Raw genomic sequence first — 113,992 nt, 5'->3', positions numbered from 1 at the left:
TTCTGGAGCGTGCCTGTCAGGCTCAGATTCAGGCGTTGTCCGGCAACCGACCATTGAGAATTCCATCGGAGGCCGTCTGCAATTTGACCGCACAGCAGTCTGACGACGAGATTGACCAACAATTCCATCAGTTGGCCTGGACTTCCGCATTGCGGTTGATTGCCGGTGATCCACTGGACTACCGGAGCTGAAGGACAACTGCCGTTCAGGCCGTTGCCAATAACAAGTGTCAATGACCCAGGTTTCTCCCGTGTGAGGCTTGGGTCTGCAGTCAGTGATCGTCCCGAACACTGATTGGCGTGTATTTCAAATCTGCCAAAACCAATAATCCCAGAGGTAGACATGAAAATTAAAGCAATTGCGGTCTCGTTGCTCAGCGCTCTTGCATCGAGTGCGATGGCGGGCGAAATGACCGTTATATCCTTTGGTGGCGTGAGTAAGGACGTACAGTCGGAGGCCTTCTACAAGCCCTTCGTAAAGGCCACTGGCAGCAAGGTGGTGGCAGGTGAGTACAATGGTGAAATGGGCCGTATCAAAGTCATGGTCGACACCAACAGTGTCAATTGGGATGCCGTGCAAGTTGAAGGGCCGGAGCTGATTCGTGGCTGTGACGAGGGATTGTTTGAACATCTAGACGCCTCCCGGTTTGGCAGTCCTTCAGACTTCGTGCCGGGAACCTTCTCGGAATGCGGTGCCGGTCTGTTGGTGTGGTCGATGGCTCTGGCTTACAACACCGACAAATTCAAGGTCGCCCCCACCGGTTGGAACGATTTCTGGGATGTGCAGAAATTTCCTGGCAAGCGCAGCCTGAGGAAAGGGGCCAAATACACGCTGGAAGCGGCATTGATGGCCGATGGAGTGTCCTATGAGGACATCTATAAAGTGTTGGCTACTAAAGAGGGGGTTGAGCGAGCGTTCCATAAGCTGGACCAGATTAAACCAGACATTCAATGGTGGGAGGCCGGTGCGCAGCCAATGCAGTTCCTTGCCAGTGGCGATGTGGTCATGAGCACCGCGTTCAATGGCAGGGTATTCGCGGCACAGGAATCGGGCGCCCATGTTCAGGTCGTGTGGAAGGGGAGCATCTATGCCATCGACTCATGGGCGATTCCGAAGGGAAGTAAAAATAAAAGTCTGGCCGAGCAGTTCATCGCGTTTTCCCTGCGCCCGGAAAACCAGAAGATTCACACTGAAAAGCTCGGTTACGGTTCAACCAACGAGCGAACAGCAGCCTTGCTTGACCCTGCCTTGGCCGCTCGGCTTAACACTGCCCCGGACAACCTAGCGCAGGCGATGCCGATCGACAGTGAATTCTGGGTTAACCACGGTGAAGAGCTTGAGCAGCGCTTCAACGCCTGGGTGGCTAAAGCGAACTGACACGATGAGTTGTTTGGTGGTGCATCAAGCTATCTGTCACTTGTCGCTCACCCCGTATGCCTAAAAGCCGCAACGTGACGTAGGCAGCCTTTCTGTCTGATGGAGGCTTCAGGCCCGTGCCAATAGGGTCCTCGACGTTGAATAATGAGCCCACTTGCTGCTCACTCTCATCCGTCTTAGAGAAGAAAGCCTACGCCAATGCTTACTTCGATATGGAGTGGCTAGAGTCAGCTGACGGATCTTAGGTGAGTATCAGGTTGAGCGCAGGATGGACTTTATTACCAAGTGTTTTATCGCGGCCTTTCCAGTAGGTATAGGCCGCATCATAATCATAATTCACGTGGACGATTTCTGTTCCACAGAAGCATTTCCATGTCTGTCCAGCTAGGCACGGATGCACATGCCCTCGCCGCGAAGGAAATCAATAACTCCTGTAGTTCTAGCGACATTGGCAACCTTAGCGTTTGATGTGGCTATATTTGAGGACAGGATGGACTGAGAAAGAACAGGCCTTAGTGAAGCTATTGATAAATGGAAAAGCCTTAAAATCTGTCAGTCAAGTCAGTAGTTGCAAGCATTTGTTGGAAACTCTCCAGGAAGATCGCTTCCGCTTGGGTTTGTTTCTGTTCTCGGTTCCATAACAGATAGACATTTACGTCAATTACACCGTCCCACGGTGGTAGACGCCAGAATTTTCCTGCTTGCACGTCAGTAGCGAGAATATGTTCTGGAAGACAGCCAATGCCGTAACCAGAGTCAACTAGGCGGAGGATTTCGTCCAGGCTTGTGGAGGAGGCGACGATGCGTCCGGTGAAGTCCTGCTGATCACGGAACACGGTGAGAGGGGACAGGTTCCCACCTAACTGGTCACTGGTGAAACTGACGAAGTTCTCGCTCCGCAAGTCTGCTAGAGCGAGGTTGTCTCGACCGAACAATCGGTGTCGCCTGCCACAGAAAAAGGCGTATCGCTGCTGTAGGATAACTCGTTGCTCAAGCCGGGGTTGTGGGGTGCGACATAGGCTCAAGCCGAACGATGCGGTTTTTTGCAACAGTGCGCTGATTACGTCGGAACTTCGCAAAACATCAACTTCGAGCTCCACCTGCGGGTACTCATCGTGAAATCGTGCCAGAAATTCGTCGTAGCAACGCGATTGTATTCGGCTGATGGTCAGAATGCGTACTTTGCCTATTATCGTTTCGACGGGCGTATCGAGGGCTGGTCCCAAACGTGACACGGTTCCGTAAAGCTCGGCAGCGATATGCATGACTTCTTCACCTGTTTTGGACAGGCTGATGCGTGGTCCCTTGCGTACCACCAATGAAACCTCCAACTGTTCCTCAAGCCTTCTCAAGGCTTGACTGATGGCCGGCTGACTCAAATGAAGGCGTGCGGCTGCCCGGCTGATACTGCCTTCCTGGCCGATTACCAAGAATGTGCGCAGCAGATTCCAGTCCAGGCGGTCGTTGAGAAAACGCTTGGCTTCAGGGTTTCTAACTGGTGTGACCACTCGAGTTGTCATTATTTCCTGTGCTTATACTGGAGTATTTAGATTAGAAGCTTTTTGTAACATAGGTGTTGACGCATGATCTAGCCACGCACCGCTAGAGTGCGATCGGTTTCAGTGCAGAACACTACCTTACTCCTGCCAAAAATTTCACAATCTCCCAGGAGCCCCCGATGACGAGCAATACTTCAACGCCACGACGTGCGGCGGCGGCGGCCTTTATCGGCACCACCATTGAATTCTATGACTTCTATATCTACGCCTTCGCAGCGGCTCTAGTGCTGGGGCAGTTGTTCTTCCCCAGTGATAATCCAACACTGAGCACGATGGCCGCCTTCGGTAGCTTTGCGGTCGGTTTCATAGCGCGTCCTTTCGCAGGTATGGTTTTCGGGCATCTTGGTGATCGGCTCGGGCGCAAGAAGATGCTCCTTGTCACCATGGCTCTGATGGGGATCGCGACTAGTTGTATAGGTCTACTACCCACCTACGCTCAAGCGGGCATTTGGGGACCTGCTGGGCTGATCTTTTTGCGTTTATTGCAGGGTATTTCAGTCGGTGGTGAGTGGGGCGGTGCTGTACTCATGGCCAGTGAACACGCACCCAAGGGACGGAAGGTGTTCTTCGCTTCATTCGCACAGTGGGGTAGTCCTGCTGGGTTACTGCTGGCATTGATTGCGTTCCGCTGTATCAGTGAGATGGAGCACGATGTTTTGATGAGCTGGGGGTGGCGCATTCCATTCCTGATGAGCGGCGTGCTGATGATTGTCGGGCTGGCCATTCGTTTTGGTGTGCCGGAGTCACCGGAGTTCGCCGAGGTCAAGGAAAGCGATCAAACCTCAAAACGCCCAGTGTCGGAGGTCATTCGCAATAGTTGGAGAAACATTCTTTTCGCTGCGTTGGCGGTAACGATTGGTTCGGCCGGTTTCTTTTTCACCAACACTTTCATGATTACGTATGTCACACAGTATCTGAGCATTTCCAAGACTACGATCTTGGACTGCTTGTTCGTAGTCACTGTTTTGCAATTCCTCTCCCAACCCTGTTCTGCCCTTCTAGCTGAGCGCGTAGGTGAGGGGCGTTTTCTGAAGTGGGTGGCTTCGCTTTGTATTTTGGTGCCGTACCCTATGTTTATGCTGGTGCAGACAGGCAATCTTTTCTACATGACTGCCGGTATTGCCTTGGCCGTAGTGCTGCTAGCAGCCTTGTATGCAGTTATTGCTGGTTATATGGCTGAAGCATTCCCCGCTCGTGTGCGTTACTCCGGCATCTCGATTTCTTATCAATTGGGTAGTGCTGTGACCGGTGGCACCACGCCTATGTTGGGTACTTTCCTAGCGGGCCACTTTGCAGGTCAGTGGTGGCCGTTAGCGATGTTCTTCAGCTTCCTCGCCTTGATGTCGTTGATCGGTGTCACGGGGCTTGCTCATCTACGTGAGACAGCTTCAAAGACTGTCGCACTATCTTCTTCAGACGGAGTCGCTTAATGACTAACTCAGTAGCTATGTCGGATAGCGAATGGCAATCGCGTTGTGACCTTGCAGCGTTGTATCGATTGGTAGCCTATTACCGTATGACTGACCTGATTGACACGCACATTACCTTACGCGTACCAGGGCCGGACCGTCATTTTTTGATCAATCGTTATGGTGTGGCCTTTGAAAAGATGCGTGCCAGTGATCTGGTGCTGATCGATCTGGACGGCAAGGTGGTCGACAGCAGTTACAACGGCGGGGATGTGAACGTTGCCGGGTTCGTTATTCATTCGGCGATTCACAAAGCACGCCCGGACCTGCATTGCATTATTCACACCCATACTGCAGCAGGTATGGCGGTGGCGGCTCAACGCGATGGTTTACTGCCGCTGACCCAGCATGCGCTGAAGTTCTATGGGAACTTGGCTTATCACGCCTACGAAGGTATTGCGCTGTCGTTGCAAGAGCGCGAGCGCCTGGTCGCTGACCTAGGTTCGCACAAGGCGATGATCTTGCGTAACCATGGTTTGCTAGCGGCCGGTGGTAGCGTGGCGGCGGCGTTCCACGAAATTTACTTTCTGGAGCGTGCCTGCCAAGCGCAGATTCAGGCGATGTCGGCGGGTGTGGCTTTGAATATTCCCAGTGAAGAGGTATGCCGACATACCGCCGCGCAATTTGGCCGCGACGGTATCGACGGCATCATTGGCATGGCCTGGAAGGCGGCGCTCAGTCTGATTGACGAGCAACGCGCTGACTGGTGCCGTTGACCATGACCAGTCTCGTATTGCTGTGTCAGGATCCTGCGCTGACCGATTGGCTAGCTGCGCTGTTTACCCAGCATGCGCCACATTTGCGAGTGCTACGCCCGGATGATGAAGGTGCGCAGCAGGCGCAGGTGGCGGTGTGTTGGTTCCCTCCGGCGGGTAGCCTTGGCGCTTTGCCGCAGTTACGTCTGGTGCATTCAATTGGTTCGGGCGTCGATCATCTGGCCCAGGACACGTCGCGTGATGCGTTGGTGCCGGTGTGTCGGGTGGTCGATCCCGATCACATCCAAGGCATGAGTGAGTACGTGCACTGGGGCGTGCTGCACTTTCACCGTGGTTTCGATCAGGTCATCACCGGCAACATCACACAACGCTGGAGGCGGCCGGAACAGCGGCGGGCGCAGGACTTCAAAGTTGGCGTGATGGGCTTGGGGGCAATTGGTGCTCCCGTGGCTGTGCGTCTGGCCGAGGCAGGTTATGACGTGCGCGGTTGGGCGCGTACACCACGGGGAATCAATGGCGTGACGACGTTCGGGGGGCAGACTTCGCTGCACGTATTTCTGGAAGACCTAGACGTGTTGGTCAACCTGCTACCGCTGACCGCCGCCACCCAGGGTTTGCTGGGACATGAAGTGTTCCAACGTATGGCCAAAGGCGCTGCGCTGATCAATTGCGGCCGTGGCCAGCACGTCAACCAGCAGGATCTACGAGAGGCGCTAGCGGGTGGACACCTGCGGGGCGCGTTGCTGGATGTATTCGAGCAGGAGCCTCTGCCCGCTGATTCGCCATTGTGGGAAACGCTTGGTGTCTGGGTAACACCGCACATGGCATCTGTTGCGTCAGACGCCTGCATCGCCCAACAGGTCGCCGACAACGTCGCACGTCTGGAAACGGGGTTGGCATTGAACAACCCGATCGATCCCACCCTGGGTTATTGACGGGGCAGATTATTAATCGCTGTGAGCACATGACATCGCCAACTGGCGAGACACGCTCCGTATGAGTTGCCTTTGCAAGAGGTCATCAATGAAAACGTTTTTCCATCCAGCTCAACGCCTACACCATCCACGTTCGTACCTGTCACGCGGGCAAATGCGCGAGCCGCAGGAACTGCCGGCCCGCGTAGATCCGTTGCTTGCGGTTGTCCAGCAGTTGGGCTACCCGCTGATTGAACCAGACGATTACGGCCAGAAACCGCTGGCGGCAGTGCACAGCCTTGCTTACCTGGACTATCTGAGCACTGCTTACCAGCAATGGCATGAAGTGCCGGACGATTGGGGCGATGAAGTGATGTCCAATATCTACATTCGCGAAGGCAACCCGTTGCGCGGCATCCTCGGTAAGACCGCCCGCTATCTGGCTGATGGCAGTTGCCCGATTGGCGCACACACTTGGCAGGCGGCCTACTGGTCGGCGCAAAGTGCGGTTGCCGCCGCCCGGGCGGTGATTGATGGCGAGCCTGCTGCCTATGCTTTGTGTCGCCCGCCTGGGCACCACGCTCGTGAAGAAGGCGCGGGTGGTTTCTGCTTCCTGAATAACGCCGCTATTGCAGCTCAGGAGTTGAGAAGCAGGTTCGGCAAGGTCGCGATCTTGGACACCGACATGCATCACGGTCAGGGCATCCAGGAGATTTTCTACGAGCGCGACGACGTACTGTATGTCTCGATTCATGGCGACCCCACCAACTTCTACCCGGTGGTGGCCGGATTCGACGACGAGACCGGTACGGGGCGCGGTGAAGGTTTCAACCTGAATCTGCCGATGGCGCATGGTTCCAGTGAGGCGGATTTCTTCGCCTGTATGGACCAGGCCGAAGTCGCACTGCGTGCGTTCGCCCCGGACGTATTGGTGCTTTCGTTGGGCTTCGATATCTATGAAAACGACCCGCAATCCAAGGTTTCGGTGACCCACGAAGGCTTTAGGTTGCTGGGGCAACGTATCAAGGATTTGGGGCTGCCGTGCGTGGTAGTGCAGGAGGGTGGCTACGACATTGCGACTCTCGATGAAAACGCTTCAAGGTTCTTCAATGGCATAAGCGGTTCTCGCTAAACGTAATTTGTTCAGGCAGTGACCCGCTGTCATTGCCTGGGCGTGCTGCTAAGTAAATAAACATGAAAAGGGTGCGACTTGTGCTGTGGCATAAGTTAGCGACCAGGTAGAACTATGCCTGATCCACAAGATACCCGGTTAATAACAATAAATCTTCATTCTGCCGCTCTAATCATAGGCAATAAGGGAGTGCGTCATGTTATTCAGAACTTTTACATTGGGCGTCGCGAGTGTCGGTGTCTACTTGGGAAGTGCAATGGTTCATGCGGCAGAGCCGAGTAACGGTTTTATTGATGGCAGCACCACGTCGGTAAATTTTAGAAATTTTTACTGGAATGCAGATAACCGCAGCGGCAGTTACAGTAACCCTGCGGGTGAGCGGCAAAGTTATCGCCAGGAATGGGCGCAAGGGGTGCTGGCCAAGTTCAATTCTGGGTTTACTCAAGGTCTGGTTGGTTTCGGGCTGGACCTGCATTACATGGGCGCGCTCAAACTCGACGGTGGCAAGGGGCGGGTGGGTGATGGTATCGGCAATGGCGGCATCGTCTCGCGCGACAATCAGGGCGACCCGAAAAGCGAATACTCCAAGGCCGGAGGTGCCTTGAAAATGCGTATCGCCAACACTGAGTTGGCTTACGGCGACCTATTCCCGGATTCGCCGGTGCTCAAGTACGGCGACATTCGTCTGTTGCCTCAAACCCTCAGGGGCTGGAACGTAACGGACCGCTCGTTCGCAGGTCTGACCCTCAATGCCGGGCGTTTTGTTTCCAGCAGCGATCGTGCAGCGACCAATCATGGCGGACAACTGGGTACGGCTTATGGCGGTCGGCAAGGCGGGAGTGACTTTGTCAGCTATTACGGTGGTATTTACACCGGAATCAAGGATGTAAAGATTAAGCTGTTTGGTTCTGAACTGGACAATATCTGGAATCAACAGTTTGCATCGATTGAATATCGTGTGCCGTTAAAAATGGGCGGCATATTCAATACCGGCATCAACTATTACCGTACGCGTGAAACCGGTGCTGCATTGCTGGGTAATATTCGTAATGATTCATGGAGTACGCGAGCGGGTTATTCGGCGGGAGGTCAAAAATTTGAACTGGCGTATACGCAGATCGATGGCGATCAACCTTTCGATTATGTCTGGAACAGTTTTGATATTGAACTGGACGCCGCTTCTCAAGGCAGTGACTTCAACAGCCCCAACGAAAAAGCCTGGAGCGCTCGCTACGATCTGGACGCCGCCGTGTTCGGTGTGTCGGGCCTGACGTTCACGGCTCGCTACATTAAGGGGACCGATATCGACGGTCGTAACGCTGGCGGCGCTTACTCGCGGTTCCAAGCAGTACGCGATGGTTCGCAGTGGGAGCGCGATCTATGGGTCAAGTATGTGGTGCAGTCCGGGCCAGCGAAGAATCTATCGTTGCGCTTGATGTATGCAACGATGCGCACCAGTGGAGATTATGGCGCTGTTGCCAACGACCTTGATCAAACTCGGATTATCCTGGACTACCCGCTGGATCTGAGCTTCCTGAAGTAGCTTCAGCCTGGTTAGGCCTGGCAAATCTCTACCGAGCGCTCTTGCCGTCCCTACGTTCATGACTGACCCACAGACTATCGCGTATCTAATGGCCATAGCGCGATGGTCAAAAAGTTGGGCTACAGAACAGACCCTAGTTCAGATTGCATCTGAGCTAAGGCCTGTTCCCATTTCAACACAACTCGAAGGGGGGGCGTTTGCTGGGATGCTGCGTTTCTCTCCGGTCCATCTGGCCAGTCAAACATCACGGCTTTTGCCTTACGGAAAAACTGGCCTCAGCGTGGTGGTGCTGAAACGGGAACAGGCCCTAGTGGACTGAGCGGTTATCTGGTCGAAAACTTTTTTTATATATCAAACAATGGCGCGGCATTGCCACGCGCTATGCCGGGAACCTGTCTTCATTCCTCGCTGCCGCACAGATACGCTGCCTAGCACTTTGGCTATGCCTCTCGTGACGACACGCTCTAGGGTTTGCCGAAAGAAAAACGATTGCGTGTTGCCGCTGACCGAAAACTGGCCCCTTTGACCTTTGGCTGCGCTTAGCTGTGCGCTCCTGACCATCGCTGGTCATGGCTGTGTGTAATGGGATGCCCTGAGCCTCAGCCAAGTACTACTGAGATCGAGAGGTCTTGCACCCAGGACATTGCGGCCGATACTGCCGGACCTTAACTGACACTTGGACAACCATCGTAAAGCTCAGATCGTAACTGGTCTCAAAGCAGAATTTTGGAAGTCTGCTTCACCTTCTGCATTGGTATCTCGGTCTTGAAACTTTGCACTTCTTTGAGCTTTCCCAACTGCGAGATTTGGAACAGGCGGTAGGCGTCAAGGTTCGCGACAGCCACTCGCAGAAGGAAATCACAGTCCCCGGCCATCAGATGGCATTCGGTCACCTGCGGCATACCGATAATTGCCTCAATGAAGCTGTTGACAGTTTTCTCGTCCTGCCCTTTGAGCCATACGCGGGTGAAGATCGTCAATCCCGCGCCGACCTTGGTGGCATTGAGGATTGCGACATATCGTTCGATGATGCCCGCTTCTTCCAGCAGGCGCACTCTGCGTAGGCAAGGTGAAGCCGAGAGGCCGACCTTTTTCGCCAATTCCACGTTCTGAAGGCGGCCATCTTCCTGAAGGGCATTCAGGATGCGGCGGTCGATTTTGTCCAACTGAACTGTCATGAATAACTCCTTTATTTGGGGCGTGGCGGCTCGCAGTCACCGAAAAGGCATGTGGTTCTACAAAAATAAGGAAATGTGGCTTTAGATGCCAATTATCCAGTTTTTATGAGCCAATACGCAACAAAATTTCTCGGAAGTTGGCTCAAAATGTCTCTATCGATATAGCAGGTTTTCACCATCACACAGCACCTTTTGGATCTCTGACATGAGCCACACCAGACAAGACGGCCTGACCTTTCTGCTTGAGCGAAATCCTCATCCAGTCCCGGCGAGCGAACGCACGCGGCTGGTGCAAAATCCCGGATGCGGACGCCTATTCACCGACCACATGGTCACGATTCAATATTCCAAGGAGCGTGGCTGGTACGACGGAAAAATCGAGCCGCACAAGGTGTTGGGTCCGACCCCGCCGCGATGGTCTTGCACTACGGGTTGGAAATTTTCGAGGGCATGAAGGCGTATCGCCTACCCGACGGCGGAGCCGCGCTGTTCCGACCCGACGCCAATGCTCATCGCTTCCACAACTCTGCCGCACGGTTGGCTATGGCAACGTTGCCGCAGGATGTGTTCGTCGAGTCAGTAAGGGAGTTGGTTCGCATCGAGCGGGATTGGATTCCGTCCTCATCAGACGGCGCTTCGCTTTACTTGCGGCCTTTCACGATTGGAACGGAAATCGCGCTCAGCACCAAACCCTCCATTGAATACACCTACTGCGTAATCGCCTCTCCGGTAGCGTCCTACTTCAAGGGCGGTGCTGCAGCCGTGACGCTGTGGGTATCGGAGGACTTCACGCGAGCTGCCCCTGGTGGCACGGGCGCAGTGAAATGCGGCGGCAACTATGCGGCCTCGCTGGCTGCACAGGCAGAAGGGATTCAAGAAGGTTGCGATCAGGTGGTGTTCCTGGATGCGGTCGAGCGCCGTTGGATCGAGGAGTTGGGCGGCATGAACATCTTCTTCGTGTTCGATGACGGCTCTTTCCAAACGCCGCCGCTGTCGGGCATCATCCTGCCGGGCATTACCCGCGATTCCCTCATCACGCTGGCCCGCGACCTTGGGTATACCGTGCGCGAGGAACCCTATTCCATCGGTCAATGGCAAAGTGATGCGCAAAGCGCGCGTCTGCGTGAAACCTTCGCTTGCGGAACCGCCGCAGTTGTCACGCCAATCGGAAAGGTCAAGGGGCGGCGTCACAGTTTCACCGTCGGCAACGGCAGCGCCGGCCCAGTGACTGAACGCTTGAAAGTGGCGCTGACAGATATTCAATTCGGCTGTGCACCTGACCCGCATGGCTGGCTTGATCGTCTGTTTTAAGGGGAAGCAAAACGATGATTGATAGTGTCAAATGCTCTGAATCCCCTTCGAGTAATCCCATCGGTTTCATCGGGCTGGGTGTCATGGGGCAACCTATGGCGCTCAACTTGGCTCGCGCAGGCACGCAGCTCATTGTCTGGAACCGATCGCTAGCTGCGACCGAATCACTGCGCGTTGCGGGCGCAAGCGTGGCCGCCAGTGTCAAAGATGTTTTTGAGCATGCGCGCATCGTGATCCTCATGCTGGTCAACGAGGCTGCGCTTGATGCTGTGTTGCGGCGTGGTACGCCCGAGTTTGCGGCGTTGGTCACTGGGCGCACCGTCGTTTCGATGGGATCGAATTCGCCGGAATATTCGCGCGAACTAGCGGCAGCCATCAACGAGGCGGGCGGGCGGTATGTTGAAGCGCCAGTGTCGGGTTCGCGCAAACCGGCCGAAGCGGGTCAACTGGTTTCAATGCTCGGTGGCGAGCCGGACACCATCATGGAAGTCCGGCCGCTGCTCGCGCCAATGTGCTGCGAAACCGTACTTTGCGGCCCCGTGGGTAGCGCGCTGCTGATGAAGCTGACCGTAAATCTGTTCTTGAACACGATGCTGGCCGGCTTGGCCGAGGCCGTGCATTTCGCTGATCAGCATGGGTTGGATCTTTCCAAGCTGAAGCAGACAATTGATGCTGGTCCGATGGACTGTGATTTCACTCGGGTCAAACTCCCGAAGTTCATTACCCGCGACTTCGCTGTTCAAGCAGCAACATCCGACGCCTACAATAGTACCAGCTTGATCGCTGCCGCGGCCCGAGAGGCAGGTATTGCCTCGCCTTTGCTTGATCTCAGTCGTGCTCTGTACGGCGAAAGTGTCGCGCAGGGACATGGACGCTTGGATATGGTGTCAGTGATTACAGCTATTGAAGCCCGCACCCTGGCCCTGGGCGCAAAAGCGCCAAGACCATAGCGGGAGGGCAAAACATTGGTCGATACACTGCTACCTAGTGGGACAGCTTCGTTCATGCAGGCCAATTACTACAGGCGAGAGGCAAGGATTTCATCGGAAGTTATCCTTGTTTCAACGCTTTTGTCGGTTGTCAGCATCTCACCGGTGCTTGGCATATCAAGGTATTCACTGGTTTAGCCGGCCATGATCTACTGGAAAAAATTGGAAGTAAGAGACTCATGGGAGACTAAATCATGACAAAAAAAACTAACCAATCTTGCATGGAAGTGTGGGTAAAGACAAATCGTGGAAATCTCTATGCTAAGTCTTGGCCTGGCCCACAGATAACGCAAAATCAGCCACCAATCGTGTTGCTACACGACTCGCTGGGAAGCACCCAGCAATGGCGGGATTTCCCCATGAGGTTGGCTGATGCCACAGGGCATCCGGTTATTGCCTATGATCGCCTGGGTTTTGGAAAGTCCGACCCGCACCCTGGGTTATTAGGTGCCAGCTTCATATCAGATGAAGCCAAAGAGAGCTTTTCTGCGGTTATTGAGCAGCTCTCCATAGGTCGATTCATCGTATTTGGACATAGTGTTGGTGGTGGCATGGCCGTGTCAATAGCACGAGCATACCCTGACCAATGCCAGGCCATAATAACCGAATCCGCACAGTCGTTTGTTGAAGACCGAACGCTGGATGGAATCCTTGTTGCTAGGGATTCGTTTTCAGATCCCAGTCAAATGAAGCGTCTTGAGAAGCACCACGGCAGCAAGGCGAAATGGGTTCTAGATGCCTGGGTTAATACATGGCATTTGCCCGAATTTTCTCAATGGTGTCTTGATGAAGATTTGCCGCTAGTTCGCTGCCCAATTCTCGCTATCCACGGGGAAAATGACGAATACGGAAGTAGTAGGCATCCAAAAAGAATTGTTGCGTTAGCCGAAGTTCCGGTGCGTTTCGAGTGCCTGTCTAAATGCGGGCATGTCCCTCATCGAGAACAGGAAAAAGAAGTGTTGGATGCCATTCGATCATTTATCGAAGATATGCATTAAAAGCCGACAGCCTAAATAGTCCGGCCTGAAGAACTCCCAAGTCCTTGATGCACCTTTAGGGATTCTCCGATCAAGTCAGCACAGGCCATCTGAGCTGTGCTGAAATAGCCCTCCGTCCAACTGCCCTCTACAAGCCCACCATCCCATGAGTCAGATGAGCTTTTCCGATTTCGAGTACGCCGGTAAGCGCAAGCAAACCCGTCGCGAGCGTTTCCTGGCCGAGATGGAACAGGTGGTGCCATGGAGCGGTTTGGTGGCATTGATCGAGCCGCATTACCCAAAGGCCGGCGGTGGTCGCAAGCCGTACCCACTGGACACCATGCGCGTATTCACCTGCTGCAGAACTGGTTCTCGTTGAGCGATCCAGCCATGGAAGAGGCGCTGTACGAGATCACTTCGATACGCCAGTTTGCTCGTCTGACGCTCAGCGCTCCGATCCCCGAAGACACGACAATCATGAATTTCCGGCACCTGCTGGAGAAGCATCAGTTGGCGGCGGGTATTCTGGAAACCATCAACAATTACCTGCGAGACAAGGGCCTGTCGTTGCGCCAGGGCACCATTGTCGACGCCACCATCATCCACGCACCCAGTTCGACCAAGAACAAGGAAGGCAAACGCGATCCCGAGATGCATCAGACGAAGAAAGGTAACCAATATTTCTTTGGCATGAAGGCGCATATCGGTGCAGATGCCGAGTCGGGTCTGGTGCACCACGTCCACGGCACAGCGGCGAATGTGGCCGATGTAACGGAGGTCGCTCAGCTGTTGCATGGCGATGAAAATGTTATCTGTGCCGACGCGGGTTATACCGGCGTGGAGAAGCGGCCGGAGCATGAAGGAAGGCCGGTGATCTGGCAGATTGCGGCTCGTCGTAGCACCTACAAGCACTTGAGCAAACGCAGCGTGCTCTACAAAGCCAGACGCAAGATCGAGAAGGTCAAAGCGCAGGCACGAGCGAAGGTCGAACATCCATTCCGTGTGATCAAGCGCCAATTCGGCTATGTGAAAACCCGCTTCCGTGGCTTGGCCAAAAACACGGCGCAACTGACCACGCTGTTTGCCCTGTCGAATCTGTGGATGGTGCGCCGGCAATTATTGCCTGCTGCGGGAGAGGTGCGTCCGTGAAGGCAAAAACCAAGGCTGTGCCTTGGTTATCCAATAATCAGCGGCTGAAAATCGGGCTTTTCGGCATCCCCAAGCCGTCCATTTCCGGCTGATGGGCAACTTGTTCGGAGTTTCCTTAGATTTCTCGATTTCGCTGGTGCGCAATTTGCAGGGCAATACGGCGTAGAACGCCGTTTCCCTGCAATTTCTGACGAGGTTTGTCCATGAGACCCAAGCCAGTTGTGCCCGAGAGCGAGGATCTGTTCCGCTCGCGCCTGGATCAGCAGATCAACATGCGTCACGCGTTGGTACGTTTGGCGGGCCTGATCGACTGGTTAGAGATCGAGCGCACCTTCACTGAACCCTTCACTTCCCGCCGTGGGCGTCCGGCCCTGGCGTCTCGACTGGTTGCCGGCTAGCTCTACCTGCAGCACACCTTCAACGCCTCCGACGAAGCCGTCGTCAACACCTGGGTCGAGAACCCGTATTGGCAGTACTTCTGCGGCGAGGTGTGCCTTCTTTTGCAAGGCTCTTATTTGGCTCCTGGCCCAAAATGCTGCGCTCCCGCAAAGCCGTCCTAAATGCAGCTAAACCAGCGTCTCATATAGACTTCCGGTTATCGGGTCGGTTGTGTCAGGGCTTGACATGGGCCATTTTTTGGGTTTCATTTCTGTCGAATGTTATCGGCGGTATTGGCCGATAGCTGTCGGTCGCGACAGGCTTCTTCAAGGCGTTTTTTTCACCCTAGTCAAAACGAGTAGGAAGGATAAGTTTTCGAAAATGTCGGAAATATCCGGGCCAAATGGTCGAAGTTTGTTGCGGGGAATATGGCGGTTCAAACAGACTTGAAAAAAAATTGACGTCTCTTGAACATCTTCAATAGCAGCGGTCAGTCGGGTAAGGAGCTCCGACAGACTGCTGCTGAACTGTTGAGTTACCGGTTCTATTGCTTTTGTGGATCGAATTGCTTGTCGCGGATAAACAGCGCCGGAATCACGCCGCAAATGAAGTACGCCGCACCCATCACGAGAAAGCCCACGCCGATCGAGCCATGGGACGCCAGGAAGCCAATCGTGGCAGGCGCCACTGCGGCCCCCAGACGACCGATGTTGTAAGCACCACCCACCGCGGAGCCGCGTAGCTTGGCCTCGAAACTTTCGGTCATGTAGGTCGCATTGACGCCATACGGAATCCCATACAGAAAGCCGAACACGACCAGCATCCACAGGATGTTGTCCTGGCTTTGGAACGACACGATCACCGGCAGAAACACCGCCGTCCCCAGTGCGCCAAAGGCGAACACGGTACGGCGGCCGATACGGTCGGCCGCCATCCCCGCGAGAATCTTGCCGAGGATCATGGCGGTATAAGTGCCGACCATGTAGCCGGTCATGGACTTGAGGTTCATGCCCAGTTCGCTTTCCAGGTAGGTCGGCATCCAGTTGTTCACCCCGTAGTAGCCGAACTGCAGAAAACCGGCGGTCAGCGCCCAGCAGATGAACATCCGCTGCGCCTGCGGATCGCCGAAAATCTGTTTGTACATACTGTCGCGCCTCTCAGTCGAGCCGCTGCGCAGGCCAGCGAGTTTTTGCTTGGCGCGCTCGGCCTGGGCGTTGATCCACGCTTGGGGTTCGGGCACGAAACGCTGCATCACTAACGCCAGAATTACCGGGATAATTGCGATGTAGAACAGCCAGCGCCAGCCATGAATCGGCAATATCCAACCGGCCAGCAGGGTCGCGACGATGTAGCCCACCGACCAGCCGGCCTGCAGGGTGCCGAGTACCGTGGTGCGGTAGCGGATGGGCACGTATTCGGACATCAGCGTGTTGCACGCCACGTACAGCGCGCCGATGCCCAGCGAGGCCAGGAACCGGATCAGCGCGAACTGCCAGTAACTGTGGGTCAGGCCTAAGGCGGCAGTGCCGACCGAGAACAGCAAAATACTCCAGACCACGGTTTTCACCCGGCCAAAGCGATCGCAGGTCCAGCCGCCGTAGATGCCGCCGATCGCCATTCCCGCCAGGGTGAAACTACCCAGGCTGCCGGCTTCGACGTTAGTCAGACCGAATTCAGTCTTCAGGCTATTGAGGCTGTAGGACAGCAGCATCAAGTCGGCGCCGTCGATCAATAATCCGAGAAAGCAAAAAATGAACACCAGCACCCAAGTGCTGGATTTGGCGTGGGCAGTCGCACTTGCCTGAGCAGCAGCGTCCATGGAGTTACCTTTATTGTATTTATGGGGTGGGACTAGAGTTGAGTGTTGCGCGCTGATCTAGCGTTGAGCGTCGCGGATCATGTTTCGCGCAATGACGATCTGCTGGATCTGGGTGGTGCCCTCGTAGATGCGGAACAGGCGCACATCCCGGTAGAAACGCTCGATCGCGTATTCGCTGACATAGCCGGCGCCACCGTGGATCTGCACGCAACGGTCGGCGACGCGGCCGCACATTTCGGTCGAGAACATTTTCGCGCAGGAGGCTTCGGTGCTGACGTTACGGCCGTCGTCGCGCTTGCGTGCAGCATCGAGCACCATGCAGCGGCTGGCGTAGATTTCCGCCTTGCTGTCGGCCAGCATCGCCTGGATCAATTGAAATTCGGCGATGGGCTGGCCGAACTGTTTACGTTCCAGTGCGTAGCGCAGAGCATCATCAAGCATCCGCTCAGCCGCACCGACACTCAATGCCGCGATATGCAGACGACCCTTGTCGAGGACTTTCATCGCGGTCTTGAAGCCCACGCCTTCGACACCGCCGATCAGTTGGCTGGCAGGTACTCGGGCATTTTCGAAGATCACGTCGCAGGTATGCGCGCCTTTGTGGCCCATTTTGTGGTCGGGCTTGCCCAGGGACACGCCCGGTGTGCCGCGCTCGACAATGAATGCGCTGATACCGCCTGCGCCTTTGATGTCAGTGCTGGTGCGCGCCATCACCGTATAGATGCCAGCGTGCGGGGCGTTGGTGATGAAGCGCTTGGTGCCGTTGAGGATGTAACTGTCACCGTCGCGCACGGCGGTGGTTTTGAGCGAGGCGGCATCCGATCCTGCATCGGGCTCGGTCAGGCAGAAGGAACTGAGCAGCTCACCGCTGGCGAGCTTGGGCAGGTAGTGTTGTTTCTGCTCTTCAGTGCCATCGAGCAGAATGCCGATGGAACCGATCCCGTTGTTGGTGCCGATGTAGGAGCGAAACGCCGGGGAGGTGCGCCCCAGCTCGAAGGCGATGTTCACCTCTTCCTCCATCGTGACGCCCAGCCCGCCAAACGCTTCCGGCAGTGTCAGGCCAAACAGGCCCATGGCCTGCATCTGCTCGACGATGTCCTGGGGAATCGCGTCGGTCTCAGCCACCTCGTTTTCACGGGGGATCAGCACTTCGCCGACAAACTGACGAAGGGAATCCAACAGCATCTGCAGGGTTTCGGTATCACGGATCATGTGCGCTCCTAACGCTCGCAGGCGAGCGGTTCTTTATTGGGGCGCCGTTACTCCGTTGCGTCAGCGAGCAGCGGCGCCAATGTTGTTCACCATGTTGATCAGGCGAGGCCCGATATCGTCCATGAGCTGTTCGCGGGGCAGTTGGAAGCTCGGCCCGCCGCAGTTGAAGGTCAACAACCCGTACTGCGGGTGCAGCAACGGCACGGCCACGGAGTTAACGTCGCGATGCCACTCACCGATCGACAGGCAGAAGCCGTAGTCGGCGTAATCCCTGAACGCCCGATCCAACCCTTTGCGAATGGTTGGCCACTGTTCCGATTCGCGCTGGCGAATGTGATCGAGCAAAAACTCCCGCTCGGTCTCCGGCATCGCCGCCAGGCACGCACGGCCTACCGAACTTTGTGCCAGCGGCAAGTAACTGCCGATCTGACGGCGCATGGTCATATTGCCCTGACCTTGAACCACATCCAGGTACACCATCTGCAGGCGATCACGGGATGCCATGGCGACGGCCGCCTGTGCATGATTGGCCAGGTCCTCCATCAACGGATGAGCCACCGTGCGAATCGCCAGGTTCGACAGCATGGCGTAGCCAAAACCCAACACCCCGACATCCAGCTGGTACTTGCCCGAATGCACTTCGCGTTTAAGGCAGCCCAGGCGCATCAGCGTATTGGTCAGCCGCGTCACGGTCGGTTTGGGCAGGCCGGTCATGCGCGCCAGGTCCTGATTGCCCAGCACGTTGTCGCGCGGGGTGAAACACCTCATCAGTTCCAGCCCGCGCGCCAATGCCGTTACAAACTGGCCACTGTTTTCGTCGTCGCTCAATGCGCTGGCGGGATCGAGCATGCCCATCTTCAGTAACCCGATTTCATCCGCTCCCTTTGCCGTGTCAGCGGCCTGCCGATCTGCCTTGATGCGAGCCATGGTAGAACCTCACTTTGAAAAAATGCAAGAAAATAAAATACAGTTTCGCCTGGTGAAATTGTATTCGCTTGCGTTAAAAAAACCAATGGCTTTGTTGTTTGTGGCTAAAGACCAGTAATCATTGGGCTTTGTAAGATTTTTCGTATTTTATGTTTACAGAGAATTGGAAGCCTACCTATGATGTATCGTAATTACGGTACTCAGTTTCGCCTAGCGAAACAATAATAAGAGGTCGCTATGAACTCCCAACCAGAACCGGTCGTGCATGTACAGATTCGCGAGGATGGCGTCGCTGTCGTACGTATTGAACGGCCCGAAGTAAAGAACGCCCTTAACAGCGCAGTGCGCGAACAACTGGCCGAGAGCTTTCGTGCGCTATCCGTTGATGCGCGGGTGCGTTCGATCGTCCTCACCGGCGGCGAACAGTGTTTCGTCGCCGGCGCCGACATCCGCGAGTTCGCCCAGGCCAGCCCGATCGAGATGTACCGTCGTCACACGGAATACCTGTGGGATGCCATCGCTCGTTGCCCTAAACCGGTGATCGCCGCGGTCAACGGTTTTGCCTTGGGTGGCGGCTGCGAGCTGGCGATGCACTGCGACATTATTGTTGCCGGACACTCGGCGCGCTTCGGCCAGCCTGAGGTCAAGCTAGGCCTGATGCCGGGGGCGGGGGGCACGCAACGGCTGATCCGTGCGGTCGGTAAGTTCCAGGCCATGCGTATCGCGCTGACGGGCTGCCTGGTGCCCGCGCCCGAGGCGCTTGCAATGGGCATGGTCAGCGAGATGGTGAGTGATGAGCGCACGTTGCCGCGCGCGCTTGAGCTCGCATCAGAGATTGCCGCATTGCCACCGTTGGCGGTTGCGCAGATCAAGGAAGTGATGTTGCTCGGTGCCGACTTACCCCTGGACAGTGCGCTGGCCTTGGAACGTAAGGCGTTCCAGTTGCTGTTTGACTCGCGGGATCAAAAGGAGGGTGCCAACGCCTTCCTGGAAAAACGCAAAGCCAGCTTTTCGGGGGAATGACCCATGACACGTGAAATCAAGCGCATGGCGGTGGTGGGTGCCGGCGTCATGGGCACCGGCATTGCCCAGATTGCAGCCCAGGCAGGTGTTGAAGTCTTGCTGTTCGACAACCGCGAGGGCGCCGCCGAGGCCGCTCGCGCAAACCTGGGGCAGACCCTGGATAAGCTGGTTGCCAAGGGCAAGGTTCCCGGCAGCGATGCCCAGGCAACACTTGAGCGTTTGCGGGTGGCGACGGCTTTAACCGAGCTCAGTGATGTTGACCTGGTGGTGGAAGCCATTATTGAGCGCCTGGATGCCAAACAGGCCTTGCTGGCCCAACTTGAAGCGGTGGTGCGCGATGACTGCATATTGGCCACCAACACCTCATCGCTGTCCGTGACCATCATCGCGCGTGAGTGCAAGCACCCGGAACGTGTGGCGGGCTTTCACTTCTTCAACCCGGTACCGCTGATGAAGGTGGTGGAGGTCATCGATGGCTTGGCCAGCGATCCGCGCGTCGGCGACAGCTTGCAAGCGCTGGCTACGCGGATGGGACATCGCGGGATCCGGGCCAAGGACACCCCCGGTTTTATCATCAACCACGCCGGGCGTGCCTACAGCACCGAAGCCCTGCAGATACTCAAGGAATGCGTAACGGAACCCGCAGAGATTGACCGCATCCTGCGTGAAGGCTTGGGGTTCCGCATGGGGCCGCTGGAGTTGTTCGACCTTACGGCGCTGGATGTGTCCCACCCGGTGATCGAGTCAATCTACAACCAGTTCTACCAGGAACCGCGTTATCGTCCGGCCGCGCTGACCCGCCAGATGCTCGAGGCGGGGTATGTCGGGCGTAAGGTCGGGCGTGGTTTCTACCGGTATGTCGATGGCCAGAGGGTGGATGCGCCGGAGCCGCAGGCCGTACCTACTGTGGAGGCGTTTCCGCCCGTCTGGCTGGGTACCGAAAACGACAATGACCGCGCCAGCTTGAGCGCATTGCTGGAGCAACTCGGCGCGCAGGTAGAGCAGGGGGCCACACCGTCGGATGATGCGTTGTGCCTGCTGGCACCGTATGGGGATGACGCCACTCGCGCGGCGCAACGCTTTGCCACCGACCCGACCCGTACCGTTTGCATCGACCCGCTGCTCGACTGCACTCGTTACCGCACGCTGATGCTTACCCCCACCACCCGCGTCGACCTGCGCAATGCCGCACACGCATTGCTGGCACGCGATGGTGTGGGTGTCAGCGTGATCAATGACAGTGTCGGCTTTGTGGCCCAGCGGGTGCTGGCGATGATCGTCAACCTGGCGGGCGATATCGTGCAACAACGCATTGCCAGCGTCGAAGACCTGGACGAAGGCGTGCGCCGGGGGCTGGGTTACCCGCAAGGGCCATTGGCCTGGGGGGACAGCGTCGGGCCCCGGCGTTTGCTGACTATCCTGGAGCGCATGACTGAACTGACCGGTGACCCTCGTTACCGACCTGGCCCGTGGCTGCGCCGTCGTGCGGCACTCAGCCTGTCGCTGTGCCATCCCGAACCGACCCTGACTTGATCCCTTAACGCTTAGGAAACTGCCATGCTCAACGCTTATATTTTTGCAGGGTTGCGCACGCCTTTCGGTCGCCACGCTGGCGCGCTGGCGCCCGTGCGGCCCGATGATCTTGCGGCCCATGTGATCCGGGAATTGCTGGCTCGCTATGCCATCCCTGGCGATGCCATCGAAGACGTGATCCTTGGTAATACCAACCAGGCCGGTGAAGACAGTCGCAATATTGCGCGTCACGCTGCGCTGCTCGCCGGTTTGCCTGTGACGGTGCCGGGGCAGACTATCAATCGGCTGTGCGCCAGTGGGCTGGCCGCGGTAATCGATGCCGCCCGGGCTGTTACCTGTCAGGAAGGCGAACTGTTCGTTGCCGGCGGGGTGGAGAGCATGTCCCGTGCTCCCTTCGTGATGGCCAAAGCAGAGGCGGCCTACAGCCGCGATTTCACCGTGTTCGACAGCACCATCGGCGCACGCTTTCCCAACCCGAGGATTGTGTCCGAGTTCGGTAACGACAGCATGCCGCAGACCGGCGACAACGTGGCCCAGGAGTACGGCATTGACCGGGCCCAGGCCGATGTTTTCGCTGCGCGTTCCCAGGCGAATTACCACGCCGCACGCCAGCGCGGTTTCTTCAACGACGAACTCCTCGGTGTCAGTGTCCCTACTAGTCGGAAGACGCCGCCCAACCTGGTCGAGCAAGACGAACACCCACGCCCACAATCCGACCTTGCGGCCCTCACGCGCCTAAGCCCTTTGCACGAAGGTGGTGTGGTCACCGCCGGCAACGCTTCAGGTGTAAACGATGGGGCGGCGGCACTGCTGATCGGTACTGCCGCCGCCGGTGAGCGCCACGGGTTAGTGCCTATGGCGCGAATTCTGTCGAGCGCCGCCGCAGGTGTTGCGCCGCGCATCATGGGCGTCGGCCCGGTGGAGGCGATCGACAAAGCCTTGGCCCGCGCCGGCCTGACGCTGGCGGACATGGATATCATCGAAATCAACGAAGCGTTTGCCAGCCAGGTGCTGGGTTGTCTAAAGGGGCTGGGCCTTGCGCTTGACGATCCTCGGGTCAACCCCAACGGTGGCGCGATCGCGGTGGGCCACCCACTGGGTGCCTCAGGCGCGCGCTTGGCGCTGAGTACCGCGCGGGCGTTGCAGGAAAGCGGAAAACGCTTCGCCGTGGTCAGTCTGTGTATCGGTGTCGGCCAAGGGCTGGCGATGGTTATCGAGCGCGCGTGAACGCTCAAGTAAAGGTGAAATGACATGGGTGCTTTGACTGGATACCGCGTGCTCGACTTGAGCCGTGTACTTGCCGGGCCCTGGTGCGGGCAAACTCTCGCCGACCTCGGCGCGGAAGTGATCAAGGTGGAACGGCCAGGCGTCGGTGACGACACCCGCGGCTGGGGGCCGCCCTGGATGAAAGGCCAGAGCGACGAGCTGACCTCTGAGGCCTCCTATTATCAGTCGACCAATCGCGGCAAGTTATCGGTGGCGCTCAACTTGGCCAGCCCGGAAGGGCAGGCGTTGGTACGTGCCCTGGCGACCGATTGCGACGTGCTGATCGAAAACTACAAGGCCGGTTCCCTGGCCAAGTATGGGTTGGATTACGCGTCGCTGGCGGAGTTGAACCCACGCTTGGTGTACTGCTCCGTCACCGGTTTCGGGCAGACCGGCCCGCGTGCTGCCGAGCCCGGTTACGACTTTATCGTGCAGGGCATCGGCGGGCTGATGAGCATCACCGGGGAACGCGATGACTTGCCCGGTGGCGGACCGCAAAAGGTCGGCGTGGCTTTTTCCGACCTGATGACCGGGTTGTATTCCACGGTGGCGATCCAGGCGGCGCTGCTTAGCCGGGAAAAGACCGGGCTCGGTCAGCATATCGATATGGCGTTGCTGGATGTGCAGGTTGCCACCCTGTGCAACCAGAGTCAGAACTACCTGGCCTCCGGCAAGCCGCCTGGGCGATATGGCAACGCTCACGCCAATATTGTGCCGTATCAGGTATTCCGCGCCAGTGACCAGGACTTCATCATCGCCTGCGGCAACGACTCGCAATTCGTCGCGTTGTGCGAGGCCATTGACCTCGCACACCTGCCTGAAGATCCACGTTTCACGCGTAACGCCGACCGGGTGGCCAATCGCGAAGCGATTATCGAAATCTTGTCTCGGCATTTCCTTGAGGGGCGCGCGCAGGCATGGATCGACCGTATTCACCCTCGGGGTGTGCCAATAGGCGCGATCAACAGCATCGCCCAGGCGCTGGATGAGCCTCAGGTCAAGGCGCGCAATATGCTGGTGACGATACCCCATCCGCTGAAGGCCGATTTCGTGACCGTCGGCAGCCCGATCAAGATGTCGGGTACGCCGGTGGAATACCTGCGCCCGGCGCCGATGCTCGGTGAGCATACGGATGAAGTGCTTAAGCGTCAGTTGGGGTTGGACGACGAGCGCCTGGCGCAACTGAAGGCCAGCGGCGTGATTGAGCAGTTGGGCGAGCGCTGATTCGCTTTCCCGGCGCGCCGAACGCGAGCCGGGCTCTTTTTTTTGCAATGGAGTTTTCCATGAACGTCCTCGTAGCCATCAAGCGGGTGGTCGACTACAACGTCAAGGTCCGGGTTAAAGCGGACAACTCAGGCGTCGATCTTGCGAATGTAAAAATGTCGATGAACCCATTCTGTGAAATCGCCGTGGAAGAAGCCGTACGCCTGAAAGAGAAAGATGTTGCGACTGAAATCGTCGTCGTCTCCATCGGCCCGTCCACCGCTCAAGAGCAACTGCGCACCGCGCTGGCTCTGGGTGCCGACCGCGCCATCCTCGTCGAATCCGCTGAAGACCTGACGTCCCTGGCCGTTGCCAAACTGTTGAAAGCGGTTGTCGACAAGGAACAGCCTCAGATGGTGATCCTCGGCAAACAAGCCATCGACAGCGACAACAACCAGACTGGCCAGATGCTGGCTGCGCTGACCGGTTACGGTCAGGGCACCTTCGCCTCGAAAGTCGAAGTCAGCGGCGACAGCGTTGCCGTCACCCGCGAAGTCGACGGCGGCGCACAGACGGTTTCCCTGAAACTGCCGGCCATCGTTACCACCGACCTGCGTTTGAACGAGCCGCGTTATGCGTCCCTGCCAAACATCATGAAAGCCAAGAAGAAGCCTCTCGAAGTGCTGACTCCGGACGCTTTGGGCGTTTCCACCGCCTCCACCAACAAGACCGTGAAAGTCGAAGCGCCGGCTGCACGCAGCGCGGGTATCAAGGTCAAGTCGGTGGCTGAACTGGTCGAGAAACTGAAAAACGAAGCGAAGGTAATCTAAATGACTATCTTGGTTATTGCTGAACACGACAACAAAGTGCTGGCCCCGGCCACGCTGAACACCGTGGCTGCTGCCGTCAAAATCGGTGGCGACATCCACGTTCTGGTCGCTGGTCAAGGCGCTGGCGCCGTGGCTGAAGCCGCTGCGAAAGTTGCTGGCGTGGCGAAAGTGCTGGTGGCCGACAACGCCGCCTACGCTCACCAACTGCCGGAAAACGTTGCTCCGCTGGTTGCAGAGCTGGGCAAGGGCTACAGCCACATCCTGGCTGCCGCTACTTCCAACGGCAAAAACATCCTGCCGCGCGTTGCCGCGACCCTGGACGTTGACCAGATCTCCGAGATCATCTCGGTTGAAAGCGCTGACACCTTCAAGCGTCCGATCTACGCCGGTAACGCCATCGCCACCGTTCAATCGAACGCTGCGGTCAAAGTGATCACCGTGCGCGCCACCGGTTTCGACCCGGTTGCCGCTGAAGGTGGTTCCGCTGCCGTTGAAGCGGTTGCTGCTGCCCACGACGCTGGCACTTCGAGCTTCGTTGGTGAAGAACTGGCCAAGTCCGATCGTCCGGAACTGACCGCTGCCAAGATCGTCGTTTCCGGCGGTCGCGGCATGCAGAACGGCGACAACTTCAAACACCTGTACGCCCTGGCCGACAAGCTGGGCGCTGCTGTCGGTGCTTCCCGCGCGGCCGTCGACGCAGGTTTTGTACCGAACGACATGCAGGTCGGCCAGACCGGCAAGATCGTCGCGCCACAGCTGTACATCGCGGTCGGTATCTCCGGCGCGATCCAGCACTTGGCCGGTATGAAAGACTCCAAAGTGATCGTTGCGATCAACAAGGACGAAGAAGCACCGATCTTCCAGGTGGCCGATTACGGCCTGGTCGCGGACTTGTTCGAAGCCGTACCGGCGCTGCAGCAATTTCTGTAAGAACCCATCGGCAGGCGAGCGCAGCGCTCGCCTGCCGCAGGTTCAGTCGTACGATCCTTTGCCGGGCATTTTGATGCCATGCAAGTTCACTTTGCGGTACAGCGTCGCACGGGAGATCCCCAGTTCTCGCGCGGCCAACAGGGGTTTCCAGCGGTTGCGCACAAGCGTGTCGATCAACGCCTGGCGTTCCGGGCTGCCGCTGACGTTCTCCTGGCCTTTCACTGGTGCACTTGCGCCGAGTGTCACTGGCAGATCATCTACGCCGATCACTTGGCTTTTACACACAGCGCAGGCGTATCGCAGCACGTGATGCAGTTGCCGCATGTTGCCCGGCCAGCTGTAATTCAACAGCATTTCCAGCGCAGATTCGCTCAGTTCCACACGCTCGCCCGAGCGCTCGCACTCGTCGTCCAGCAGTGAGTTGATCAACGCCAGCTTGTCTTTGCGTTCGCGTAGTGGCGGTATATCGAAGCGTGCGCCGCTCAGGCGAAAAAACAGATCTTCACGAAAGCTGCCGGCTTCCACCAGCGTGGCAATGTCGCGGTGGCTGGCACAAATCACCTGAATATCGATGGCCTGGGTGCGCGCGCCGCCCAGGGGGGCCACTTCACCTTCGCTGAGTACGCGCAACAAGCGCGTTTGCAGGGCCAGGGGCATGTCGCCGATTTCGTCGAGAAACAACGTGCCGCCGTCGGCCTGCTGCAACAGGCCTCGCATGCCTTTGGTTGAAGCGCCCGTAAAGGCGCCTGCGGCATAACCGAACAATTCACTCTCTATCAGGCTCTCGGGGATCGCCGCACAATTCACTGCGACAAAGGGCTTGTCCCGACGTTTGCTGGCGGCATGCAATTGCAGCGCAAAAAACTCCTTGCCCGCACCGGTTTCACCATGGATCAGCACGGGGAGACCACGATCCTTGACCCGTACCGCCAGCTCCATTGCCTGTGCAACCTTGGGGTCCGGCGCTGATGCCGGGTGGCCGGCTACTGCGGCGCTGATGGGGCGACGGGGTGACTTGAGGCGCACATGCAACCCCATCGACGGCAGAAAGTGGAGGCTGTCATCCCCAGCGGCGGGCAACTTTGCTGAGGTGAAGGCTTCGTCAATATGCGCGGGGATTCGACCACAGCTCTGTAACAGCAGGCGCCGCGCGGCGGGGTTGAGCGCCTCTATGCGGCCATCCCGGTCCCAGGCGAACAGGCATTGCGGCTGGCTGTCGACATAGCCGGGCAGGGGGTGTGCCCGTAATACCCACAGGTCTTGGGTGCTGTACATGAAGTAGGCATTTTCGAGCTCTGTGGCGCTTTGAATGACCATTTGCCGAATCAGATGCTGGCTGCGGCGGTCATCTGGAGCACGCACTGAAGACACGTCCAGTACTGCCAGGATCTCGCCGCTGGGGGAAAAAATCGGCGCCGCAGAGCAGGTATTGCCGATAAACGCAGCACGGAAATGATCGAGTTTGTGCACGGTGACCGGCAGCTTGTCGATCAGCACCGCGCTGACGGCGGTCGTGCCTTCCTCCTTCTCCGACCAGCATGTGCCGACGTCCATGCCGGAGCGCCGGTACTCGCCGCGCAGGGCTGAGTCGATCCGGTAATCGACGGTACATCCCAGGGTATCGGTGAGCATCACACAGTAGTCGGCGTCGCGTACGCGGCTGTGCAGACGTGACATTTCATCACCTGCCAGGTGCAGGAAATCGTCGACACGCTGGCGATGCTCATTGATCTGGTGAGCCTCCAGCACCCTCGGTCCTTGTAAGGACCCCGGGTCGAGCTTGTAGTGCTGTACCGAGCGACGCCAGGAATCGAGGATGGCATTCGGCACCGGCAGGGTCGGGGCATTCTGGGCAGTGCGCAATACGCGACTCACGTGTTCCACATGAGTCTTCGAAAAACCAGAGGACATGGTACCTCCGAAGGTTGGATCTTATTTTTCTGTTGATGGCCATTAAAGGCGGCTTGGCCAATCCCTTCAAGCTGAATCCGTCAGCCGGTGTCGGTGAGACATAACCGCTCAGTATTCGCATCGTCCCAGGGGAGACTGGAGCGGTTATGTCTTGCGGCAGCCAGTGGAGCGATTGCGATTAATCAAGCCTTGAGCCTTCTATTCCGGGCTTTGTGGCTGGATATCAAGGTATTGGCATCCCACTTGCTCTGTCTGTCTCAGCAGGCCGCGTCGAACGGTCGCATCTCAACAACAATAACGACAGAGGCAGTACATGAGCGAATTCAACGCTGTGAATTTCTCCCTGAACGGCAAGGTTGCCCTGGTGACCGGCGCTGGCCGTGGCATTGGCCAGGGTATTGCGCTGAGCCTTGCCCAGGCGGGCGCTGACCTGGTGCTGGCCGATTACGACTTGGGGATCGCGCAAGAGGCTGCCGCCTTGGTCCAGGCCCTGGGGCGTCGCGCTGTGGCCCTGCAAGTTGACGTCAGTAAACCCGAAAGTGTCGCCAGCCTGATTGAGCAGGTCAGGGCGCAATTTGGCCGCCTGGATGTGGCGGTCAACAACGCGGGCGTTGTCAGCCTCGGTCGGGTCGATGAGTTGGCCGTCAGCGAGTGGGACCGCATCATGAACATCAACGCCCGTGGCGTATTCCTCTGCTGCCAAGCCGAACTCAAGCTGATGCGCGAGCATAGCTTCGGCCGCATCATCAACCTGGCCTCGATTGCCGGCAAAGTCGGTTTCCCGGACCTCTCCCACTACAGCGCCTCCAAGTTCGCCGTGATCGGTTTTACCAACGCGTTTGCCAAGGAGGTTGCCCGCGAAGGCATCACGGTCAACGCCCTCTGCCCCGGTGTGGTGGGCACCGGCATGTGGCGCGGTGATGAGGGGCTTTCCGCGCGCTGGGCGCAACCGGGCGAAACCGAAGTGCAGTCCTGGGAGCGGCATCAGTCCAGCCTGCTGCCTCAAGGGGAAGCGCAAACCGTGGAAGACATGGGGCAGTTGGCCGTTTACCTGGCGTGCGCACCTCACGTGACCGGGCAGGCGATCGCTGTGGATGGCGGCTTCTCGCTCTAATCGACCCTCGCTTACTTATCGCGTTTATGTCCCCTGAGCCACAGGCTCAGGGGAGCGGATATGGCTTGCCTGCAGCTTTGTTTTGAGTTGAATCCTGCAGGCGCTCTGATTGAAACAGGAGAACATAATGACAACTACAGTTCTGGCCAAACGTTCTGTTGGCACCGACGTTATCAACTACGACGCCATTGTGATTGGTGCAGGTTTCGGCGGCATTTACATGCTCAAGAAATTGCGCGATGAACTGGGCTTGAAGGTGCGCGCCTTCGACAAGGCCGGTGGCATCGGCGGTACCTGGTTCTGGAACCGCTACCCCGGCGCGCTCTCCGACAGTGAGTCGTTCGTCTACTGCTTCTCCTGGGACCGCGAACTGTGCCAAGAGTGGGACATCACCACGCGCTACCTGACCCAGCCACAGATACTGTCTTACCTGAACCACGCAGTGGATCGCCATGACCTGCGCCGCGATATCCAGCTCGAAACAGGCATTACCGCCGCCGTGTTCGACGAGCAGAGCAGCCGCTGGCTGGTCACGGCCGATGACGGTCATCAATACAGCGCCAAGTATCTGGTGACGGCGCTGGGCCTGTTGTCCGCGACGAATGTGCCCAAGATCAAAGGCCTCGACCAGTTCAAGGGGCACATGTATCACACCGCCAACTGGCCGGCCGATGCTGTGCTGGAAGGCAAGCGCGTAGGGGTAATCGGCACGGGTTCGACAGGGTGTCAGGTCATTACTGCGATCGCACCGACCGTCGGGCACCTGACCGTGTTCCAGCGCTCTGCGCAGTACACCGTGCCGGTGGGCAATGGCCCGGTCAGTCGCGATTACGTCGACGACATTAAACGCAACTACGACGCGATCTGGCAGGAGGTGCGGTCCTCGCGCCTGGCGTTCGGCTTCCCCGAAAGCGACATTCCCACCATGAGTGTGGATGCTGCTGAACGCAAAGCCATCTTTCAGCGCGCCTGGGACGGCGGCGGCGGTTTCCGCTACATGTTCCAGACCTTTAACGATATCGCCACCAGTGAAGAGGCCAACATCGAGGCGCAAAACTTCGTTCGCGAGAAAATCGCCGAGATCGTCAAGGATCCGGAAACAGCCCGCAAGTTGATGCCCCGCGATCTCTACGCCAAGCGCCCGCTGTGTGACAGCGGTTACTACGCTACCTTCAACCGCGCCAACGTGTCGCTGGTGGACGTCAAGGCCAACCCGATCGAAGAAATCACTGCCAAGGGCGTTCGTACGGCAGATGGGGTTGAGCACGAACTGGATGTGCTGGTGTTTGCCACCGGTTTTGATGCCGTGGACGGTAACTACAAGCGCATCGATATCCGTGGGCGCGACAACACCTCGATGAAAGATCACTGGGCGGACGGCCCGTCCAGCTACCTGTCGGTGGCCACCGCCAAATTCCCGAATATGTTCATGATCCTGGGGCCTAACGGTCCGTTTACCAATCTTCCGCCGACGATTGAGACCGAAGTTGAATGGGTCTCCGATCTGGTTGGGTTCATGGAACAGAACGAGTTGGCGTGCGTCGAGCCCTCTGCGCAAAGCGAGCAGGAATGGGGCAAGACCTGCCAGGATATTGCCGATCAGACGCTGTTCGCCAAGACCGATTCGTGGATCTTCGGTGCCAATATCCCCGGCAAAAGCAACAAGGTGTATTTCTACATGGGGGGATTGGGAGCCTTTAACGAACATTTGGCAGCGGTCAAGAACGATGACTACCGGGGCTTCAAGTTCAAGGCCGTCAGTGTCGAAGGCGCGACCAAGCGTCGCGTAACGGAGAACCTGCAATGAACTTGAACAACCCCGAACTCATGCGTCATCAAGCCTTTATCGACGGTGAATGGCTGGCGGCAGACAGCGAAGCCACGATCACGGTGAGCAACCCATCGACGGGCGCCACTATCGGCCAGGTGCCGCGCATGGGCAAGGCTGAAACACGCCGGGCCATCGAAGCGGCTGAGCACGCGTTGCCGGCCTGGCGTGAGCTTTCTGCCAAGGCACGCGCAAATACGTTGCGGCGCTGGTACGACTTGATTATCGAAAACCAGCATGACCTAGCGCACATCATGACGCTGGAGCAGGGTAAGCCGCTGCCTGAAGCGCTGGGTGAAATCGTCTTCGCCGCGTCCTATATCGAGTGGTATGCGGAGGAAGCGAAGCGGGTCTACGGCGATATCATCCCAGGCGCAACGGACAAGCGTCTGCTGGTCATCAAGCAGCCCGTGGGTGTTTGCGCCGCCATTACGCCGTGGAACTTTCCCAGCGCAATGATCACCCGCAAAGCCGGTCCGGCGCTGGCCGCGGGTTGCACAATGGTCATCAAGCCGGCCTCCCAGACGCCGTTCTCGGCACTGGCGCTGGTGTACCTCGCCGAACAGGCAGGCATTCCCAAAGGTGTGCTGTCGGTGGTCACGGGTGCTGCGGCAGAGATTGCCGAGGAGCTGACCAGCAACCCGGTCGTACGCAAGATTTCCTTCACGGGGTCCACTGAGATCGGGCGCCAGATCATGGGAAAATGCGCTCACGACATCAAAAAAGTCTCTCTGGAACTGGGCGGCAACGCGCCCTTTATTGTATTCGACGATGCCGACCTGGACGCTGCCGTTGAGGGTGCGCTCGCTTCGAAGTTTCGCAATGCAGGGCAGACCTGCGTCTGCGCCAATCGCTTGTACGTGCATGACAAGGTGTATGACGCTTTCGTCGACAAACTGGCTTGCGCGGTGGGCGCTCTGAAGATTGGCGATGGTTTTAGCGAGGGCGTCACGCTTGGGCCGCTGATTGATGGCAAGGCCGTCGCCAAGGTACGCGAGCATATTGAGGATGCCTTGGCCAAAGGCGCCAAGGTAGTCCAGGGCGGTGGTGCACATACCCAGGGCGCCAATTTCTTTGAGCCCACGATCCTGGTGGATGTGCCGGACACCGCGCGCGTCGCCAAAGAGGAGACTTTCGGCCCGCTTGCACCGGTCTTTCGCTTCTTCGATGACGCCGAGGTCATCGCTAAAGCCAACGACACCGAGTTCGGCCTGGCGGCGTATTTCTACACCGCAAACCTGAGCCGGGTGTTTCGTTTGGGCGAGGCGCTGGAGTACGGCATCGTCGGAGTCAACACCGGCATTATCAGCTCCGAAGCCGCGCCGTTTGGTGGGGTCAAGGCGTCGGGTGTTGGCCGCGAAGGCTCCAAATACGGCCTGGAGGATTACCTGGAGATCAAATACCTGTGCCTGGCCGGCATTTGATCTGTAGCGCCCCATTTTTCAACTGATTGCTTTCTTGAGTGACCGCCAGGGCGCTGCCCTGCGGTCCGGTCAACGCTGTGTCGTAAAACATAAAAACAATAGGATAAATCGACATGAACATCGCTTGGAAATTGCCGCTGGGGCTCGGGCTCCTGTCATGCATCGCTGTGCCGGCCTCGGCGGACGACGCTGCCTCGAGATGGGGAACCGGAGATTGGGGCGGGGTACGCAGTGAGCTACTGGAGCAGGGCGTTGACGTGATCGTCGGTTACGTCGGCGAAGCTGCCACCAATGTCCACGGAGGCTATAACCATGACCGTACGGCGCGCTACACCGCGCAATGGGCACTGGGCACTCACCTGGACTTGCAAAAATTACTCGGCTGGAATGACGCAGAGTTCCAGTTGTTGGTGACGGAACGCAACGGTAACAACCTCTCCAACGAGCGCGTTTCTGATCCCCGCGCGCCACAACTCAGTTCGGTGCAGGAGGTGTGGGGCAGGGGACAGACCTGGCGCCTGACCCAGATGTGGTACCGCCAGAAATTTTTCAACAGCGCCCTGGATCTCAAGTTCGGCCGCGTGGGCGTCAACGAAGACTTCGCCAGTTTTCCCTGTGACTTCCAGAGTCTGTCGTTTTGCAGTGCACCCATCGGCAACGTCGCCGGTGATGTCTGGTACAGCGGACCAGTGAGCCAGTGGGGCGGGCGTGTGCGCTATAACCTCGATGATCGCTGGGCGGTGCAGGTCGGGGTGTATGAGCAAAATCCGTCGTACCTGGAGACAGGCAACGGTTTCAAGCTCAGCGGCAGTGGCACCAAAGGCGCGTTGGTGCCGGTGGAGGTCATCTGGAAGCCAACCGTCGGTAAAGATGCCTTACCCGGTGAATACCGCTTGGGTTACTACCACAGCAGTGCCAGCGCCAACGATCTGTACGACGACGTCAACGGTAACCCGCAGGTGTTGACCGGCCAGGCGCCAAAGTCACGCAGCAGCAAACACGGCGCATGGATCATTGGCCAACAGCAGCTCACAACCCATAACGGCGATGCTTCGCGCGGTCTGAGTGTATTTGCCAGCCTGACCGTGCATGACAAAGCCACCAGTGGTATCGAAAGCTTCCAGAATATCGGCGCGGTCTACAAAGGCCCGTTTGATGCGCGGCCCCAAGATGACCTCGGCGTGGGTATCGCACGTCTCAAGGTCAATGACGACGTGACCAAGCGCCAGCGCCTTATCAACGACAGCACGGGCATCAGTGATTACGACGACCCACAGTACGTTCCTGTGCAGCACAGCGAATACAACATCGAACTTAATTACGGCGTACACGTGACCAACTGGCTGACCGTGCGCCCGAACGTGCAGTACGTGCGCAATCCAGGTGGCGTCTACGAGGTGGACAATGCCTGGGTCGCCGGTATGAAGCTGCAGGCAAGCTTCTGAGCCTGGGCAGATGTGTGAGCAGTCTGTAACCCCCATCACGAATAAGAAGGAACACCAGCATGACTAAGTCCTTGGGAAAAGTTGCTTTTGTAACCGGTGCCGGTCAAGGGATCGGAGAGGCCATTGCCTTGCGCTTGGCGGCCGATGGTTTCGCCGTAGCCTGTGCCGATATGAACCTTGAAACAGCCTGTCAGGTGGCCGAAAACATCAGGAGAACCGGCGGCAAAGCCCTGGCGATTAAGGTCGATGTGGCCGACCGCGAGGATGTTTTCAAGGCCGTGCAGGCAGCGGTGGATGGTTTGGGTGACCTGCATGTGGTCATCAATAACGCAGGCATTGCGCCCATTGCGCCCATCGAGTCGATTACGCCAGAGATCTATCGCCGCACGTTCGACATCAACGTGGGCGGTGTGCTCTGGGGCATACAGGCAGCAGTAAAGGCGTTCAAGGCGTTAGGTCACGGCGGCAAAATCATCAGCGCTTCTTCGCAGGCGGGTCATATCGGCAACCCTGACCTGGCGGTGTACGGCGGGACCAAGTTTGCCGTGCGTGGTATCACCCAGACCGCAGCTCGGGAATTGGCTCATCTGGGTATTACGGTAAACGCCTACTGCCCTGGCATCGTGAACACACCGATGATGCGCAAGGTCGCCCAGGACGTGGCCGATAACGCCAATCAAAGCATTGAATGGGGAATGGAACAATTTGCTCAGCACATCACATTGAAGCGACTTTCCCAGCCCGAAGATGTGGCGGCCTGTGTTTCGTTCCTGTCCGGCCCTGACTCCAACTACATGACCGGGCAGGCCGTGATCATCGATGGCGGAATGGTATTTAACTGATTCGTCATCAGCGCTGGGGAACGCTCAAGCGTGCATACGTTGAGCGTTTTGCGCAGGCGACGTGAGGGAATGAGATGACAATTACCAAAGGCATTGCATCGCCGGCCAAATTTCTGGTCCAGGCCGATGCGCTGGTGGATTTAGCACTACATGGCAAAGCCTTCGGGGCCAATGCCTATTTGATCTGCGATCAATTTATCGTCGGCCGGGTTCATGAGAAAGCGATGCCGGGGTTCAAGAACGAACAACGCGCGGAGTTGGCCGTGTTTGGTGGGCAATGTTCCGACAGTGAAATCAACAGGCACGTGGAGGTGGCACGCGGGGCTGATTATGTCGTGGGGATAGGTGGCGGGAAAACCCTGGATACCGCTAAGGCGGCAGCACACTTCCTGGAAAAACCCGTGCTGATCCTGCCTACGCTAGCCTCCACGGACGCGCCCTGCACGGCGATTTCGGTGATTTACAACGACGACGATACGTTCAATCGCTATCTGTTTTTATCCAAAAATCCGGACGTTGTTTTAGCCGACACACGCATTCTGGCCGAACAACCCCCGCGGTTTTTTGCTGCGGGTGTGGGTGACGGTCTGGCCACGTATTTCGAGGCGCGAGCGTGCTTTGCCGCGCAGCGTGACAATCTGATCCTGGGCAATGACGGCAAGATGCTCAAACCCACATTGATCGGGTTTGCGATTGCGCAAACGTGCTACGAGACCATCAAAAAGTATTCGGCCCAAGCGGCATTCGCGGTGCAGAAGAAAGCCATTACGGCTGCCCTGGAGAATACGATTGAGGCCACCATCTACATGTCGGCTGTCGGGGCTGAGTCCGGTGGTTGCGCCGCTGCGCATGCGATCCATAACGGCATGACCAACGTGCATGACCTGCACGGTGCACAACACGGGGAAAAGGTCGTGTTCGGCCTGTTCACCCAGCTCGTGATGGAAGCTGCGCCTATGGCGGAGATTGAGGAGGTGGTGGACATTGCCATGGCCGTGGGTTTGCCTCTGACGCTCGAAGACTTGGGGCTCAAACACTTCAAAGAAGCGGAGTGGAGAAAAGTCGCCGAGTTGGCCTGCGATAAAAACGACACGATGCACAACATGCCTTTCACGGTGACGCCGGACCTGGTGTATGACGCGATCGTGGCGACTGACGCATTGCTGCATGGGTTCAAGCGACAAAAGGCTGTGCACTAGCCACTTGATTGGGTGCCCGTTTTGAGGCGTTTACAGCGCTCGAAAACGGTTTGGCGCCGTCAATTGTTCAAATCGATTGGCGGCGCCTTTTTTAGTGCAGAACTGACGGTTACCCGTATCAGTGAGCCTGCGCGATGCCTTTGAGCTTGGCGACTTGGGTTGCCAATACATCCATCAAGTCCGGGGATAGGCAGTCGTAGGTCTCCAGGCCGATTGAGCGCAGACGTGTACGGATGCCCTTCATCTGCTCAGGAGGGGTGCCGGTTTCAATGATCGAAGAAACGAACGCCGCGAACCCCGGCGCAGACCAACCAGTCTGTGGCGACAGTTCAGTGTGAACGAAGTCCAGACCGTAGAAGGCGTGATCCTTGTTCTCGATACGCCCGTACAGGTGCGCGTGGCACGCAGTGCAGGCGTGGCGCTGAATGGCTGCGTTCTTGTCCACAATGGCGAGCTTGTCGGCATGTGCCGTGACGCTGACAGCATCGCGCGGCACCACCGCGATGACGGCAAATGTCGCGCCCGCCGGTTTCCAGCATTTGCTGCAACCACAGGCATGGTTATGCAGGGTCTGGGCAGCGATGGTCACCTCGACCTTATCCGCGGCGCACAGGCATTGCAGAGTGCCCCCGGTAAAGTCAGCGGCAGCAGGGGATAGACCGTTATCCAGTGATGGATGAAGTTTGATGTCGCTCACTGTGTATCTCCAGATCGTTAAGGAACTCGAAATGACCCGAGGGATTTGCCGCCCCTGGGCCTCACATCAGTACTTGATGACGGTGCGGATCGACTTGCCTTCATGCATCAGGTCGAACGCTTCATTGATGCGTTCCAGTGGCATGGTGTGGGTGACAAAAGGCGCCAGCTCGATTTCGCCTTTCATCGCGTCTTCAACCATTTTCGGCAGTTGCGTACGGCCTTTGACGCCGCCGAACGCCGAGCCTTTCCAGGTGCGACCAGTCACAAGCTGGAAGGGACGTGTGGAAATCTCTTGACCCGCGCCGGCCACACCGATGACGATGGATTGCCCCCAGCCACGGTGCGAACTTTCCAGCGCAGCGCGCATGACATTCACATTACCGATGCATTCGAACGAGTGGTCCACACCCCAGCCGGTCGCTTCAATGATGACTTGCTGGATCGGCTTTTCATGGTCTTTCGGGTTGATGCAGTCGGTAGCACCGAAAGACTTGGCGAGTTCAAACTTGCCCGGGTTGGTGTCCACGGCAATGATGCGGCCGGCCTTGGCCTGGCGCGCGCCTTGAATAACGGCAAGACCAATACCGCCGAGACCGAATACTGCAACGGTGTCCCCCGGTTGCACCTTGGCGGTGTTATGCACTGCGCCAATCCCGGTGGTTACGCCGCAGCCCAACAGGCATACGTGCTCAGGGTTGGCGTCTGGGTTGATCTTCGCGACAGAGACTTCCGCCACCACGGTGTACTCACTGAATGTCGAGCAACCCATGTAGTGATAGAGCGGCTGGCCATTATAGGAAAACCGCGTAGTGCCATCGGGCATAACGCCTTTGCCCTGGGTCTCACGGACCGCGACGCAAAGGTTGGTCTTGCCGGACTTGCAGAACAGGCATTCGCCGCATTCGGCGGTGTACAGAGGGATAACGTGGTCGCCCGGCTTGAGGCTGGTGACACCTTCGCCGACTTCCACGACGATGCCAGCCCCTTCATGGCCCAGAACCACCGGAAACAAGCCTTCAGGGTCATCACCAGACAAGGTGAAGGCATCGGTATGGCACACGCCGGTATCGGTGATCTTGATCAGCACTTCGCCTTTGCGCGGCGGCGCCACATCGATCTCGACGATTTGAAGTGGCTTGCCTGGTTCAAATGCAACTGCAGCACGGGATTTCATAAAGGTTTTTCTCCAAGTGGTAAGGCTCGTATGGCTGGTGCAGCGTAGGGCCTGAAGGGTTCGGGGCTTACTTGAGGTAAGTGCGCACCAGTGAAACCACTTCATCGATCGAGGCACGCTGTGCCTGCGACGTGTCGGTCAGCTGTGAAAACTCTTCCCTGAGATGGCTTTCTAGAACGCCAGCCATCAAACCGTTTACCGCGCCACGCAGCGCTGCAATCTGTTGCAGAACCGGGCCGCATTCAGCACCTTGTTCAAGTGCAGCTTGCAGGGCATCCAGTTGGCCCCGGACCCGATTGACTCTGCCTAATACACGTTTTTTTTCAGCGGGCGAATGTGGCATTGAACGACTCCAGTATAGGCGTGGTGGCCAGTGTACGCCGGTACTGAGGGGGAGTATGTGAATATACTGGATGGGAGTATATTGGCCCGCCTTGCAAACAAACATGGGTGTTTTGTTTGGGGACTGATCGCATTATGTTTCTAATGCCCGCGAGGCCCCGGCTGTAATGGCTTCGGAGCAGGTGTCTAGCGGGGGCGACCTGGCTGATTCTGGAGTTGATCTTGTAGCGATTTCGCCAGCGCTTCGATTGCTGCTTCGTTGCGCCGATAAAAGTGAAAGGGCCCCGTCCGGCAGGCATCAACTAAGCCCGCCTGTTTGAGGACCGCCAAATGTTGGGACACGGTCGATTGGGACAGGCCGCACCGCTGGGTGATCTGGCCGACACTGATTCCGCGTTCAACGTCCCACTCTTGCAGGGGGAAATACAACTGTGGGGCCTTTAGCCACTTCAGGATTTCCCGCCGCAGCGGATGGGCAATCGCGCGTACGGCGGCATCGACGTGAGGCAGGGGGCGTTTCTGCTGTTGTTCACACATGGACTGTCCCATCGATGCAGGTTGGATCAACCCAGCATGTCGGCCAGAGATTCGGCGATGAGTTGGTAGGATCGGCAACGCGCCTTGGCGTCATAAATGCGTGCATCAATGATCAGTTCATCCACTTGGGTCGTTGCAATGAACTGGCGTAGCCAACTGCCGACGTCGTCCTGGTCACCTGTCGCCGTGCACAGCATCGCCTGGTTGAGCGTGTGCCGATCAATGTTTGTAAGCCTGTCCATAAAACCCTCCGAGGGGCGCGGTAGCGAGCCTGCTTTGCCGGCGTACAGGTTGCACACCCACTGGCGGTGAGAGCTGGCGATATAATCGGCTTCCGCCCGTGACGAGGCAGCAAAGACATTGACCCCCGCGATCACGTAGGGCTGCTTGAGCGCCTCAGATGGGCGAAACGAAGTACGGTAGTGCGTAATTGCATCCATCAAAAAGCGCGGTGCGAAATGTGAGGCGAAGGCATAGGGCAGCCCGAGCCTGGCGGCAAGGTCCGCGCTGTTCATGCTTGAGCCCAGGAGCCAGAGTGGCACGTCGAGGGGGCCGGGAATCGCCCGCACCGGCTGATGCTCGTTGTCCGCCAGGTAATCCTGCAAGTGTTGAATGTCCTGCGTGAAGTCACGCTCTGAAGCGTCACCGCGCAGGGCGCGGATGGCCGCCCCCGCTGAACCTGGTGCTCGACCGATACCCAGGTCGATGCGGCCAGGGAACAGGGTGGCCAATGTGCCGAACTGCTCGGCCACCATCAATGGGGAGTGGTTGGGCAGCATGATGCCGCCGGAGCCCACGCGCAGTGTGTTGGTGGCCGCTGCCAGATGCTGGACCAGCAGTGTGGTTGCCGAGGAAGCGATGCCTGGCAGGTCATGATGCTCGGCGACCCAGTAACGTTTGTAACCGTGGGCTTCCACATCCCGCGCCAAAGCGACCGCGTCATTCAGTGTGTCAGTGAAGGTTTTACCTTCGCCAATCATCATCAGGTCAAGCACAGAGAGGGCTGTCATTGCAGGCTCCTTTTTCATGTCAGGTGGAGAGGGCGTTACAGCGATGTAAAGTCAGACCAGTGCGGATGACGTCCCAGGCGACGATCAATATCGCGCAGGGTTGTCAGGCAGCGTTGCAGCTTCAGGTAAATATCGCCGCCATAGTCCCAACCGAGCACGCCAATGCTGCCGGTGTAGCCGACACTGTTCAGCGCTGCGATCACGGCAAAGTTGTCCAACTCTCCACGATCAACCGGTTCCATCGTGGCCGCGCCGCCCCAGCCCAGTTCGCTGAGCGTGCTGCCTGAGAGCACGACTTGCATCAACCAGGGTTGCATGGCTTCAAGGCGCTGCTGAAGTTCGCCTTCCTGACTGGCGTACCAGTGATAGCCGTTGAACGATGTACCCAGGCGCGGGTGAGCGAAGTATTCGCAGATCTGCACCACCTGAGCCGTGGTCTGGGTGACGTGGTGAAGATGGGGATACAGCGCAATTCTCAAGCCGCGTCGTTCTGCAATGGGCAGCACCGACTCGATGAAGCGCATGATGGCCGAGCTGCCGTTGACCGAGGTCTGGACTGCCAGTTCGATGAGTTCCACCCCTTCGACGCTTTCGATGATTCGCCGTATGAGGTGATCATTGCGCCCTTCGTGCAGCACCAAATACAGGCCTTCGACGCGCAGGCCGTGCTGCTCTCCAACGCGCGGCAGCAGGCGCAGGTCGGTCAGCGGCGTGCCGCCCCAGGCAGAAACAGTGATGCCGTCAAAACCCAGTTCGGCGAGCATTTCGCACTGCGACTGGAAGGCGTAAACACCCATTGAGGAGTAAAAAAATGAATCGAGTGCATGGACGCGATGGGCCACGGTGTGTCTCCTCGCCTAGCGTGGCGTTTCGGTCAGTAGGGCCCACTCCGGGTGTGCGGCCAGGCGTTGCTCCATGGAGCGAAACGCTGTGGCTGAACGGCGTAGGTTGCCGTAAACGTCGCCACCCATGCTTTGCCATCCCAGCACGCCAACACGTCCGGTAAAACCGCGGCGTTCAAGGGCGCCCAGCAGGACGAAATTATCCATCTCGCCTTCATCAAGCGGTTCGATGGTCGCCAGGCCGCCCCAACCCAATTGAGAGCGACGTGTGCCGGCAATGTTCACGTGCTGGAGCCAAGGCCACATTGCATCAAGGCGTTCTTCCAGAGCGCCTTCTTCAGTGGCGTACCAGTGATACCCGTTGAACACAATATTAAGCCGAGGATGGTTAAACTCCCGGCACAGTGTGATGGCTTCGGTGGTGGTTTGCATGCCATAGCGCGCGTGCGGATAAAGGTTGATATGCAGGCCTCTGCGCTCACAGATGGGCAACAGGCGCTCAAGCATGCGACGGTCAAAATTGGTGACCTGATCGCCTGAATGCAACGCCAGCTCAATTGTGGTGCAACCTTCAATACTCTCGAATACCTGGGTCACGAACGCTTCGAGGCCCTTGCGGTAGATCAAATAAACCGCGCCCACGTCCAGGCCCCAGGTCGGTTTGACTTGAGGAATCGACTTCAGGTCTTGGCTCCATGCAGACATCGTCAAGCCTTGATAGCCATGCTCGGCGAGCATTTCGCATTGCGCGGCCAGGGGGTAGGTGCCCATGGCGGTCTGGAAGATGAAATCCATATGGTGAAGGGCGCGATTCATTGGGCGGCCTGCAAAGGTTGAGGGGCGACGGGGAGGGTGATGCTGGGAAAATGCGGCAGCAGGTATTCAGCTAGCTCATCAATGACTTCAGCGGCAGGGCGGCGTTGCGGCTTGAAGTGCAGGGCAACATGACCCACCCCCTGATCCTGTTGGCGTTTCCAGTGCTCAATCAGTGCATTGCGCCCGGCGCGCAGTACGCGGCCTGCCTGCACGGGATGGTCCGGGTCGCGATCCAGATCAAACAACGTGCCGTAGCCGTAGGGTTTGTGCACGTCGTTGCCACAGACCGCACGCCAGCGTTCGATCACCTGGGGAATCAACTCGGGGTTGGAGGTGTAGGAAAGAATCCCGTCACTGTGCTCGCCGATCCATTCCTGCGATTGGCCTGCGTGGCCGACGATAAGGGTCGGCAAACGCGCCCCGACGGGTTTGGGGACCAGGTCAATTTCACCGTTCAACTGGCCATAGAAACGCGATGTATGCTTGGCCCAATGGCTTTGCGTAGTCGCGCGGATGATGCCCAGTGCGTCGCGAAAGCGTTCGGCGCGGTTGGCAAAATCCAGGCCGAACGCCGGGTATTCGATCGGCCGGTCGCCAGTGGCCAGCCCCAGGATGAATCGCCCGCCCAGCAGTTGGTCCACGCTCGCGGCCTGCTTGGCGACAATCAGTGGATCGCGCAACGGCACGACGATACCCGCCGTGCCAATCGCAATGTGCTTGGTCACGGCAGCCAGGTAGCCTGCATAGACCAGTGGATCGAGGATCTGGCCGACATCCCCGAAGTTGGGGTCATAAAACGGCACATCGCGCAGCCAGATCGCGGAGAATCCGGCTTCGTCTACATGTTGAGCCATCTGCGCGTGATCCTGCAGGGTAGGGCCTGGACTGTTCGGGTAGCTTTCCAGCGGGGCAATAAAACCGAAGGTCAAATGCCCTTGTTTAAATACGCGGGCATAACCAGGGTGCTGCTGAAGCTCCGGGGCGATTGCGCGTGCGCAAGGTTGAGAGGTCATCGGGGTACGCTCGTAGTAGCGGATGGCGGTGACGTTGAAGGCGAGACGCGCTCCATAAAGTCACGATGGAGGGGACTATAGGCGCTATGATTGGAAAGAAAAACAGGATGAAATTCCGATCATTTGTGAAAATAACGCTCAAATAAATGAGGCTGTTCATGGATCATTTCGGCGCGCTAAGCGCATTTGTTCAGGCAGCACATACCCGCAGCTTCACTGAGGCCGGGCGTAGAACCGGGGTGTCTTCCTCGGCTGTTGGAAAGGCAGTTGCGCGGCTGGAGGAAGAGTTGGGCGTGCGGCTGTTTCATCGGTCTACCCGCGCGATTACCTTGACGGCGGAAGGCAGCCTTTTTCTGGAGCGTTGTCAGCGGATTTTTGCGGAATATGAAGTCGCCAAACGTGAGCTCACTCAAGCTGCCGGTAACCCCCAGGGCAAACTACGCGTCGGCTTGCCACAGCTGGGCATGCGGTTGATGCCTCATTTGATTGCGTTTCAGCAGGCGTATCCAGAAGTGGAATTGGAACTGGAGTTCAGTGATCGCCTGGTCAATGTGATTGAAGAGGGCTTCGATGCGGTAATGCGCATCGGCGAAGTCGACGACTCCCGACTGATGATGCGTAAGCTCAACGGCTACAGCCACCGGTTGGTTGCATCGCCAGACTATCTTTCACGTTGGGGTGTCCCTGCGCGGCCGGCGGACCTCTCGAACCATGCTTGCCTGCGATACCGCTATCCCACCAGCGGTAAGCTTGATCCCTGGCCGCTGGTGACGAAGAAAGGGCAAGACGCGCTGGAACTGGGGCAGTCGGCGACGTCGAACGCGATTGAAGCCTTGCTGGCAATGGCTGAGGCGGGGCGGGGCATCGCCTGCCTGCCCGACTTTTTTATCGAGGATGCCATCGCGGCAGGGCGCTTGGTGCCGGTATTGGACCGGTACATCAGTGATCACCGTACGTTCAGCATTCTGTGGCCGTCCAGCCGACAGCCGCTGCCCAAGATCAAGGCGTTTGTCAGCTTCATGGCCTCACGCCTGACGTGAACCGCTGTAGCGCGCCAAACGCAACTGCCGGCGCGCTGGGTGGCCAGGGCGCCGGCAGCGGTTGCGTATGGCTCAATCACGCATTATTGGATGGCTTGGCCGCAAAGGCGCCTTCACCCAGCAATGCAACGACCAGTGCCGTCACACTCAGGTAGATCGGATATTCCCAGCCGCCATTGGCGTTGGTGAAGCTCCAGCCGTTGCCGAAGTGCACGGTCGCGGCGACGAACAACTGGACCACTGCCAGTGCCGCTACCCAGCGTGCATACACACCTAATACCAGCATCAAGCCGCCGATCACTTCGAACGCCATGACCGGATAGGCCAGGAAGCCTGGAAAACCGATGGACTCGAAAAAGCCTGCGGTGCCGGCCGGGGTAAACACCAGCACTTTGGTCAAGCCGTGGGCGATGAACATGATGCCGAGTGCCAGGCGCATCACGAATGCGGCGTAGGGTGCAGTGCGAGAATCAATCATGGTGTAGCTCCTTTTATTTAGTTGGGAAGGGACAGCGTGTGGCTAAGCCATTGAGAAAAGTCGGCCAGTTCTTCACCGATAATCTCGTGGGCCATGTTGTAGAAATGGGTTTCGTGCTTGACGCCGATGCGATCCAGCCAGGCATCTGCCTCGTTCGCCCAGTCCACCGGCAGGACGGCGTCCTGGTGCCCGTGGGCGATGAACGCCGTGACCGCCTTGAGGCGCTCGGCTGAGGCGATCCGCGGGGCAATCTCGCGCAGCATGCGGCCGCTCAATATGGCAAAGCCTGCCACCAGCTCAGGTTCAGTGACGCCCAGGCTCGCACTCATGATGCCGCCCTGGCTGAAGCCTGCGATTACCGTCGGCAGGGCGGGCAGTGCTTCGATAAAGCGCTGCAACAGCAGGCGGCTTGCTTCTGCCTGTTCCTGGTTGAAGGACGGGCCGTTGCTGGTGAAGTTCACCTGGTACCAGGCAAAGCCTTGCGGGCCAACCTGCAAGGGCGCGCGCAACAGAATGACTTCCAAATCTTCAGGAAGCGATTCAGCCAGGGCTGCAAGGTTGGCTTCGTTCGAGCCCACGCCGTGCAGGAGGATCAAGCGGCCTTTCGGGGTGAAAGTACTGCAGCCTTTGCGGAAAAACAGACCTGTCTGTGGTTCGCGGGCTGCGTCGGAAAATGTAGTGTCACGCATGGTCAATAATGCCTTGAGTCAGTTGAATAGGTTCGTAGCCAGTAGACGGGGCCGAGGAGAACAAGTAGCTGTCCATGGCCAGCACGCCGTAGGTCACGCCTCCCTCCAATACCTGTGTCTCGTAGCCTTCCCCGGCTGCGCCCAGGGCGATCAGCAAGGGCAGAAAGTGTTCATCGGTGGGGTGAGCCCGCTCAGCCGACGGCGCATACTGCTTGAAGTCCAGCAATTGCCCGGTGTTACCGTCTTGCAGGGTTTGAGCTGTCCACGCGGCAAACGCATCGACGTAGGCAGCGCTCTCGCGGGTGGCGCCGCGGAACTCGTACAAGTTGTGGGTCAGGCTGCCTGACGCGACGATCAGTACATTCATATCCCGCAGTGGCTTGAGCGCGTCGCCCAGCTTCCAGGCCTGATGAGTGTCAAGACTGGCCGGCATGGAGACCTGGACCACCGGAATATCTGCCTCGGGTGCCAGGTACAACAGCGGTACCCACGCGCCATGGTCCAGGCCGCGTTGACCATCCAGTCGCGACTGCCAGCCGGCTGCCTGCAACAGGTCTACGATGTGCCCAGCCAGAGCGGGAGCGCCCGGTGCCGGGTAGCTCAGTTGATACAGTGCGTCGGGAAACCCGCCAAAATCATGGATGGTTGCAGGCGCGGTGCTCGCCGTGACAACGACTTCGCCGCGCGTCATCCAATGCGGAGAGAGGACGACGATGGCGTCAGGTCGCGGCAGCTCGCGACCGACCTGAGCTAGGCGGGGACCCGCCAGGCCAGGCTCGATGGCGAACATTGGAGCACCATGAGACACAAACAGCAGGGGGAACGGGGTGTTCATGGTGGAATGCTCCGAAGGAGTTACTTGTTAAGCCAGACAGGCGCGATGGAAGTGCCCAGGCCGGCGCCGTACCCGAGGTAGATGTTCAGGCCTGCCAGCGGCTCCAGGTAGCGAGCGTTGATCAGCCCGCCGGTATCGACGGTGTTCCAACCCAGGCTGCGAGCCAGGGCCGTTGCTGTCTGCTTGGCGCGTTCACTGTCACTGGCCACAAATACGCTGCCACGCTGGTCATCGGCGAACGTCGGTCCATCGCCCAGCACTTGAGCAAACAGGGTGTTGAAAGCTTTGACGACCTGGGCTTGTGGGACTGCCTTGGCGATTTCTTCGCTGGCGCTGGTGGTGTGGCCGATGGTCAGCGACATGTAATCGGCGCTGAGCGGGTTGGTGATATCGATGACGACCTTGCCGGTCAGATCGCCCAGGCTTTGCAGCGCCGTGGCGGCATCTGCGTAGGCAGTGGCAAGTACCACTACATCGCTGTCGCCCAATGCCTGGTCTGCGCTAAAGGCGGTTACCTGATCGAGCTGAGCTGCCAGCGCTTCTGCCTTCTGGATATCACGGCCCGTAATACGGACAACGTGACCGGCGCCAGACAACTGCTTGGCGAACGCTGAACCCATGTTGCCGGTACCCACTACTGTAATTTTCATATCGACCTCTTTCGCGTTGGTGTGTGTTTCGATGGGGTTAGTTTATAGGTTGTGAGATTGGGATAAATAAGGCCAAATGCGATAGATAGTTCCACTAAGTGAGACAGTTATGGACAGGGCGTTAGAGATGCAGGTGTTCTGCATGGTGGTTGATAAAGGTACTTTTGTAGGCGCGGCCGACGCCCTCGAAATGTCCAAGGCGGCTATCTCGCGGTATGTGAGTGCCCTTGAGGAACGTTTGGGTGCTCGGCTGCTGCATCGCACTACGCGCAAGCTCTCGCTGACCGAGGAGGGTCGGCAGTTCTACCATCAGGCACGGGAGGTGCTGGCCCTGATGGATCAGGCAGAGGAGGCTGTATCGTCTGCAGCACCGGAACCCAGCGGTGTGTTGCGGGTGAATGCGCCGGTCAGTTTCGGCGTTTTGCACCTTGCGCCGCTGTGGGGGGCGTTCATGAGCGCCCACCCAAATGTCGAGTTGGATATCAGCCTTAATGACCGTTTGGTAGACCTGGTGGATGAGGGCTTCGACGCAGCGATACGCATTGCGCGCATGGAGAACTCATCCCTGGTGGGACGCCGGCTGGCAGGCACGCGTATGTGCCTGTGTGCTTCCCCCGATTATCTGGCGAGTCATCCCCCGCTGCGCACACTGACGGACTTGGCTGAACATGGCGTCATCGCCTATACCAACTTTGCGACGGGCAATGAATGGCTATTCGACGGGCCCGATGGTCGTGTCAGCGTGCGCACCCGTTCGAGCGTGCGCTGCAACAATGGCGATACGTGCCGCAGTATCGCCCTTGCGGGTGGGGGCATTGCCCTGCAGCCAAGCTTTATGGTCGGTGAGGATTTACGCACCGGAACGCTGGTGGAAATCCTGCCTGAATACCGCTCCATCGAGTTGGGCATTTACGTGGTTTATCCCACGCGCAAGCATCTGGCGAGCAAGGTTCGGGCACTGATCAGCTTTCTGACTGAACGTTTCGCCCATCCCGAGTGGGAGCGCTAAAGGGTTGAATCGGCACGTATCAGGAGCGCTGTAAGAAGCTGTGCAGGTCAGCGGCGAATTTCTGCGGATTCTTGAATGCCAGAAAGTGGTCGCCTTGTTCGGTCTTGTCGTACACATACAGTACCGAGTCGCGGATCACTGAGTTCATCCACTTCTGACTATCCAGCCAGTCACTGTATTCCCCAGTAAAAATCGCGGTGGGCACGTCGATCTTGGTTTGGATGACGTCCCGCCAGTCGTTAGTGACATGATCGAAAAGCACCAATCCGGTAAATGCCATATCGTCTTTTATGGCCGCTTGGACCAGACTGATTGCATTGTGAAAATAGGGTGAGTCGAGTGCCATTGCGCGCTCAAGTACGCGAGTTCGTGAAACCAATTGGTTGGTCGGTGTCATGTTCACGTAGGAGTCGATCATGCGCTCCGGTGAGGTGGTGAAAGCCCCGGCATCCAGTCGCTGTTGTTCTGTCCAATCGGCGTGACAATAGACTGAAGGTGCCTGGTCGATGATGCTCAAGGTGCGAATACCTTGGGTTCCGAACAGATCGATGTATGCCCACATCACCGACGCCCCCATCGACCAACCGCAATAGTGCGCCTCAGGCACACCCAGATGCTCGGCAAACTCTTTAACGTCCATGGCATAACGGGAAATGCGATTGCCCGACGCGGTTTTTTCGGAGAAGCCCTGGTTGCGAACATCCAGCACGTAGACGTGATAGTGATTGCTGAGGATGTGCATGAGGTGGAAATACATCGCACCGTTGGCCGACCAACCCGGGATAAAAATCAACGGCTGCCCTTCACCTGCTTCCCAATACGCCAGATTGACGCGGTCACTGGTGCTGAAGCTGCTGACTTTAAGGTCGGGAAAGTCCGAGGCGCGGAAGGCCTGGCCAATGATTTCGTGGGGAAAGTAAAAGTCTTCGCCGAGCATGGCCGGGAGCGATTGATTGATCAGGGGGTACTTCACGGTCCAATCCTGTGTCGATTCAAATAACGGTCGAGCGACGATTTCCAGCGCCGGCTATCAGTTGGCCCGCACTCGTTACCGTCAACTCGCTGCCAAGCGAAGATAGACCTTGGACAGTTCCAGGATAAATACTCAAAATGCCTGAACATTCGAAACGGATCATTGGTAATGGATCGTCTGAGCAGCATGGCGGCGTTTGTCAAAGCGGTGGAAATGGGCTCCTTCAGTGCCGCTGGCGACGCGTTGCAGATGTCGGCGCAATTGATCGGCAAGCATGTGCATCATTTGGAGCAGCACCTGGGCGTACGTTTGCTCAACCGCACCACCCGTAGACAAAGCCTCACTGACTTCGGCCGCGAGTTTTACGAACGTTCCAAATTTATCCTGGCCGAAGTTGAAACCGCCGAAAACCTCGCAGCTCATACCCAGGCGGCCCCAAGCGGGCGGCTGCGCATCAATGCGCCCGTCAGTTTTGGTATGCAGTCCCTCGCGCCCTGCCTACCTGCATTTATGGAGGCCAACCCGCAGGTGAGCGTCGAGCTGAGCCTGGCCAACAGTGCGGTTGATCTGATCGATGAGGGCTTTGACGTGGTGTTCAGGGTCGGTGTACTGGCCGACAGTGGCCTGGTTGCCAAGGCGTTGGCGCCCTACAAGCTAGTGTTGTGCGCTGCGCCGTCTTACCTCGAAGGCAAGCCCCCGATCGAGACGCCGTGGGACCTGCAGAACCATGAGTGCTTGGGGTTTTCCCACACCGAGCTACGCACGCACTGGACGTTCGATGGGCCTGAAGGAACCGTCGTTGTTCCCGTCGGCAGTCGATTCATGGCCGATCATGGCGAACCGCTGCTGTGTGCCGCCCTGGCCGGGCTGGGGATACTGCTCCAACCGGTGGAGCTGGTGCGCAAATCACTGCTCGCTGGGGAACTCGTCACGCTGCTGCCGGATTACCCGCCACCCAGTCGCCCCTTGCACGTGCTGTACGCACCCGACCGCCGGCTCACCCCCAAGCTGCGCACTTTTCTCGACTTCGCCATCCAGAATTTCGGTGCAGACTTCGTTGAACCTGAGCTCTTTTGAAACAGACTGTTGTAGATCACCAACCTGAATTGACATTTATCCAGGAGCGGCTAAGCCATACAGTGGCCGCTTTGTTTTCTACGTAACGGTAGGAACTGATGGCGGGCATACACGCCCGTACATTCTTGATGGAGAAATGATGAATATCCAACTGAAGACGAAACGCGCACTGGTTACCGCCTCGACCGGCGGCATTGGTTTTGCGGTGGCCAAGGGGCTTGCCGAGGCAGGCGCCGCCGTCGTCGTCAATGGCCGCAGTGAAGGCTCCGTGAACGCAGCGGTAGCCCGTCTGCTGGCAGAAGTGCCCGGTGCCAGTGTCAGGGGGGTGGCCGCCGACCTGAGCACCGCGCCAGGTGTTGCAACCTTGTTGGACGGTATCAGTGATATCGACATTTTGGTGAACAACGCCGGCATTTACGAACCGCAGGATTTCTTTGAAACCGGTGATGACGTGTGGGACAACTACTGGCACACCAACGTGATGTCAGGCGTCCGCTTGAGCCGCGCGCTGCTGCCAGCCATGGTTGATCGCGGGTGGGGTCGGGTGGTGTTCGTTGCTTCCGAGTCTGCGCGAAACATTCCCGCGGACATGATTCACTACGGCGTTTCCAAGACCGCCCAATTGGCACTGGCCCGTGGTTTGGCCAAACGGGTCGCCGGCAGTGGTGTGACCGTCAACAGCGTGCTGCCAGGGCCTACGCTGTCTGATGGCGTCGCGGACATGATGAAGGGCGAAGTCGAACGCACCGGCAAATCCCTTGAGTCGGTGGTTGCCGAGTTTGTCATGCAGCATCGTCCAAGCTCGATCATTCAGCGGGCCGCCAGCGTGGAGGAAGTGGCCAACATGATTGTTTATGTCTGCTCCACGCAGGCATCCGCCACCACCGGCGCGTCGTTAAGAGTCGACGGCGGCGTGGTAGACGATATCGTCTAACCGGCCTTCAGGGCTGGCGGGACACGTACAGGTTCACCCCGATACATACCAGCAAGGCGAACGCAGACAACAGCATTGCGTTCGCCATCCCTTGCGAGAACGACGCCACGTCATCATGCGCAATCAATATTCCCGAGACGGCAACGCCTAACACGCCGCCCAACTGCCTGGCAGACGCCATCAACCCCGAGGCGATCCCTGCATCGTGCTGGGACACAGACGACAACATCGAATTGGTAATGGACGGCACCGACATTGCGCTGCCAATGCCGACCAGCATCAGTGCGCCATTGAGCAGCCACGGGGAGGCTTGCGCCGTGATTTGCGACAGTACGAGAAACCCTACGATCTGAACGCTAAAGCCTGTGGTGATGATGCGTGTGGCGCTGAAGCGTTTGGCGAAGCGTGAGGAGAGCAGGGTTGAAAGGGTCAGCACCGCCGTCAAGGGGATGAATGACACCCCGGTTTTGAACGCGTCGTAATGCAGGAAGGTTTGAAAGTAGATACTGAATACGAACACTGCGCCGTAAAACGTCAAATTGATCGCAGCGCCGGCCAGCGCCATGCTGCCGAGTACTTTATTGCGGGCAAGGCGTGTCGGCAGCATGGGATCCTTGACGCGACGTTCGATTCCAACGAACGCTGCCGCACAGGCCAGCGCAACAGCCATGGCCGTCAGTGTCTCAGCGCTCCAGCCTTGCGCACTCGACTCGGTCAAGCCATAGGTTAAGGATGCGAGGCACAAAGCAATACTGATTTGCCCCGGAATATCGATGTGTTTATCGACCCGAGGGGACGCGGGTGCGTATCGCAGGATCAGGGTGATCGCCAGCAGACCGATTGGAATATTCAGCAGAAAGACACTTCTCCATCCAAAGTACTCGATCATCAAACCACCGATTACCGGCCCGGCGGCCAGAGCAATTCCGCCGCAAGCCCCCCAGAGCGCGACGGCGGATCGACGTCGGTCCGGGTCTTGAAATGACACACGGATCAGCGTCAATGAAGTGGGGATCAGCAACGCGGCTCCGATTCCCTGAGTCACACGCATCGTGATCAGGACACTCATGCTGTTGGCCAAGCCGCAGCCGATGGAGGCTAGGGTAAATATCGCAAAACCCGCTGCGAATACAGATTTTGCCCCCCATTTGTCACCCCAGGCTCCCCCCAGGATCAGCAAGGCAGAGAAGGGCAAGGCGTAACTGTTGATGACCCACTGCAGGCCGGTGATGTCGGCGTTAAAGGCGGCTTTTAGAGCACCCAGCCCGACGTTCACTACGCTGACGTCGAGTTGCACGACGAGAAAGCCCAGGCAGGCAGCGATTAAAATGGCGCGTAACGAAGCAGGTGTTTGAGTCATGACATTTGTGTTTCACAGCCTGTGGCAGGTCATGATTGAGAGTCGATTTACCCATGCCATGGCATGCCTGGCGTGAACCAGGCACGCACAGCAGCGAGGGCTTAAACGAACTGCAATACGTCGTTCACGGCTTTACGCGGCTTTTGTGGCCAGTTGGCCGAGCCCGGGTAGCCAACGGTGATCAACATCACAGGTACTTCTTCCTCTGACAGACCGAATTCCTTGGCCACTGCGGCCTGATCGAACCCGATCATTGGGGTCGATACCAGACCTTGGCCCTTGGCGGCCAACATCAGGGTCATCGCGGCGAGCGAGCCAGAGCGAATAGCTTCGTCGCGCTGCAACTGAGGGTTTTCCTGGTACATGCCTTGAGCCGCACCCACCCACATGTCGTAGATCGACTGGTCAATGATTCCGGCATCCAGGGTCGGCTTCAATGCGGCAGGCAGGGTGACATGCGGGTTCAGGGTGCCGCAGACAATAAACGTCACGGCGGCATCCATGACCTTTTGCTGGCCGAATGCCAATGGCAACAGGCGTGCTTTGGCTTCGGTGCTGCGCACGGCCAGGAACTTCCAGTTTTGCAGGTTGAAAGCGGAAGGGGCGTGGGTGGCGAGGTTGACCAGCTCGGCGACCTGGGCGTCCGTCAATGAACGTTCAGTGTCGTAGCTGTTGGCGGAAATGCGGGACTTAATAACTTCGGCGATAACGGACATGGTGATCTCTGTGCGGGATGGTGATGCGCAGGACACGGTTGTCACTCTTGAGCCTGCGCCCTGTTTCAACTCAGCGGCTGAAGCCGTCGAATGGCGTCATGTAGACGGCGCCGAACGGGTCCAGGCGCTTGCGGATTTCAGCGTCGGGGGTGCCGTAGACCACCAGGCTAGTGATGGTGCACAGCTCCAGGAAACGCTGGCCGAAAGGCGCAAACGTGGTGTCGACGTGCCTTACCACGGCATCGACGTTATAACGCTCAAGGATGTGCACGGTGCTGTTGTCTTCGTTGACGCTGTATTCGTAAACCAGTGTGCCCGGCTCAGCCTTGGTGGCAGCAACGATTGTGGCGATCAGTGCTTTGAATTCAGCGAACTCTGCGGGTTTTACCGCAAGTGAGAACAGGCAGGAAATATGGGGATGCATGGTGGTGGTCTCCGGCAGATGGATGACAAAAACCTGCAAGGCAGCATCACTGGATTAGCCGATGCATGCGGTGCAGGTCGGGGCGTCAGGATTTTTCGGGGGCTTCCCCGAACAGCTTGCCGGCGCCTGCCCAATCCGATGCGGCTACGTCTTCGAAAATCACGTAAATGTAACTGGCATCGGTACCGGTGTGTTTAACGATGCTTTCGGTGATATCGGCTGCAACAGCAGCTTTCTGCGCGTGTTCTTTACCTTCGAACCAGCTCACACGTACGACGGGCATGATGTATTCCTTCTAGGACATTGATCTGGGAGGGGTGCGCGAAGTGCACCGTTGTCTTACTGGAATCCATCGTACTGTTGAATACTGTGGCGATAAACGGCTTGCAACTATAATGTGGGTAGATCAAAACTCTACAATGGTGGGCGCAGCATGGTACCTATCGATTCTTTTCAGGGCGTTATCACCTTCGTCGTGGCGGCGCGCTCGTCCAGCTTTACCCAGGCAGCCGAGCGCTTGGGGCTGTCGAAATCTGCCGTGGGCAAGGCCATCGCGCGCTTGGAAGAGCGTTTGGGCGCGCAGTTATTTCATCGCACGACGCGACGGATCTCGCTCACCGCCGATGGCGAGGCCTACTTCGCAGCGTGCTCCACGGCGCTGGAGGAAATCGGCACCGCAGAAAGCGGGCTGGGGCCAGGTGGTGGTGAACCTTCAGGACGTTTGCGGGTTGATGTTCCGGTGGCCTTCGGACGGCGGGTCGTCGCGCCACTGTTGTTTGAGATCGCCAACAAATACCCGGCGCTGCAATTGAGCCTGACCTTTTCCGATCACCTGGTGGACCCGTTCGAAGAGGGTATCGATTTGTTGGTACGGTTCGGCGAACTGCAGGACACCAGCGGCCTGGTAGCGCGACGATTGACCCGCCAACGTTGGGCCGTCTGCGCTTCCCCTGACTACCTTGCGCGCTTCGGCACCCCGCAAACCTTGGAAGAGCTGACCCAGCATCGTTGCATCGTCGGCCATCGCCGCGGCCAGCCGCTGGCTTGGCGAGTGATGCAGGCGGGTCAGACCGTCCGTTATGCCCCCCCTTCAACTCATCAGATTGGCGATGGTGAAGCCATGATTCTTGCCGCGGTGGCTGGCGCCGGCCTGTGCCAGATGCCGCGCAGCCTGTTCCAGGATGACATCGAGGCGGGCAGGCTGGTCGAGGTGCTGCAAGCCTATGAGCCTGAAGCGGTTGATGTGCATGCGGTGTGGCCCAAGGTGTCGCACCTGCGCCCCAAGGTTCGGTATGTGGTCGACGAATTGGTCAAGTTATGTGCGCATTGGCAGTAAAGGCGGTGCGCGCATTTAATCGCTGAACAGATCGAACATCAGTTGTCGAAACCATTTATTGGCAGGGTCCCGGTTGTATTTGCCGTGCCAGAACAAATTGATGGCGATCTCGGGCAAGGGCAACGGAACCGGCAGGCTGGTGAGGCCGAACGGCTGCGCGCAGCTGTTGGCGAACCGCTCGGGAACGGTGGCGATCAAGTCAGTGTTCTGCAGGATATGCCCAACTGCGACAAAGTGCGGTACTTCCAGGCGAATCTCGCGTTGCAGGCCAGCACGCTGCATATGTGTGTCGATTTCTCCATGGCCGGTACTGGCGGCCACGATCCTGACGTGCCCGAACTCACAGAAACGTTCGCGGGTCATTGGTTGTTGAGTCAGTGGATGGTCTTTTCTGCACAAGCACACATAGCGATGGTGAAACAGACGCCGCTGGTAGAAGCCTGCTTGCAGGTCCGGTAGCAGTCCGACCGCCAGATCCACTTCTCCGCTGGCCAGGCTTTCGGATAGTTGAGCATTACTGCGCAGCGTACTCACCGAAATGCCAGGGGCCAGTTTGAGCAGCGCGTCGATCAATCGCGGCACAAAATAAATTTCCCCGATGTCGGTCATTGCCACGACGAAGCGTTTTTGGCTGGTCGCTGGATCGAACTCATCGTGGCGGTTGATCGCACCGTGCAGCAAGCCGATCGCCTGTGATACCGGCTCAGCCAATTGCGCGGCAAAGGGGGTTGGCTGCATGCCCTTGGGGGTCCTTACGAACAACTCATCATTGAATGTGATGCGCAGACGCTTCAACGCATTGCTGACGGCCGGTTGAGTCAGCCCAAGGCTATCCGCCGACATTGAGACACTTCGGTCTGCCAGCAATTGGTTAAAGATCACCAACAGGTTCAGGTCCAGCTCGCGCAGATTCATCTTGGATGCTCTCGGTCAGGCGTGCGGATTAAGTCATTTTTATATTCACGTTGGTGATAGTTTGTATGGAGGGCAGGGCATTTATCAATGGTTTATGAATAGTCATGATCGGGCTATTCCAAAAACAAACATAAGGTTTTCCCATGACTAGCCCTCATTCTGTCTTGCAAGTGGGCATCGTCGGCGGCGGTATCGCTGGCGTGGCCCTGGCACTTGATCTCTGCCGTCACACACATTTGGACGTGACGTTATTTGAAGCCGCGCCGGCCTTCGGTGAGGTCGGCGCCGGTGTATCGTTCGGTGCAAACGCAGTGCGTGCCATCGAAGGCCTGGGAATCGGCACACCCTATGAGCGCATTGCTGACCGCACGCCACAACCCTGGCAAGACATTTGGTTTGAATGGCGCCGCGGTGTGGATGCCGGCTACCTCGGTGCCAGCATCGCCGATGGCGTGGGTCAATCTTCCGTGCACCGCGCCGATTTTCTTGATGCGCTGGCCCAGCAATTACCGGACGGAATTGCCCGCTTCGATAAGCGCGCGGTCAGCGTGCGTGAGACAGGGGACAGGGTCAGCGTTCAATTCACCGATGGCACTGACTACGAATGTGACCTGCTGATCGCTGCCGACGGTATCAAGTCATCCCTGCGCGACTATGTGCTTCAGGGGCTGGGCCTGCCTTTGGTCGCACCTCGATTCAGCGGCACCTGCGCCTACCGCGGCATGATCGACAGCGAGCAACTGCGCCAGGCATATCGCGCGGCCGGCGTCGATGAGCACCTGATCAATGTCCCGCAAATGTACCTGGGGCTCGACGCCCATATCCTCACGTTCCCGGTCAAGCAAGGTCGGCTGATCAATGTGGTTGCCTTCGTGTCTGATCGCTCCGAGCCCAACCCGGTGTGGCCGCAGGACACTCCCTGGGTCAAAAGCACCAGCCAGGCGCACATGCTGGAGGCCTTCGCGCACTGGGGCGATGCCGTACGTGTATTGCTTGAGTGCATCCCTGCGCCGACGTTGTGGGCGCTTCATGAACTCGATGAGCTTGCAGGCTACACCCATGGCCGTGTCGGGCTGATCGGTGACGCTGCCCACGCCATGCTGCCCCATCAAGGCGCCGGGGCTGGCCAAGGACTCGAAGATGCCTGGCTGCTTGCGCGCCTGTTGGGCGACCCGCGAGTACTAGAGAGCAACGCCCAAAACGTCTTGCAGGTGTATGACGAGATTCGTCGACCGCGCGCCTGCCGTGTGCAACGTACGTCCTGGGAAGCCGGCGAACTTTACGAATTTCGAGACCCTCAAGTCGAGGGCCAGGAGTCGCTGTTGTCGACCACCTTGGCCAGTCGTTTCGATTGGTTATGGAATCACGATATGCAGTTGGACCTTTTACAGGCTCGCACTCGGCTCGGTTGGGCAGAGGCTGTTTGAAGTGCATGCATTCAGCGCCAGCACCGAACCGCTGGTGCGCCTGACCACAATAATAAATAGGTGAAACGACCATGACTGTCCGCATTTCCCATACCCCCGACATGCTTGAGTTTTTCCGCGATGCAGCGGGGCTGAAAAACGCTGCTGGCAACCCACGCAACAAGCACATTGTGCTGCGTATCCTGCAAGAGACCGCTAGGCTCATTGAAGAGCTTGAGGTCACTGATGATGAGTTCTGGGCGGGGGTCGAGTACATCAACCGACTCGGCAAGAGTAACGAGGCGGGGTTGCTTGTGGCAGGCCTGGGCGTGGAGCATTTTCTCGATCTGCTCAACGATGCCAAGCAAGCCGAGGCCGGACGCACCGGTGGCACGCCGCGCACGATAGAAGGGCCCCTCTATGTAGCGGGTGCGCCTCTTCGCGAGGGTTTTGCGCGGATGGACGACGGCTCGGAAGACCGCGTCGCCACGCCGTTTTTTATTGAAGGGCAAATCCTGAATCTGCAAGGACAGCCTATCGCGGGGGCCCTGGTCGACCTGTGGCAAGCGGACAGCAAAGGCAGCTACTCGCACTTCGACAAAAGCCAGTCAGAATTCAACCTGCGCCGACGCATTGTGACCGACGCTGACGGGCGTTATCGGGTCAGGAGCATCGTACCTTCGGGCTACGGCTGCGATCCTGAAGGCCCGACCCAGGAGTGTCTTAATTACCTTGGACGGCATGGTCAGCGCCCTGCGCATATCCACTTTTTCCTGTCCGCCCACGGTTATGAGCACCTCACTACCCAGATCAACCTGTCCAACGACAAGTACCTCTGGGATGACTTTGCCTACGCCACGCGTGATGGTTTGATCGGCGAGGTGCAGTTCATCGAAGACCAGGCGCTGGCCGCTGCCCATGGTCTTACAGGACGTTTTGCGCAAATGACATTTGATTTTCAGCTGCGTCCGGCAGCCAGCCTGGAAGCGCAACAGCGAAGCAGCCGCCCGCGTGCGCGGCAAACCGCTTAAGTCGAAGCATTCAAACCTGAACGATTAAAGAGGATAAGTAGATGTCCCAAAGCACACTAGCACCCATTGAAATCAAAGTTGCCGTATTGCGTGAAGCCGGAAGCAAACTCCAGCTCGAACGTGCAGAGCTGGGGATACCGCGCGCCGATGAAGTGCGCGTGCGTATTGTAGCGACAGGGGTTTGCCACACTGACATGGTCGTGCGTGATCAGCTTTTTCCGACGCCGTTGCCGATCGTGCTGGGCCACGAAGGTTCCGGTATTGTTGAGTCGGTGGGGGCAGCGGTTACCACCATCGCACCGGGTGATCATGTGGTCATGACCTACATGTCATGTGGCTTGTGCCTGCCTTGCGAAACCGGGCACCCCGCGCATTGTTCCCACATGCACCCGCTGAACTTTGGCGGCGGGCGGCTGGATGGCAGTACCTCGACCTGCAGCTGCGACAACGCTGCGCCGATACATGACCACTTCTTTGGCCAGTCGTCGTTCTCAACCTATGTGATCGCCAGCGAGCGCAGCGTAGTGAAAGTGTCGAAAAAGGCGCCGTTGGAATTGCTGGGCCCGCTGGGCTGCGGCATTCAGACGGGGGCGGGTTCGGTGCTCAAGGCCCTGAAAGTCGAGGCGGGCGCCAGCTTTGCTGCGTTTGGCGCAGGCGCGGTAGGCCTCGCGGCGGTAATGGCAGCCAAGGTTGCAGGCGCTACTACGATTATTGCTGTCGATGTGACCCCCAGTCGCTTGAGCCTTGCCCTTGAAGTGGGCGCGACTCATGTGATCAACAGCCGTGAAGAAGACCCGGTTCAGCGCATTCGTGAAATCACCGGCGGCGGGGTGAACTACAGCCTCGAATGCTCCGGTCGTGCAGAAGTGCTGCGTCAGGCCATCGACGCGCTCACCACGCTGGGCACCTGCGGAATCGTAGGGGCGACAAAGATGGGCACCGAAGTGGCGTTCAACATCAACGACGTGATGATCCCGGGCAAGCGAATCATGGGCATTGTCCAGGGCGACGTGGTCGCCAACGCGTTTATTCCCACGCTGGTCGACCTGCACCTGCAAGGCCGCTTCCCCTTCGACAAACTGTGCCGGTTTTACACCTTTGACCAGGTCAACGAAGCCATGGCCGACAGCGAAAGCGGCATCACCATCAAACCGATTCTGCGCATGCCGGCCACGGCCGATCTGGCGTAATTCCTAAGGCTCACCCAAAGGACCTCTTGATGAATGTTCAACTCGTAATCGACAACGTCGCGCAAGCGGCGTCTAACGGTAAGACCTACCAGCGTATCGACCCGATCAGCGGCAAGGTCGTCACGACGGGTGCCGCTTGCAGCATAGACGATGCGCGGCGCGTTGCGGCGTCTTCCCAGCAAGCGTTCAAGACGTGGTCGAAGGTCGGCCCAACCGAGCGTCGCCGGCTGCTGTTGGCCGCTGCGGATGCGCTGGAAGGCAAGATGGAGCTTTTTTGCACCGTCATGGCCGAAGAAATCGGTGCATCGCGATTGTGGTCACAATTCAACGTGGGCGCTTCGGCCAACCTGTTGCGCGAAGCCGCTGCGTTGACGACGCAAATCAAAGGCGAAACATTGGCGACCGATAAACCGGGCACTTTGTCCGTGACCCTGCGCCAGCCCGCCGGCACTGTGTTGAGCATCGCGCCGTGGAACGGTCCGGTGATCCTGGGCACTCGTTCCATTGCTTACCCATTGGCCTGCGGCAACACGGTGATCTTCAAAGGTTCGGAGAACAGCCCGCGTACCCATGAGCTGCTGGCCCAAGCCTTCTATGACGCAGGGTTTCCGGCGGGCGTGGTGAACTTCATCATATCTGCCCCCGAAGATGCCGGCGTCGTCACCGAAGTGTTGATTGCCCACGATACGGTACGGCGGGTGAATTTCACCGGCTCGACCAACGTCGGCCGAATGATTGCCCAGACCTGCGCTAAACACCTCAAACGCTGCTTACTGGAACTCGGCGGCAAGGCGCCATTCATTGTGCTGGAAGATGCGGATCTGGATGGTGCGGTCAATGCAGCGGTGTTCGGGGCTTTTCTGTACCAGGGACAAATCTGCATGTCGACCGAACGGTTTGTGGTCGATGAGGCGGTTGCTGACACCTTCGTCGCCAAGTTTGCAGCGCGTATTCGTGGCCTGGAGCAGGGTAGTCCGGTGACCAACCCCGCCAGTGTCGTAGGCCCGATGATCGCCCAAGGCTCGGTCCAACGCATTAATCAGCTGCTCGATGATGCCATTGGCAAAGGCGCCTCGATTGTCGCCGGTGGGCTGGCGGAGCAGGCGCAGATGGCACCGACGTTGGTCGATCGCGTGACGTCGGCCATGCAGATCTACGATGAGGAAACCTTCGGTCCCGTGACCACGGTCGTGCGTGTGAAAGGGGCCGAGCAAGCGTTGGAAGTCGCCAATGACACGGCATTCGGCCTGTCCTCGGCGATTTTCAGCCGTAACGTCAGCCTCGCCCTCGACCTGGCCAGCCGCCTGGACGCCGGTTGCGTGCATATCAACGGAGCCACCGTGCAAAACGAACCACAGGCACCTTACGGCGGCATGAAGAACAGTGGCTACGGCCGTTTTGACGGTAGCGCAGTCATTGAAGAATTCACCGAAGTGAAATGGGTCACGGTCGAACCTTCCGACCAGCCTTATCCGTTCTAACCACACAGCATAGAGGCCGGCTCTATGGAGCCGGCGTTTACTCCGTCCGATTAGATCACGGCACTCCGGGTGTCGCGCCCGGTGCTGCCTGCGAATTCTCAACGCACACATGGTTGCCACAATGAATAATAAAAAAACCGTTGTCGCTGTAACTGTCCTGTCCAAAATGCCGGCGTTGACTGTCGGTTGCGCGCTGGCATTTGGTCTGCCCGCTGCCCAGGCTACCGAGGGTGGTGGATCGTCTTATCCGATGGGCGCCGAAAACTACATGACCGGGGCCATGCCGCCACCTGGTTTCTACACACAGATTTTTGCAGAAAGTTATCGTGCTGATCGGCTCCTGGATAATCGGGGCAAGTCGGCGCTTGATGATTTTCACCTGAGCGCCGATGTGATTGCTCCCAGGCTGATCTGGGTGACCGAACAAAAGGTACTCGACGGCGACCTGGCGTTTCACCTCAACGTGCCCTTGGTCGACCTGCGGGTGGACGTGAACGGTCAGCACCAGAAGAAAACGGGCATGGGCGATATCATCTTTGGCCCGGCGCTCGGTTATCACTACAGTGATAAATTCCATGCGATCTACGCGCTGGATATCTTCGCCCCCACCGGTCGTTATGACCGCGGCGACCTGGCAAATATTGGCCGCAATTACTGGGCATTCGAGCCGATTGCTGCCTTCTCGTACGTCGATCCCGCCGGGGTGAATGCCGATATCAAAGTGATGTACGACTTCAATCTGCGCAATCGCGCCACGGACTATCGCTCAGGGCAGGAACTGCACGCTGACTATTCACTGGGTTGGGGCTTGGGTAATGGTTGGGTGGTGGGCGTCGGGGGGTATATGTATCGACAGACCACCGACGATCATCAAGACGGCGAACGCATCGAGGATAACCGAGGGCGCGCGTTTGCGATTGGCCCGTCAATCAAGTACGCGAGCGATTCCGGCTGGTTCGTGACCGCAAAATGGCAAAAGGAAAGCGAGGTGCGCAACCGTCCGGAAGGAGAGGCTTACTGGATCAAGCTGACCATTCCTCTGTAGCGATATGTAGAGATTTTTTCTACGCAGCGGCGATTTTCTTGGCGTTTATCCCTGCTGAAAAGCTCTATAGGATCGCATCGCGCGCGTACTGCGTGCATCGCACCAGGCATTTAGAGAGTAGGGATGAAACGATGACGGTATCAAAAACCGATGGCTATACCGGCACGGCCAAGTGGCTGCATTGGGGGATGGCCTTGATCTGGCTCGGCAGCTGGTGTGTGGGCATCCTCGCCAGCCATTGGCGTGAGGAACTCAACCCTCACCATGAGCTGACTTTCCTGCATAAGGCTGCCGCCAGTACCTTGCTCTTTCTGATTGTGCTGCGGGTGTTCTGGCGCTTGATAAAGCGCCCACCCGCTTTGCCGGCCAGCATGAGCCCGCTGATGCAGCGCGGGGCGGCGTTGGGGCACGTGCTTCTTTACGCCCTGGCCTTGATGGCGCTGCCTGTGTCCGGCTGGTACTGGAGTTCAGTGGCGGACAAAGCCATCCTCGTCGCAGGCTTGTTTGTGTTGCCGCCGTTGGTCGCCCCTAATCCTGATCTCTACGATGTGGCCAAGTTGGTGCATACGTGGATCGCATGGTTTTGCGGTGCGCTCGTTGGTGGGCATTTGCTGGTTGTGCTTAAGCACCATTTTCTTGATAAGGACGACATCCTCGTCCGCATGCTGCCCAGGACCAAGCCCTGAGTGGAGAGGGTAGCTTCATTTGGTCAGGACCACTGGCGCAACGTCGCTCAGTTCAGGACGGCGTCCCTAATTTATGGAGCCATCGACGGAGGTGGCTCCTGGGAACACCACGCGCACCGCAAGCCCCCGACCATCAAGCCCGGCGTGAGTTTCTATGGTCGCGCAGTGGAGTTGAGCGATACTGGCTACCAGTGACAACCCGATGCCACTACCCCGTGTGAGTGTTCCAGCCACTCGGTGAAATCGCTCGAAAATGGCTTCGCGCTCTGACTCTGGAACACCCGGCCCGTCGTCGGTCACTTCAAGGTAGACGTTGTTGTTTTGTTCCAGTGTTGCTGTTCCTTGGTATCCGCAACTTATGCATACACGCCCGCCCTTGGCGGTATAGCGTAATGCGTTGTCGACCAAATTGCGAAGCAGTATTCCGATTTCATCGATGTCGCAATGAATCATACATTGGTGGATGTCGAGAAATATCGAGCGCTGTTGCTGACAGGCGTAGATCTCGAACTCGTGCACAACATGCAGCACGAGACTACTCAAGTCAGCAGGTGAATGCAGCGGCGCATTGGCACCCGAGTTGAGGCGAGCCAGGTCGAGCAGTTGTTCGGACAGGCGAGTGCTGCGCTGAGCAACCGTGAGTAGCTTCGTAAGTGCCACATCTTTCTCTTCGACACTAGGAGCACGTAACGCTATCTGAGCCTGTGCCTGTAGTGCCGATAGGGGCGTACGCAATTCGTGGGCTGCATTGCCGATGAAGCGGCGCTCGCCCTCGACAGCTTCGTCGAGTTGCTTGAGCGCGTGGTTGAAGGATTCAACCAGCGGATGGAGTTCTCGTGGCAACGGTACCGAAGGTAGGGGGGCGAGATCAAAGCTGCGCCGATTGCGCATCGCAGTACCAAGGGCCACCACCGGTTTTAGGGTGTTGCGAACTACGAACCACATCACTCCCCCCACCAGTAAAAGCAGTAGCGTCGCAAGCACCAAGCCGATCAGCGCATCGTGTCGCATCTCCGCATCTACCACGCTATGCAGATTGCCGACCTGTACATCAACATGGCCGGTGCTGTCTGACACGGAATAAACCCGCCACCTTTGCCCTTCAATAACGGTCGAAGCAACGCCCTCAATGAAGTCTGGCCGCAGAGCAACTTCAGGTGCACCGGGAGTGCGTGCTACCAGTTTGCTGCGATCAAACCATACTTGGAATACGAGTTTATCGTGTTCCGCGAGTGCGGGGTTGCGCAGTTTAAGGCCTGGCCCCAGGATTGTTTGGAGTTTGTTATTGGCCGGAATAGTCATCAGGATTCTGATAGCAATTGTCTGGAGTTTTTCGTCCCATGTGCTGGTCTTGTTGTGGGTGAAGTATGCGAATAGCATGGCCAGCGCTCCTGCCCAACATAGAGCAATAGTTGCAACAAGCACCCAGATCATCCGTCCATGTAGCGACTTCGACTTCATGGGCGTGGCTGCCCGACTACATAGCCGTGACCGTGCACAGTGCGAATTAAGTCATCCCCTAATTTGCGGCGTAATTGATGGATAAAGACTGCGATGGTGTTGCTTTCCACGGCGCTGTTGATGCCATATACCACATCTTGCAAATGGTCGCGCGTGACTACATGTCCAGGACGCTCGAGCAGCGCAAGCAGTGTCCGGTATTCGTGTGAACTTAGCGTCACGTCCATGCCGGCCTTGCTGACAACTCTACGACTTCGGTCGACTTGAATATCGCCATGAGTAAAAATGGGAGTGACTCGCCCCTGACTGCGTCGGAGTACCGAGCGGACGCGAGCCCATAGCTCATCGAACTGAAAAGGTTTGACCAGGTAGTCATCAGCACCTGCATCCAGGCCGAGAATACGCTCGCTGAGCTGTCCCCGGGCAGTCAACATCAGCACAGGCGTAGAGTCGCAGCGGCTGCGCATTGAGCGCAGCACCGTAAGCCCCGAGTCGCCGGGTAAGCCGATATCAAGCAGTACAGCTACATAAGCATGATTGACCAGAGCTATTCGAGCCGAAACAGCATCGCACACGTGGTCGATACTCCAGCCGCTTTGACGCGCCCCATCACAAATCGCCTCGCCGAGCATGGAGTCATCTTCTACCAAGAGCAGGTGCATACAGAGTCACTCCGAGATCAGAGAGGATAGGTTCTTTAGGGAATACGAGGCATGGCAATTTGTTTTTTATTAAGAGTGCACATAGCAGTAAACCGGTTAAAGGGCTGTGTTTACTAGTAATTAACGTACGTTGATCCGTCTCATCAGGGCGGGGATACGCAAGACTGGATTGCAGCAATTACCAGCGTCACAGATTCGTCCTTTAAAGCGTTGTCCAGATCCGGTGAGTTAAGCAGATGTCGCATCGTGGCAAGTCCGATGACATAGGAGCCTATTAATGCTGCTCGTACGTTGGCATTTCTACCGCCTAACTTGAGCGCTAGTGGTTGCACAAACTCGACATGAAATCGACTAGACGCAACAGTAGATGTCGCAGGGCTTGCCGAGGCCAGCAATAGCAAACTCAATGGGTTGAATCCGTTATCATTGGGAACAGGGCTCTTGCTCAGTACGCGCTCAACCAGAAATTTACCGACATCCTCCAAATCATCAGGTAAATGCTCCTCGACGTTGAATGCCCCCTGAATGATTTCGGCGAACAATTGTTCTTTGCTGCCAAAGTAACGACTTACCAGTGCCGCATCCACACCGGCAACGCTGGCAATCTCGCGCATACCGACGCTCTCATAGATCTTGTATGAGAAGCACTGCCGCGCGGCCCAGAAAATGCGCTGCCGCGTTTCCGCAGAATTTCGTCCCTGAGCAGTGCGCTGCGCACCCAGAGTAGAGGCTTTTGACTGCTTTTGTATGTTCATGAGTCGATTTTGTCATCAGTTGTTGACATTGGCAAACGCCGTGTGGAGTAATGATGTCATCAGCTGATGACAAGTCGCTTTGGAGGCGCGTTCGATGACTGAATCTGTATCCAAACTCTCTCGTAAGGTCACGTTAGTGACCGATGTTTCCAGCGACGTAGGTTTATCGGTGGCGCCGTTGATGGGGCCGTATGGGTATTGGCGGTGGCCGCGTATAACCCAAAAAAGCTCAACAAGGTCCTCGTTTAGCGTACGCAGCAATATCGATAAAGCGCTGGAGAGAGGCGCAGGAGATGGCCAGTACAGCGCCATTTCTCGTCAGTGCTAAAACTCGCCCTAACACGCAGCATCCTCGCTATGGACGGCGGTATGGCTCAAGTCTGAAACCCCTAGTTGAGAAACCGATATGCCAAGTGCCGACTACCGATCTCCGGATACGAAACAGCCCTTAACAGGTACCTCTGTTTCAGCCGTACTATTGCCTTTGATGTTGGTGTTATTCATATCCACCTTGGATCAAACCATTGTCGCCACTGCACTTGCCCAGATTGGTGAGGAGCTCGGCGATGCTGCAAACGCCCCTTGGATTGCTACTGCCTATTTGCTTACCAGCGCCATTAGCACGTTAATTTTCGGCAAGCTTGGCGATATGCATGGACGGAAAAAGGTGTTTCAAGCCTCGGTAGCTATCTTCGTCCTTGGTTCCGCGCTCTGTTCGTTTGCTCCAACGATGCTGTGGCTGATCGGATTTCGTGCATTGCAAGGCATAGGCGGCGGAGGGCTCAATTCGTTGGTTATGGCAATTGTGGGGGATATGGTTTCACCCCGTGAGCGAGCACGCTACCAGACCACGCTCGGAATCGTCCCTGCTATAGCAATCATTCTCGGGCCAGTGTTGGGTGGATTGATCGTGGATCATTGGAGTTGGCCCTGGATATTTCTGATCAACGTGCCAATCGGTGTGCTGGCCTTTGTAATAATCGCGACTCGCCTGCATCTACCCACTCATAAAAGCGCACACCGATTGGATATTGCCGGTTCGCTTCTTTCGATTCTTTTTACCACATCGTTTTTGCTCGTTATGGTTCAGGGTGGCAGTACTTTTGCTTGGTGGTCATGGCAGATACTCGGTTTGGCGGGTGTCAGTCTGTTGTCCCTCATTGCGTACTTACAGGTCGAGCGATATGCATCTGAGCCGATTACGCCGCTGATACTATTTGCCAACAGCATTTTTTCGATTTCATCGGCATTGTTTTTCCTGTCTACAGCAACGCTGTTTGTTGCCATGTTTTTCGTACCACTAATGCTGCAGAAAGTGTTCGGGCTGTCAGCCTTTCTCTCTGGTAGCAGCATTGTCCCTTTGTTGCTCGCGCTGATCGTCGCAACAGCGTTGACAGGGGCAGTCATTTCTCGCACAGGTCGTTACCGCATTTTCCCTATCTTGGGGGCACTATTTGCGGGTGGCGGGCTATTTATGTTGAGTCTGGTGCAAGTCACGACGCCACTTTGGCTCGTCATATTCATGTTGGCGATACTTGGCGTTGGTTTGGGGTTTTTCATACAGGTCGTCCTACTGGCTGGGCAGAACGCTGTAGAGCACCGCCACCTTGGGGTTGCGACAGGGGCTCTTAATTTTTTCAAAACCCTGGGTGGCGCCACGGGCGCAGCAGCATTTGGTGCAATTCTGACGAGAGGGATGTCCGTTGCCACGAATACCGAGATGATGCTCGTCGCTTTTCGTTTGGTATTTCAGGGCGCGCTGATAATGATGGGAATCGCCTTGATATTGGCTCTGCTGCTTAAGGAAAAACCGCTCTCGCCGGAGATGGTTGAGGTTGCGGGAGGGCGGTGCGATGTACCTGAATACTAGGCTCTGTACGAAGGATAATGTTCTTCAGAACGCGGAGGTGTCGTTGTCTCTGGCCTTCAACCACAGGCGTAGCTCCGTCTTGAGGAACTCGCCGTATCTGTTCTTGAACAGTACGTTGCGTAGGTCGGTCGGGTAGATGGGGGTGTCCCCATAGATGATGGTCTTGATGCCCTTACCGTCGTAGCCTTGGCGGCGCGCCTGCTCGATCATGTCCTTGAACATGGAGGGTGCCACGAACAACGTGATATTGCCGAACCCGCTGGCCAGCTCGAACAGTTCGTCGGCCTTGAAGTCGCGGGACTCCGGGACGACATGGCGAGCGGCCCTATGCACATGGATCAGGCTGTAGAGACCGGCGCAGTGAGACATCGGCGCCGCATACACCACGGTCTCATCGACGTCGAGCGGATCGGCGTCGGGCGAACAGTCCCGTGATATGGCGGTCAGGTAGCCATGGCTCAGCATCACCCCCTTGACGTCGCCAGTGGTGCTGGAGGTGTAGAGCAGCCAGGCCAGGTCATCGGCATGACGCGGATGAGGCGTGTCCGGCGGCGAAGCGGCCGAGGTGAGTGCACCCTTGTCCTCTCGATCCAGCTCTCGACACGCCTGGGACAGAGTCTCGGGTGCGAATACCTGGCCTCCATCGGTGAAAATCAGCCGAGCCTGGGCGTTGCGCACTATCCAACCGGCCTCGACCGGGTGCAGCTTGCAGTTGATCGGCACCGCCACGGCGCCGGCCCACCAGATGGCGTAGAGCAGCTCAAGGTATTCGCAACAGTTCTTCATGAACAGTGCGACCCGGTCACCGGGGGCAATGGCATGCTCGTCGATCAGATACACAGCGCGGTGCCGGACCTGGGCGACAAAGGCGCCGTAGTTGGCGACTTGTTGCTGTCCCTCGAACAAGGCTGGGCGCTTCGGGAAGCGACGGCCGGCTTCGTCCAGCCAGTTGGCAATATTCATGCTTGGCTCCTGCGTGGCGGAAGGACATGCGCACACTGATCAGCCTGAAGGGAGAAAAGTCCAGGTACGGTTGGATATGAATGCGAAACTGTATCCAACCAACGGACGAAAAGTGCACGTGGAGCTGACCGATTGAGCCTTCCACTCCTGATTTTATTTCTGGGAAATGATGCGCCTTGACCTGTATTTTCCGTGGTGGGGCGCATGTTAAACGCGGAAGGGCATGCCTCACTCAGAACCGGTAAACGTAACCTGCACGAAGTCCTGTCTGGTTAGAATGGTCAACCAGCGGGCTGTCCTTGATACCGTTGCCGAAGCTGGTAGCGCCGACATCGACGAACAGCAACTGCTTCGGCGTAACGGCATAGTCCACGCGTAGGCCCACTTCGATGTTGGTAGTGGACTTGCCGTCGTAAAGGGGTCGGTCGATGCGGGCTTCTGATGCACGTACACCGTAGTAGTAATCGACGTATTTGCTATCGACCATGTGCACCGCGATCCGTGGAGTGAACCCCCAAGCACCTGATGACAAACGGCGGTCGACCTGAAGCTTGAACTTTGTTCCTTTGCTGTTGCTCGAACCGTCAGTCAGCACCTCTGTTGTCAGGTTCGCAAAGTCGTTGTGCCAAATGGCTGCGCCACCCACCCAAACACTGTTCTTGCGCTTGTCCATGCCGCTTAGGTAAGAGGAATCATCTGAATCGTAACCATCATTGGCATATCGTGCGCGTAGTCGGAATTCAACGGGCCCGGCTGACGGTAGCTTCAGATCGAGGGTAGGAACAGAGAGGCTGACCCACTTGTTTTCGTAGGTGATCATTGGAAGGACCTGCGTCTTATCGTCAAAATCGCGATAGGGCCTCCGTTCCATCGCCACGCCGATACCGAGTCCCCATTGCGAACCACCGTCGCGGAACTTTTCCTCGTTCGTCTGTGCCCATGCGGACGGTAGGAAGCTCGCCGATAGTATGCTTGTGGCAATGGCTACAAGTGTTGGACGAGGCAACCGGTATTTGTCACGCGCGAAGAGGCGGTTTGACTTCGTCATAAAATAACCCTCATGGCGAAATAGGGCCAAGAGGCTTGATCGGTTGGGCGAAGAGTATATAAGTGCTGTGCGAATCAATATGACATCCCCCGTTCTATTGCAAACCTCAGAAAATTGCTGGCTTGCTGCAGTGGACGATGCCTAAAAGGCTTTAAGATATTTTTAGTATTGTTAATAATTTATTAATGAAGAGGTTTTTGTTTTCTCACTGACTATTTGAGGTGACTTTTTTCTGGATTTTTGAATGCTAGGAAGTGATCGCTCTGTTCTGCCTTCGTATACACATGAAACAGCGAACTCTTGATGGTCGAGTTTTATCATGATCTTTGATTGCCAAAGGTTACCGCGGTCGTCACTTGAAGGTCTTCTGCATCATGGAAATGACCAATGCAACACTGGCGACTACGATGACAGCCCAGAAATACTCCATGCTTGCGACCAGGGTTGATTGTTGGTGCAGGGATTGGGCAAGCGTCGATACCGAAATCTGACTGGCTGGGCCCGCACCTGCGGCAGGTGTGAGTGCCTGAGTCAGCAGTTGAGTCTGTTCCAGATAGAGCGGATCGCCTGAACTGAAATGCCCATTGAGATTGTTGTATTGCAGAGTGGTGCGCCATTGCAGGAACAAGGTGGCAACGGTTGTGCCAAGTGCCATGGCAATCTGAGCCAGCATACTTTTGATCTGATAGGCGTGGGCGAACAGCGTGTCATGGTGTGTCACATCGCGAAAGGTTTGCATGGCCGCCGTGGCGAGTACAAGCATCACGAAACAGCCGTTAAGCACCAGTGCAGGCAGGATGTTTGACCACATATTGGCGTCGGGAGTCAGGGATGACAACAACACACCAAAGCAGATCAGGGCGCTGAAGCCCGCTACGAAGAACTTCTTCGGAGCTGGATACTTTGGAATGACGATAGCCATGACGATCCATGTCAACAACGCACCAGCCAAGCCGAAGGCCTGGAACGTACCGATGGTGTCCCAGGAGTAACCCAGTGCCGTTTGCAGGAAATACGGCAAGATGTAGTTGTTACTGCCCAGCACAATGTAGGTGAAGCAGAACAACGCAACCCCGAGGATGTAACGAGACTGCATCAAGTCCTTGACCTTAAGGAAGGGCGCCTCTTTACCGTGTTCGGCGTGGAAGAAGATGTACACGCCCAAGGCGGCGAGCAGTGCGAAGGTGAGGAGGATAAACATCTCGTTGTAAAAATCGTAGTAGGAACGCTGAAGCACATACAGCAGGAAGAAAGTGCTGACGGATAACAACAGGATATTCGCCGGGCTGGAGGGCGTCCGGTCATCCTCGTGAATAGGTATGTTGGGTAAAAAACGTGTGCAGAGAACGGCCGCTACCGATGCACCGACAATCAGTAGCCAGAAGATCGCGTGCCATGTGTCCTCGACGACTACCAGTGATGAAAGAAAGGGCGCCGCTGCCGTGCCAATGGCCAGCCCAGTGGCGAATACTTTTACCCCGACGAATCGCCCGGGACCCGGCGGGAGTAAGTTGACCATTAGTCGCGCAGAGGTCATGAACGATGCGCCGCCCAGCGCCATGACCACGCGGCCGGCGGTGAAGGTGGTGAGGTCACTGCTGACGCCGCACACGCAGGCCCCCAACACGTAAATGCTGATGGAGCCCAGCATGAAGTTACGCCAGCCGAGCCGTTCCACCAACCAGCGTTGTTTTGAGATAACCACCACGGCAATACACGCATAGAGCGCCGCAATCAGCGTGAACTCTTCAGGGCTGGCGTCGATCTCACCGCGGATGGGGGCCGAGGCAAAGGCGATCATGCCGGCCTGTAGATACTCCAATGCGCATAGCAGCCCTACGGTGATCAACAACGCGGCGTTTTTCCGGTACATGAAATACCCCGTCAAGGTTTCAGATGCTTGGCATATTGGCCACGGTCATCGTTGGCGCTGATCACTTGCTCCACAACGTCATTGGCGTCCTTAAGCTCGTTTTCAAAAATATTGGTGCTGTAGGCCGGTTGCGCGGGTGTCTTCTTGTTAAGCACCTGCCCACTGGTGTCGGTGGTATCAACGGACACACGCATGGATAGGCCAAGACGCAGCGGGTTGTCGGCGATTTCCTGCGGTTGCAGGGCGATTCGCACGGGTACGCGCTGGGTCACCTTGATCCAGTTACCTGTCGCGTTCTGGGCAGGCATCAACGAAAACGCGCTTCCGGTGCCCGCATCCAGACCTACGATGGAACCGTGAAATATCACCTTGCGGCTGTAGGCATCGGCACGCAGAACCACAGGTTGGCCGATGCGCAAATCTTGGATCTGCGATTCCTTGAAGTTGGCGTTCACCCACACCTGATCGATTGGCACCACCGACATCAGTGCCACGCCTGGATTGATTCGCTGACCAACCTGCACACTGCGTTTGGTGATTACACCGGTAACCGGCGAGTAGATTTGGCTGCGGTGCAGCGCAATACAGGCATCGCGCAAATTAGCGGCAGCCACCAGCACATCGGGGTGGGTACGTAGTGTCGTGTTATCGACCATGGCCAGGCGAATCGCCAGTGCATGCCGGGTACCGTCCAGGCCCGCCAAGGCGTTTTTAAGCACCTCTTCGGCATGGCTAATCTCTTCGCGCGAAACAGCACCGCTGGCGGCAAGCTGACTGCGTCGGCGTACATCATCCTGGGCCTTGTTTACGTCGTTTTGTCGTTGGCTGACTTCAGCCTCCAGTTGTTGCACCTGGTAATACTGGGTGCGCGCCTGGCGTACGGCGCGGGCAAGGTTGGATTTAGCGCGCTCGAATTGGATTTCGGCGTCCACAGCATTGAGCGTGACCAGCGGCGAATGGGCATCGACATGGCCGGTGTTGTCACCACTGATCACCGTCACGGTGCCGCTGACCTGAGAGGTCACCTGAACGATGTTGCCGTCCACATAGGCATCGTCGGTAGATTCGGTACCCAGTCCCAACAGGTACCAGATGCCCAAGGTCGCCATTAACAGCACAATGCCCAGGATCAGCAGCAACTGAGGGCGATAGGAGGCTTTGGGTTGAGCAGGATCGACGGGGGAGGACGTTTGGGTGGTCATGATTTATCAGCTACGGTTGGGAGTGCAGGGGGGGTGGCGGAGAACTCGGGGCGATAGCCACCACCCAGCGCCCGGCTCAAGTTGGCTTGCAGAGAAAGCGCACGGGATTGCAACGCGACCAATTGACTTTTTTGGGTCAGTGTCGCGTTCTCGGTGGCCAGCACTTGCAGGTACGTGGCCAGCCCCGCGCCATAGCGCAGGTTGACCAGATCGGACGCGGCCTGGGCTGTGTTGACCGCCTCGAGTTGTTGGGCCAGTCGTTCTTTTAACCAACGCAACGAAGACAGTTGATCGGCGATGTCACGTAGCGCGTCGATGACGGTCTGGTTGTAGTTTTCAACGGCGAGGTCGTAAGCCGCATCCTGAGCATCCAAATTGCCGCGCAAGCGTCCACCCTCGAAAATCGGCAGGCTGATCGCCGGCGAAAAGCCCAAAATTCTGCTGCTGTGATCGTTGAAGGTGTCGAACGCAAGGCTTTGCAGGCCAATAAAGGACGTAAGGTTCACGTTTGGGTAAAACCGGGCTTTGGCCACATCAATCTCATGCCCCGATGCCTCTACGCGCCAGCGTTGAGCGACCACGTCGGGCCGGTGCCCGATCAGTTCGGCAGGAATATGGCTGGGTAGGGCGATGGTGTTGTTTGCCTGCATGTGGGGCCGGGTGATCGAGCGTCCACGATCAGGTCCCTTGCCCAGTAAGGAGGCGAGCTTGTTCTGGTTCAGCTCAATCACTTCTTTGAGGCCAGCAATGTTGGCCCGGCTGGCGGGCAGCGAGGCTTGGGATTGCTTGATATCAATTTGCGTGCCCAATTCGGCGGTAAAGCGTTGCTGTGTCAGCTTTTCAATTTTGACTTGCTGATCCAGTAACGCCTGAGCAACATCAAGTTGCTCATAAGTGTCCTGCAAGGCGATATAGGTTTGCACGATGGACGTCGATAGCATCAGCGCAGCCGCGTGGCTGTCGACCTCAAGCGCATGTCGACGTCCCACGGCGGCTTCCACGGCAGAACGATTTTTACCCCAGAAATCCAGTTCGTACCCAACATTCAGCGTCGCTTGGTCGACATTTTGCCAGGTGCCTTTGACAGGCGCAGGCGTGGTGCCGTTAGCACTGAAGCGTTCGCGGGTGGTGCTTGCCGCTACGTCAATACGTGGCAACAGCGAGGCGCTTTCGACGGCCTCCAGGGCGCCGGCCTGGTGCACACGAGCGGCGGCCGAGCGCAGTGTTGGACTATCTGCGAGCGCCTCTTCAACCAAAGTGTTGAGCTGCGGATCGTTGAAGCTGGTCCACCAGGTTTCGGTTGGCCAAGCGGCTGGCGATAGCGTGATGCCGCTATTGGCCAGGGTTTCACTGGCATCCCCGGGCGATAGCAGGCTGGACTGGGGCTTCAAGTCACTGAAAGAGCAACCGGCAAGCAGGATCAGCAAGACAGAGGCTGACGCTTGGGCGGCAAAGGGGCGTCTGGATCGCACGTCCGTAAACTCCTCATTTTTTCGACTGTTCATGAACGGTATTCTCTGGGGTAAAGACTGACGTGCAGCAACAAAAGGTGATCGGTTGAAAGCGCGATAAAGCTAATAAAAACTGTCAGTGTCGTTATGGGCAAAAAAAGATCCTGCTCCCCCCATCGACTATCGAACTCTCAAGCCTTTGACGATCACAGCGACCGAATTGTCGATGTCATCAAGATTCTCCAGGTTCGCGGTGACCAGATGCAGCCAGGACATGCCTGTGAGCATTGACACGGCAACCTCCACCGCAGGACCGTCGACAATTTCCCCTGCGTTCACTGCTCTGGCGAATATCTTGCGCAAAGTACGTTCGCGGCGCGGTAGAAACTCTTCTCGGAATTCCGCAATGGCTTTTGAATCCAGCTGAATTTCAATGAAGAAACTGCGAAGGGTTTCCCCGGCGCTTGAGGACCGCCACCAACTCCAAAGCGAGCGCAAATGCTCAATCAAATCCTGTTCCAGATTCCCGGTGTCGGGGGAGGTGACGAAAGTCAACGCTGCGCGCTCGTAAACATCCCTCAACAAAGCGCCTTTACTGCGCCACCATCGATAGATGGTCGGCTTGCTTGACCCGGCGCGCTCGACCAGTGCGTCCATGGTGAACGCCCGATACCCTTGCTCTTCAAGAATAGCGGCGGCCGCTTCCAGAATGGCTTCGGTGCTTTGTGGACTGCGCACCGCGCCAATCGAGGATCGGCTACGTGGTTTGGCAGGCGTGGACTTGGTGGTCTTTTGGGGCATGGGCTTGGCGATGCTCGAAATCGGATGTTTTGTGCTTTGTGTATTCTATAGAAACTGTCAGTGTTTATACAATAGCGTTTTTCCAGGGGCAACGTAGCTAGCTGATGGTCTGAGGGGCCGCTTGTCGGAGGGGCGCGACGATGAGTTGAAAACGTGCAGGCTACGCGAACCGTCTGAACGTCAGGCTGATACGCGGGGTGACCGCAGCGTTGGTTTTCATCAGCGCATGAAGCCAATATTGTTGCGTGTCCCCTCGCATCACGATCAGTTGCCCATGGTGCAAAGCCATTTCCCTACGCTCACCGGAGCTCTTGTGTTTGAAGGCAAACTTTCGAGTTCCCCCCAGACTCAATGACGCGATCACAGCGTGCTCACCCATAGCCTCACTGTCGCTGTGCCATCCCATTCCTTGGGTGCCATCCTCATAACGATTGAGCAAGCACGAGTTGAACGTCGTTGCGGTTAAGCGCTCAACCTGGGCTCTGAGCGAGTCGAGGATTTCGACATCCCATGGCAACGATTGTCTCAGGACACCGGAATGGACGTAGCGCGATGGGGTGTCTGCATACCACGCCACTTGGCGCCTGGTTTCGATGACGTTGCCATTGATGAGCGCCGTATCGGTCTGCCAGGCAATATCTGATATCAGGCGTGAGAAAATAACATCAGCTTCTTTCATACTCAGGACAATGCCGAAATCGTTCACGACACCATTCGAAGGAAGCAGATTTAGATCCTCGGGTCGAGCCAGAAATAGGTCTGCTTGCATGGGGGTGTCCATTCGACGATCAAGAAATTTAAAGCGTGGCTGAGAGTCGGGCGTGCGTCTGGTGGGCTTGGATCCGGCGATGACATTGGTCTACCGTCAGGAGTATCAAAAAGTCCCTGGTCTGTTGACGGTTCCAAAGGTCGAACTGTCCCAAGAATGGCTGCTCGATGGTTTAACCGAAATACCTAGTCAATCGGCAGCTGAATGATACCGTCTACTGGCCCATAGCTCTGAAAAAACCAATGTGCCTGCCCGCAGCATACAATGGGTGGAAGTCTTCCGTCGCGCCAACCTGAAGCTGGCGGTCGAGGCCTCGGGATGTTGTGGCATGTCCGGCGCATACGGCCATGAGGCGCGCAATCAAGAAACCTCCCGAACCATCTTCAATCAATCGTGGCAGAAAAAACTGGAGGAGGGGCCGGTGCAGGGCCGCTTGCCACTGGCGACTCATGTCGTAGTCAGGTGAAGCGGTTGTCTGACCGGGCGCTGAGAGATCCACTTGAGGTTTTGCTGGAACTGTATCGGAATGATTGGTTTGGCGCTTGAGGTGTGTCCGGTCTTTTCGTCTATACGAAGCTTGAAAGCCATGTCAGCGCACAGCAGCAATGCATGGATGCTTTTGTTCGCTGCCAAGGCTAGGCATGAAGGTGCTCGAAGAAGAAAATTGAGCGTTCGCGAACCTTCGTAGTCTAGACTGGCCAACTGGCAAGCAGCACCCATTTCGGTTCCACAAGGCGCGCAGAATCTTCTCACAGCCTCCGCTCCGGGGGGCTGACGTACGGTGTAAAGTGTTACGCGCGTGTTCGTTGTCAATGACCCGCAAACTTGATTGAGAGCGGAACGCGGGGAAGCTTGCCTACAGCTAAACAACTCCGTCGACACTGCCTGCGCGACGGCCTGACTCTTACATGACACGGCAGTATGAAGAAAACAAATCCGACAGCCCTCCAACTCCAGTCTGAACCAAGGAAGAAAAGGACGCGACTGCTCCCTGAAGTTCGTCGCCAGCAGATTCTCGACGCGGCGCTGATCGAGTTCAATGCGTTGGGCTTCACCGGCGCCAGTATCGCCAAGATTGCCGATAGGGCGGGAATCTCGAAGGCGAATGTCTATGTTTATTTCGCTAGCAAGGACGATATGTTCGAAACGCTCCTTGAGCAATTGATGAGCCGCTCGGAACGTAATTGGAGTCAGTTGCAGAATGTCACTAGTGCCGATGACTTTATCGAGCGTCTTATCGACTTTGCCTACGGTGGGCTTACCGATGACACGATTGCGATTGCCCGGCTTCTTATTACCGAAGGCCATCGCGTGCCGCACTTGCTAGCGAAGTGGGAGGCCAAGAACATGCATGGTCGTATGGATCGCCAGGCTCTTATCGATGGCTATGTGGCGGACGGCATAGTGAAATCCAGCCCCTTGACCGACCATTTCAGCCTTGTGATGGCTCCGGTGGTCTATTCGGCAGTGGCCCAAATGGTTATGGGTAAGGATAAAGCGCAAAAGGAAATACAGGCGGTCAAGGATTCACATCGCAAGTTATTGACCCTGCTGTTGCGTCCCAACCAGTAGTGATTAGAGGGGGGCTCTCCGAATGAGCGCCCGATGTGATTGCAAGCTAATAGTCGAACGCCGTGGTTTTCCTATGGTTCCCTCGTTCTTCTTGGGCTTTTTTGCACTCTTTGGCCATTAACTTACTAGCGCGTGAGGCTCGATCAATTGATGCGGGACTTCAACAGCTCGCTGTACGATTCTCAATTCTGGATCAGTATCTACTGTAGTAGGTGGGGTGGTACGGTCGAGAACCTGGAATCTGGCCATGCCTTCGCTCGGAGGAGGCTTGGGTTTGTGTGGTCGCAGTTTTTCGGATTTTGCCCGGTGGTCACGACCCGGGAGAGGCATGTCGGCTCTGCGGCAAGCTTTGGACAACGCGTCGTCTTATGCACCGGTTTCTTTGGCCAGCTTTAGCACAGGCGTTTCCCAAGCTTGATCGGTTTGCCTCACAGCTACTGGCTCCCGAAAACCGCTGATCTCGATAAGAGGAGCTTGCTCGCAGTATGCTAGCCCCTACCTATCAAACACGAGCAGTAATAATCGCCTCATCTCGATGTTCGTCTGGGCGTGCGCGGCTATCTGCCATCAAGCGAATACTTGCCAGGGCCTGTAATGCCCAGTAGCAGCAAGCCCCCCATGATGCTCAAGTTCTTGAAGTATTGGGTCATGTTGGCCGCACGCTCCGGGTCAACCATTGTCCAAAAGTGATGCCCGATCAGAGAAGTGCCGAGTACGAACAAGACGTAGAGAAATGCGAGTGGGCGGGTATAGAAACCCAAGAAGATCGCTATCGCGACGAAGAGTTCCATGAAGACTGCAATCCCCGCAGCGACCATAGGCATGGGTGCGCCGAGTGATCCCAAGTAAGCGGCAGTGCCACCAAAGTTGGTCAATTTTCCCCAGCCGGAAATTATGAAAAGGATCATCAGTAGGATGCGGGCGAGCAGGATGATCTCGTTTCTCTGATTCTCAAACAGGTTGTATCTCATGGTGTTCCACCTTTGGATGCGAGAGAGGATGCGCAAGTAAGTCCGCTATTGAAGCCTTGCGCGTGCTTTTAACACTAGCAGCTGATTGGCTACCTGCTCTGGAGCGCGAAGAGGCAATAAAACTGCCTCTGTCTGCCAACAGACAGCATATGGAGCTGCGAGTGTTAAATCCATACTGTGGTCAAAGGAGATCCGTCGAACGTCGATAGTATTCAATTACGTCGATGAACCGAGGACTGCCTGCTAGATGCCGACCCTGCCCGTGGAGTCCTTAGCCCTATGCCTACCCCATGCCTCACTCAAATCAGAATGATCGGTGAAGATGGCATTTTGATCGGATTAGGTATCACCCATCGCATCACCCTGTCCTACCATCGCGCACTTCGATGAATCATGCCTAGGTGCAATCTTATGAAGCTGCTTAGCAAAAGTATTCGTGACGGTCAGTACATCCCAGGCGAATTCGCGTTCGCGGTTCCAAACTCCATTTCTCATGTGCAATTGTCGTCAAACATGAACCCTCACCTTTCGTGGGACGACGTGCCCGAAGGTACTCAGTCGTTTGTTATCGTCTGCCATGATCCGGATGTTCCAAGCAGTGCTGACGACGTAAATCAGGAAGGACGAGAAATCCCTTCAACGCTTCCACGTGTGGATTTTGTGCATTGGCTTCTGCTGGATATTGCAGCGACCGTGGTCGAAATTCCTGCGGGCTCACAATCGAGTGCTGTAGTGCCGCGCGGCAAGCCTGGCCCGGCCACAACAAATGGCTGGCGCCATGGGATCAATGACTACACAGCATGGTTCGCTGGCGATGAACAAATGAGTGGGACTTACTTCGGGTACGATGGCCCCTGCCCACCTTGGAACGACGCATTGCTTCATCGGTATATCTTTACGGTATACGCACTGGCCACCCCAACACTAGAAGTGACCGGAGAGCTTTCCGGCGCGAATGTGCTTTTAGCCATCAACAACGCCAAAGTTCTCGGCCAAGCGACCCTAACCGGCTTGTACAGCTTGAACCCTGCCGTTCTCGCGAGTTGATTCGAACACCATCTGGGAATTGAAGTGAACGCAAGACTAGAAAAATCTGACGTAATACCTTCTTCCTACACGGTAGATGGCGGTGCCTCCTGGCATCTGCCATCTGGTTCGCCATTCCAGATACCGAACCTCTGTGGCCTTGCACAGCCCTCGCTTCAAAGGCCACAAAACACCCCAAACTTCCTCTTTCAAGACGCAGCGCTGCTCCTAGTCGTGTCAGGCAATCTCACACTGCAAAATGAAGCGATGACTACTGTTGCTAATAGCGGTGGCTCACTGCTTTTGATTCAGCCAGGCACGTCGGCAAACCTGATAAAAAAACCAGGAGGACACGAGCAACGATTCCGCTCCGTCTTCATGACATTTGCACCTCAACTCCTAGAGTTTTTTGATCGCAATCGGCCCAACGTGAAAAACAGTAGGGAGCCATCAAGCATGTACCAGATTGCGCTGGACACTGACCTGGAATCAACGCTTTTACTCGTGTGCAACAGCATCTGCACATCCAACCTCAGCGAAGAGCGCGTTCGTTACAGGCTGCTTGATCTGCTAGCAGGACTGGCAGAGCACGGTCACTACTACCGTAGAAATCACTCACCTAATACTGCAGGACGTCTTCGAGCTCTACTCGCAGCAGCCCCGGGTTTTCAATGGACCGCCCACATTGCCGGCCGCGAGCTTGCTATGAGCGAAGCGACACTGCGTCGTCGCCTGGCACAAGAGAATGCACGCTTCGAGGATCTGTTGGTTGACGTGAGGATGCACCATGGATTGATGCTTGTTCAGACGACTGACTGGAGCATCATAAGAATCGCAGAAGCCAGTGGTTATCGATCACGCGCCCGCTTCGCGGAGAGGTTTAAGCAGCGATTCGGATACTTACCGTCATCGGTTAGATGATCGCGCGACGCTCAACAATCGGCCACTTTGAATTCATAGAGAGCTTGTTGGGCTCAACTCTAAAATTTTTTCAGGCTCTGGTTTGAAGAGCTCCATCGCCACAACTTCCATCGCCCTAAACACCGACTCAAGAGTCTGTCCACGCTCAGTCAACGTATATTCAACATGCGGAGTTTTCGAAGAGTTAACTACCGTTCTCTGAACAAAATTCTCTCGCTCTAAATCCCGCAATTTTTTTGTCAGCACTTTGGGTGAGATCCCACTGACGGCGCGCTGGATATCGGCAAACCGATAGGTATTTCCCTGAAGTAAACACCACATGATACGAGGCGTCCATGCGCCCGACATGACAGCGAGGTATTGCTCCAGAGGACAACGCACACCAGGAGAGAAGGTGGGCGAAGGGACAGAAACCGCAACGCTTTTCATTATTTCATTCATCTACTTTCCTCGCGGTAACTACCTTCCGCCTAATACGCCCAATCACTATGCTTCGTCAGCAGGCGCGCATGCAAGCTTCAGCATCTAGGTCGTAAATCGGCCTTTCTGACCTCAATCAATCGAGAGAAAGAACCATGTCAACGAAGCCAACTGATGTCGTGAGTCCCATTTCAGATGAGATTCTCCCACCAAAGGTCTCGGCTGCAGACGCGTTGAGCGCAGGTCGAGCGGTGTATGACAAGCCGACCCCAGAAAACTCGATCATGCTGTTCATCGACCATCAGGTTGGACTGATGTCGGGCGTACGTGATTTCAGCTCACTGGCCGAATACAAAAGCAACGTGACAGGCCTGGCACGCACAGCAAAAGCCCTGAAGATCCCGGTACTTATCTCCTCATCAAACGCTCAGTGGCAAAACGGCGATACGCTCCTCGAACTCAAAGAGATTTTTGCGGCGGAGCCTATCTATCGCAGAACTGGGATCATAAATTGTTACGAAGATCCGACTTTTCGCCAGGCACTTGAGCACCTCGTAAGCACCACCAATCGCCGGCATATCATCCTTTCAGGCGTAACTATCGGCACGTGCTGCACGTTCCCCACGCTGTCCATGCTCCAGGATGGTTACAAGGTGTTTCCCGTAATCGATGCGTGTGGCGCTTGGAGCGCTTATGAGGCCCAAGCAGCGATCTCTCGAATGGCCTCTGCAGGCGCCGAGCTGGTCACAACATTCGCTCTCGCTTGCGAGCTTCAAGCTGACTGGAAGCGTCCGACTGCAAACGACATGCTAGCGCCGTTTTTGCAGAACTTGCCGGAGTACGGTTTCGTGCTGCAAAACTTCTGGAACAACGCAAATCAACATGCCGTTAAAGACCCTTTTGGCATCCTTAAATAAAATTCCAGCTAAAACATGATCAATGCCGCCGGTAGAAGAGCAAACTTTCACCGGCAGATTTGAGTTTTATATAGCTCACGTCTGTGCCAACAGAAAAACGTTGACGCCTCTACGACCGGGTTATACATGCCTAAGGTAATGCTAAACTCCTAGGGAAACGCTGAAGAACACTTCCAAGTTTGGCGGAATGTCTGATCTCAACTGCACCACTGTATGAAAATGGGGTTGAAGAAAGTCCATCTTGACTACTTGGGTCAACCACTACCCATGCATGCTATGTATGGGCGACGCCTTTCACGTCTATTGACTTCCAGTGAAAATTTAAAGATCAATGCAGTTTCTTACTTATGATCCCCTGATCAACTCTTCACCGAGGTAGCTATGAGCGAGCACAATCTTCAGAGTCGCCCCCCATTGACGCTTTTGCTGCTTGGGGGCGCCTTGACCATCTTTGGGGTATTGTTACTGGTGTTAGGCATTAAACTCGCGACTTTAGGCGGCTCACTGTATTACGTGATTGCCGGCGTACTCTTGTTGGTGACAGGCGTTTTGCTGCTGATGCGGCGCTCTGCCGCCATCGGTATTTACGCTGTCTTCCTACTGGGCAGCACCGTCTGGTCGCTGGCTGAAACCGGCCTCGACTGGTGGCAGTTAGTGCCACGTCTATCGCTGTGGTTCGTGCTCGGTCTGCTTATCTGGCTGCCATGGTTCCGCAAGCCACTGGTACTGAGCGAGCCCGCCCCTAAAGCCACATCGATACTGGGTTTGTCCGTCGTGCTAGCTGGCGTCTGCGCCATTGCCGCACAGTTCACCAGCTACGGAGACGTTAGCGGCGACCTTGGCCGCGACACAACCGACCTGACAAGCGCTGCGCCTACCCAGCCTGATGGCGAGTGGCAGTCGTATGGCCGCACCGAGTTCGGCGAGCGTTACTCGCCCCTCAAACAAATTACAACAGCCAACGTTGGCAATCTAACCGAAGCTTGGCGCATTCGCACTGGCGACATGCCGACCGATAAAGACCCGGTTGAGCTAACAAACCAGAACACACCTCTGAAGGTCAATGGCATGCTCTACGCCTGTACCGCTCATGGCAAGGTACTAGCCCTTGATCCGGACACAGGTAAGGAAATCTGGCGCTACGACCCGCAGATCCAAGGCCCTAACGCTAATGATTTCCGTGGGTGGGCGCACATGACTTGCCGTGGCGTGTCTTACTACGATGAAGCCAGCTACAGCAAATCGGACGCCATCAGTACTCCGGCCGTATTGTCTACCGCTGGACAGGCTGTGGCCACGAATTGCCCGCGCCGCCTGTTCCTACCGACCGCTGACGCCCGCCTAATCGCACTGAACGCCGACACCGGCAAGGTCTGCGAAGACTTTGGCGACAAGGGCGTGGTAAACCTGAGCGCCAACATCGGTAAATTCACACCAGGCGGTTACTACGCCACCTCGCCGGCAGCCATCACCCGTAACCTGGTGATTATCGGCGGCCATGTAACCGACAACGAGTCCACCGACGAGCCTTCGGGCGTGATTCGTGCGTTCGATGTGCACGACGGTCACTTGGTGTGGAATTGGGATGCCGGCAACCCAAATGAAACAACTCCAATCGCTGAAGGTAAGTTCTATACCCGCAATTCGCCAAACATGTGGTCACTGGCCAGCGTCGACGAGAAGTTGGGCATAGTTTACTTACCCCTGGGCAATCAGATGCCAGATCAGTGGGGGGGCAATCGCACACCTGAATCTGAGAAGTTCAGCGCAGGCACCATTGCTTTGGACGTCGACACCGGGAAGCTGAAATGGAACTATCAGTTCACGCACCATGATCTGTGGGATATGGACGTACCGGCTCAGCCATCGCTGATCGACCTGAAAACTCCTACTGGTGTGAGGCACGCGCTAATACAGCCTACCAAGCAAGGCAGCCTGTACGTGCTAGACCGCGCTACCGGACAGCCAATCGTACCCATTCAGGAGGTCGACGCGCCTAAAGGCGCAGTGGAAGGCGACTACAGCTCCCCCACTCAGGCCCGCTCTGCACTGAACATGCTGCCACCTGAGCTGAATGAAAAAGCCATGTGGGGCGTGACGCCCTTTGACCAACTACTGTGCCGCATCCAGTTCAAATCGCTGCGGTATGAAGGCCAGTACACACCTCCATCTACCCAGGGCAGCATCATCTACCCCGGCAACGTAGGTGTCTTCAACTGGGGGGCCGTATCGGTCGATCCAGTGCGCCAGATGTTGTTCGCCAGCCCGAACTACATGGCCTTCGTTTCCAAGCTGGTGCCGCGCGCCCAAGTGGACGCCAACAGCAAGCGTGAAAGTGAAACTAGCGGCGTGCAGCCTAATACAGGGGCCCCTTACGCCGTGATCATGCACCCGTTGATGTCGCCGTTCGGCGTACCTTGCCAGGCACCTTCGTGGGGCTACGTAGCCGGTGTCGACCTGACCACTAGCAAAGTGATCTGGAAGCACAAGAACGGTACAAGCCGTGATAGCTCACCGATCCCACTGAACCTTACCTTCGGTGTACCTAGCATGGGCGGCTCGATGGTCACCGCCGGCGGTGTAGGCTTCCTGAGCGGAACCCTTGACCAATATATACGAGCTTATGACGTTAAAAACGGCAAGAAACTATGGGAAAGTCGCCTGCCAGCTGGAGGGCAGTCGACTCCGATGACCTACACCGGCAAGGATGGCACGCAGTACGTGTTGTCGGTTGTGGGCGGCCATGGCTCACTGGGCACTAAAATGGGCGATTACATCATTGCCTACAAGTTGTCCAAATAAACCGGTGAAGTAGCGGCATGAGAAACGGCTCCCTTGCAGACTGTGTGAAAACGGACTGAAGACGAGCCCAACAAACGCCCCAACTTATTCGGGGCGTTTGTTTTTGTGCGAGCAACAGACGAAAAAAGGACTCTCAGCCCATTCGCGCCATCAACTGGCGGGCTCCGAGCACGCTAATCGCTCGCTTGAGGTTACAAGCGCTCACCGCCAATGTCATTTCTGCTTTTGCTCCCTCCAACTGGCGCAGCAGGAAGCGACCATTCCCAGGCAGCCATTGCTTGAGGTTGAGATTGTTGATATCCGGCGTTGCGTGTTGCTCGCTCAGTGACTTGATCATGCCGTGCAGGCGCTGGGTTTGAAGCTTGTCCAGGGTCGGATTGGTTAGCATTTGGTGCACCTTCAGGCCAATGGTAGTAACCGGGGTCGCGTAGGTTCGCAGGGCTGAAGCCTCAGGGATTGATCTTGGGCTTACGGAGAATGCCGCATCAGTCATCTCGGGGGATCCCGATACACTTCGTATCTTGCTCAATAACCTGGTCGACAACGCTATTCGTTACGCGGGTACTCACGCAAAGATTGACTTGGCAGTACGTGATACCGAGCAAGGTGTCGTGCTTGAGGTCTGCGACGACGGCCCAGGAATAAATGCGTCGGAACGTAAGCGGGTGCTTGAGCGACTCTATCGAGGCAACAATCAGACCGGTTCTGGTAGCGGGCTGGGGCTTTCTATTGTCAAAACAATTGCAGAGCAGCACGGGGCCCAGGTCGTACTTGATGTTGCCCAAAATGGCGTGGGGTTGCGGGTGCTGGTGATTTTTTCGCCTAAATCGGGAAAATATGCAGATGTAGAAAGGCACTCTCTAAAAGGCTCAGCGCGATGAGTTAAGGAGCATTGGCGCTTTCAATTGACCCAACCTGATTGATGGCTGTCCAGCCATTCTCGCAGCTGAGTTCTGATCGCTGTTTGAGGTAGGAGCGCAGAGCAGAAACGACCTGCTCAATATCGTCCATTCTGCTTTTAGGAGAGGCTAGCCATCGAAGCTGAAAGCCTTGATGTTTTGCATAACGAAAGACTTCATCCTAGTAACATTACACACTCGAAAAATTTCCTTGGCGGGAGTCATGCGATCAGGGACTCAAGAGGATGTGCTGCGCGTAATTGCCAGCGAAACCCAAGCCAGTTGGTGAGGCTGTAAAATCCTCAGAAGTAATAGCAAGGTTCGCGGAGGCGCTTTTTACACCTCGGGGCTGGAAGTGGGCGTTCAGAATAGTCCTTCGCGCAGACTCATCGACGGTCAGGTCGGCTTCCAAATACAATTGATGCGCTGCGTATTTCCGCTGTTTTCATAAATTAATGATGTCTTCAGGGGAGGAGTTCGACTTGCTGAAAGTTTGTCCGCTGAAAAACATCATCGATTCGACCGGTGGATGCTCATAGGTTGAGGACAACACAGCACTGAGCCGATCGCCCAACAGGTTCCAGGCACACTTCTTCTCTTCGGCATAGTCGTGATGGAGGTAGTGGCGCCTCACTCGGGAGCCGGCCAGCACATGATTTTGACAGCGATCGATAACGTCCAGGCTGACACCTAAGGCCTGCATCATGGTCGCGCCCGTGCGGCGCAGGTCATGCGGTGTCCAGTCACCGTTCTGGCCGTTGGAAAGAACCAGCGTATCGTCGTGACGCCGTCTGGAGAGGGCCTTGCGGTTTTTGAACCGGGCCTGGCGATCGCCGACCTGCTTGCTCACCACTTTCACGTCGACATGCCCATCATCCTGCTTGTTCGGAAAGCACCACTGAGTGTCGCCCGTCAGGGTCTTGAGTTCCTGAAAGAAATGCAGGGCGAAGGGGGAGAGGAAGACGTGGTGGTCCTGTTTCTTGCCGCGAGCGCCTTTGACGCTTTCACTGGGGAGGAACCACGTTTGCCGCTCCAGATCGACATTTTTCCATTCGGCCTGCAGCAATTCACCAATTCGGCACAGCGTGCCCAGGCTGATCCAGAGCGCGAACTGCGTTTCCTTCTTTAGAGGTCGAATGCCGTCGTATTTTTGGCCCGCGGGGAGGGCGTCGTAATCGGCAGTCATTTGCTGGAAGCGGTTGTGCAGTTCCAACAGCTCAGCCGGTGAGAGGATGCGGCTTCTTTCCGCTTCGTAGTCGGCAGGGATCAAAGGGGAGATGTCGACCAGTTCCGTCGGATCACCCTCGATCAATAAGGCCCGCCAGGGCTGACGTTTTCTGGCCCAGTTGAACATCTGGGTGAGGTCGGCGAAGAAGCTGATCGCTTGCCGGTGAGCGCCGCGGTTGACCACGGTGCGGATCAGCGCCCGAATATCGTGTTCGGAGACACTGTTCACTGCTGTCCTGCCAAGTGCCGGGAATAGGTCCTTGTTAAAACGGCGCTGCAACTCGGCATTGCCGTCTTTTCGCGCGACGCCATCCAACAGCCAGGCCTTGGCCAGATCCTGGACGGTCAGCGTTTGCACCTTCGTCGTTTTTACTTGTTCGGCCTCTACGTTAGCCGCGGCGTATGCCTGTGCCTTGGCGGTTTTCTTCTGCTCGTTGGGATTGATCTGCTCATCGATAAGCGCCCGGGCCTGGTTGCGCGCCTTACGGATGTCCGTCAGGGATTTGCGCGGCCAGGTTCCGCAGGCGTACTCTTTGTTTTGGTCGCCCCAGCGATAACGATAGAAAAAGCTGACTGACACGCCGTCCTTACGGACTGAGATTCGACCGGCGAGATTGCCATCCTCCCGGAGGATCCGGCCGGCATCGTTGGGAGTCAGCGACTCGAGTTCTTTGATGGTAATTTTGGCCATAAAACGGACTCCCCCTACTTTTACCCCCACAAAAACGTCGGCTCTTGATGGACGTTACTGGACTCTCGTAGAGCAGAACACCGCCGGAGCTCAAGTAAATACTAGCTTAGAAAAATCCAGAGTAAAATTTTGGAGTCTTTCAAGAAGTATGAAAAAGGAGATGGGGTGCTAGGGGTCGAGTGTTCGAATCACTCCGTCCCGACCATATAAATCAAGGGGTTGCGAGATTTTATCTTGCGACCCTTTTTATTTTATAACGTTTTTACCCCTACAAAACGACTGGCTCTTAGTGGAATCTCACCCTTTTCGGATGAGCAGGCAGCAGTCCCTATGCGATTTATGCATCAAATCGTTGAGACATAGAGACTCTCGGGTACCAGCCGTTTCAATGGCAACGCCCTTAGGTTCTGCGTAAGGCCACGGTGGCTGGGTTGGGTATGCGTTGCTGCCGCCCTTCATCACTAAATTCGATCTTCAGGCTGGCCGCCTTGTGCCTGTGCCGCATCAAGGACGAGAACGGAGACCGTCCCTGGAGCTGAACCGCTGAGACTCCCTGCCTGCCAGTGAGTCTCGATGCTTGCTCCAGACACAAAAACGCTGCTCTTTGAGCGGCGTTTTGGTTTGCGCGTCAGCGGGGCAGGGCGCGCCTTGTCGGTGGATCAATGACGAATCAATCTGGCCGTCGCACTGACAAACACCAGTAGAAAGATCAAACCGCCCAACGCGAATGGCAAACTGCTCAGATGGGCGACCGCCCCGATAAATACAGGACCGATCAGAATCCCCGCGTAACCCATCGAGATGACCGCAGGGATGGCCACCGCTTGTGGCATACGTTGCTGGCGGCCTACAGCGGTAAAGAGCACAGGGACAATGTTTGAGCATCCAGCACCGACCAACGCGTAGCCAATCAGGGACGCGACCCAGCCATCGATTCCAAGCGATACGATCATGCCTGCGGCTGCGCAGAGTCCGCCAAGCGCAACGACGCGCACGCCGCCCAGTTTGCTGACGAAAGCATCTCCTGTCAGGCGGCCCACTGTCATCGCAGCGGCGAAGGAGGCGTAGCCCAAGCCGGCGATGCTCGGCTCTAACCCTCGGCTCGAGACAAGGAAAACCGCGCTCCAGTCGAGTATTGCGCCTTCAGTGAGGAAGACGATGAAACAGAGCGCCCCCAAAAACAGCACGATACCCCTGGGCATCGCGAACAATGGCCCGCCCCGTTCAGTGCCATAAGTCAGAAAGGCAGGCGCTGCCTTGTAGAGCGCTCCCAAAACGGTGGCAACGATGCAGAGCGCAGCAATCGACGGATGCAGGCCCAAGGTCAGCAGAGCGGTCATCGCCCCGGCGCCCAATATGCCTCCGACGCTGTAAAGGCCATGGAAGCCGGACTGAAGTGCCTGCCCGCTGTTTTTCTCGACGATGACGGACTGTATGTTCATGGCGCAATCAAGCATGCCCATGCTGGCCCCGAAAATAACGACAGCGATGACCAGGCCAGGCAGCCACGCTACGGTGCTCAACAGCGGAAAAACTGCACACAGGACAATCGTCGCCCAAATTACGACCGGGCGGCATCCATAGTGTGCAGTGAGATATCCAGCGAAGGGCATGGCCACAATAGATCCACCGCCCAGGCCAAGCAGCAGCAACCCCAGCCCACCATCGTCCAGGCCAGCGCGGGCTTTAACCAATGGGACCATAGGCGCCCATGCAGACATGAGTAAGCCCGCGATCAGGAAGGCGATGCGTGTAGACATCCGCTCGCTATGGTTAGCCGTGGGTACCAATACCGGCGATGGCGCATTCATAATTCTCGGTAATCCTTATCGATGATGCCAGCCATCGTTTACTCGGCATGGACAGAGCGGGTTTCGTATGTTTTTTGCGGGTTCGGGTTTTGGAAAACCTGGCGCCTGCGCTCATACGTTGCTCTATAACTGCTTGGCGCGACGCCAAAGAAGCCCCGAAAGCGCATATGGAAGTTGGCGAAACTGCAGAAGCCGGTCGCAATCGCGATATCGGTGATTGGCCGGTTGCTCTGCAAAATAAGCTGCCGGGCCCGAGTCAAGCGCAGTTCAAGATAGTAGCGTGTGGGCGTGGCGCCCACGAAACGGCAGAAGCGACGCTCCAATTGTCGTCGGGAAATATTCACACACTTAGCCAGCTCGTCGATCGATAACGGCTCTTCGATGTTCTTTTGCATCAGTTCTAAAGCGAGCTTCAGGGTTTGTGGCAAGGTGGGGTCAGAGTCAACTACGACAGTCGATATCCCGGAGACTTCAGAGGTTTGATCGCAACTGAGTATTTCCTCGATAGCGTGGGTCAGCGACACACCTTGTTTAGCGGTGATGAGCTCCAGCATCATGCGTAACGAGCTGCTGGCGCCGGCGCACGTGATACGGTTTCTGTCTATGACGTGAGTTCGACAAGAGACCAGGACTTTGGGGAAAACATCCTCCATCATCGCTCGCCCATCTGGATGGAAGGCGCACTCGACACCGTCCATCAACTGAGCTTCCGCCAGGAAAAATGCACCGTTCCACAAACCGCCCATGGTCGCGCCGAGAGAGGCGACGTTACGTAGCTTGCGCCGTAATAGCGGGTCGCTGATCAGCTTCACGCGCAACCCGCCGGCGACGATGAGAACGTCAATCCGATCCGGCAATTGTGATAGCTCCAGGTCTGCTGAAATCGCAATTCCCAGATCGCTCATCACCAGACGGCTCCTGATGCCGACAGTCAACACCTCAAACGCCGGTGTATCGCTAATCAGGTTGGCAGTCACCAGCGCATCGATAGCGCCGGTGAACGACATCATCGAGAAGTTGTTCAAAAGCACGAAAGCTACACGAGTCACCGCCTGCGGCTTTACCGGTGTCTGCGCCGTACAGAAGTACCCCATGTTCTTGTCTTTGAGCACACTCTCGAATACGAATGGCATAAATCCTCTTTGACACCTGAACGAATAGCCAGGAAACCGTTGGCAATCTAGGCAGCGGTTTTTGGAGCGGACAGCAACAAATCAAAGAACGATTGGCAGTCATCACTGCCGAGCAATGCATCAACACTGTTCTCGATGGCATTGCTGAGCGTGGCCCCCAAGCTGTCATCAGCCAGCAGATGGTATTTAGCGGTGAGTTCGTCACTCGACATAGGGTTGCCGGGGTCGCCCTTGGCCGTCGCGGTCGGGCTGGTAAGACGCGTGCCGTCTTTCAGGGTAACCGTGACGCGGGACAGAATTTCCTCCGGGAACCTGGCGGAGAGGTCAGGCGCCTCCTGAAGGGTTATTTTCGCGCTGACACTCAAGATGTCTGGCGCATGAATGGAATCCCCGGTGACCTCTTTAGGGCCCAGCTTCCCGCGAACGATCAAGGCAGCCAAGGGAAACGCCAGCGCATACTGGGCCTCGTCCGCATTCTTCGGAAAATGCCCCTGCAAGCACACAGACTCGTGGAACGTTTCGACATCAATGGTCTCGATCAACGCTGCAGTGATGACCGGATGTGCCCGCATCAAATCAGTCATGGCCGTGAGCGCCGGTTGCGCCCAGCGACATACCGGCCACGGTTTGAAATATTGCTCGTCGATCTCCCAGCGGGTTCCGATGTCCTGCCAGAAAGTGGAAATCTCCAAAGGTTCAACGGTCGCGGCTGGAGCGCCAGTGACACCGAGCTGTGCCATCAGTAGTGCGTTCAGTCCGGCATACGCGCCGGCGCCGTGGGCATCACGCAACATCGTCGGGAAGCTCACCAGGCGCATCATCGGACACCTCGGGCCAAAGTATTCCGCGATACCCAGCGCATGACGGAACGTCGTTTCATCAAGCTTCAGCAGGCGGGCGCCAGCGCAAACCACCCCGATTCCGGAAAAGGCACCTGAGGCATGATATTCAGGGGCGCTGGCCATCAATGCCTGGCCCGCCCGTAACGCGGTTTCATAACCGATGCACAGTGCGCTGAGGAATTCTTCGCCGCTGATGTCTTTGCCCTGACCGAGATACGCGTCGACCAACGCAACAATAGCCGGGACAACGGTTGCGCCCGCATGCCCCTTGGAGGTGAAGTGACCTTCATGTGCATCCAGGCTATCGACGCAGAAACCGCCTGCATACGCGGCGCCCAATGGATGTACGGCTCTGCCGTCGAACCAAAGGCGGCTGGACAACTTGTTGGCAGAGTAATGGGTGTCAGCGTAGGTTTTGAGCATCACACTGGTTTGATTGTCGCGAGCACCGGCGGCCACACCAATGATGTCGAGCAGGCAGGTTTTAACCAACTCGCGTGTATGCAGGGGCGCATCCTTGTAACTGAAATTCTGGACGAACGAATACAACTGCATTTCATGATTCCTGAATGATGAACACCGAAACGGATGAAAAAGTTGCCCGGGGAAGGGCAACCTTTTATGCAGATTTAAATGAAGGGACTAGTTTTTTGCGGTGGCAGTGTTGGCCGCAGCGCGTGCGTCTGCCAGCCAGATGTCGTATTTCGCGCGATGGGCCGCGATCCATTCTTTGGCGTGACGAGTAATGTCAGCTGCACTTTTTTCGCCATTGTGCATTTTCAGGTTTTGCGCGCTTTCATCGTCGGTAGTGATCTGCATTTCAGACAGGAACTTCACTGCAGCCGGATTTTTCTCGGCGAACTCTTTATTGATAACCGCTCTGACACTGTCTACTGCGAAGCCCAGGTTTTTACCATTGAAGGTCGTGTTGACATCGTTTTTGCCACCTGGAAGATCCGTACGTGGCACGGTCAACCACACAACATCTTTACCTTCGACCAGAACACCGGATATCCACTGAGGTACCCAGGTGTAATAGAGAATCGGCTTGCCTTGTTTATAGCGAGCGATGGTGTCCGCCATCAAGGCAAAATAGGAGCCCTGGTTATTGGAAACGGTCTTCATCAGGTCATAGGCTTTCATGTGGTGCGCAATGATGAGCTCACAGCCCCAACCCGGGTTGCAACCCGTGAGGTCGGCTTTACCATCACCATTGGCATCGAACAGTTTGGCAATTTCCGGCTTCTGCAAATCTGCGAGTGAGGTGATGTGGTGCTCATCAGCCGTTTTTTTGTCAATCATGTAGCCCTGCAACACGCCCGGCATGATAGCGCCGGTTTTCACCATCACCTCATCGCCGCCAGCCTTCTCGTAGAAAGATTTGTGCAGTTCCTCCCACAGATGCACCGAGAAATCCGCGTCACCATTGGCAATCGCAACCATCATGGTGGAGTACTCGGTTTCCTTTGGTGTTTCAACGTCGTAGCCCAATTCCTTGAGACCCGCCATTGCAATCTCTCCACGAAACCGCTCTTCGGCGATCGACGGAAAGATCGGGGTGATTGAGACCCCTTTTCCGGGCTCCTGCGCCGTGGCGGCCGATGCGAACACAGGTGATACCGCTAAAACTAAAAGTGCCACAGAATGAATGAATTTCTGTTTTATTCCGAAGGTTGTGAAGTTCATTATCGTTTACCTTGGCTGGTTAAGAAGTTGGCATTTCTTTTGGTTCACAACGCGCCGCAAAGCGGATTAACTTTCTTTGGGACTAACTTCTATCTTTGTAATGGTGTTCTTTCTTTTCAGACGGTAAACGACACCCGCAGGGCCGGTCTGATACCAGTGTTCGCCTTTGGTTGCTCTGTTACTGCGTTCGCCCATTGCCTGGGTCAGACGGTCGAGGAAAATCGCCAGCAGCACCAGGCCCAGTCCTCCGACGGTGGCCAAGCCCATATCAAGGCGGCCAATCCCGCGGAGTACCATCATCCCCAAGCCTCCCACCGAAATCATTGATGCGATCACGACCATGGAAAGTGACAACATCAATGCCTGATTCAGGCCGGCCATGATCGTCGGTGCAGCCAAAGGAAGTTGGACTCGCCTCAGCATCTGGCGTGGTGTGCATCCAAAAGCCCGGGCCGCCTCAATCTTGTCTTCCGGTACCTGGCGAATGCCCAGATTGGTAAGCCTGACCAGTGGCGCTACCGAAAAGATGATCGTGACCAGCACCCCCGGTACGTTGCCGATACCAAACAGCATCACCACAGGTACCAGGTAAACAAATGCCGGCAGTGTTTGCATTGCATCGAGTACCGGCCGCAGCAGCATCTCCAGCCGGTCACTCCGGGCACACAGGACACCCAGCGGTATGCCAATAACTGCACAGAAGAACAGTGAAGTGAGCACCAGGGCGAGGGTGACCATGGCGTCACTCCATACGCCGATCACTCCCAAGAGGGTGAGGGTGACGAAACAAAGGATTCCAGTCTTTCTCCCTCCTACCTGCCAGCCCAGGAGCGTCGCAAAAATAATGAATATCGACGGAGGAATAGCCAACAATCCGAACTGAATTCCATTAAGTACCTGATCGATTGGCCATCTAATCGAACGGAATACCTCGCGGAAATTATGAACCAGATAATTCAGGGCAACTTCTACCCATTGGCCCAAAGGGACGTTGAGGGATTGAAACGGGTCTAGAAAACTGAATTCGTTCATGTCATCACCTGAATATCCGAGCCTGGCAAGCCAGCAAATAGAGACTATTAGTGCCGGCTCATTGTCTGAAGCAGTAGGCTCTTGGAGATCGTGCCTTTGAACACACCCTGACGATCCAGCACAGCAACTGGATTAACGGCATCAGCAACAATGTGAAAGACGTCCTGCAGGAGTACATCGTCGCGCAGCGTAGGCATGGATTGATCCATGGCGTACGGATGCTCTGCACAGATCTTGGCAACGTCGCCAGCCTTGAGGATCTTCGAGGCATCAAAGCCTTTGAAGAAAGCTCTGACGTAATCGTTCGCGGGGCTGCAAAGCAGCTCTTGTGGGGTACCGATCTGTACCACCCGGCCACCCTCCATGATTGCAATGCGATGGCCGATGCGAATCGCCTCCTCAATGTCATGGGAGATGAAGATGATGGTGCGATGTTGTTCTGCCTGCAGGCGGATCAGTTCGCCCTGCATTTCGTGTCGAATCAACGGGTCGAGTGCCGAGAAGGCTTCGTCCATCAGCAGGATGGCGGGGTCGTTGGCCAGCGCTCGGGCCAGGCCTACCCGCTGTTGCATACCGCCGGACAGTTGGTGCGGATAGCTGTAGGCGTGGCCATCGAGCCCCACCTGTTTGAGTGCCTCGAGTGCACGTTTATGCCGTTCACTTTCCTCGACACCCGAGATTTCCAGTCCGAAGGCAACGTTGTCGATCACACTCATGTGGGGCATCAGGGCAAACGACTGGAACACCATGCTCATGTCTTTGCGGCGAACGCTAAGGAGATCAGCATCAGACAGACCGGTGATTTCCTGGCCGTTGAGATGGATAGTTCCGGAGGTTGGCTCGATCAGTCGATTGAACAACCGCACCATCGTCGACTTCCCGGAACCGGAAAGCCCCATGATGACGAAAATCTCTCCACGTTTTACGGAGAAACTGGCATCAAAAACGCCAACGACTTGACCGGTTTTGCTGAAAATTTCACTTTTATCAGCACCGCGAGCCAGCATCTCCATCGCGAGCTTTGGCTGAGCACCAAAGACTTTGTAAATATTTTTTACCGAGAGTATCTCGTCACCAAGACTCATAACCCCTCCTGCTGCAAATACGACGTAAGACCAAGAATTTAGATATACGTATCTTGATCAGTGAAGACGGTGCTTATGGGGGCAGTCAAGCTGGGAGAAAGGTTGCGAGTTAGTCATTGTGACCATCCTCTTTATTATGTGATGTTTATTATTCTTGTTTTAACGGCGCTGAATTAATCAGCGCCTTGAGACCCAAGTTATTACCTTATAGAGTCAGCGTCTAACAACATTTCTTCCAGCCAATCAATAACGTCATGTTATCAATAAATGAATCGTGTCAATTTGCGACTACGAAAGTGCTGTTTGCGAAGGCGACTACTGCTGGCCCTGTCTTAGACCCTCTGTTTCAGCTACGCTCCAGCGCAGGCTCTAGGTGGAACCTTCTCGCCGATCTCATCGCTAACGGCCCTCCAAACGGCCCCGAACCGGATATTCAATACTCTAGGTTATGGTTAAGCACATCGATCCAGACATGACGCTGCTGAAAATGCCGTCTCTGAAAGCAGTGAAGTCATTCGTAGCCGCCGCCAAATACCAGAGCTTTACGCGTGCGGCTGAAGCGCTGTGCGTTACTCAAGCGGCAATCAGTCGTCAGATTCGGGAGCTTGAAACTTACCTTGGGGTGGATCTCTTCAAGAGGGTGGGGCGAGCAGTCGAGTTGACGGAAGCCGGATCCATCTTTTTTGATGCGGCACAGTTATCTTTCGTCAACATTTCCCAGGCGGCGGAGCGCATTCGCACCAACAATGCAGGCAAGCGCACGTTGACACTTTGCTGTTCTCCCGCGTTTTCAGCCCTCTGGCTCGCAGCGAAGTTGCCGGGTTTTTTTACCAGGAACACAGACATCGACCTCAATCTGGTCACCACTCAGAACTTCCTGTCGATGGAACCGGGTGTAACTCCAGACATCTTCATCACCAAAATGGCCAGGATTCAGGATGGCTACCGCAGTTATCCGTTGTTTCACGACGTCATCTACCCGGTGTGCACACCTCGTTACAAAGAGGAGCACCCTGAGCTGTCCAGCCTGGAAGGATTACGCGACGGGGTTTTGCTAAACCTCAGCCCCTATGGCAGATCCCAGGTAGCGGAGCACGTTGATTGGGGTGTTTGGCTGGCTTATCACGATGTTGATATCGAAAAACGCCCCCATGACAGCCCTCACGTTTTCAACGCCAACGACTACAACCTGGTCATCAGCATGGTGTTGACCCATCAGGGCGTAGCCCTCGGATGGAATCACCTGGTTGCAACGCTAATCGAAAACGGCACGCTGATACGGCCGATCGAAGAGGAAGTGGTTCTCCATGAAAGTCAGCACTATCTGACATTTCGTGAAGACCGGATCAATGACGACGCCTGTTGCCGGCTACGCGACTGGATTCTCGCTCAGTTTTCCTGAGCTGTTTGGAAGAAAGGAACACGAGTTGTGGCGGAGAGGGGGAGTGGTTTGAAGGTCCGAATCAAGATACCGGTGGTGATCATTCGTGGTTCTCACCACCGGCAGTGCTGCACTTAGCCGACAGATCTTAACGGGATCGTGTCATTGAGCTGCTCAAGCATCGTTTTGCAGTACCAATCATCAAACTGGCACACACCGATTTCGCTGGCCACCGACAACGGGCCTGGCTCGAAAGCTGGAGAGCTGACACCCACCTGTGCGCCTTCAACCAAGGTGCGATCCTGGTCATTGGTTGCGAGCCAAACCTTTGTAAGGCGATCGATGTCGTAGTCGACACCTTCCTGCGCGTCTTTCTTGACGAGCCATTTTGTAGTGACCATCGTCTCGCCTGGACCGATGGGCAGAACGCGGAAGCTCAGCGCGTGATCGCCCAGAAAGTGGTTCCAGGTGGATGGGTAGTTGAAATAAAGCAGCGCACCGATGTTGGCTTCACCGGTTGTGTCCAAGCGCCCGGCAACCGCAGGCTTGCCATCCATGGTGTAGCTGACGGCCCCGGAAAAAAGGGGGATGCGCGTCATGCGGAAACGACCGTCATCATCCATGACCAATCGGCTAGGCAAACCTGCCGCCTCGCAGCGATCCCAATGCTCTTTGAGTTCGAGATCTTCATCGCCTCCGGCGCCGCCCACTGATGGGTTGTCCACGAATGAGTGCATCAATTCCGGGTGAGTAAAATCGCAGTGGTAGCACTCGCGGTTGTTCTCGAAAACCAGTTTCCAGTTGCCTTTCTCGATGATGTTCGACTCAAACGCGACTTTGCAGTCGTCCAGGTTATGCGGCGCAACGAAAGGGGTAACGGATTTTCTGAACGACGAAAAGTCTGGGGCGATATCTGCTACACACACGTAGATATACGTTTCGACGACCTCACAGTGCACGGGCTTCAACCCATGCTGAGACTTGTCGAAATCGTCCGCCATGTTCCCAGCGAACAGCAGGCGACCATCCAGTTCGAATGTCCATTTGTGGTAAGGGCACACCAGCTTGGCGACCTTGCCTCTGGCTTCCGGGCACACCTTGGAACCGCGATGGCGACAGACGTTGTGGAAGGCACGAATCTGCTTGTCTGCGCCGCGCACGATAGCGACAGGGTAATCGCCGATTTGCAGCGACAGGTATTGACCCGACTTCTCCAGCTCAAATGTGTGCCCTGCGAAGATCCAGCTTTTGTGCCAGATCTGTTCCAGATCCTGCCTGTAAACGTCGGGATCGCTATAAAGGGCACCTGGCAGCGCGTGGTCAGGCTTGCGCTGCGCGATTAGATTTGAAACTGCCGATTTAGTGCTCACGGTCAACACACTCCAAAATACCAAGGGGGCGACACATTCAGCCTGCTCAGCGAGATGAGGCCAAACGGTCTTGAGTTCGCAGTACCGCCTGTGGATGCAAGCCCATCAAACCGTGCTGCTTCTATCCGCGAACCGGAACGTTTTGCCACGTCCAGGAAGCGTCTTACGCAAAATGTGCCTTCTCGGATGGTGGTGCCATCCGTGCACTCATTTCGTTCGAGTCCTTATTAAGGCAGACAATTCTGAAATGCCGATGTTTGCATCCGCGGCAATGTTGCTACAGCACCTTACTCGACCCCGAACAAACAGTTTCCAACTAATGGAACGAATGTACGAGAAATTCTATTTTCCAATTCGTCAGTAGAATATCGCTGTTGTAAGACTACGACGGCAATCATGCATCAACAAGAAACATTTACTCTTATCAATGCATAATCAAATGTTATCGATTGACGTCTTGGCATCGGCTAGGAAAATTCAAACCATTGAAAACAAAGAAAAAGATATTTTCACTGGCGTCTGAAGCACCCATCTGAAAATGTATACGCGGGAAATACACTCTATTGACCGACTTCTTGGCCCATGCCAGTCTGGATTCAACAGTTAAGCAAAGTGCCGCAATTGATCTCGTGTTTGAGCATTGGGAACCGCCCCGTGAAAACATGAAGATTCTTGTCGCGCCTAAAGGCATCAAAGCTGACGCGTTCGTTGATCTCCCACCTAACTCGCATTCGGAGCATTTATCTTGAAATTTGAAGGTATTTATACGCCAGCAGTAACTCCTTATAACTCTGATGGGGAGATTGACTGGAACGTGTACTCGGAAGTTTTGGAGTCGCTGATCGAGGCGAAGGTGCACGGCATTATTATCGGTGGGTCGACCGGCGAGTATTATGCGCAGACTGCGGAAGAACGCACCGAGTTGGCAGCCTACGCCAAAGATGTGATCGGCACTCGAGTGCAACTGATCGTCAGTACCGGGGCGATTCGCACCGAAGATGCGGTTCAGTACGCCAAGGATGCCAAATCGATCAAAGCGGACGCCATTCTCGTCACCAGCCCGCCGTATGCGCTGCCGACCTCCCAGGAAAACGCGATCCACGCATTGACGATTGATCGCGCCGCCGACCTGCCGATCATGCTTTACAACTATCCGGGGCGCATGTGCGTTTCGATGGACGAAGAATATTTCACGCGTGTCAGCCAATCGAAAAACGTCGTCGCCATCAAGGAAAGTTCCGGCGACATGGGCCAGGTGCATATGCTGGCCCGGCAGTTCCCCAACATCGCCTTGTCCTGCGGATGGGACGACCAGGCCCTCGAGTTTTTTGCCTGGGGCGCCCGCAGTTGGGTGTGCGCTGGTTCCAACTTCCTGCCCAAGGAACACGTTGCGCTTTATGAAGCCTGCGTGATCGAAAAGAACTTCGACAAAGGCCGTCAAATCATGACGGCGATGATGCCGCTGATGAATGCCCTGGACGGTGGCAAGTTCGTGCAGTCGATCAAGTACGGCTGCGAAGTTGCCGGATTGAAAGTCGGTAACGTGCGTCTGCCATTGCAGCCACTGGAAGCGGACGAAAAGCAGAGTTTCGCGTCGGTCATTACTGAACTCAAACGTAACGTAGCCAACATTTCTTCGGGAGCCAGCCATGGGTGATCTTCTGAGCAAGGCCGAATATGCCGCGCTGGCCAAAGACATTTCGTTGCCGTCCAAGGCGTTCATCAATGGCGCATTCAAGCCCGCGATCTCTGGCAAAACCTTCGCCACGAACAACCCGGCGACCGGTGCCTTTTTGACCAACGTCGCAGCGTGTTCGTCCGAGGATGTCGCCCTCGCGGTGAGCAATGCCAAGGAGGCCTTTGAGGATGGACGCTGGAGATCTGTTTCTCCGCGGGAGCGCAAAGCGGTCCTGTTGAAGTTTGCAAACCTGCTTGAAAGCCATCAACACGAACTGGCTGTCCTCGAAAGTCTCGATAGCGGCAAACCGGTCAGTGAATGCCAGTTGGTTGACATACCGGACACCATCCACACGATCCGCTGGCACGCAGAACTGATTGACAAGATTTACGACAACACCGCTCCGGTGGGCAGCGACGCGCTGACCATGGTAGTTCGGGAGCCAATCGGCGTGGTGGGCTGCGTATTGCCCTGGAACTTCCCGCTGCTGATGCTGGCCTGGAAAATCGGCCCGGCGCTCGCTGCGGGCTGTTCGGTCATCGTCAAACCTGCTGAGCAAACCTCGCTGACCACGTTGCGTGTCGCGCAGCTGGCGTTTGAAGCCGGCGTACCTGCCGGCGTACTCAACATTGTCACCGGCACGGGCAAGGACGTCGGTGAACCGATTGGTTTGCATAACGATGTCGACATGGTCAGCTTCACCGGCTCCACCGCGACCGGCCGCCGTTTCCTGCATTACGCCGCCGATTCGAACCTGAAACGCATCGTCCTCGAGTGCGGCGGAAAAAATCCGGCCGTGGTGATGGACGATGCCCAAGACCTGGATCTCGTCGCTCAGCACGTGGTCAATGGCGCGTTCTGGAACATGGGCGAAAACTGCTCCGCAACTTCTCGTCTGATCGTCCATGCATCGGTTAAGGACGAGCTGCTGAAGCGCATGGGCGCCTACATCCGCGAATGGAAAATGGGCGATCCACTCGATCCGGAAAACCGCGTAGGGTCGCTGGTCAGCCCTGAGCATTTTGCCAAAGTGAAGTCGTACCTTGAGCACGCCGCCGCCGGAAAGCTTGAGGTGGTTTACGGTGGTGCGACCAAAGAAGGCGCCTTTGTAGAGCCGACGGTGATTGACGGTGTTGGTCGAGACAACCGGCTGTTCCAGGAAGAGATCTTCGGCCCGATTCTGTCGGTCACCACCTTCAACACGATCTCCGAAGCCATTGCGCTGGCCAATGACACGGTCTACGGCCTCGCGGCCTCGGTATATACCGGCAGCCTGCGGCGGGCAATCAAGTTGTCGCGGGAAATTCGCGCGGGCATCGTCACCGTGAACTGCTTTGGTGAGGGCGACGCATCGACACCCTTCGGTGGCTACAAGGAGTCGGGCTTCGGCGGTCGGGACAAATCCATTTTCGCCCATGACCAGTACACCGAAATCAAAACCATCTGGATCGATGTGTCTGATCGGTCGGATGAAGAGACCGAAAAATGAGCACCCATACCATCAAGCGCCTGCCGGTAGATACCGGGGTTTCAGGTTGGGAGGCGATTTCCGAACGCACTGCGCCTGTCCGCATGCTTGATGGAAACGTGACGGCGGACTGGCTGATTATCGGGGCCGGTTTTGCCGGCCTGTCCGCCGCTCGCAGACTTTCACAGCTGCACCCGGGTGACAGCATTGTCGTGGTCGATGCTCATGAAGTCGCCAAGGGGCCGGCCGGCAGAAACTCTGGTTTCATGATCGATGTGCCGCACAGTCTGTCGTCCGGGGAATACTCCGTGGCGAGTGAGTCTGCAACGGCGCTGGAAATTGCGCAGAACCGCTTTGCGATTGCTTTTGCCGCTGCCGCTGCGCGGGAGTACGGCATGTCTGCCGACACGTTCGACCCTTCCGGGAAGATCAACGCGGCCGCCACTGAGCGGGGATTGAAACTGAACGTCAATTACGCTCAATCCCTTGAACGCATTGGCGAGAAGTTCCAGATGTTCGATGCCGCGCAAATGCGCGAAATCACCGGGTCCGCCTATTATCACGGTGGGATCTACACGCCGGGCGCAGTGATGATTCAACCCGCGCAATACATTAGAGACCTGGCAGCAGGGCTCGAAGGGAAAATCACGCTGTTCGAACGCTCTCCGATTATTGAATTGACCAGGCAGGGAAGTGGTTGGAGCGCTCGATCTCATAACGGGACGGTGCACGCACCCAAGGTCATCCTGGGAGTTAACGGGCACATTGAAGACTTTGGCCATTATCAAGGACGACTGTTGCACGTTTTCACTTATGCCTCCATGACGGCTGCTTACAGTGATGATGCATTCAGGAAAGAGGTGCCGGGTAAAGCCAGGTGGGCGTTGTTGCCGGCGGATCCCATGGGCGCGACCGTCCGCAAGATCTCTTCAGCCGGTCTCTCGCGTATCGTCATCCGGACCAAGTTTACCTATGACCCGAGTATCCAGGTCACTCCAGAGCGGGTAGCGGCGGTGGCCAAAGAACAGCGACATTCCCTGGATGCGCGCTTTCCCGAATTGAAATCCACTGCGTTGGAATTCAGTTGGGCCGGCCGCCTGTGTCTGAGTCGTAACAGCGCCGCTGCATTTGGCGAGATTGAAGAAAACCTGTACTCGGCTTGCTGCGAAAACGGACTGGGTACTGTGAAAAGCACCCTGGCCGGTGTGATGGCTGCGGAGTTGGCATCGGGTACGCGTTCGGAGTTTCTCGATAGCTTCAGTCACGCACCAGGCCCCAGCAAGCTACCACCCAGGATAATAACGAAACTGGGCGTCAGTTCGGTTATTCGCTGGCATGAGTTTTGGGCCGGGCGAGAAGGCTGACAAGTTCAAGTCGTCGGCTATCTACCGACTTCAAAGTCTGATCGGAACGATCTACGAAGGAAAGGTTGATTGAATAGCGACCGAACAAAAAATATTGCGCATTTAACGACGCCCACCGTTGCTGCTAATCCCGGGATCGCGAGGCCCCAACTCGGGATTTTCCTCTGCCTGCTTTCAATGCTGATTTTCGCCAGCCAGGACGGCGTAACCAAGGTGCTTGTCAAAGACTTCCCGGTTGCCCAACTGGTCATGGTGCGTTATTGGGTGTTTGTCGTTTTTGCTCTCGGATATGCCGCTTACCTAGGCAGGGGCCAGGCGACGTTTCGCAGTAAGCACCCTTGGCTGCAAATCATTCGAGCGCTGTTAGCCGTTGGTGAAACCCTGCTGTTTGCGGTGGGGCTACGATATTTGGGGCTGGCCGAAATGCACGCACTTTATGCCGTATTTCCGCTGATGACACTGGCATTGGCGGGGACCGTGCTTGGGGAGTTCATAGGTCTACGGCGCTGGATTGCGGCGGCCATAGGGTTCACCGGCACACTGGTCATCCTCCGGCCAGGCGCGGGCGTCTTTGAACTCGCGGCGCTGATCCCGCTGCTGGCTGCTTTGGCGTTCGCGGTGTTCAACGTACTAACGCGTCGAATCAGCCAGCACGACTCCTTTGCTACGAACATGCTCTTTATGGCGTGTGTGGGTGCCTTGACGGTCACATTCGCGGGGCTGCCTGCATGGGTTTCTCCGACTCCGATCCAGGGCCTCTTGATGGGGATCCTGGCATTGACGGGAGTAGTCGCACAGATTCTCTTCATTCAAGCACTGAAATACGCGACGGCTTCAACCTTGCAGCCTTTCAACTATGCGCTTCTGGTGTTCGCCACGTTGATTGGTGTAATCGTTTTTGCCGAGCACCCGGATACCTGGGTGGTTGTCGGCGCAGCGTTGGTGATTATCGGTGGGATGTATGCGATCAAAGCCAAGGCGTGAACATTCAACCTATCGCTTCGAGACTTATTGGCTCATCTGATTTCTCTCCCCTGGACTACCATGGGCTCAGGGATTAAACCCCACCGCAGAATCTTGCAGCGGAGGAGGGTAAGTCCCTCCCTCCGTTGCAACTCGGGCGGATTCGATCAAAACGGCAGTGGCAGTTTCGCCGTGCGCCCCCCATCCACCACCAGCACCTGCCCGGTGATGAAGGCCGATGATTCGGAGGCCAGGAAAACGACTGTCCCGCCCACATCCGCCGGCAACCCGGTACGTCCGACCGGGTGAAGGCGCAGGAGTGCCTGGCGAGCCGTACGCGGATCCGCTTGAGCTGAGAGGTATGCATCACTCAGCTCGGAGTTTATCCACCCCGGAGCAATGGCATTGCAGCGAATGCCGTCGCGGCCGAGATCGATTGCCAAGGCTCGGGTCAGCCCATGGATGCCCGCCTTGGACGCACAGTACGCGGCGTGTTCAGGGTTGGCGCCTATCCCTTCGATCGACCCGATGTTGATAATGCTGCCACCGCCTCGCTGACGCATCTGAGGCACCAACGCCTTACACAGGAATGCGGGCGCTCGCAGATTGACAGCCATCATGCGATCCCAGTCCTGCTCGGTCATATCATCAATGGACTTCTCGAACATGAACCCGGCGTTGTTGACCAATACATCGATTCCGCCAAGCTGCTCCTGGGCAAACTGTGCAATCAAACTCGGTGACTCCATCAAAGCGAGATCAGCCTCGACGAAACAGACCTGAGGGTGATTCTGCAAGTCGGCGTCCAGTGCCTGACGCTGAGCGATCAACACAGAAGCTCCCGCCTCCAGCAGTTGTTCGGTGATGCCTCGGCCAATCCCTCTGCCGCCACCGGTCACCACTACATTTTTTCCTTTGAGCATCGCTACTCTCCTTAGCCGGATACCGGCTTGGCACCTGTGACTTCTACGGTTTCACCGGCGATGTACCTGGCCTCGTCGGACGCCAGAAATGCGATGACATCCGCAATGTCTTCAGGCTCGGCGATACGGCCTAATGGCACGCTCTTGTTCAGTTCTTGCACAGCCTTATCCGGATCCAGGCCTCGACGCACAAAGCCGCTGCGTATCATCGGGGTATTGATTTCGTGCGGGCACACGGCGTTGACACGGATGCCCAAAGGGGCGCAATCGCGGCCCAGATTTTTAGTTAAAGCCGCGACGGCCCCTTTGCTTGTGCAATACGCCACGTGAGCGGGGCCGGGATAAATACCCCACACAGATGATGTGTTGACGATTGCGGCGCCCGGGCGATTTTTCATGTGCGGTATCGCGGCACGGCAGATGAAGAACACCGCATTCAGGTTTACGCCCATGGCGTCAAACCACATGTCGTCAGTGGTTTCCTCAATTGTGCCGCGGGGAATGATGCCCGCATTGTTCAATACGATGTCGATTCCCGAAAAAACATCGACGGCAGTTTGGACAATCGCTTCGCAATATTCTTTACGGCGTAAGTCGCCAGCCACGTAGTGCACTTCAGCGCCCAGGTCACGGACTTTTGCGGAAATTGATTTGCAACCGCCTTCATCAAGATCAGACAAAACAAGCTTTGCGCCTTCTCGGGCGAACAATAACGCTAACGCCTGTCCGACGCCCCCAGCAGCGCCGGTGATGATCACCACTTTATTATTAAACTTCATGGCACCTACCTAATATTATTTTTGGTAGAACCATTATTTGGTTTCATTGGTTCTAATCGTCTAGCAACTTTTTTATAGGGGCAAAGATAACCTGTTGTTATCTAAAAGATGGAAGCGACAGCAGATCATAAGTGACCAGTCGTACGGCTCGGGCGGTATTCAGTGAGGCAGTCCGTTGTGAGATCGAATGCGGGCAGCGTCTAAAAAATGTACGCTGCTGTACATGCCGTGTACGCCACAGACACCTGAGGTGTACAGTGGGGATGAATTTTTAATTAAAGGTGCAACCCGAATGTCGCAGACAGGAAGGGCGAAAACCAAAGCGCAGGACGCAGGCTGGCGAGGCTCCGTCGATGGTTGGCTGGACGCCGCCTACGATGCCCTTAAAGAGTCGGGTGTGGATGCTGTGCGGGTGATGCCGCTGGCCAAACGCTTGAATTTGTCTCGCACCAGCTTCTATTGGTTCTATGAAGATCGGGAACAGCTGCTAGCGGCGCTCCTCGCTCGATGGCGGGACAAGAACACCGGCGGTATGGTCGGCCAATGCGAGAGTTACGCAGAAAGTATTTCTGAAGCGATTCTCAACATCTTCGAGTGCTGGGTGAACCCCGAGCTGTTCGATTCACAGTTCGAATTTGCCGTGCGTAGTTGGGCGCTGCAATCGGACGAAGTCAAAGCTGAAATCGCTCTGGCCGATGAGGCGCGGATGAATGCCCTGGCCGCGATGTTCCGACGGTTTGGCTACGACGGCGAGGGGGCTGATGTTCGGGCCAGGACGATCTACCTCACGCAGATCGGCTACATCTCCATGAAAACCAATGAAGATATCGTCGTACGATTTCGACGGATTCCTCAGTACGTGAGCGTGTTTACTGGCAAAGTACCGAAGCGGCGCGAACTGGACCGCTTTTATGGAAAGTTCGGCTACGCGGAAAAAGAACCCGGTGTCTTCGTTCCCTTGGTCGAAACATTCGAGGAGTCCGCTGCCGATGGAGAGTAGAACGCTGGGCATCATCGGGGGCACCGGCTGGCTCGGGCGTGCAATTGCCGAGGCGCTCCTCGAAAGCAGTTTCATCAAGCCTGACCATTTGTTGATTTCGAACCGCTCCGGCGTCAGTACCTTCGAGCCAGGTGTGAAGTTGCTCGCCGACAACCAGCAGTTGGTGGACCTCAGCGATATTGTCGTGCTCTCCATCCGGCCGGAGCAGTTTCGCGAGCTGCAGATCAACGCCCGTGGCAAGTTAGTGATTTCTCTGATGGCTGGCGTTTCGGCGGCAGCCATCAGCGCGGCCACCGGTGCGGATGTAATAGTGCGGGCCATGCCGAATGCAGCCGTGGAAATCAGACAGTCGTTCACGCCCTGGTACTGTGTCGGAAACCTTGTTGAACGCGACCGCGAATGGGTGCAGCGTTTATTCGAGTGCGTCGGTGCGGCGGACGAACTGCCTGACGAAGACGGTATTGATTACCTCAGCGCATTGTCCGGGACGGGGCCGGCGTTCCCGGCAATGTTGCAGATGGCGCTGACTAATCAGGCGGTGGCGGCGGGAATTCCTCTTGCCATCGCGCAGCGTGCAGCACAAGGCGTGGTGGTGGGCGGCGGGCAGATGCTGGCCAACCGCGATCCGCGGCAAATGATTGAATCGTTGATGGCATACCGGGGTGTGACGGCAGCCGCGTTGCAGTCGATGGCCGATCAAGACATCGAGTCCATCGTCGGGCGGGCGATCCAGACGGGCGCTGAAGTGGCGCGGCGGGGTTTGTAAGCGGGGCAATAATGAGCACTGAAGGCCCGTTGAAGGGCCTTCTGTTTTTAATCGCGAGCCTCCGTTCCATTCCGGAAGGGAGGCGCGGATTCAGAGGTCTTTCACCAGGCGCAAAGCGTCGTAGATAGCGGCGTGGGTATTGCGAGCTGACACGGCGTCGCCAATCCGGAACAGCTGGAAGCGCCCCTCGGGATTCGTGACGATGTTCTGTGCCGTGCCGGCGATCAGGTCATGCTGTTCCACCGCGCCGCCATTGCTGGAGAGCGGACGCAGGTCGAAGTACAAGTCGTCGAGGGGAAGGGTGCCGTGGTTGACCACCACCTGTTCGACCACGCGCTGCTTGTGGACCTTTCCGTAATCGCTGCCCAGGGTTGCAACGAGCCCGCCATCGCGTTTTTCCACCATATCGACGCGGTAGGTGACGGTGAAGGTGACGGCCAGGTCCTGCAGGCTGCGCATGTAGGGCACCAGGTTCATGGCCATGACTTCAGGTGCAAACGAGCGGTCTGGCGTGACGATCTCCACGGTCGCACCGCTTTGCGCGATGACTTCGGCAGCCTGCAGGGCGGCATGATCCCCCGCATCGTCGAAGATCAATACGTTGCGGCCGGGCTTGATGTCGCCGGAAATGATGTCCCAGGTTGAAACCACGTGTTCGTTGCCTGCGCTGAGCACCTCGGTATCCGGCAGGCCGCCGGTGGCAACGATCACCACGTCTGGCTCGAAGGCCTGCACGGTGTCGGCTTCGGCCCAGGTGTTGAAGTGAAACTTCACCCCCAGCCGTTCGCATTGCGCCATGCGCCAATCAATGATGCTGATCATCTCGCGACGCCGCTCGCTCAGCGCCGTCAGACGAATCTGCCCGCCGGGTTGGTCGGCCGCCTCGAGCACCGTAACGTCATGGCCGCGCTCACCGGCGACCCGCGCTGCTTCCAGCCCCGCCGGGCCGCTGCCGACCACCAGCACCTTGCGCTTGACGGCGGCTTTGGGGATGTCGTGGGGCATGGTGGTTTCCCGCCCCGTCGCCGCGTTGTGGATGCAATAGGCCGCGCCGCCCTGGTAGATGCGATCCAGGCAGTAGTTGGCACCCACGCACGGGCGAATGTCTTCTTCGCGCTTCTCGATGATTTTGCGCACGATGTGCGGATCGGTCATGTGCGCGCGGGTCATGCCCACCATGTCCACTTTGCCCGAGGCGATCGCGTAGCGCGCGGTGGCCACATCGGGAATCTTCGCCGCGTGGAAGGTCGGGAAGCCTGTTGACGAGCGGATCTCGCCCGCGAAGTCGAGATGCGGTGAGTTGCGCATGCCCTGAATCGGGATCACATCGGTCAAGCCGGCATCCGTATCAATGTGACCGCGCACGACGTTCAAGAAGTCGACCAGCCCGCTGTCCTTGAGCATGTGAGACACCTGCATGCCCTCGCTGGCCGTGAAGCCACCGGGCAATTCTTCATCACCGGTGTAGCGAACGCCCAGCAGGAAATCTTCGCCGACCCGCTGGCGGATGCCACGCAAGACGTCGAAGGTAAAGCGCATGCGGTTTTCCAGCGAGCCGCCGTAAGGCCCGTCGAGGTCATTGGTCAACGGCGACCAGAACTGGTCCATCAAATGCCCGTAGGCCTGAAGCTCCAGGCCATCGAGACCTGCTGCTTTCATGCGCTCCGCAGCGTCCACATAATCCTTGATGATCCGCTCGATGTCCCATTCTTCCATTTTCTTCGGGAAGGAACGGTGCGACGCCTCGCGGCGGTGCGAAGGCGACACCACGGGTAACCAGTCGGCCTTGTCCCAGCGGGTGCGACGGCCCAGGTGCGTCAGTTGAATCATCACCGCTGCACCGTGTTCGTGGCATTCATCGGTCAGGTCTTGCAACCATCCGACCACTTCGTCCTTGTAGGCGAGCACATTGTTGAACACCGGTGGGCTGTCCCTTGAGACGGCAGCGGAACCGGCCGTCATGGTCAGGGCGACTCCGGCTTTTGCGCGCTCCACGTGGTAAGCGCGGTAGAGATCCTTGGGCATGCCGTCCACAGGATAGGCCGGTTCATGGGAGGTGGTCATGATCCGGTTTCTGAGGGTCAGGTTCTTGATTTTATAGGGTTGCAGCAAGGGATCACTGGACATCGCAGTGCGCTCCAAAGTGGGCTTCATCTGACTCGGTGACTTGAAGTTAGGATAAATGTACATCTGTGTCAATGATAAGTGACACAGGTGTACATTTTGCTTGCGTGGCAAAAAATCCAGGATTAACATCCGCCCAATCGAGACTGAGACCTGGATGGAACAATGAGTGCTTAAAGGTGACGGTTCAGATGTGACTCAGTGAGATGAAAGAGGGCGCCGTTGTGCTTTCTGAATCTTCTGTCCTATCGATGTTTTGCAGAGGAAAGCAAAAGTGACAGAGTTATTTGATATTCGTTTGGCGAGCAAACAGACCGCGTTCACTGAAATCCCCGTCATCGATATAGCGCCGCTCATCAACGGTGAAAATCCGCTGCAGGTGGCCAGTCAAATAGGTGATGCCTGCGAGAAGGTGGGGTTTTTTTATATAAAAAATCATGGCATCGATCAGCAATTGATCGATGAGATGTACACCTTCACCAAACGCTTTTTCAAACTGCCTTATGAGGAGAAAAACAAACTTAATATCGTGAACTCCGGCCTCACGCTACGGGGTTACATACCGATGTACGCGGAAAACGTCGACCCGGCCAATACCCGCGATTTCAAAGAGTGTTTTGATTGTGGAGCCCATTACGATGAGGTTTCCCCATTTTTTGGCCCTAATCAAATGCCGTCTGCACTGCCGCAATTCGAGAAGGTCGCCGAGGCTTATCACTGCGCGGTACTGGCGCTCGCACGAAAGCTGATTGGCGGGATCGCGCTCAGCCTGGGTTTAGCGCAAGACTACTTTGAACAGCGTCAGCGCAAGCCCATCACTATTCAGCGGGTTTTGCGTTACCCACCCCAGATCGGAAGGGTGACCCAAGAAGAGATCGGTATTGGGGCTCACACGGACTATGGTTTCCTGACGGTCCTGTCCCAGGATGCCGTTGGCGGTCTGCAAGTCATGAACCGTGCAGGGGAGTGGGTCACTGCGCCACCGGTTGAAGGTACGTTTATCGTCAATATTGGTGATCTGGTTCAGACCCTCACCAACGATCGCTACACCTCGACCATGCATCGTGTGATCAATACGAGCGGCCTGGAGCGTTATTCAATACCTTTCTTTATTGATTTGGATTTCGACGCGATTGTCGAGCCGGTGCCCACTTGTGTGAGTGAGGCATTGCCCGCGAAGTACGAAGCGTATACGTGCGGCCAACATAAATTTAAGCGTTTCGTTGATAGCTATGCGCATTTGAAAGGCGCGTAGGGAGGCTGTGTGCGTCGCGGGTTTGCAGTGAAGTTGTAGAACGATTTGATATCAGTCTTTAGACTTCGCCAGGTCTTTCTGCAGGTGATCAAGCAGTGACGCCAGTTTCAATTCGGCATCAGTCAGCGCTTGTTCTGACACGACTTCCCAGTAGGGTGCTATTTCGAGCAAATCAGGTTCCGCCTCGGCCCGCAGGCACCATTGATGATGATCGTGCCATGAGCCGAGCGACGCTTGTACCGACTTTAGCTGAGCTCTGGATTTAGCCTTGAGCGGTGACAATGCTGGAAATGCATCGGTAAGGTATCTCGCGTTTTTCACGATGATCCTCAGTTCGTGCCGGTCAAAATGCTTGTCCCGTAGCCCGGCAATCAGCTGATTGATTCTTTTCTTCAGGGCTTTCTGAATCTGTCTTTTTACATCAGTCAGCTCGCCGGCTCTCTCGGCGGTCCTGAACAACTCTGGCCATCGATCCAGTTCGCCAAACAATTTGTCGAGCACCGGGTTGCCGGCGATTTTTCGAAAGTGTTCTGTCAGGGTCGCGCTTCGGCTCATGGCCTGGCGCAGATAGCCCATTTTCTGCAGTTCGCCAATGATGACCTCCAGATCTCTCGTTAGGGTAGTCGCTTTGCCGACCTCAGCTGCAGCCTGATTCAACGCGACAACCTCAGGCAGGTTGCGCAGCGGACGCAAAAGGCTGCGTATTTTCCTGACCGCTATCGTCAAGTCATGCAGGGCTCCCGCGCAGTCGGAGTGCCGATATTGCATAGATAAATGCAGAGGAACCCCACCTGAAAGAGCAAAATGGGGCGGATTTATCAGGGGCGACCTTCTGCTTCTGGCCGACCTCTGCCTGTCGTGACGGGCAGCAGACGACCGAGGCTGTGTGAAAACGTTTTAGAGCAAATTTGACAGTCAGAATCGGAACGAAAGTCGCGTTCCTACGCAAATTTCAGGTCTGCTGACTAACCAAACGCTGGCAGATTTTACGTAGCAACGCAGACTTCAAAACGGTGCATGCATTTTCACACAGCCTGGACCCAAAGCTGCCGGTCAGCAATGGCTAAAATTGACCGATTGCCGCCCCTCGACAAGGGCAGCAATCCTACCACTCGCCGCCACTCATCGATGGTAACGAACCACTCCCCCTCATCTTCGTCACACCACTGCTGATTCAATCGTTCTGGAACGCCAGGCATAAGCCAACACCATCAGCAGCCCCAGAGCAGCCATCGCCGCTCCGGCCAGGGAAATCGCCGGATAACCCAGACCAGCGTTGATCACCGCTCCACCCAGCGCTGCGCCAATCGCGTTGCCAAAATTGAAGGCGCCAATGTTCACCGCAGAGGCAAGATTGGGCGCGTCCTTCGCTGCTTCCATGACGCGCATCTGTAGCGGCGGCACCAGGGCGAAACTGGCGATACCCCATATCAGGATGGCCAGAGCAGCCGGCACCGTCCAACGCATCACCAAGGTGAACGCCAGCAAGACGAGAATCAGAACGCTTAGCGAGACGATCAAGGTGCGATCTATCGAGCGGTCGGCGGCCTTGCCGCCCCACATATTGCCCAGCGTCAACCCCACACCAAAAAGCACCAGCATGGCGGTGATGTAGGCGGTGGAACTATTGGTCTCGCTGCTGAGGATCGGCGCGATGTAGGTGAAGACGGTAAACATTGCGCTCGATCCGACTACGGTCAGGGCCAACGCGCCCAGCACCGGACCCTGCCCCAGTACCCGAATTTCGGCCATTACACCGACGCTTTGCGGCGTCTTCAGGTTAGGCAGGGCGAACCACAAGGCGACCATGGTCACCACGCCGAGGCCGGTAATTCCCCAGAAAGCGGTGCGCCAACCGAACAGTTCACCAAACCAGGCGGCCAGCGGCACACCGCCGATGGTCGCCAGGGTCAGGCCCATGAACATCGCCGCAACCGCCCCGGCACGTTTCTCCGGGGCGACCACGCTGGCGGCGACGATGGAGCCAACGCCAAAAAATGCACCATGGTTCAGTGAGGTCACCACCCTGGCGACCATGAGGCTGTAGTAATCGGTGGCCAGGGCTGACATCAGATTACCCAGGGTGAAAATCGCCATGAGCCCGATCAGCAGATAGCGCCGGGGAATCCTGCCGGTGGTCAGGGTCATCAGCGGTGCTCCGAGCAATACGCCCAGCGCATAAGCACTGACGAGCAAACCTGCGGCGGGAATGGAAACGCCCAGATCCGCAGCGATACCCGGCAACATGCCCATGGGGGCGAATTCCGTTACGCCGATGCCAAAGGCACCGATGGCGAGCGCGACAAGTGGTGGATTGATACGCATGAAAGGCTCCTTATCTATGCCGCTAATGCTACGATCCAGTCTTTTCAGGCGGTAGATAGCATTTTTGGCAATCACCTTTGCGCAGGAGGCACAAGTGGATTTCAACGGCAGGTCAGGTGAAATGAGCGTGTTCACCACCGTGGCGCAGGAAGGCAGCCTGTCGGCCGCCGCGCGTGCATTGGGCCTGACACCCTCGGCAGTCAGTCGGATCATCGCGCGTACCGAGCAACGTCTTGGCACCCGCCTGCTGTTGCGCACCACCCGAGCGATCACCTTCACTGCCGAGGGCGAAGCGTTCCTGCGCGGCGCCCGGCGTATCCTGGCCGACATGGACGAGGTCGAAGAAGCCATCGCCGACCAAGGCGTACCCAAGGGGCGATTGCGGGTCAGTGCCGCCCTTGGCCATGGGCGGCTGGCCATCGTTCCCTTGGTTGCAGCATTCAGCGCCCGTTACCCGAACATCGTCGTCGACCTCACCCTCGGCGACGAAGTGGTCGACATTCTCGGCGGGCAGGCCGACGTCGCGGTCCGCTTTGGCCATCTGCCCGACAGCCCGCTTACCGCGCGCAGGATCGGCGACACCGGCCAGGTAGTGGTGGCATCGCCCGAGTATCTGCAGCGCCACGGCATCCCCCAGGAACCGGAAGACCTGCTACAGCACAACTGCCTGCGCTTCAACTTCCGGCGTGCCGAACCCAACTGGCCGTTCATCCGCGATGGAAAAGAGTTTTCCCTAAAGGTCAGCGGCAACATCGAATGCAGCAGTGGTGAAGCGCTGGCACAACTCGCGCGAGTAGGTGCCGGCATTGCACGTATCGGTGAGTTCAGCGTGAGCGAGGATTTGCAGCGCGGCGACCTGATTCCGCTGTTGGAAGCCTGGAACCCCGGGGACCAGGAACCGATTCATGCGGTGTTCGTCGGCGGGGTGGCAATGCCGGCGCGGGTGCGATTGTTCGTTGACTTCTTGCTGGAACATCACCGGATGTAAGCGGAGGCGTAAGCTTTTACTTCCGGGTACCTGTGATTTTGAAGTGACCAAAACATTTTTGGGTGCACTATCAATAGGTGGTTTGCCTTACTGGAACAATCGTGAGCTCTGGCATTGATGGATCGTCCGCACGTCTTAAATGGCCGTCGTGAAAGACCGCTCTTGGCCGATTTCTGCCGGTCATGAAGCCGAAATCAAGCTGAAGAACGTGCCCGGTGATGTCTACGGCGCTACGAAGACGCAGCACTAAAGACGCCGATTTAAGAAGGCTGTAAAGAGCCAGTCACGGTATACGCTGGAAAAGACAGCATCGATTCTGTTGGCGGATGCTCGTAGGTTGAGGACAGCACGGCACTGAGTCGATCGCCCAACAGGTTCCAGGCGCACTTCTTCTCTTCGGCATAGTCGTGATGCAGGTAATGGCGCCTGACCCGCGAACCGGCCAGTACGTGGTTTTGGCAGCGGTCGATGACGTCCAGGCTGACCCCCAAGGCCTGCATCATGGTCGCGCCCGTGCGGCGCAGATCATGTGGTGTCCAGTCGCCGTTTTGGCCGTCGGCAAGGACCAGAGTGTCGTCGTGACGCCGTCGTGAGAGGGCTTTGCGGTTTTTGAACCGGGCCTGGCGATCGCCGACCTGTTTGCTCACCACCTTCAGGTCCACATGCCCATCATCCTGCTTGTTCGGAAAGCACCATTGCGAATGTCCCGTTAGGGTCTTCAGTTCCTGAAAGAAATGCAGGGCAAAGGGGGAGAGGAAGACATGGTGGTCCTGTTTCTTGCCGCGAGTGCCTTTGACGTTTTCACTGGGGAGGAACCACGTCTGCAGGTCCAGATCGACATTTTTCCATTCGGCCTGCAGCAACTCGCCAATCCGGCACAGGGTGCCCAGGCTGATCCAAAGCGCGAGTTGAGTTTCTTTTTTTAACGGCCGAATGCCCTCGTACTTTTGACCCGCGGGGAGGGCGTTGTAATCGGCGGTCATTTGCTGGAAGCGGTTGTGCAGTTCCAACAGCTCAGCCGGGGAAAGGATGCGGCTTCTTTCTGCCTCGTAGTCGGCAGGGATGAGAGGTGATATGTCGACCAGCTCAGTCGGATCACCCTCGATCAATAAGGCCCGCCAGGGCTGACGCTTTCTGGCCCAGCTGAACATCTGAGTGAGGTCGGCGAAGAAACTGATGGCTTGCCGGTGAGCGCCGCGGTTGACCACGGAACGGATCAGTGCCCGAACATCGTGTTCGGAGACGCTGCTCACCGCTGTCTTGCCGAGTGCCGGGAATAGGTCCTTGTTAAAGCGTCGTTGCAACTCGGCATTGCCGTCTTTACGCGCGACGCCATCCAACAGCCAGGCCTTGGCCAGATCCTGGACGGTCAGTGTTTGCACCTTCGTCGACTTTTCTTGTGCGGCTTTTGCGTTCGTCGCGGCATGAGCCTGTGCCTTGGCGGTTTTCTTTTGCTCGTTGGGATTGATCTGCTCATCAATGAGCGTCCTGGCCTGATTACGCGCCTTGCGGATGTCTGTCAGGGATTTGCGCGGCCAGGTTCCGCAGGCGTACTCTTTGTTCTGGTCGCCCCAGCGATAACGATAGAAAAAGCTGACCGACACACCGTCCTTGCGGACTGAGATTCGACCGGCCAGATTGCCATCCTCCCGGAGGATTCGGCCGGCATCGTTGGGAGTCAGCGACTCGAGTTCTTTGATGGTGATTTTGGCCATGAAACGGACTCCCCCTACTTTTACCCCCACAAAAACGTCGGCTCTTGATGGACGTTACTGGACTCTCGTAGAGCAGAACACCGCTGGAGCTCAAGTAAATACTAGCTTAGAAAAATCCAGAGTAAAATTTTGGAAGCTTTCAAGAAGTATGAAAAAGGAGATGGGGTGCTAGGGGTCGAGTGTTCGAATCACTCCGTCCCGACCATTATTCCTGAGTAAATCAGACTCTTGAGCCGATCAGATAGATCGGCTTTTTTGTGCCTGCGCAAAACCCGCTAAAAACTGGTGCAAAACTACCCCGCGATTTCGCTGATATTCAGGTCCGGAATCGCCTCCGACCAGATGATTTCATCGTGGTCTCGCTGGTAGTTCTTGGTCATGCCCTCGCTCGCATGGCCTGCAATTTTCTTTCTTGTACAGATGCAGCGACAGCGCTCGCACCTCGTGGAAGCCGGCATCTCTTCTTCCTTCCAGCCCGCGTAGCAGTTCGCCGCCTCCCTGGCTTCCTTGAATGTTCGCGTCAAATACCGCTCTTCAACCTTCGTCCAGTGATCCTTTGTCTGTGCCTGCTTCTGCTTTAGCCGATCCGGTTGCCACGGAGCCGATGCCGCAGGTCGAGAGCGTGTTGAACACGGCTGACCGCCATGCCCTGCGGCCTCTGCGCGCTGCAGACTTTGAGCGCATCTTTGATCAGGATCTCGAAACCGCGCTGCGTGGTGCGCTTGCCCGCGATCTGGAGGCCGACGGTGCAACGCTGTACCGCAATGCCGGGCGCCAGGCACGGACACAGCAGGACATGGGCCTGGGTGCGACGTTCAGAGACCGGGCCAAAGAGTTCCAGGGCCAGCGCATGACCCGCAAACAGGCCGAGTGAGCAGTCCGCGACACCATCGCCGCCCAGCGCGAACAGATCGGCGCACGCCAGGCCGAAATCCACACCACCCTGGGGCGCAACCGGGCTTGACGTGACCTTGGCTTGATTGAGCGGGGTGAGGTGCCAGAGCGCTTGCGCCCGCAAATCGAAGCCTTCGCCAAGCAAATCATGCAGGATTATCAGCTGCGTCCGTTAGGCCCAGCCATCCGCACCGCTAGGGAAA

General features: G+C 56.7%; 102 protein-coding genes and 7 pseudogenes (2 of these 109 running past the window's edge). 56 read left to right on the top strand and 53 right to left on the bottom strand.

Annotated features, from left to right (window positions below):
• Positions 1-191 carry the end of a class II aldolase/adducin family protein gene (locus ACHPFG_RS20930; RefSeq protein WP_321848125.1) on the top strand. 583 nt of this gene lie to the left of the window's left edge, so the window shows 191 of its 774 coding nt (coding positions 584-774); the start codon falls outside the window, past its left edge; it ends in the stop codon at positions 189-191.
• Between the two features lie 151 nt (positions 192-342).
• Complete coding sequence (locus ACHPFG_RS20925) at positions 343-1,377, top strand: ABC transporter substrate-binding protein (protein WP_321848123.1); 1,035 nt, start codon at positions 343-345, stop codon at positions 1,375-1,377.
• 542 nt (positions 1,378-1,919) lie between these two features.
• On the opposite strand, the gene ACHPFG_RS20920 is transcribed toward ACHPFG_RS20925, so the two are convergent.
• Positions 1,920-2,897: a LysR family transcriptional regulator gene (locus tag ACHPFG_RS20920; protein ID WP_321848120.1), complete on the bottom strand. Its 978-nt coding sequence runs from the start codon at positions 2,895-2,897 to the stop codon at positions 1,920-1,922.
• Positions 2,898-3,055: 158 nt separating this feature from the next.
• Here ACHPFG_RS20920 and ACHPFG_RS20915 point away from each other — a divergent pair, with 158 nt between their 5' ends.
• The 6 genes and pseudogenes from ACHPFG_RS20915 to ACHPFG_RS20890 form a co-directional block, all read left to right on the top strand.
• Positions 3,056-4,366, top strand: a complete 1,311-nt coding sequence (locus ACHPFG_RS20915) for an MFS transporter (RefSeq protein ID WP_431700319.1) — start codon at positions 3,056-3,058, stop codon at positions 4,364-4,366.
• Positions 4,366-5,121: a class II aldolase/adducin family protein gene (locus ACHPFG_RS20910; RefSeq protein ID WP_321848117.1), complete on the top strand. Its 756-nt coding sequence runs from the start codon at positions 4,366-4,368 to the stop codon at positions 5,119-5,121. The genes ACHPFG_RS20915 and ACHPFG_RS20910 overlap by 1 nt, the downstream gene beginning before the upstream one ends.
• A gap of 2 nt (positions 5,122-5,123) precedes the next feature.
• Complete coding sequence (locus ACHPFG_RS20905; RefSeq protein ID WP_431700318.1) at positions 5,124-6,056, top strand: 2-hydroxyacid dehydrogenase; 933 nt, start codon at positions 5,124-5,126, stop codon at positions 6,054-6,056.
• 88 nt (positions 6,057-6,144) lie between these two features.
• A complete protein-coding gene (locus tag ACHPFG_RS20900) occupies positions 6,145-7,167 on the top strand; it encodes a histone deacetylase family protein (protein ID WP_321848114.1) in 1,023 nt (340 codons plus the stop codon).
• A 196-nt stretch (positions 7,168-7,363) separates the two neighbouring features.
• Positions 7,364-8,710, top strand: coding sequence for an OprD family porin (locus ACHPFG_RS20895; protein WP_321848112.1), 1,347 nt, complete (start codon positions 7,364-7,366; stop codon positions 8,708-8,710).
• A gap of 341 nt (positions 8,711-9,051) precedes the next feature.
• Positions 9,052-9,165: pseudogene (locus ACHPFG_RS20890) on the top strand (IS5/IS1182 family transposase); the annotation flags it as partial.
• Between the two features lie 258 nt (positions 9,166-9,423).
• Here ACHPFG_RS20890 and ACHPFG_RS20885 read toward each other — a convergent pair.
• Positions 9,424-9,888 (bottom strand): Lrp/AsnC family transcriptional regulator, encoded by a 465-nt coding sequence (locus ACHPFG_RS20885; protein ID WP_321848110.1) that lies wholly within the window; start codon positions 9,886-9,888, stop codon positions 9,424-9,426.
• A 303-nt stretch (positions 9,889-10,191) separates the two neighbouring features.
• Here ACHPFG_RS20885 and ACHPFG_RS20880 point away from each other — a divergent pair, with 303 nt between their 5' ends.
• The 5 genes and pseudogenes from ACHPFG_RS20880 to ACHPFG_RS20860 all read left to right on the top strand — a co-directional run.
• Complete coding sequence (locus ACHPFG_RS20880) at positions 10,192-11,199, top strand: branched-chain amino acid aminotransferase (RefSeq protein WP_431700317.1); 1,008 nt, start codon at positions 10,192-10,194, stop codon at positions 11,197-11,199.
• 14 nt (positions 11,200-11,213) lie between these two features.
• The gene (locus ACHPFG_RS20875) at positions 11,214-12,149 is read left to right on the top strand and encodes an NAD(P)-dependent oxidoreductase (protein ID WP_431700316.1); all 936 of its coding nucleotides are present in this window, start codon (positions 11,214-11,216) and stop codon (positions 12,147-12,149) included.
• Between the two features lie 233 nt (positions 12,150-12,382).
• Positions 12,383-13,186, top strand: a complete 804-nt coding sequence (locus ACHPFG_RS20870) for an alpha/beta fold hydrolase (RefSeq protein WP_431700315.1) — start codon at positions 12,383-12,385, stop codon at positions 13,184-13,186.
• 145 nt (positions 13,187-13,331) lie between these two features.
• Positions 13,332-14,314, top strand: a pseudogene (locus tag ACHPFG_RS20865) (IS5 family transposase).
• Positions 14,315-14,517: 203 nt separating this feature from the next.
• Positions 14,518-14,802 (top strand): annotated as a pseudogene (locus tag ACHPFG_RS20860) (transposase); the annotation flags it as partial.
• 434 nt (positions 14,803-15,236) lie between these two features.
• On the opposite strand, the gene ACHPFG_RS20855 reads toward ACHPFG_RS20860, so the two are convergent.
• Genes ACHPFG_RS20855 through ACHPFG_RS20845 form a run of 3 tightly spaced genes read right to left on the bottom strand, consistent with a single transcriptional unit; the run spans position 15,237 to position 18,650 of the window.
• Positions 15,237-16,511 carry an MFS transporter gene (locus tag ACHPFG_RS20855; RefSeq protein WP_321848102.1) on the bottom strand — a complete coding sequence of 425 codons (1,275 nt, stop codon included), beginning with the start codon at positions 16,509-16,511 and terminating at the stop codon, positions 15,237-15,239.
• A 57-nt stretch (positions 16,512-16,568) separates the two neighbouring features.
• Positions 16,569-17,723, bottom strand: a complete 1,155-nt coding sequence (locus ACHPFG_RS20850) for an acyl-CoA dehydrogenase family protein (RefSeq protein ID WP_058822687.1) — start codon at positions 17,721-17,723, stop codon at positions 16,569-16,571.
• 60 nt (positions 17,724-17,783) lie between these two features.
• Positions 17,784-18,650: an IclR family transcriptional regulator gene (locus ACHPFG_RS20845; protein WP_247403980.1), complete on the bottom strand. Its 867-nt coding sequence runs from the start codon at positions 18,648-18,650 to the stop codon at positions 17,784-17,786.
• On the opposite strand from ACHPFG_RS20845, the gene ACHPFG_RS20840 reads away from it, so the two are divergent.
• The 7 genes from ACHPFG_RS20840 (at position 18,571) to ACHPFG_RS20810 (ending at position 25,435) form a co-directional block, all read left to right on the top strand.
• On the top strand, positions 18,571-18,768 hold the full coding sequence (locus ACHPFG_RS20840; RefSeq protein WP_431703545.1) for a hypothetical protein: 198 nt from the start codon (positions 18,571-18,573) through the stop codon (positions 18,766-18,768). The two genes, ACHPFG_RS20845 and ACHPFG_RS20840, sit on opposite strands and share 80 nt — an antisense overlap.
• Positions 18,769-18,887: 119 nt before the next feature.
• A complete protein-coding gene (locus ACHPFG_RS20835; protein ID WP_431700314.1) occupies positions 18,888-19,673 on the top strand; it encodes an enoyl-CoA hydratase in 786 nt (261 codons plus the stop codon).
• 3 nt (positions 19,674-19,676) lie between these two features.
• Positions 19,677-21,206, top strand: a complete 1,530-nt coding sequence (locus ACHPFG_RS20830; protein WP_431700313.1) for a 3-hydroxyacyl-CoA dehydrogenase — start codon at positions 19,677-19,679, stop codon at positions 21,204-21,206.
• 24 nt (positions 21,207-21,230) lie between these two features.
• On the top strand, positions 21,231-22,433 hold the full coding sequence (locus ACHPFG_RS20825; RefSeq protein WP_431700312.1) for a 3-oxoadipyl-CoA thiolase: 1,203 nt from the start codon (positions 21,231-21,233) through the stop codon (positions 22,431-22,433).
• A gap of 24 nt (positions 22,434-22,457) precedes the next feature.
• The gene (locus tag ACHPFG_RS20820) at positions 22,458-23,696 is read left to right on the top strand and encodes a CaiB/BaiF CoA transferase family protein (protein ID WP_103408662.1); all 1,239 of its coding nucleotides are present in this window, start codon (positions 22,458-22,460) and stop codon (positions 23,694-23,696) included.
• Between the two features lie 59 nt (positions 23,697-23,755).
• Positions 23,756-24,505, top strand: a complete 750-nt coding sequence (locus ACHPFG_RS20815; protein WP_431700311.1) for an electron transfer flavoprotein subunit beta/FixA family protein — start codon at positions 23,756-23,758, stop codon at positions 24,503-24,505.
• Positions 24,506-25,435 (top strand): electron transfer flavoprotein subunit alpha/FixB family protein, encoded by a 930-nt coding sequence (locus tag ACHPFG_RS20810; RefSeq protein ID WP_431700310.1) that lies wholly within the window; start codon positions 24,506-24,508, stop codon positions 25,433-25,435. It abuts the gene before it with no gap.
• Positions 25,436-25,477: 42 nt separating this feature from the next.
• Here the strand turns inward: ACHPFG_RS20810 and ACHPFG_RS20805 are convergent, their stop codons facing one another.
• Positions 25,478-27,346, bottom strand: a complete 1,869-nt coding sequence (locus ACHPFG_RS20805; protein WP_133076213.1) for a sigma-54-dependent Fis family transcriptional regulator — start codon at positions 27,344-27,346, stop codon at positions 25,478-25,480.
• A gap of 313 nt (positions 27,347-27,659) precedes the next feature.
• Here ACHPFG_RS20805 and ACHPFG_RS20800 point away from each other — a divergent pair, with 313 nt between their 5' ends.
• The 6 genes from ACHPFG_RS20800 to ACHPFG_RS20775 all read left to right on the top strand — a co-directional run bounded on the left by ACHPFG_RS20800 (position 27,660) and on the right by ACHPFG_RS20775 (position 35,198).
• Positions 27,660-28,460 carry an SDR family NAD(P)-dependent oxidoreductase gene (locus ACHPFG_RS20800; RefSeq protein ID WP_431700309.1) on the top strand — a complete coding sequence of 267 codons (801 nt, stop codon included), beginning with the start codon at positions 27,660-27,662 and terminating at the stop codon, positions 28,458-28,460.
• A gap of 127 nt (positions 28,461-28,587) precedes the next feature.
• Entirely contained in the window at positions 28,588-30,267 is a 1,680-nt protein-coding gene (locus ACHPFG_RS20795) for a flavin-containing monooxygenase (RefSeq protein ID WP_431700308.1), read from the top strand.
• Positions 30,264-31,712 (top strand): NADP-dependent succinate-semialdehyde dehydrogenase, encoded by a 1,449-nt coding sequence (gabD, locus tag ACHPFG_RS20790; RefSeq protein ID WP_431700307.1) that lies wholly within the window; start codon positions 30,264-30,266, stop codon positions 31,710-31,712. The genes ACHPFG_RS20795 and gabD overlap by 4 nt, the downstream gene beginning before the upstream one ends.
• Before the next feature lie 113 nt (positions 31,713-31,825).
• Positions 31,826-33,157: a carbohydrate porin gene (locus tag ACHPFG_RS20785; RefSeq protein ID WP_103408666.1), complete on the top strand. Its 1,332-nt coding sequence runs from the start codon at positions 31,826-31,828 to the stop codon at positions 33,155-33,157.
• A gap of 59 nt (positions 33,158-33,216) precedes the next feature.
• Positions 33,217-33,999: a (S)-acetoin forming diacetyl reductase gene (locus ACHPFG_RS20780; RefSeq protein WP_093432431.1), complete on the top strand. Its 783-nt coding sequence runs from the start codon at positions 33,217-33,219 to the stop codon at positions 33,997-33,999.
• Positions 34,000-34,073: 74 nt separating this feature from the next.
• Complete coding sequence (locus ACHPFG_RS20775) at positions 34,074-35,198, top strand: glycerol dehydrogenase (RefSeq protein WP_103408667.1); 1,125 nt, start codon at positions 34,074-34,076, stop codon at positions 35,196-35,198.
• A gap of 118 nt (positions 35,199-35,316) precedes the next feature.
• On the opposite strand, the gene gfa is transcribed toward ACHPFG_RS20775, so the two are convergent.
• From gfa to ACHPFG_RS20735, 8 genes are all read right to left on the bottom strand, one after another.
• Complete coding sequence (gfa, locus tag ACHPFG_RS20770; RefSeq protein WP_093432437.1) at positions 35,317-35,895, bottom strand: S-(hydroxymethyl)glutathione synthase; 579 nt, start codon at positions 35,893-35,895, stop codon at positions 35,317-35,319.
• Positions 35,896-35,961: 66 nt separating this feature from the next.
• The gene (locus tag ACHPFG_RS20765; RefSeq protein ID WP_060765978.1) at positions 35,962-37,071 is read right to left on the bottom strand and encodes an S-(hydroxymethyl)glutathione dehydrogenase/class III alcohol dehydrogenase; all 1,110 of its coding nucleotides are present in this window, start codon (positions 37,069-37,071) and stop codon (positions 35,962-35,964) included.
• Positions 37,072-37,138: 67 nt separating this feature from the next.
• The gene (gene frmR / locus ACHPFG_RS20760; protein WP_103408668.1) at positions 37,139-37,414 is read right to left on the bottom strand and encodes a formaldehyde-responsive transcriptional repressor FrmR; all 276 of its coding nucleotides are present in this window, start codon (positions 37,412-37,414) and stop codon (positions 37,139-37,141) included.
• 185 nt (positions 37,415-37,599) lie between these two features.
• Positions 37,600-37,950: an ArsR/SmtB family transcription factor gene (locus ACHPFG_RS20755; RefSeq protein ID WP_093432446.1), complete on the bottom strand. Its 351-nt coding sequence runs from the start codon at positions 37,948-37,950 to the stop codon at positions 37,600-37,602.
• A 26-nt stretch (positions 37,951-37,976) separates the two neighbouring features.
• Positions 37,977-38,960, bottom strand: a complete 984-nt coding sequence (locus ACHPFG_RS20750; RefSeq protein ID WP_103408669.1) for an LLM class flavin-dependent oxidoreductase — start codon at positions 38,958-38,960, stop codon at positions 37,977-37,979.
• Positions 38,961-38,995: 35 nt separating this feature from the next.
• Positions 38,996-39,802 carry a sugar phosphate isomerase/epimerase family protein gene (locus tag ACHPFG_RS20745; protein ID WP_103408670.1) on the bottom strand — a complete coding sequence of 269 codons (807 nt, stop codon included), beginning with the start codon at positions 39,800-39,802 and terminating at the stop codon, positions 38,996-38,998.
• Between the two features lie 15 nt (positions 39,803-39,817).
• Complete coding sequence (locus ACHPFG_RS20740) at positions 39,818-40,618, bottom strand: TIM barrel protein (RefSeq protein WP_093432455.1); 801 nt, start codon at positions 40,616-40,618, stop codon at positions 39,818-39,820.
• The gene (locus ACHPFG_RS20735) at positions 40,615-41,631 is read right to left on the bottom strand and encodes an LLM class oxidoreductase (RefSeq protein WP_103408671.1); all 1,017 of its coding nucleotides are present in this window, start codon (positions 41,629-41,631) and stop codon (positions 40,615-40,617) included. Before ACHPFG_RS20735 ends, ACHPFG_RS20740 begins: the two co-directional genes overlap by 4 nt.
• Positions 41,632-41,789: 158 nt before the next feature.
• On the opposite strand from ACHPFG_RS20735, the gene ACHPFG_RS20730 reads away from it, so the two are divergent.
• Positions 41,790-42,671 carry a LysR family transcriptional regulator gene (locus ACHPFG_RS20730; RefSeq protein ID WP_093432462.1) on the top strand — a complete coding sequence of 294 codons (882 nt, stop codon included), beginning with the start codon at positions 41,790-41,792 and terminating at the stop codon, positions 42,669-42,671.
• 76 nt (positions 42,672-42,747) lie between these two features.
• Here ACHPFG_RS20730 and ACHPFG_RS20725 read toward each other — a convergent pair whose 3' ends face one another.
• From ACHPFG_RS20725 to ACHPFG_RS20710, 4 genes are read right to left on the bottom strand one after another with little or no spacing between them, the layout of a single operon-like run.
• Positions 42,748-43,149 carry a DoxX family protein gene (locus ACHPFG_RS20725; RefSeq protein ID WP_060765970.1) on the bottom strand — a complete coding sequence of 134 codons (402 nt, stop codon included), beginning with the start codon at positions 43,147-43,149 and terminating at the stop codon, positions 42,748-42,750.
• A gap of 17 nt (positions 43,150-43,166) precedes the next feature.
• On the bottom strand, positions 43,167-43,838 hold the full coding sequence (locus ACHPFG_RS20720; protein WP_103408672.1) for an alpha/beta hydrolase: 672 nt from the start codon (positions 43,836-43,838) through the stop codon (positions 43,167-43,169).
• Positions 43,831-44,673, bottom strand: a complete 843-nt coding sequence (locus ACHPFG_RS20715) for a DODA-type extradiol aromatic ring-opening family dioxygenase (protein WP_103408673.1) — start codon at positions 44,671-44,673, stop codon at positions 43,831-43,833. The genes ACHPFG_RS20720 and ACHPFG_RS20715 overlap by 8 nt, the downstream gene beginning before the upstream one ends.
• Positions 44,674-44,693: 20 nt before the next feature.
• Positions 44,694-45,323, bottom strand: a complete 630-nt coding sequence (locus tag ACHPFG_RS20710) for an NADPH-dependent F420 reductase (protein ID WP_103408674.1) — start codon at positions 45,321-45,323, stop codon at positions 44,694-44,696.
• Positions 45,324-45,432: 109 nt separating this feature from the next.
• Here ACHPFG_RS20710 and ACHPFG_RS20705 point away from each other — a divergent pair, with 109 nt between their 5' ends.
• Positions 45,433-46,332 carry a LysR family transcriptional regulator gene (locus tag ACHPFG_RS20705; protein ID WP_093432472.1) on the top strand — a complete coding sequence of 300 codons (900 nt, stop codon included), beginning with the start codon at positions 45,433-45,435 and terminating at the stop codon, positions 46,330-46,332.
• Positions 46,333-46,351: 19 nt separating this feature from the next.
• Here the strand turns inward: ACHPFG_RS20705 and ACHPFG_RS20700 are convergent, their stop codons facing one another.
• Complete coding sequence (locus tag ACHPFG_RS20700; protein ID WP_103408675.1) at positions 46,352-47,305, bottom strand: alpha/beta fold hydrolase; 954 nt, start codon at positions 47,303-47,305, stop codon at positions 46,352-46,354.
• 168 nt (positions 47,306-47,473) lie between these two features.
• Between ACHPFG_RS20700 and ACHPFG_RS20695 the strand changes: the two genes are divergently transcribed.
• Positions 47,474-48,382: a LysR family transcriptional regulator gene (locus tag ACHPFG_RS20695; RefSeq protein WP_103408676.1), complete on the top strand. Its 909-nt coding sequence runs from the start codon at positions 47,474-47,476 to the stop codon at positions 48,380-48,382.
• 139 nt (positions 48,383-48,521) lie between these two features.
• Positions 48,522-49,316 (top strand): SDR family NAD(P)-dependent oxidoreductase, encoded by a 795-nt coding sequence (locus tag ACHPFG_RS20690; RefSeq protein ID WP_103408677.1) that lies wholly within the window; start codon positions 48,522-48,524, stop codon positions 49,314-49,316.
• 7 nt (positions 49,317-49,323) lie between these two features.
• Here ACHPFG_RS20690 and ACHPFG_RS20685 read toward each other — a convergent pair whose 3' ends face one another.
• From ACHPFG_RS20685 to ACHPFG_RS20670, 4 genes are all read right to left on the bottom strand, one after another.
• Positions 49,324-50,676 (bottom strand): MFS transporter, encoded by a 1,353-nt coding sequence (locus ACHPFG_RS20685; protein WP_103408678.1) that lies wholly within the window; start codon positions 50,674-50,676, stop codon positions 49,324-49,326.
• A 101-nt stretch (positions 50,677-50,777) separates the two neighbouring features.
• Positions 50,778-51,392, bottom strand: coding sequence for a nitroreductase family protein (locus ACHPFG_RS20680; protein WP_093432486.1), 615 nt, complete (start codon positions 51,390-51,392; stop codon positions 50,778-50,780).
• Between the two features lie 70 nt (positions 51,393-51,462).
• Positions 51,463-51,816 (bottom strand): putative quinol monooxygenase, encoded by a 354-nt coding sequence (locus tag ACHPFG_RS20675; RefSeq protein WP_103408724.1) that lies wholly within the window; start codon positions 51,814-51,816, stop codon positions 51,463-51,465.
• 85 nt (positions 51,817-51,901) lie between these two features.
• Positions 51,902-52,099: a tautomerase family protein gene (locus ACHPFG_RS20670; RefSeq protein WP_034103477.1), complete on the bottom strand. Its 198-nt coding sequence runs from the start codon at positions 52,097-52,099 to the stop codon at positions 51,902-51,904.
• Positions 52,100-52,249: 150 nt separating this feature from the next.
• On the opposite strand from ACHPFG_RS20670, the gene ACHPFG_RS20665 reads away from it, so the two are divergent.
• Positions 52,250-53,152 (top strand): LysR family transcriptional regulator, encoded by a 903-nt coding sequence (locus ACHPFG_RS20665; RefSeq protein ID WP_093432490.1) that lies wholly within the window; start codon positions 52,250-52,252, stop codon positions 53,150-53,152.
• 15 nt (positions 53,153-53,167) lie between these two features.
• On the opposite strand, the gene ACHPFG_RS20660 is transcribed toward ACHPFG_RS20665, so the two are convergent.
• Positions 53,168-54,067 carry a LysR family transcriptional regulator gene (locus ACHPFG_RS20660; RefSeq protein WP_093432492.1) on the bottom strand — a complete coding sequence of 300 codons (900 nt, stop codon included), beginning with the start codon at positions 54,065-54,067 and terminating at the stop codon, positions 53,168-53,170.
• Positions 54,068-54,210: 143 nt separating this feature from the next.
• Between ACHPFG_RS20660 and salA the strand changes: the two genes are divergently transcribed.
• The 6 genes from salA to ACHPFG_RS20630 all read left to right on the top strand — a co-directional run bounded on the left by salA (position 54,211) and on the right by ACHPFG_RS20630 (position 60,906).
• On the top strand, positions 54,211-55,494 hold the full coding sequence (gene salA, locus ACHPFG_RS20655) for a salicylate 1-monooxygenase (protein ID WP_103408679.1): 1,284 nt from the start codon (positions 54,211-54,213) through the stop codon (positions 55,492-55,494).
• A 71-nt stretch (positions 55,495-55,565) separates the two neighbouring features.
• Positions 55,566-56,504, top strand: a complete 939-nt coding sequence (gene catA / locus ACHPFG_RS20650; protein WP_093432497.1) for a catechol 1,2-dioxygenase — start codon at positions 55,566-55,568, stop codon at positions 56,502-56,504.
• A 41-nt stretch (positions 56,505-56,545) separates the two neighbouring features.
• Positions 56,546-57,694, top strand: coding sequence for an NAD(P)-dependent alcohol dehydrogenase (locus ACHPFG_RS20645; RefSeq protein WP_093432499.1), 1,149 nt, complete (start codon positions 56,546-56,548; stop codon positions 57,692-57,694).
• Between the two features lie 29 nt (positions 57,695-57,723).
• Entirely contained in the window at positions 57,724-59,175 is a 1,452-nt protein-coding gene (locus ACHPFG_RS20640; RefSeq protein WP_093432501.1) for an aldehyde dehydrogenase, read from the top strand.
• Between the two features lie 166 nt (positions 59,176-59,341).
• Positions 59,342-60,220, top strand: coding sequence for a SphA family protein (locus tag ACHPFG_RS20635; protein ID WP_371928452.1), 879 nt, complete (start codon positions 59,342-59,344; stop codon positions 60,218-60,220).
• 131 nt (positions 60,221-60,351) lie between these two features.
• Complete coding sequence (locus tag ACHPFG_RS20630; RefSeq protein ID WP_093432506.1) at positions 60,352-60,906, top strand: cytochrome b; 555 nt, start codon at positions 60,352-60,354, stop codon at positions 60,904-60,906.
• Between the two features lie 66 nt (positions 60,907-60,972).
• Here the strand turns inward: ACHPFG_RS20630 and ACHPFG_RS20625 are convergent, their stop codons facing one another.
• The 3 genes from ACHPFG_RS20625 to ACHPFG_RS20615 all read right to left on the bottom strand — a co-directional run bounded on the left by ACHPFG_RS20625 (position 60,973) and on the right by ACHPFG_RS20615 (position 63,784).
• Positions 60,973-62,286: a sensor histidine kinase gene (locus ACHPFG_RS20625; protein WP_211145504.1), complete on the bottom strand. Its 1,314-nt coding sequence runs from the start codon at positions 62,284-62,286 to the stop codon at positions 60,973-60,975.
• Between the two features lie 77 nt (positions 62,287-62,363).
• Positions 62,364-63,029 carry a response regulator transcription factor gene (locus ACHPFG_RS20620; protein WP_093432510.1) on the bottom strand — a complete coding sequence of 222 codons (666 nt, stop codon included), beginning with the start codon at positions 63,027-63,029 and terminating at the stop codon, positions 62,364-62,366.
• Positions 63,030-63,172: 143 nt separating this feature from the next.
• On the bottom strand, positions 63,173-63,784 hold the full coding sequence (locus ACHPFG_RS20615; protein ID WP_093432512.1) for a TetR/AcrR family transcriptional regulator: 612 nt from the start codon (positions 63,782-63,784) through the stop codon (positions 63,173-63,175).
• A 406-nt stretch (positions 63,785-64,190) separates the two neighbouring features.
• Here ACHPFG_RS20615 and ACHPFG_RS20610 point away from each other — a divergent pair, with 406 nt between their 5' ends.
• Positions 64,191-65,654 (top strand): MDR family MFS transporter, encoded by a 1,464-nt coding sequence (locus ACHPFG_RS20610; RefSeq protein ID WP_431700306.1) that lies wholly within the window; start codon positions 64,191-64,193, stop codon positions 65,652-65,654.
• 24 nt (positions 65,655-65,678) lie between these two features.
• Here ACHPFG_RS20610 and ACHPFG_RS20605 read toward each other — a convergent pair whose 3' ends face one another.
• The 7 genes from ACHPFG_RS20605 to ACHPFG_RS20575 all read right to left on the bottom strand — a co-directional run bounded on the left by ACHPFG_RS20605 (position 65,679) and on the right by ACHPFG_RS20575 (position 73,761).
• Entirely contained in the window at positions 65,679-66,617 is a 939-nt protein-coding gene (locus ACHPFG_RS20605; protein WP_103408683.1) for an AMP-binding protein, read from the bottom strand.
• 232 nt (positions 66,618-66,849) lie between these two features.
• The gene (locus tag ACHPFG_RS20600; protein WP_103408684.1) at positions 66,850-67,665 is read right to left on the bottom strand and encodes a MipA/OmpV family protein; all 816 of its coding nucleotides are present in this window, start codon (positions 67,663-67,665) and stop codon (positions 66,850-66,852) included.
• Positions 67,666-68,017: 352 nt separating this feature from the next.
• A complete protein-coding gene (locus tag ACHPFG_RS20595; protein ID WP_093432520.1) occupies positions 68,018-69,538 on the bottom strand; it encodes an MFS transporter in 1,521 nt (506 codons plus the stop codon).
• An 11-nt stretch (positions 69,539-69,549) separates the two neighbouring features.
• Entirely contained in the window at positions 69,550-70,740 is a 1,191-nt protein-coding gene (locus ACHPFG_RS20590; RefSeq protein ID WP_103408685.1) for an efflux RND transporter periplasmic adaptor subunit, read from the bottom strand.
• The gene (locus ACHPFG_RS20585) at positions 70,737-72,245 is read right to left on the bottom strand and encodes an efflux transporter outer membrane subunit (protein ID WP_093432524.1); all 1,509 of its coding nucleotides are present in this window, start codon (positions 72,243-72,245) and stop codon (positions 70,737-70,739) included. The genes ACHPFG_RS20590 and ACHPFG_RS20585 overlap by 4 nt, the downstream gene beginning before the upstream one ends.
• Before the next feature lie 126 nt (positions 72,246-72,371).
• Positions 72,372-72,992 (bottom strand): TetR/AcrR family transcriptional regulator, encoded by a 621-nt coding sequence (locus tag ACHPFG_RS20580; RefSeq protein ID WP_093432526.1) that lies wholly within the window; start codon positions 72,990-72,992, stop codon positions 72,372-72,374.
• A 160-nt stretch (positions 72,993-73,152) separates the two neighbouring features.
• Positions 73,153-73,761, bottom strand: a complete 609-nt coding sequence (locus tag ACHPFG_RS20575) for an alpha-ketoglutarate-dependent dioxygenase AlkB family protein (RefSeq protein WP_093432608.1) — start codon at positions 73,759-73,761, stop codon at positions 73,153-73,155.
• Between the two features lie 43 nt (positions 73,762-73,804).
• On the opposite strand from ACHPFG_RS20575, the pseudogene ACHPFG_RS20570 reads away from it, so the two are divergent.
• Both ACHPFG_RS20570 and ACHPFG_RS20565 read left to right on the top strand, forming a co-directional pair.
• Positions 73,805-74,307, top strand: a pseudogene (locus ACHPFG_RS20570) (hypothetical protein); the annotation flags it as partial.
• 375 nt (positions 74,308-74,682) lie between these two features.
• The gene (locus ACHPFG_RS20565) at positions 74,683-75,333 is read left to right on the top strand and encodes a TetR/AcrR family transcriptional regulator (protein WP_103408688.1); all 651 of its coding nucleotides are present in this window, start codon (positions 74,683-74,685) and stop codon (positions 75,331-75,333) included.
• Between the two features lie 557 nt (positions 75,334-75,890).
• Here the strand turns inward: ACHPFG_RS20565 and ACHPFG_RS20560 are convergent.
• A complete protein-coding gene (locus ACHPFG_RS20560; RefSeq protein ID WP_103408689.1) occupies positions 75,891-76,304 on the bottom strand; it encodes a DoxX family protein in 414 nt (137 codons plus the stop codon).
• Between the two features lie 411 nt (positions 76,305-76,715).
• Between ACHPFG_RS20560 and ACHPFG_RS20555 the strand changes: the two genes are divergently transcribed.
• Both ACHPFG_RS20555 and ACHPFG_RS20550 read left to right on the top strand, forming a co-directional pair.
• A complete protein-coding gene (locus tag ACHPFG_RS20555) occupies positions 76,716-77,351 on the top strand; it encodes a YbhB/YbcL family Raf kinase inhibitor-like protein (RefSeq protein WP_103408690.1) in 636 nt (211 codons plus the stop codon).
• Positions 77,352-77,375: 24 nt separating this feature from the next.
• The gene (locus ACHPFG_RS20550; protein ID WP_247904254.1) at positions 77,376-78,251 is read left to right on the top strand and encodes an AraC family transcriptional regulator; all 876 of its coding nucleotides are present in this window, start codon (positions 77,376-77,378) and stop codon (positions 78,249-78,251) included.
• 33 nt (positions 78,252-78,284) lie between these two features.
• On the opposite strand, the gene ACHPFG_RS20545 is transcribed toward ACHPFG_RS20550, so the two are convergent.
• Complete coding sequence (locus ACHPFG_RS20545) at positions 78,285-78,692, bottom strand: winged helix-turn-helix transcriptional regulator (protein WP_211145505.1); 408 nt, start codon at positions 78,690-78,692, stop codon at positions 78,285-78,287.
• A 134-nt stretch (positions 78,693-78,826) separates the two neighbouring features.
• Here ACHPFG_RS20545 and ACHPFG_RS20540 point away from each other — a divergent pair, with 134 nt between their 5' ends.
• Both ACHPFG_RS20540 and ACHPFG_RS20535 read left to right on the top strand, forming a co-directional pair.
• Positions 78,827-79,588, top strand: coding sequence for an isochorismatase family protein (locus ACHPFG_RS20540; protein ID WP_103408691.1), 762 nt, complete (start codon positions 78,827-78,829; stop codon positions 79,586-79,588).
• A gap of 381 nt (positions 79,589-79,969) precedes the next feature.
• On the top strand, positions 79,970-82,390 hold the full coding sequence (locus tag ACHPFG_RS20535) for a glucose/quinate/shikimate family membrane-bound PQQ-dependent dehydrogenase (RefSeq protein ID WP_103408692.1): 2,421 nt from the start codon (positions 79,970-79,972) through the stop codon (positions 82,388-82,390).
• A gap of 133 nt (positions 82,391-82,523) precedes the next feature.
• Here the strand turns inward: ACHPFG_RS20535 and ACHPFG_RS20530 are convergent.
• Both ACHPFG_RS20530 and ACHPFG_RS20525 read right to left on the bottom strand, forming a co-directional pair.
• A pseudogene (locus ACHPFG_RS20530) lies at positions 82,524-82,676 on the bottom strand (IS5/IS1182 family transposase); the annotation flags it as partial.
• Positions 82,676-82,778: pseudogene (locus ACHPFG_RS20525) on the bottom strand (AAA family ATPase); the annotation flags it as partial. The pseudogenes ACHPFG_RS20530 and ACHPFG_RS20525, both read right to left, overlap by 1 nt.
• Positions 82,779-82,845: 67 nt before the next feature.
• On the opposite strand from ACHPFG_RS20525, the gene ACHPFG_RS20520 reads away from it, so the two are divergent.
• Positions 82,846-83,271: an ATP-binding protein gene (locus ACHPFG_RS20520; RefSeq protein ID WP_103408693.1), complete on the top strand. Its 426-nt coding sequence runs from the start codon at positions 82,846-82,848 to the stop codon at positions 83,269-83,271.
• A 463-nt stretch (positions 83,272-83,734) separates the two neighbouring features.
• Here the strand turns inward: ACHPFG_RS20520 and ACHPFG_RS20515 are convergent, their stop codons facing one another.
• The 7 genes from ACHPFG_RS20515 to ACHPFG_RS20485 form a co-directional block, all read right to left on the bottom strand.
• Positions 83,735-85,207 carry a tyrosine-type recombinase/integrase gene (locus tag ACHPFG_RS20515; RefSeq protein WP_247904255.1) on the bottom strand — a complete coding sequence of 491 codons (1,473 nt, stop codon included), beginning with the start codon at positions 85,205-85,207 and terminating at the stop codon, positions 83,735-83,737.
• Positions 85,208-85,866: 659 nt separating this feature from the next.
• A complete protein-coding gene (locus ACHPFG_RS20510) occupies positions 85,867-87,018 on the bottom strand; it encodes an MFS transporter (protein WP_431700305.1) in 1,152 nt (383 codons plus the stop codon).
• A gap of 38 nt (positions 87,019-87,056) precedes the next feature.
• Positions 87,057-88,151 (bottom strand): GlxA family transcriptional regulator, encoded by a 1,095-nt coding sequence (locus ACHPFG_RS20505; RefSeq protein WP_431700304.1) that lies wholly within the window; start codon positions 88,149-88,151, stop codon positions 87,057-87,059.
• 47 nt (positions 88,152-88,198) lie between these two features.
• Entirely contained in the window at positions 88,199-89,548 is a 1,350-nt protein-coding gene (locus ACHPFG_RS20500) for an MmgE/PrpD family protein (RefSeq protein WP_431700303.1), read from the bottom strand.
• Between the two features lie 87 nt (positions 89,549-89,635).
• Positions 89,636-90,679 (bottom strand): glycine betaine/L-proline ABC transporter substrate-binding protein ProX, encoded by a 1,044-nt coding sequence (proX, locus tag ACHPFG_RS20495; RefSeq protein WP_253428056.1) that lies wholly within the window; start codon positions 90,677-90,679, stop codon positions 89,636-89,638.
• A 66-nt stretch (positions 90,680-90,745) separates the two neighbouring features.
• Positions 90,746-91,750 (bottom strand): glycine betaine/L-proline ABC transporter permease ProW, encoded by a 1,005-nt coding sequence (gene proW / locus ACHPFG_RS20490; RefSeq protein WP_431703505.1) that lies wholly within the window; start codon positions 91,748-91,750, stop codon positions 90,746-90,748.
• A gap of 8 nt (positions 91,751-91,758) precedes the next feature.
• Positions 91,759-92,796 (bottom strand): quaternary amine ABC transporter ATP-binding protein, encoded by a 1,038-nt coding sequence (locus ACHPFG_RS20485; protein WP_201060004.1) that lies wholly within the window; start codon positions 92,794-92,796, stop codon positions 91,759-91,761.
• Positions 92,797-93,244: 448 nt separating this feature from the next.
• On the opposite strand from ACHPFG_RS20485, the gene ACHPFG_RS20480 reads away from it, so the two are divergent.
• A complete protein-coding gene (locus ACHPFG_RS20480) occupies positions 93,245-94,198 on the top strand; it encodes a LysR family transcriptional regulator (protein ID WP_084378793.1) in 954 nt (317 codons plus the stop codon).
• 113 nt (positions 94,199-94,311) lie between these two features.
• Here the strand turns inward: ACHPFG_RS20480 and ACHPFG_RS20475 are convergent, their stop codons facing one another.
• Positions 94,312-95,547, bottom strand: coding sequence for an aromatic ring-hydroxylating oxygenase subunit alpha (locus ACHPFG_RS20475; RefSeq protein ID WP_431700302.1), 1,236 nt, complete (start codon positions 95,545-95,547; stop codon positions 94,312-94,314).
• Between the two features lie 745 nt (positions 95,548-96,292).
• On the opposite strand from ACHPFG_RS20475, the gene ACHPFG_RS20470 reads away from it, so the two are divergent.
• The 4 genes from ACHPFG_RS20470 to ACHPFG_RS20455 all read left to right on the top strand — a co-directional run bounded on the left by ACHPFG_RS20470 (position 96,293) and on the right by ACHPFG_RS20455 (position 101,041).
• Positions 96,293-97,204 (top strand): dihydrodipicolinate synthase family protein, encoded by a 912-nt coding sequence (locus tag ACHPFG_RS20470; protein ID WP_084378792.1) that lies wholly within the window; start codon positions 96,293-96,295, stop codon positions 97,202-97,204.
• Positions 97,197-98,714, top strand: a complete 1,518-nt coding sequence (locus ACHPFG_RS20465; protein WP_431700301.1) for an aldehyde dehydrogenase — start codon at positions 97,197-97,199, stop codon at positions 98,712-98,714. Before ACHPFG_RS20470 ends, ACHPFG_RS20465 begins: the two co-directional genes overlap by 8 nt.
• The gene (locus ACHPFG_RS20460) at positions 98,711-100,057 is read left to right on the top strand and encodes an NAD(P)/FAD-dependent oxidoreductase (protein ID WP_431700300.1); all 1,347 of its coding nucleotides are present in this window, start codon (positions 98,711-98,713) and stop codon (positions 100,055-100,057) included. The genes ACHPFG_RS20465 and ACHPFG_RS20460 overlap by 4 nt, the downstream gene beginning before the upstream one ends.
• Positions 100,058-100,126: 69 nt before the next feature.
• Positions 100,127-101,041: a DMT family transporter gene (locus ACHPFG_RS20455; RefSeq protein WP_201060008.1), complete on the top strand. Its 915-nt coding sequence runs from the start codon at positions 100,127-100,129 to the stop codon at positions 101,039-101,041.
• A gap of 146 nt (positions 101,042-101,187) precedes the next feature.
• On the opposite strand, the gene ACHPFG_RS20450 is transcribed toward ACHPFG_RS20455, so the two are convergent.
• Positions 101,188-101,943 (bottom strand): SDR family NAD(P)-dependent oxidoreductase, encoded by a 756-nt coding sequence (locus ACHPFG_RS20450; RefSeq protein WP_431700299.1) that lies wholly within the window; start codon positions 101,941-101,943, stop codon positions 101,188-101,190.
• Positions 101,944-101,954: 11 nt separating this feature from the next.
• A complete protein-coding gene (locus ACHPFG_RS20445) occupies positions 101,955-102,722 on the bottom strand; it encodes an SDR family NAD(P)-dependent oxidoreductase (RefSeq protein WP_431700298.1) in 768 nt (255 codons plus the stop codon).
• 292 nt (positions 102,723-103,014) lie between these two features.
• Here ACHPFG_RS20445 and ACHPFG_RS20440 point away from each other — a divergent pair, with 292 nt between their 5' ends.
• The gene (locus ACHPFG_RS20440) at positions 103,015-103,722 is read left to right on the top strand and encodes a TetR/AcrR family transcriptional regulator (protein ID WP_431700297.1); all 708 of its coding nucleotides are present in this window, start codon (positions 103,015-103,017) and stop codon (positions 103,720-103,722) included.
• The gene (locus ACHPFG_RS20435; protein ID WP_431700296.1) at positions 103,712-104,488 is read left to right on the top strand and encodes a pyrroline-5-carboxylate reductase family protein; all 777 of its coding nucleotides are present in this window, start codon (positions 103,712-103,714) and stop codon (positions 104,486-104,488) included. The genes ACHPFG_RS20440 and ACHPFG_RS20435 overlap by 11 nt, the downstream gene beginning before the upstream one ends.
• Positions 104,489-104,578: 90 nt before the next feature.
• On the opposite strand, the gene ACHPFG_RS20430 is transcribed toward ACHPFG_RS20435, so the two are convergent.
• On the bottom strand, positions 104,579-106,615 hold the full coding sequence (locus ACHPFG_RS20430) for an FAD-dependent oxidoreductase (protein ID WP_431700295.1): 2,037 nt from the start codon (positions 106,613-106,615) through the stop codon (positions 104,579-104,581).
• A gap of 271 nt (positions 106,616-106,886) precedes the next feature.
• On the opposite strand from ACHPFG_RS20430, the gene ACHPFG_RS20425 reads away from it, so the two are divergent.
• A complete protein-coding gene (locus tag ACHPFG_RS20425; RefSeq protein ID WP_431700294.1) occupies positions 106,887-107,867 on the top strand; it encodes an isopenicillin N synthase family dioxygenase in 981 nt (326 codons plus the stop codon).
• Between the two features lie 51 nt (positions 107,868-107,918).
• Here the strand turns inward: ACHPFG_RS20425 and ACHPFG_RS20420 are convergent, their stop codons facing one another.
• The gene (locus ACHPFG_RS20420; protein WP_274610035.1) at positions 107,919-108,635 is read right to left on the bottom strand and encodes a CHAD domain-containing protein; all 717 of its coding nucleotides are present in this window, start codon (positions 108,633-108,635) and stop codon (positions 107,919-107,921) included.
• 390 nt (positions 108,636-109,025) lie between these two features.
• Positions 109,026-110,192, bottom strand: coding sequence for an MFS transporter (locus ACHPFG_RS20415; RefSeq protein WP_431700293.1), 1,167 nt, complete (start codon positions 110,190-110,192; stop codon positions 109,026-109,028).
• Between the two features lie 94 nt (positions 110,193-110,286).
• Here ACHPFG_RS20415 and ACHPFG_RS20410 point away from each other — a divergent pair, with 94 nt between their 5' ends.
• Positions 110,287-111,180 (top strand): LysR family transcriptional regulator, encoded by an 894-nt coding sequence (locus tag ACHPFG_RS20410; protein WP_431700292.1) that lies wholly within the window; start codon positions 110,287-110,289, stop codon positions 111,178-111,180.
• A gap of 260 nt (positions 111,181-111,440) precedes the next feature.
• Here ACHPFG_RS20410 and ACHPFG_RS20405 read toward each other — a convergent pair whose 3' ends face one another.
• Both ACHPFG_RS20405 and ACHPFG_RS20400 read right to left on the bottom strand, forming a co-directional pair.
• Complete coding sequence (locus ACHPFG_RS20405; protein ID WP_431700291.1) at positions 111,441-112,895, bottom strand: tyrosine-type recombinase/integrase; 1,455 nt, start codon at positions 112,893-112,895, stop codon at positions 111,441-111,443.
• Positions 112,896-113,188: 293 nt separating this feature from the next.
• Positions 113,189-113,488, bottom strand: a pseudogene (locus tag ACHPFG_RS20400) (integrase); the annotation flags it as partial.
• Positions 113,489-113,499: 11 nt separating this feature from the next.
• Between ACHPFG_RS20400 and ACHPFG_RS20395 the strand changes: the two are divergent.
• Complete coding sequence (locus tag ACHPFG_RS20395; protein WP_431703544.1) at positions 113,500-113,769, top strand: hypothetical protein; 270 nt, start codon at positions 113,500-113,502, stop codon at positions 113,767-113,769.
• A 132-nt stretch (positions 113,770-113,901) separates the two neighbouring features.
• On the top strand, positions 113,902-113,992 hold the 5' end (the start) of the coding sequence (locus ACHPFG_RS20390) for a hypothetical protein (RefSeq protein WP_431700290.1). Its footprint extends 269 nt past the window's final position; 91 of the gene's 360 nt are visible here — the first part of the coding sequence; its start codon is at positions 113,902-113,904; the stop codon falls past the right edge of the window.

The sequence above is a fragment of the Pseudomonas sp. BR20 genome (genome assembly GCF_050780135.1).
Classification (GTDB): Bacteria; Pseudomonadota; Gammaproteobacteria; order Pseudomonadales; family Pseudomonadaceae; genus Aquipseudomonas.
Note: the sequence above shows the minus strand (reverse complement) of the source record. Positions and strands in the feature narration are given on the sequence as shown.

Excerpts from the sequence above, each read along its gene's own strand:
- ACHPFG_RS20580 (WP_093432526.1), bottom strand. The coding sequence starts at position 72,992 with ATGCCCCAAAAGACCACCAAGTCCACGCCTGCCAAACCACGTAGCCGA.
- ACHPFG_RS20630 (WP_093432506.1), top strand. The coding sequence starts at position 60,352 with ATGACGGTATCAAAAACCGATGGCTATACCGGCACGGCCAAGTGGCTG.
- frmR (WP_103408668.1), bottom strand. The coding sequence starts at position 37,414 with ATGCCACATTCGCCCGCTGAAAAAAAACGTGTATTAGGCAGAGTCAAT.
- ACHPFG_RS20620 (WP_093432510.1), bottom strand. The coding sequence starts at position 63,029 with ATGCACCTGCTCTTGGTAGAAGATGACTCCATGCTCGGCGAGGCGATT.
- ACHPFG_RS20680 (WP_093432486.1), bottom strand. The coding sequence starts at position 51,392 with ATGTCCGTTATCGCCGAAGTTATTAAGTCCCGCATTTCCGCCAACAGC.
- ACHPFG_RS20795 (WP_431700308.1), top strand. The coding sequence starts at position 28,588 with ATGACAACTACAGTTCTGGCCAAACGTTCTGTTGGCACCGACGTTATC.
- ACHPFG_RS20405 (WP_431700291.1), bottom strand. The coding sequence starts at position 112,895 with ATGGCCAAAATCACCATCAAAGAACTCGAGTCGCTGACTCCCAACGAT.
- ACHPFG_RS20420 (WP_274610035.1), bottom strand. The coding sequence starts at position 108,635 with ATGCAATATCGGCACTCCGACTGCGCGGGAGCCCTGCATGACTTGACG.
- ACHPFG_RS20625 (WP_211145504.1), bottom strand. The coding sequence starts at position 62,286 with ATGCTATTCGCATACTTCACCCACAACAAGACCAGCACATGGGACGAA.
- ACHPFG_RS20750 (WP_103408669.1), bottom strand. The coding sequence starts at position 38,960 with ATGACAGCCCTCTCTGTGCTTGACCTGATGATGATTGGCGAAGGTAAA.
- ACHPFG_RS20855 (WP_321848102.1), bottom strand. The coding sequence starts at position 16,511 with ATGGACGCTGCTGCTCAGGCAAGTGCGACTGCCCACGCCAAATCCAGC.
- ACHPFG_RS20780 (WP_093432431.1), top strand. The coding sequence starts at position 33,217 with ATGACTAAGTCCTTGGGAAAAGTTGCTTTTGTAACCGGTGCCGGTCAA.
- salA (WP_103408679.1), top strand. The coding sequence starts at position 54,211 with ATGACTAGCCCTCATTCTGTCTTGCAAGTGGGCATCGTCGGCGGCGGT.
- ACHPFG_RS20715 (WP_103408673.1), bottom strand. The coding sequence starts at position 44,673 with ATGAACACCCCGTTCCCCCTGCTGTTTGTGTCTCATGGTGCTCCAATG.
- ACHPFG_RS20555 (WP_103408690.1), top strand. The coding sequence starts at position 76,716 with ATGAAGCTGCTTAGCAAAAGTATTCGTGACGGTCAGTACATCCCAGGC.
- ACHPFG_RS20515 (WP_247904255.1), bottom strand. The coding sequence starts at position 85,207 with ATGGCCAAAATTACCATCAAAGAACTCGAGTCGCTGACTCCCAACGAT.
- ACHPFG_RS20485 (WP_201060004.1), bottom strand. The coding sequence starts at position 92,796 with ATGAGTCTTGGTGACGAGATACTCTCGGTAAAAAATATTTACAAAGTC.
- ACHPFG_RS20695 (WP_103408676.1), top strand. The coding sequence starts at position 47,474 with ATGGATCGTCTGAGCAGCATGGCGGCGTTTGTCAAAGCGGTGGAAATG.
- ACHPFG_RS20710 (WP_103408674.1), bottom strand. The coding sequence starts at position 45,323 with ATGAAAATTACAGTAGTGGGTACCGGCAACATGGGTTCAGCGTTCGCC.
- ACHPFG_RS20665 (WP_093432490.1), top strand. The coding sequence starts at position 52,250 with ATGGTACCTATCGATTCTTTTCAGGGCGTTATCACCTTCGTCGTGGCG.
- ACHPFG_RS20575 (WP_093432608.1), bottom strand. The coding sequence starts at position 73,761 with ATGCAAGCAGACCTATTTCTGGCTCGACCCGAGGATCTAAATCTGCTT.
- ACHPFG_RS20815 (WP_431700311.1), top strand. The coding sequence starts at position 23,756 with ATGAACGTCCTCGTAGCCATCAAGCGGGTGGTCGACTACAACGTCAAG.
- catA (WP_093432497.1), top strand. The coding sequence starts at position 55,566 with ATGACTGTCCGCATTTCCCATACCCCCGACATGCTTGAGTTTTTCCGC.
- ACHPFG_RS20875 (WP_431700316.1), top strand. The coding sequence starts at position 11,214 with ATGATTGATAGTGTCAAATGCTCTGAATCCCCTTCGAGTAATCCCATC.
- ACHPFG_RS20600 (WP_103408684.1), bottom strand. The coding sequence starts at position 67,665 with ATGACGAAGTCAAACCGCCTCTTCGCGCGTGACAAATACCGGTTGCCT.
- ACHPFG_RS20510 (WP_431700305.1), bottom strand. The coding sequence starts at position 87,018 with ATGAATGCGCCATCGCCGGTATTGGTACCCACGGCTAACCATAGCGAG.
- ACHPFG_RS20735 (WP_103408671.1), bottom strand. The coding sequence starts at position 41,631 with ATGACCTCTCAACCTTGCGCACGCGCAATCGCCCCGGAGCTTCAGCAG.
- ACHPFG_RS20670 (WP_034103477.1), bottom strand. The coding sequence starts at position 52,099 with ATGCCCGTCGTACGTGTGAGCTGGTTCGAAGGTAAAGAACACGCGCAG.
- ACHPFG_RS20805 (WP_133076213.1), bottom strand. The coding sequence starts at position 27,346 with ATGTCCTCTGGTTTTTCGAAGACTCATGTGGAACACGTGAGTCGCGTA.
- ACHPFG_RS20905 (WP_431700318.1), top strand. The coding sequence starts at position 5,124 with ATGACCAGTCTCGTATTGCTGTGTCAGGATCCTGCGCTGACCGATTGG.
- ACHPFG_RS20910 (WP_321848117.1), top strand. The coding sequence starts at position 4,366 with ATGACTAACTCAGTAGCTATGTCGGATAGCGAATGGCAATCGCGTTGT.
- ACHPFG_RS20445 (WP_431700298.1), bottom strand. The coding sequence starts at position 102,722 with ATGAAGTTTAATAATAAAGTGGTGATCATCACCGGCGCTGCTGGGGGC.
- ACHPFG_RS20820 (WP_103408662.1), top strand. The coding sequence starts at position 22,458 with ATGGGTGCTTTGACTGGATACCGCGTGCTCGACTTGAGCCGTGTACTT.
- ACHPFG_RS20880 (WP_431700317.1), top strand. The coding sequence starts at position 10,192 with ATGCGGACGCCTATTCACCGACCACATGGTCACGATTCAATATTCCAA.
- ACHPFG_RS20725 (WP_060765970.1), bottom strand. The coding sequence starts at position 43,149 with ATGATTGATTCTCGCACTGCACCCTACGCCGCATTCGTGATGCGCCTG.
- ACHPFG_RS20480 (WP_084378793.1), top strand. The coding sequence starts at position 93,245 with ATGGTTAAGCACATCGATCCAGACATGACGCTGCTGAAAATGCCGTCT.
- ACHPFG_RS20705 (WP_093432472.1), top strand. The coding sequence starts at position 45,433 with ATGGACAGGGCGTTAGAGATGCAGGTGTTCTGCATGGTGGTTGATAAA.
- ACHPFG_RS20800 (WP_431700309.1), top strand. The coding sequence starts at position 27,660 with ATGAGCGAATTCAACGCTGTGAATTTCTCCCTGAACGGCAAGGTTGCC.
- ACHPFG_RS20895 (WP_321848112.1), top strand. The coding sequence starts at position 7,364 with ATGTTATTCAGAACTTTTACATTGGGCGTCGCGAGTGTCGGTGTCTAC.
- ACHPFG_RS20825 (WP_431700312.1), top strand. The coding sequence starts at position 21,231 with ATGCTCAACGCTTATATTTTTGCAGGGTTGCGCACGCCTTTCGGTCGC.
- ACHPFG_RS20640 (WP_093432501.1), top strand. The coding sequence starts at position 57,724 with ATGAATGTTCAACTCGTAATCGACAACGTCGCGCAAGCGGCGTCTAAC.
- ACHPFG_RS20465 (WP_431700301.1), top strand. The coding sequence starts at position 97,197 with ATGGGTGATCTTCTGAGCAAGGCCGAATATGCCGCGCTGGCCAAAGAC.
- ACHPFG_RS20565 (WP_103408688.1), top strand. The coding sequence starts at position 74,683 with ATGAAGAAAACAAATCCGACAGCCCTCCAACTCCAGTCTGAACCAAGG.
- ACHPFG_RS20590 (WP_103408685.1), bottom strand. The coding sequence starts at position 70,740 with ATGACCACCCAAACGTCCTCCCCCGTCGATCCTGCTCAACCCAAAGCC.
- ACHPFG_RS20660 (WP_093432492.1), bottom strand. The coding sequence starts at position 54,067 with ATGAATCTGCGCGAGCTGGACCTGAACCTGTTGGTGATCTTTAACCAA.
- ACHPFG_RS20835 (WP_431700314.1), top strand. The coding sequence starts at position 18,888 with ATGAACTCCCAACCAGAACCGGTCGTGCATGTACAGATTCGCGAGGAT.
- ACHPFG_RS20560 (WP_103408689.1), bottom strand. The coding sequence starts at position 76,304 with ATGAGATACAACCTGTTTGAGAATCAGAGAAACGAGATCATCCTGCTC.
- ACHPFG_RS20870 (WP_431700315.1), top strand. The coding sequence starts at position 12,383 with ATGACAAAAAAAACTAACCAATCTTGCATGGAAGTGTGGGTAAAGACA.
- ACHPFG_RS20585 (WP_093432524.1), bottom strand. The coding sequence starts at position 72,245 with ATGAACAGTCGAAAAAATGAGGAGTTTACGGACGTGCGATCCAGACGC.
- ACHPFG_RS20535 (WP_103408692.1), top strand. The coding sequence starts at position 79,970 with ATGAGCGAGCACAATCTTCAGAGTCGCCCCCCATTGACGCTTTTGCTG.
- ACHPFG_RS20830 (WP_431700313.1), top strand. The coding sequence starts at position 19,677 with ATGACACGTGAAATCAAGCGCATGGCGGTGGTGGGTGCCGGCGTCATG.
- ACHPFG_RS20915 (WP_431700319.1), top strand. The coding sequence starts at position 3,056 with ATGACGAGCAATACTTCAACGCCACGACGTGCGGCGGCGGCGGCCTTT.
- ACHPFG_RS20415 (WP_431700293.1), bottom strand. The coding sequence starts at position 110,192 with ATGCGTATCAATCCACCACTTGTCGCGCTCGCCATCGGTGCCTTTGGC.
- ACHPFG_RS20545 (WP_211145505.1), bottom strand. The coding sequence starts at position 78,692 with ATGAATGAAATAATGAAAAGCGTTGCGGTTTCTGTCCCTTCGCCCACC.
- ACHPFG_RS20840 (WP_431703545.1), top strand. The coding sequence starts at position 18,571 with ATGCCCATCTTCAGTAACCCGATTTCATCCGCTCCCTTTGCCGTGTCA.
- ACHPFG_RS20635 (WP_371928452.1), top strand. The coding sequence starts at position 59,342 with ATGCCGGCGTTGACTGTCGGTTGCGCGCTGGCATTTGGTCTGCCCGCT.
- ACHPFG_RS20900 (WP_321848114.1), top strand. The coding sequence starts at position 6,145 with ATGAAAACGTTTTTCCATCCAGCTCAACGCCTACACCATCCACGTTCG.
- ACHPFG_RS20610 (WP_431700306.1), top strand. The coding sequence starts at position 64,191 with ATGCCAAGTGCCGACTACCGATCTCCGGATACGAAACAGCCCTTAACA.
- ACHPFG_RS20690 (WP_103408677.1), top strand. The coding sequence starts at position 48,522 with ATGAATATCCAACTGAAGACGAAACGCGCACTGGTTACCGCCTCGACC.
- ACHPFG_RS20615 (WP_093432512.1), bottom strand. The coding sequence starts at position 63,784 with ATGAACATACAAAAGCAGTCAAAAGCCTCTACTCTGGGTGCGCAGCGC.
- ACHPFG_RS20440 (WP_431700297.1), top strand. The coding sequence starts at position 103,015 with ATGTCGCAGACAGGAAGGGCGAAAACCAAAGCGCAGGACGCAGGCTGG.
- ACHPFG_RS20730 (WP_093432462.1), top strand. The coding sequence starts at position 41,790 with ATGGATCATTTCGGCGCGCTAAGCGCATTTGTTCAGGCAGCACATACC.
- ACHPFG_RS20775 (WP_103408667.1), top strand. The coding sequence starts at position 34,074 with ATGACAATTACCAAAGGCATTGCATCGCCGGCCAAATTTCTGGTCCAG.
- ACHPFG_RS20430 (WP_431700295.1), bottom strand. The coding sequence starts at position 106,615 with ATGTCCAGTGATCCCTTGCTGCAACCCTATAAAATCAAGAACCTGACC.
- ACHPFG_RS20740 (WP_093432455.1), bottom strand. The coding sequence starts at position 40,618 with ATGAATCGCGCCCTTCACCATATGGATTTCATCTTCCAGACCGCCATG.
- ACHPFG_RS20605 (WP_103408683.1), bottom strand. The coding sequence starts at position 66,617 with ATGAATATTGCCAACTGGCTGGACGAAGCCGGCCGTCGCTTCCCGAAG.
- ACHPFG_RS20645 (WP_093432499.1), top strand. The coding sequence starts at position 56,546 with ATGTCCCAAAGCACACTAGCACCCATTGAAATCAAAGTTGCCGTATTG.
- ACHPFG_RS20395 (WP_431703544.1), top strand. The coding sequence starts at position 113,500 with ATGCCGCAGGTCGAGAGCGTGTTGAACACGGCTGACCGCCATGCCCTG.
- ACHPFG_RS20720 (WP_103408672.1), bottom strand. The coding sequence starts at position 43,838 with ATGCGTGACACTACATTTTCCGACGCAGCCCGCGAACCACAGACAGGT.
- ACHPFG_RS20505 (WP_431700304.1), bottom strand. The coding sequence starts at position 88,151 with ATGCCATTCGTATTCGAGAGTGTGCTCAAAGACAAGAACATGGGGTAC.
- ACHPFG_RS20595 (WP_093432520.1), bottom strand. The coding sequence starts at position 69,538 with ATGTACCGGAAAAACGCCGCGTTGTTGATCACCGTAGGGCTGCTATGC.
- ACHPFG_RS20785 (WP_103408666.1), top strand. The coding sequence starts at position 31,826 with ATGAACATCGCTTGGAAATTGCCGCTGGGGCTCGGGCTCCTGTCATGC.
- ACHPFG_RS20845 (WP_247403980.1), bottom strand. The coding sequence starts at position 18,650 with ATGGCTCGCATCAAGGCAGATCGGCAGGCCGCTGACACGGCAAAGGGA.
- ACHPFG_RS20885 (WP_321848110.1), bottom strand. The coding sequence starts at position 9,888 with ATGACAGTTCAGTTGGACAAAATCGACCGCCGCATCCTGAATGCCCTT.
- ACHPFG_RS20500 (WP_431700303.1), bottom strand. The coding sequence starts at position 89,548 with ATGCAGTTGTATTCGTTCGTCCAGAATTTCAGTTACAAGGATGCGCCC.
- ACHPFG_RS20850 (WP_058822687.1), bottom strand. The coding sequence starts at position 17,723 with ATGATCCGTGATACCGAAACCCTGCAGATGCTGTTGGATTCCCTTCGT.
- ACHPFG_RS20765 (WP_060765978.1), bottom strand. The coding sequence starts at position 37,071 with ATGAAATCCCGTGCTGCAGTTGCATTTGAACCAGGCAAGCCACTTCAA.
- ACHPFG_RS20450 (WP_431700299.1), bottom strand. The coding sequence starts at position 101,943 with ATGCTCAAAGGAAAAAATGTAGTGGTGACCGGTGGCGGCAGAGGGATT.
- proX (WP_253428056.1), bottom strand. The coding sequence starts at position 90,679 with ATGAACTTCACAACCTTCGGAATAAAACAGAAATTCATTCATTCTGTG.
- ACHPFG_RS20460 (WP_431700300.1), top strand. The coding sequence starts at position 98,711 with ATGAGCACCCATACCATCAAGCGCCTGCCGGTAGATACCGGGGTTTCA.
- ACHPFG_RS20435 (WP_431700296.1), top strand. The coding sequence starts at position 103,712 with ATGGAGAGTAGAACGCTGGGCATCATCGGGGGCACCGGCTGGCTCGGG.
- ACHPFG_RS20755 (WP_093432446.1), bottom strand. The coding sequence starts at position 37,950 with ATGTGTGAACAACAGCAGAAACGCCCCCTGCCTCACGTCGATGCCGCC.
- ACHPFG_RS20685 (WP_103408678.1), bottom strand. The coding sequence starts at position 50,676 with ATGACTCAAACACCTGCTTCGTTACGCGCCATTTTAATCGCTGCCTGC.
- ACHPFG_RS20925 (WP_321848123.1), top strand. The coding sequence starts at position 343 with ATGAAAATTAAAGCAATTGCGGTCTCGTTGCTCAGCGCTCTTGCATCG.
- ACHPFG_RS20540 (WP_103408691.1), top strand. The coding sequence starts at position 78,827 with ATGTCAACGAAGCCAACTGATGTCGTGAGTCCCATTTCAGATGAGATT.
- ACHPFG_RS20675 (WP_103408724.1), bottom strand. The coding sequence starts at position 51,816 with ATGCATCCCCATATTTCCTGCCTGTTCTCACTTGCGGTAAAACCCGCA.
- ACHPFG_RS20920 (WP_321848120.1), bottom strand. The coding sequence starts at position 2,897 with ATGACAACTCGAGTGGTCACACCAGTTAGAAACCCTGAAGCCAAGCGT.
- gabD (WP_431700307.1), top strand. The coding sequence starts at position 30,264 with ATGAACTTGAACAACCCCGAACTCATGCGTCATCAAGCCTTTATCGAC.
- ACHPFG_RS20810 (WP_431700310.1), top strand. The coding sequence starts at position 24,506 with ATGACTATCTTGGTTATTGCTGAACACGACAACAAAGTGCTGGCCCCG.